Here is a 103,105-nt window from a genome sequence, read left to right as displayed (position 1 = left end):
GCGCACACGGTCTCGCCGCGCTCGTCGTCGGTCTGCAGATCCGTCGAATCGCACTCGGGGCACCGAAGCGTCTCCTCTTCGGACTGCTCCTGCTCCTCGCGCTCGTCGGCGTCGTTCGTCGTCTCCTGTTCCGCATCGTGGTCGCGCCACGTTCGCTGCCGCTCGGTGCGCTCTCGTGTGCGAGTGTGAAGGGCGTCACTCATTTTGTGTTGCAAGAGGCCGGTGAGAACCGAACCACCGCCTCGTTCTCAACACCTCATTTGTAGGCGCGCCTAAAAAATGTGTCGGCCGTGTGCGAACACAATGCCGATCCGATAGATTATTCCTGAACGTCCGACGGCCGAGCCACGCGGTCGTCCGCCGCGTCAGTCGCAGTCGTCGCGGCGTCGTCTCCGTCTGCAGTCGTCGCGTACCCGCCCGAGACGGCGGCGGCGACGGCGCTGGGGACGTCAGGTGGTTCGACAACGCGCGCACGCGACCGGAGCGACTCGTAGACGCGCCGCGCCTCGCTGCCGACGTAGTTGCGCTCGGCGAAGGGACGGTCCTCGACGAGGACGACGTGCTCGGCGTTGGCCGCCGCGCGCAGGTTCGGGAGGTTGCCAGTGCCGACCTCCACGTCCGCGACGAGGACGCAGTCGGCCGCGTCGACCCGCTGCTCGACGGCGTCGCGGGCCGCCGCGTCGACGCCAGCGAAGGGGTCAACCGTCACGACGTCGAGCGCGAGGCTCCGGGCGGCCTCGGCGTCGGTGTCGCCCTCGTTCAGCGCGCCGGCGGACACCGCATAGCCCGCGGCGTCGAGGACGTAGAGGTACCTCGCGGCGGTCCCGCCGCCGCCGACGACGTGGACCCGTCCGCGGTCGGCTTCCCCGCCCGCTCGGCGGCCCTCCGGCAGCGCGGTGACGTACACGGAGCCGGTGACCGGGTGTCGGGAGACGACCGCGTTCGCGCCGAAGGCGTCGCCGAGCGCGTCCTCCGTCAGCACGGACGCGGGCGGGCCGAACGCCGCGACCTCGCCGTCGGCGAGCAACAGCAGTTCGTCGCAGTACTGCGCCGCGAGGTTGAGGTCGTGAATCGCCGCGACGGCCGTCTTCCCGCGGGCGACGAGCGTGCGGACGAGTTCGAGCGTCCGGACCTGGTGGTTGATGTCGAGGCTGGCGGTCGGTTCGTCCAGCAGCAGCAGCGGGCTCTCCTGCGCCAGCGCCCGCGCGAGGAGGACGCGCTGGCGCTCTCCGCCCGAGAGCGTCGACACCGCGCGGTCGGCGAACTGCTCGGTGTCGGTCCACTCGAACGCCCGCTCGACGGCCTCGCTGTCGGCCTCGCGCCACCCGCCGAAGCGCGAGCGGTGCGGGTTCCGCCCCATCTCGACGACCGTCCGGACGTCGAACTCGAAGGCGACGGCGGTGTCCTGCGGGACGGTCGCGACGAGGCGACTCGCGGCCTTCGAGGAGAGTTCCTGAATCCGCCGCCCCTCGACCGTGACACTCCCCGCGTCGGGAGCGAGCGTGCCGTTGATCGTCCGCAGCAGCGTCGTCTTGCCCGCGCCGTTCGGACCGACGAGGCCGACGAACCTGCCCGAGTCGATGGTCGCGTCGACGCCGTCGAGCACCGTCGTCTCGCCGAACCCGACGTCGAGGTCTCGGATCTCGACGAGGGGCTCTCCCGCGCCGCGGTCGGGGTCGTTCACAGTCCGGTCACCTCCCGCGAGCGGAGCAGGTAGAGGAAGAAAGGCGCGCCGAGCGTCGCCGTCACGATGCCGACCGGGATCTCCGCCGACCCCGAGCGCGCCAGCGTGTCGGTGGCAACGAGGAACGACGCGCCCGCGAGCGCGCTCGTCGGAAGCAGGATTCGGTGATCGGGGCCGACGAGCAGGCGCATCCCGTGCGGGACGATCAGCCCGACGAAGCCGATCACGCCCGTCACCGCGACGGCGGCCGCGGTGACGACGCTCGACGCCGCGAGGAGCAGCCGTTTGGTCCGCTCGACCTCGATCCCGAGCGCGTGGGCGTCCTCCTCGCCGAGCAGCAGGACGTTCAGGTCTCGCGCGTACGCGAGGAGCAGCAGAAACAGCGGCGGCAGCACGAGCGCGATCACGCGCACCTCCGCCCACGTCGTCCCGCCGAGGTGGCCCATCAGCCAGTAGACCACGCGTCGGATGCTCATCCCGCTGTGAAGCAACAGCAGCGAGATGACCGCCCCGAGGAACGTCTGGACGGCCACGCCGGCGAGCAAGAGCGTCGCGGTCGGCGTCCGCCCGTCCTCGGTCGCGATCAGGTAGACCGCGAAGGCGGTGACCACGGCGGAGACGAACGCCGCGCCCTGGAGTTCGAGGCCGAACGGGAACGCGAACGGGAGCACGATCGTCGCGACGGCCCCGACGGCCGCGCCGGAGGAGACGCCGACGATCGACGGGTCGGCCATCGGGTTGCGGAAGAAGCCCTGCATCACCGTCCCGGCGGTCGCCAGCGCGAAGCCGACCAGCGCCGCGAGCGCGATGCGCGGCATCCGGACGTTCACGACGATGATCCGGTTAGTCCGCCCGACGTCGAAGGCGAACGGCAGCGGATCCGCCGAGAGGAGTGCCTTCGCGACCGTCGCCGGCGGGATCGACACGGATCCCATCCCGGCACTAGCGACGACAGCGACGGCGAGCAGCGCGGATAGCGCGCCCGACCACGCGACGGTACGGCTTCGAATCGTCACGTCGACAATCTCAGTTGGATTAGCCAAATACTTGTTGCATTAGCGAGCACGGGACGGTATGAAACGCAGCGTACTCGTTCTCTCACTGCTCCTCGTCGTCGCCGCGGCGGGGCCGTTCGTCGGCGGCGTCGGTGCCGCGACGGCGGCGGACGCATCGATCTCGACGGAACCGATCTCGCACGATCACAACTCCGACTCGACCACCTGCGAGTTCCCCTACGAAACGACCGACGCCACCGGTGCCACGGTGAACGTCACCTCCGATCCCGATCGGATCGTGACGCTGAACCCGAGCGCTGCCCAGACGATGTGGGAGATCGGCGCCCGCGACGAGGTCGTCGGCGTCTCCCAGTACGCGAGCTATCTCGACGGCGCAGAGGAGAAAGCGAACGTCTCCGGCGCGAGCGGGCCGGACGTCGAGAAGGTCCTCGACGCCGAGCCCGATCTCGTCCTCGTTCCGAACAGCTCCTACGGCGCGGCGGCCGAACGCGTCGAGCAGATCCGCGCGCAGGGCGTTCCGGTCTACGTCTTCGGGCAGCCCACGTCGCTGGAATTCGTCGCGGACAAGACCGAACGGATCGGACGGCTCACCGGGAACTGCGAGGCCGGGACCGAGCGCGCCGACGAGATCCGGCAGTCCGTCGAGCAGATGGAGCGCGCGCTCGAAGACGCCGAGCGGCCGGTCGGGTTGAACGTGTTCTACGGCTACACCTCGGGCGCGAACACCTTCATCGGCGAGGTGATGGAGACCGGCGGGCTGCAGAACGGTGCTGCCGAGGCCAACATCACCGGCTTCCAGATGATCAACGACGAGACCGTCGTCGAGATGAACCCCGAGTGGATCGTGGTCCCGACCGGCAGTTCGGTGCCGGAGACCGCCGCCTACGAGAGCACGACGGCCGTTCAGGAGGACAACATCGTCCGCGTCGAGACGAACCTGCTCCAGCAGCCAGCGCCGCGGTCTGTCCAAGCGGCCGAGCAGATTCTCGAAGCAGTTCATCCCGACGCCTACGCGGAGTATCAGTCGATGCAGGACGCGGAATCGGAGACGACCACGACGGAGGCGACGTCGACGAGCGACGCGGAGTCGTCACCGACGGACGAGTCGCCAACATCGTCGACGGAATCCCCCGGATTCGGCGCGGTGGCGGCGCTCGCCGCGTTGGCGGCCGCGGCGCTCCTCGCGACGCGGCGATAGCGACCCCGACCGGCCGTCTCGACGTCTCGGGAGCGATCCGAGCGGCCCCGGAGACAGCAAGTATCATACCGCCCCCGGATCCTACGACACCTATGGACGTCACGATCTCGCAGTCGCGCGTCGAGGGCCGCGTGCGCGCACCGCCGTCGAAGAGCTACACGCACCGCGCGATCCTCGCGGCGGGCTACGGCGACTCTGCCGTCGTCACCGACCCGCTCGTGAGCGCCGACACGCGTGCGACGATGCGCGCCGTCGAGGCCTTCGGCGGGACGGTCGAGCGCGCCGCCGACGACTCTCGAATCGACGTCTCCGGGTTCGGCGGTCGACCCGGCGTCCCGGACGACGTGATCGACTGCGCGAACTCGGGGACGACGACGCGGCTGGTGACCGCCTGCGGCGCGCTCGCCGACGGACTCTGCGTGTTCACCGGCGATGACTCACTGCGCTCGCGTCCGCAGGGCCCGCTGCTCGACGCGATCCAGCAACTCGGCGGGCGCGCGGAGTCGACCCGCGGCAACGGTCAAGCCCCGCTCGTCGTCGGCGGGAACACGCCCGGCGGCGACGTGTCCATCCCCGGCGACGTCTCCTCGCAGTACATCACGGCACTGTTGATGGCCGGTGCGGTGACCGACGAGGGAATCGACGTCGCACTGGAGACCGAACTCAAGTCCGCGCCGTACGTCGACATCACGCTGGAGGTCCTCCGGGACTTCGGCGTCGACGTCGAGACGACCGACGAGGGCTTCTCGGTCCCCGGCGGGCAGTCCTACGACCCCGCGGGCGGCGAGTACGCCGTCCCGGGGGACTTCTCGTCGATGTCGTACCTGCTCGCGGCGGGCGCGGTCGCCGCCGCTGAGGGCGAGAAGGTCGTCGTCGAGGGCGCGCGACCGAGCGCGCAGGGCGACAGCGCGATCGTCGAGATCCTCGAGGCGATGGGCGCGTCGATCGACTGGGACCGCGAGGCCGGCGAGATCGAAATCGGGCGCGCGTCGCTGTCGGGGACGACCGTCGACGTCGGCGACACGCCCGACCTGCTGCCGACGATCGCCGCGCTCGGCGCGATCGCCGACGGCGACACGGTCATCGAGAACTGCGAGCACGTCCGGTACAAGGAGACCGACCGCGTGAGCGCGATGGCCGAGGAACTCGAAACGATGGGGGCGTCGGTGACAGAGGAACGGGACCGCCTGACGGTCCACGGCGGCGAGAGCGACCTCGTCGGCGCGCGCGTCGACGGCCGCGCGGACCACCGGATCGTGATGTCGCTGGCGGTCGCGGGCCTCGTCGCCGACGGCGAGACCGTGATCGAGGGCGGCGAGCACGTCGACGTGTCGTTCCCGGACTTCTTCGAGACGATGGCGTCGCTCGGCGTCGCCGTTCAACGGGGCGAGTGAGGGCGTCGGCCGGAACCGACGACGAGCGGCGACGTCCGGCGATACCGCTGGCTCGGGGACCATCGACGGGGTCGACTACGGTTTCGAGGTCTGCCGGCCGGTGATCGAGTCGGGTTCGAGTTCGACGATGCTGATCTCGATCTCCTCGACGTCCTCGCCGAAGACCCGGATCGGCGAGAACCGCCGGTTGATTTCGGCGGTGTCGAAGCGCTCGTGTTCGGACTCCGGGATCGCGGTGAGCGTGCCGGTGACGAGAACGCTCCACGAATCGATCTCACGGGCGTCGGGCGTCGGTTCGGTGTCGTACAGGACGTACGTCGCCGTCTCCGTCGACTCCAGGAACGCCTGTTTTGTGCTGCCGTCGGTGACGCCGAGCCGGAAGTAGAGCCGCTCGCCGTCGTAGTAGTGTGCCAGCGGGATCGCGTAGCTGTCGTTGTCTTTCGAGAGACCCAGCACGCCCGTCCCGGTGGTTTCGAGCCGCTCTCGAACCGCTTCGTCGTCCATACCGTACGTGTACGCATACTCGATGTGTTGCATTGTTCTCACCCGTCACCGTCCGCTCCCGAGGCACGTCGGCTCCGAAGATCGGACGTGAAACTACGCTCTCGACCGGGATAGGCGTTCCCGTGGTCGGCGTCGACGCCCGTGGTCGCCGCCGGGTCGATCGGCGGTTGCGACTTTCTGCAACGTATATATGCCCGGAACCACGACGGCGAGGTAATGAACGGGAACCGATTCGGGCGGCTCTTCCAGGTCACCACCTACGGCGAGAGCCACGGCGACGCGATGGGCGTGACGGTCTCCGGCTGTCCGGCCGGACTCGAACTCGACGAGGACGACGTGCAGGCCGAACTCGACCGGCGGAAGCGGGGCAGTCGATGATCACGACCTCACGGGGCGAACCCGACGCCGTCTCGATCAACTCCGGGGTCCAGGACGGCTACACGACCGGGACGCCGATCGGAATGGTCATCGAGAACAAGGACGCCCGCTCGGGCAAGTACGAGCCGTACGTGACCGCCCCGCGCCCGAGCCACGGCGACTTCACGTACTCCGCGAAGTTCGGGACGCGCAACTGGGGCGGCGGCGGACGCTCCTCGGCTCGCGAGACCGTGAACTGGGTCGCCGCGGGCGCGATCGCGAAGAAGATCCTCGAAACGCGTGACGTCCGGGTCAAAGCCCACGTGAATCAGATCGGCGACATCGAGGCTCCCGAGGTCAGCTTCGAGCAGATGCTCGAACACGCGGAGGAGAACCCGGTTCGCTGTGCCGACCCCGAGACGGCCGAGGAGATGCGCGAACTGATCGACGAGTACCAGGAGCGAGGCGACTCGATCGGCGGCTCGATCTACTTCGAGGCGCAGGGCGTCCCGCGCGGGCTCGGCGCGCCGCGGTTCGACGCGTTCCCCGCGCGACTCGGCCAGGCGATGATGTCGATTCCGGCGACGACGGCCTTCGAGTTCGGGCTCGGTCGGGAGGCCCGCGAGTGGACCGGCAAGGACCGCAACGAGGACTGGGAGTTCGACGAGAACGGCGACCCGGTGCCCGAGGGCAACAAACACGGCGGTCTGCAGGGCGGCATCACCACGGGCGAACCGATTTACGGCGAGATCACGTGGCACGCGCCGACGTCGATCCCGAAGAAGCAGAAGACGGTCGACTGGGAGACCGGCGAGGAGAAGGAGATCCAGGTCGTCGGCCGCCACGACCCGGTCCTCCCGCCGCGTGCGGTGCCCGTCGTCGAGGCGATGTTGAACCTCACCATCCTCGACTTCATGCTCCTCGGCGGACGGATCAACCCCGACCGACTCGACGACCAGCCCGGAGAGTACGACACCGACTACCACCCGTCGAGTCCGCAGAACGAGTAGCCGTTCGGCATCGCGAGTCCGGATATGTCGACGGAGGTGTCGACTATTTCGGAAATATCCCGTTTCCGTCCGACAAAGTCGGGAGATCCGACGTGTCCCGGTTTCCGCGTTGTTCTGTTCCCGTCAACGGTCGCGAAGAAATATTGTGGTCATAACGATCCTTCGAGAATTATCTCGAAGGACAGGAACACGTTTGGGAAATAATCTCCCGTTCGTAACGTAAATAGGACCATCATCATCTTTCCTTGGTAACTTATAGCAAAGGCTTTAATCGACTCCTGCCGAAAGTTTTCGGTAGTGGCCCACTCGGGCCGTGAGCTCAGATATGACTGACGACGAACTCATCTGGCGAATCGCGGGTGGTTCCGGAGACGGGATCGCCTCGACGAGCCAGAATTTTGCGAAGGCCCTGATGCGAGCGGGGCTACACGTATTCACGCATCGTCACTATCCGTCGCGCATCCGCGGCGGCCACACGTACACGGAGGTTCGCGTCTCGGCGGATCCGGTGCGGTCGCGTGGTGACGGGTACAACTTCCTGCTCGCACTGGGAGACTCCTTCGCGCGGAACCCACAGGAGAACGCCTACTACGGCAACGAGGAGGTCAAGCCGCTGTCGGAGAACCTAGACGAGCTCAACGAGGGCGGCGTCATCGTCTACGACTCCGGGCTGCTCGACACCGACGACATCCCGGACTTCGACGAGCGCGTCGAGGAGAACGGCTGGCACGTCTACGACATCGACCTCCGGACCATCGCTCGCGACCACGGCCGCGAAGTGATGCGAAACACCGCCGGCGTCGCGGTCACCTGCGCCATCGCGGACATCGAGCCGCAGGTCATCAAGAGCCTGATGGAGGACTCGATGCCCGAAAAGGTGTTCGAGCCGAATATGTCGGTCTTCGACGACGCCTACGACACCGTCCGCGAGGAGTTCGACGCCGACGCGCCGGACGTGTCGGTCCCGGAGGGCGAACACGACGAGGAGCAGGTCCTCATCTCGGGTTCGGACGCCATCGCCTACGGCGCCCTCGACGAGGGCTGTCGCTTCATCGCGGGCTACCCGATGACGCCGTGGACGGAGGTCTTCACGATCATGTCGCAGAACCTCCCGGAGGTCGGCGGCATCTCCGAACAGGTCGAAGACGAGATCGCGGCCGCGGCGCTGGCGGTCGGTGCCTCCCACGCCGGCGTGAAGGCGATGTCCGGGTCGTCCGGCGGCGGCTTCGCGCTGATGTCGGAACCGCTCGGCCTCGCGGAGATGACCGAGACGCCGGTCGTCCTCGTGGAGGCGATGCGCGTCGGTCCCTCGACCGGTATGCCGACGAAGCCGGAACAGGCCGACCTCGAACACGTCCTCTACACCTCGCAGGGCGACTCCCACCGCGTCGTCTTCGCCCCCTCGGACGCCGTGGAGGCGTACAAGCAGACGCGGCGGGCGTTCCAGATCGCCTACGAGTACCAGATCCCGTCGATCGTCCTCTACGACCAGAAGAACGGCGGCGAACTGCAGAACGTGCCCGCCAGCGTCTTCGACGAGGAGCCCAACCCCGACCTCGGCTCGATCATCACCGAGGCCGAGCTCGAGGACGCGCCGCACGACCCCTCCGGGAAGTACAACCGCTTCCAGCACGAGGGCGAGAAGGGCGTGAGCCCGCGTTCGCTCCCCGGACAGGAGGGCGGTCGCTACCTCGCGACGGGTAACGAGCACATGCCCGCCGGGCACATCTCGGAAGACCCCGACAACCGCGTCAATCAGGTCAACCGACGGATGGAGAAGATGGAGGCCATCCGCGCCGACCTCGACGGCGACGAGGACACGAACACCCACTACGGGCCCGAGGAGGCCGAGTACGGCATTATGACGTTCGGCTCCCAGCAGGGCACCGTCGAGGAGGCGGTCGACCGCCTCAACGACCAGGGGCACTCGGTGAAGATGCTCGGCGTCTCCGAGATGGCGCCGTACCCGGTCGCAGAAGTGACCGAGTTCGTCGAGAGCGTCGACGAGGTGCTCGTCGTCGAGATGAACGCCTCCGCGCAGTTCCGCGGACTGACGCAGAAGGAACTCGGGCGCTACGGCGAGAAGCTCTCGAGTCTGCTGAAGTACAACGGCAACCCCTTCGAGCCCGGCGAAATCGTCGACGGGTTCGTCACGAGCATCGTCGAGGACGGCACGCTGCCCGGCCACGAGACCAAATTCGTACCCGCAGCGAGTGATTAACTATGAGCGCATTCAGTGCAATCGGCGAACACGCCGAACACGACCGTAACGAGTACACGCCCGGCGTCGAACCGCAGCCCACCTGGTGTCCCGGCTGCGGGGACTTCGGGGTCCTGAAAGCCCTGAAAGGAGCCGCGGCCGAACTGGGGCTCTCCCCCGAGGAGATGCTCGTCTGCACCGGCATCGGCTGCTCGGGCAAACTGAACAGCTACTTCGACAGCTACGGGTTCCACACGATCCACGGCCGATCGCTGCCGGTCGCGCGAGCCGCCAAACTCGCCAACCCCGGCCTGACGGTCATCGCCGCCGGCGGCGACGGCGACGGCTACGGGATCGGCGGCAACCACTTCATGCACACGGCCCGCGAGAACCACGATATGACCTACATCGTGTTCAACAACGAGATCTTCGGGCTGACGAAGGGCCAGACGTCGCCGACGTCGCCGAAGGGCCACAAGTCGAAGACGCAACCGCACGGCTCCGCGAAGGACCCGATCCGCCCGCTGTCGATGTCGCTGAACGCCGGCGCATCCTACATCGCGCGGACCGCCGCCGTCAACCCGAACCAGGCGAAGGACATCATCGTCGAGGCCGTCGAACACGACGGGTTCTCCCACGTCGACTTCCTCACGCAGTGTCCGACCTGGAACAAGGACGCCAAGCAGTACGTCCCGTACATCGACGTCAACGAGTCCGAGGACTACGAGTTCGACAACACGGACCGCTCGGAGGCCTCCGAGATGATGTTCGAGACGGAGAACGTCCTCAACGAGGGCACCGTCCTCACCGGCCGCTACTACGTCGACGAGGACCGGCCGTCCTACCAGCAGGAGAAGCGCCGCATCGGCGAGATCCCCGAGGAACCGCTCGCAGAGCGGTACTTCGACGAAGACTACGAGTGGGAGCGCGTCTACGACACGTTCCTCGACAAGCACAAGTAACGCCCTCAACCTGCCCTCGACGACGCAGTTCCGCCGACTGTGGCCGGTTTTCTTCGCTTTTCCACGGCCGGTTTTCGAGTCGAGAGTTCCCTTTTTGCATTCGGAAGGTATTTTTTCTGCCACGCGAAAGGAACACGTATGGAAGCCACCTCGACGGAGAGCCGCATTCTCGACGTCCTCGAGGAAGACGCGCAAGCGTCGTACGCCGAGATCGCAGAGCGGGCGGACGTCTCGAAACCGACCGTCCGAAAGTACATTCGACAGATGGAATCGGAGGGCGTCATCGTCGGCTACTCTGCGGACGTCGACCCGAAGAAGCTCTCGGAGACGTCGATCGCCCTCGTCGGCCTCGACGTGGCCTCCGAGCGCTACGTGGAGGCGACGCGCGAACTCAAGGCGCTCGATGCGGTCGAATCGCTGTACACCTCCTCCGGAGACCACATGCTGATGGCGGAGGTCCGCGCCTCCGACGGCGACGCCCTCGGCGAGGTCATCGCCGAGACGCTGCTCTCGATCGACGGCATCACGGCCGCACATCCGTCGTTCCTGCAGGAACGGTTGAAGTAACAGCCCCACGGCGATCAGTCCGAAACTGACACTCCGTCGAGGCCGCAGTCGGTCGGATATCGCGCTCGACCGAGGCGTTTCACTTTCAGTCCGGTTTGCGAACGCTATTGTGACTGCCGCGTCTACCGTCGGCTACCGGTTACACGCCGAGACGTATCGATGACGCTCAACCCCGCGATCGACTCCTCGAGCCCGCGCGTCCGATGAACGAAGAGACGCTTCCGGGCGTCGAGTCCGACCGCCCGACGCGGATCGTCCTCCACGTCGATATGGACTGCTTCTACGCCTCCTGTGAGCGGCTGCGAGAGCCGACGCTCCGCGGCGAACCGGTCGTCGTCGGGATGGGTTACGAGTCGGGCGAGACGTTCGGGGCCGTCGCGACCGCGAGCTACGAGGCGCGCGAACACGGCGTCGAGAGCGCGCAGCCGATCTCGACGGCGCTCGAACGACTGCCCCGTGCCGAGACCACCACCGACGGCGATCCCGATAGCTCGCCGGCCGCGTCGTCGCAGGGCGAAGCGGTCGGCCACTACCGACCGGTCGACCTGGAGTTTTACCGCTCCGTCGCCGCGTCGGTCAAGGAGATCCTCCACGACTGCGCCGACGTCGTTCGCGAGGTGAGCATCGACGAGGCCTATCTCGACGTGACGGATCGAACGGGGTGGCAGCGGACCGCCGACGGAGACCGAACGCTCGCGGAGGGGTACGCCCGCTACGTCAAACAGCGGATCGAACGCGAGGTCGGCGTCCCGGCCAGCGTCGGCGTCGCGCCGAACATGTCCGCCGCGAAGATCGCCTCCGATCACGACAAGCCCGACGGACTCGTCGTCGTCGAGCCGGGCGACGTCCGGGAGTTTCTGAATCCCTTACCGGTCAGTTCGGTCCACGGCGTCGGCCCCGTGACGGCCGATCGGCTCTCGGAGCTGGGCGTCGAGACCGCCGGGGACCTCGCGGAGGCCGACCCGTCGACGCTCCGCTCGCAGTTCGGTTCGCGCGGCGTGGAGTTACACGAACGCGCTCGCGGTCGCGACGACCGCGAGGTGACTCCCACTGGACGCCCGAAGAGCCTCTCGCGGGAGTCGGCGTTCGCGGAGGCGACGGACGACTCGGCGACCAAGCGCGAGACGGCCGCGGCGCTGGCCGAGGACGTCGCCGCGCGTGCGCGGAGTCGGGACGCCACCTATCGGACGATCGGGATCAAGGTCGTGCTCCCGCCGTACGACGTCAACACCCGGGAGCGGTCGCTCTCGGGGCCGGTCGACGATCCCGAACTCGTCGAGTCGGTCGCGCTCGAACTGCTCGAGGAGTTCGACGAGAAGCCGGTTCGGAAACTCGGCGTCCGCGTCTCGAACCTCTCGTTCGCCTCCGGCGAACAGGCGCAACTCGACGGGTGGGACGGGGGAGACGACGTCGCGCTGGGCGCGGACGGATCTGACGAGCGATCGGAGACCGACGAAACGCGAAGGGCGGAGCCGGCCGACGAGGGGGAGTCGCGGTCCGACAGCGGAGACGGCACGCCGTCGACGACGCGGGGACAGATCTCGCTCGACGACTTCGATCCGTGAACCGGGCCGTCGCCGACGGTCGGCACCGGACGGGTGCCCGAAGCCGATGGACACATAAGGGCGAACAGGCGGCGCGTCGGCTCGTTCCGCGACGGCGCGCCGCACACCCGCCGAGACCGTTCGCGGCCGGAAGTCAGCTCACGGGGGCGCTGGTCGCCCCTCAGTATATAAACTCCCGCCTGACTCACTCTCGTCACTGCGGACGGCTCTCCCCGGCGCGGGGAAGGAACTATTGCCCTGCGAGGGAGAGCACCCGATAGATGACCGAGGACACGGAGACGATCACCGTCGCGAACGTCAGCGAGGGTCCGGGCGGCGACGGCGAGCGAACGGAGGGCACAGCGGTCGAACTGCCCGTCGTCGACATCCTCACCGGACGGGGGTTCATCACCGGCAAATCCGGCTCCGGGAAGTCGAACACGGCGTCGGTGATGATCGAGAACCTGCTCTCGAAGAACTTCCCGGTGCTCATCGTCGACACCGACGGCGAGTACTACGGGCTCAAAGAGCAGTTCGAGCTGCTGCACGCCGGCGCGGACGAGGAGTGCGACATCGTCGTCAGCCCCGAGCACGCCGAGAAGCTGGCGCACCTCGCGCTCGAACAGAACGTGCCGATCATCCTCGACGTCTCCGGGTACCTCGAAGACGACGAGGCCCAAGAGCTCCTGACTGAGGTGTCGAAACGGCTGTTCGCGAAGGAGAAGAAGCTCAAGAAGCCGTTCTTGATGCTCATCGAGGAGTGCCACGAGTACATCCCGGAGGGCGGCGGGATGACCGAGGCGGGGAAGATGCTCATCAAGATCGGCAAGCGGGGCCGGAAACACGGCCTCGGAATCGTCGGGATCTCACAGCGCCCAGCCGACGTCAAGAAGGATTTCATCACCCAGTGCGATTGGCTGGTCTGGCACCGGCTGACCTGGAACAACGACACGAAGGTCGTCGGGCGGATCCTCGGCTCGGAGTACGCCGACGCGATCGAGGAGATGGACGACGGCGAGGCCTTCTTGGTGACCGACTGGTCGGACTCGCTCCGGCGGGTGAAGTTCCACAAAAAGGAGACGTTCGACGCCGGCGCGACGCCCGGCCTCGACGACTTCCAGCGGCCGGACCTGAAGTCGGTCGACGGCGACCTCGTCTCGGAGCTACAGAGCATCTCCGACGAGAAGGAGCGCCGCGAGAGCGAACTCGCGGATCTCCGGCAGGAACTCGAAGCGAAGGAGGCGAAGATCCGCCAGCTCGAACGCGAACTCGAGGAGGCGCGCGACCTCTCACAGATGGCCGACCAGTTCGCACAGGCGATGTTCCAGAAGGCCGAATCCCCCTACAGGGGGGGCGGTGGCCGCAATCTGAACCGTCCCGAAGACCAGCAGTCCGCGCTCGATCAGTACGACGCCGATGCCGAAGACGCCGCCGGCGAGCGAGACGGCACCGTCGGGTCCGAGACGGCGAGCGCCGCCGACGAGGAGGAGAACGCAGTCACTGCGGCTGCCGCGGGTGCCTACCCCGGGCTCGACGGCGACATCGTGGACCGAGACCCCGACGAGATCGACCGGGACGTCGCGCCGGAGCGCGCACACGAGGGCACCGGGGCGCTGACCGGGCGGGAGGACGTCATCGAGCGGCTCCGCGACGTCGTCGCGTCGCTCCCGGCGGCCTCTCGCCGGATGCTCGCCTTCTACCGCGAAGTCGACGCGTGCGATCCGATCGACGCCCACGTCGCCGCCGGAGAGGCGGGGGACAAACAACTCGCCTACAGCCGGAACGGACTTCTCAGGCGCGCGGGCTTCATCGAGCACGTCGGACGCGGTCGATACGCGTACGCGCTCCCGGGCCTCGTTCGCCGGGAGTTCGCCGACAGGCTCGACGAGGACGAGTTGCGCGACGTCGTCGCCGCCGTCGAGGACGCGTTCCGTCCCGAGAACCTCGTCTCACGTGACGGACGGCCGGGAGAGGAAGACGACGGACGGGCCGACGAAGCGAGCGTCGAGAGCGACGGCGGCGAGAGCCTCGATCGCTGACGCGTTACAGATTCCGCATCACGTAGTCGTCGATCGCGTCGATCTGTGATCGCCGGTAGGTCCAGAATCCGGACCACTCGTTTGGGGCGTCTTCGAGCGCGAGCAACGCGATGTCGTCCTCCCCGTCCGGGGAGGTGTACACCACGAACCACGACTTCAGGAAGTCCTCGCCGTAGCCGGCGTGGGCCGTGATGTCTGAGTCCGGCGGCGGGTTCCACCCCGGCGTCCCGTACACGTGGACGTCGACGCCGGTCGTGTCTAGCGCCCGGTACACGCGGTGGGTTCCGACCTCGTCCTCGATGCGAGAGAGGTCCTGAAACGAGGCTCGGAGCGTCCCCTCTCCCCGTTCCCACGCCGTTCGCTCGATGTACCGCGAGAGCAGGATCAACAGGAGCTTCTCGGAGTGGGAGGCGGGGTACCCCCGCAGACGAAACGGGACGTCGTCGAGGCGTTTCAACGCGTCCGGAAGCGAGATCTCCGCGAGGTCTCGCGCGCCGGTGACGAACAGATCGGAGTTGATCAAGAGGATCGACTCCTGCAGTTCTTCGAGCGGCGACTGCGCGATGATCGACCCGTCCTCGACGACGAGAACCAGATCGTCGCTGCCCTCGGGGAGCGAGAGCTCCTCGATCGAGACCGGCTGGTTCTCGAAGAGGTTCCCCAGCATCCGCTGGATCGGATCCGGCGACGTGCGGTTCAGCACGATCAGCGAGCGCTCGGGATCCAAGACGTCGTCGAAGAAGCGTCGGAGGGTCATTGCGGGGTGGAGTGCCGTTCGGGTCCCCTCAGAGCGGCTCGACGAGCGCTTCCAGCGCCGCGCGTGGATCGTCGGCCTTGGCGACGCCCGAGGCGAGGAGGATGCCCGTCGCGCCCAACTCGCCAGCCGTCGCGACGTCGTCGCCGTCGGAGATCCCCGCCCCGCAGAAGACGTCGACGTCGGAGTCGACGGCCCCCGCGGCCGCGACGGCGTCCTCGACGATTCCCGGATCGGCCGTCGCGACCGAGACGTCGCCGCCGATGAGTTCGGGCGGCTCGACGGCGACGCTGTCGGGACCGAGCGCCGCCGCCGCACCGATCTGTGTGGGGTTGTTCGCGCAGACGCACGTTTCGAGGCCCGCGCGCTCTGCGGCCCGGACAGCGCCGTCGATATCGGCGAGTTTCAGGCGTTTCTCGGAGTGGTTGATGAGCGTCCCGACCGCGCCCGCCTCCGCGACGGATTCCGCGAGCGTGCTGCCGGTGTGGCTGCCGTGGCCGTTCGGGTCGACGTGTTGGGCCCACGTCTCGACGCCGGTGTCGGCGACGCGGGCCACGTCGGCCGCCTGCGGCGAGACGGCGATTCGGACGTCCGAGTCCTCGGCGACGTCTCTGGCCGCGGTCGCGACCTCGATCGGGTCACACGGGTAAGCCTTGAGATTGACCAGGATGAACACGTCCAGTCGTGTGTTCCACGGGACAAAATAGGTTGCTCTTGGTTCTCAGGCGTGGTCGCTGAGATCCCTGGACACGAGGCGCGGCCGTCGAACGCGAGTCGACGTCAGTCCTTTCGCTTGACGACGTCGCCGAGCGTCGTCGTCGTCGACGATCCGCCGGACCACTCGCTGTCGTCGGTGTCGCCGCCCTCGACGAGGGAGATCTCGAGCTTCCGTTCGAGCTTCTTCCGGACGTCGTCGGAGGGGAGGATGTCGCCGCGTTCGAGCTTGCGGATCAGGCTGGCCTTCTCGTTGAGCGACCCCGCGAGCTCTTCTTGGCTCAGTCCGAGCCCTTCACGGGCCTCGCGGATCCGCTGGTCGTAGTCGGAGGCGATCTCGTCCATATCGTCGAACATATCGCGGCGTCGACGGGTCGACCCCCCCGAGGAGCCGCCGCCGGACGAGGACGCGGTCGACCCGCCGCTGGAACCGGAGGACTTCGACGAACTCGACGTCGAGTACTTCGTCGACTGAGAGGAACTCGACTCAGTGCGGACCTCGGTGCCGAACTCCTTGCAGTCGTCGCACAGTTCGAGTTCGGCCCCCTCGACCTTGACCGTCGTGAGGGACGGCCGCTCACTGCCGCACATCTCGCACTGGGGCATACTCCGTCGTAGTCGAGGGGGCGATATAAAGCACACGCCGCGGGAACAGCCGGCGCGACAGCTGTCACCGATCGCGCGTTCTCACGTCGTCGTCCCGGCGTCGTTCTCCGGGTCGGTCAGTCGACCACTCCGTCCGGTCTGCGGGGTCTCGGCCTGCCGGCCGGTCGGTGTCCCGCCGCGCCGTTCGCTCGGCGTCGCGGCGGTCCATCGTCTCTCGCTGGTCGTGCTCGGACCGGACCAACGCGTAGAGCACGAACGGGGCCACGACGGCGAACAGCAGGACGACGAGGACGAGCGCGCCCTCGACCATCAGCCGAGGAACACGTCGACGATGTCGCTGCCGGCCGACGTCGTGTCCCGGTAGAGCTCCGAGTACCCGCAGTTCGTGCACGAGACGACCTTGAAACTGTTCGTCTGGATGTCGAACATCTTCGAGAGGCCGCCGCCGGTCGTCGAGATCGTCCCGACGTCGGTTTCTGTGTGTCCGCACTTCGGACAGCCGCGGTCGTCGTCTGGTTGGGGGACCATACCTCATCTCAGTCGACCGATCCGCATCAGTTTTCTCCCCGATCTCGCCCCGGTTTTTATATACGAACACGGGGCCAGACGGCCCGTGATCTAAGCACAGCCCGCGCCGTTCCGCGGTTGTTCGGCACGTCGGCGCGGGCCGCGGAGAGAGACGACGCCAAACGGAGGCGTCGTCGACGCGGGTGCCGACTGTTCGCCACCGTACCGGACCGCCGAAACGTCGGCCAGTTACGACTCCGTGAGGTCCGACCACGCGCCCCAGAACCGCTGCAGCGCCGTGACGTGCCCGATCACGGCGAAGAAGACGAGGAGCCACCCGACGAGCGAGAGGCCGAGCGGCCGAACGGGACCGGAGACTACGAGCGGCGCGACCGCCGCTGCGAGGGCGACGACGCCGATGATCGCTAGCCGATCCGCCCGGCCGACGAGCCCGCCGTAGGCCCGGCCGAGCCCGACGGCCTGGATCTGCGTGCCGAGGTAGGAGGTCATCAACACGCCCGTGACCGCCGCGAGCCCGAGCGCGTAGGCGTCGATGCCGGCGGCGAGCCCCACGAGCATCGCGATGTCGGCGTAGCGGTCGAGGACGTGATCGAGGAGGTCGCCGCCGTCGCTCTCGACGCCCTGCGCCCGCGCGAGCGCGCCGTCAACGAGGTCCAGCCAGCCGTTGCTGAAGACGAACAGCGCGCCGAGGGCGTACCAGAACGGCGTCGCGAGCGCGAACGCGCCACCGGCCGCCACGGCGAAGCCGAACGCGACGACGCTGACGCCGTCTGGGCTCAGTCCCAGGCGATCCGCGGCGGCGACGAACGGCCCGAGCAGCCGGTCCGCGAGGTCGCGGTACTGATCCAGGGTCATCGTTCCTCCGTCGTCATTGGTCAGTCCCCGTCATAGATAGTCGACGAAGTCGACGACGCCGACTCGGGGGTCGATCTCGCCCCGAACGGCGGCCCCCACGTCGCTCGCGACGTCCTCGGGGGACCGGTCCGTCGTGTCGATCTCCCACACCGAGTCCGCGCCGTGGCGCTCGACGGCCTCGGCGAGGATCACGTCGAGCGCCTCGCTCTCTGCGTTCTCGGCGACCGACGCCTCTGACTCGCCGCGCTCGCGAAGCCGCGGCTTCAGCGCGTCGGGGTGACACCGGAGCACGATCACGCGCTCGACGTCGAGCAGGTGCGAGAGGTGCGACTCGACGAGGACATCGTGAGATGCGTCGCCGTCGGTCTCCACCCGGTCCGCGAGCCACGACTCGACGGCGTCGAGGTCGGCGACGAAGGAGTCGCGCTCGACGTCGCGGTCGGTGAACAGCTCCGCCTCCCGAATCGCGTCGTTCAGGTGGACGACCTCGAGTCCCAACTCCGCTTCGACCAGCTCCGAGACGGTCGTCTTCCCCGTCCCCGGCGTGCCGGTGAGCGCGATTCGGCTCACGGATCGGTCGCCTCCGGTGTGACCTCGGCGACGACCTCGTTGAGCACCTCGACCGCGCGGCGCGTCTCCTCGCGCGTCCCGCAGGAGACGCGAACGCACTCCGGGAGCCCGAAGCTGGAGGTGTCGCGAACGATGACGCCGCGGCGCTGTGCGGCGTCGGCGACGGCCGTCGCGTCGCCGACCTCACAGAGGACGAAGTTGCCGCCGGAGTCCCACGTCTGCGCATCGAGTTCCTCGTGGTAGTACTCCCGCGCCCAGCGGGCGGTCTCGACGGAGCGTTCGAGGTGCTCGTCGTCGTCGAGCGCCGCTAGCGCGGCGCGACAGGCGAGTTCGTTGGCCGCGAAGGGAGTGTTCACCCGGGCGTAGGCGTCGGCCCACGCCGAGGGGACGACCCCGTAGCCGATCCGAAGCCCGGCGAGCCCGTAGGCCTTCGAGAACGTGCGGAGGACCGCGAGGTTGTCGTACTCCGCCAGGAGGTCGATCGACGTCGGTTCCTCGGCGTACTCGGCGTACGCCTCGTCGACGACGACGAGCGTCTGCTCGTCGACTTCCTCGGCGAGGGTGCGGACGTCCTCGCGAGAGAGGACCGCACCTGTCGGGTTGTGCGGCGTCGTCGCGTAGACGATCCGCTCGCCGTCGTAGGCCGAGAGGATCGCCTCGGCCGACTGCTCGAAGTCGCGCTCCTTGGAGATCCGATACGTCGAGGCGTCGCCGTGGTGATACCGCGCCGACATCGAGTAGTACGAGAAGCCCGGCGCGGGGACCAGAATGTCGTCGTTGGGCTCTAAGAACGCCCGCGAGAGGTAGTCGATCGATCCGTCCGCGCCCGCGCTCAGCCACACCTGCTCGGCGTCGACGCCCCACCGCTCGGCGATGCGATCGGTGAGGTCCGTGTGAGAGGCCTTCGGATAGACGTTCACGTCGGGCGCGGCCGCCTCGACGGCCTCCACGGCGGCCGGGCTCGGGCCGTGGGGGTTCTCGTTCGACGAGAGCTTCGTCAGGTCCTCGGGGTCCATCCCGAGATCGCGCGCGACCTCCTCGGCCCCGCGCCCGGGAACGTACGCCTCGTGTTCGGAGAGGTCCCTCGGTTGCATACCCGTACGCTGTCGCCCGCGGGTCTTTAAGGGTGTGTCTCGCGGTCGCGGTCGCGGTCGCGGCCGCCGACCGCTCCGGCCGCTGTCGCGGACACTACAGCGAACCGGCCACCGAGTCCGCCGCTCGCAGCGACAGCGCCGCGATGGTGAGCGTCGGGTTCATCGCGCCGCCTGTGGGGAACACCGACGAGCCGACGACCCAGAGGTTCGAGAGGTCGTGCGTCCGGCAGTCGGCGTCGACGACGCTCTCCGCGGGGTCGTTCCCCATCCGCGTCGTCCCCATCTGGTGGTACGCCGGCCCGGTCGCCTCCGGACCGACCGTCCACTCGATCGATGCGCCGAGTTCCTCCAGAATCGCGTGTTGGACCTCGTTCGCCCGTCGGATGGCCGCTCGCGTCCGTTCGGAGAGCGACCACTCGATGTGTGGGACGGGATTACCGTGGTCGTCTTCGCGTTCCGGATCCAGCGTGATGCGGTTCTCGGCGTCGGGGAGCTGCTCGACCAGCCCGCCCATCGCGATGTGAGTCCCGTAGGAGTCCAGCAGCCGATCGAGCAGTTCGTCGCCCCACGTCTCCGCGTGCAGCGCCTCGATCACCGGCGACGGCCCGGCGTAGTTGAGGAATTCCAGTTTGACGCCCTCGATCGGGTCCGCGTCGTCGTAGAACTGGTGACACTCACTGGTGATGAAGCCGACGTGGTTCTGCCGCGTGGGTTCGTCGAGGCGGCCGCCGGCCCCCGCGAACAGGTGGTCCATGAAGAAGCGACCGACCGCTCCCGAAGAGTTCGCGAGGCCGTCGGGGTACCGCTCGGACTCCGAGAGGAGGAGCAGGCGCGCGTTCTCGACGCCGCCGCAGGCGACGACGAACCGCCGCGCCGACTGCCTGCGTTCGGTTCCGTCGGGGGTCGCGTAGACCGCCGCCTCGACGGCGTCGCCCGACTCGTCGTGTTCGAGTCGCTGCACGGGCGCGTGATCGATCACCCGCGCTCCTGCGTTCACCGCCTTCTCGACGTGGGACTCGGCGGTGTACTTCGCGCCGGAGGGACAGACCGGGCGACAGGTCCCGTAGCCCTGACAGGCCGCGCGGCCGTCGTAGGGCTCGGAGTTCCGCGCGTTCGGGACCGAGTGCATATCGATCCCCAGCCGCTCGCAGGCCTCCGCGAACAGCGAATCGGAGTACGAGGGCGGAAACGCCGACAGCGGGAAGGGCTCCTCCCGCGGCGGCGCGTAGGGGTTGTCCATCGCGCCCGCGACGCCGAGTTCGCGCTCGGCTTCCGCGTAGTGGGGCCGGAGGTCCTCGTAGTCGATCGGCCAGTCCGCGCCCAGACCGTACCGCGTCTCCATCTCGAAGTCGCGCTCGTGGAGTCGCATCACCATCCCCTGCCAGTGCAGCGTCGACCCGCCGACGCCCTTGACGCGCGCGGCGTTCAGGGGGTAGTGTTTCCCGGCGGTCGTGTAGTCGTCGCGGGGGCCGCCCATCTCCCACGGGTCGCCCATCCCCGGTCGGATGTGCCGTTCCTGCTGCTCGCGCCGCCTGTCGAACTCGAACCGCGGGCCGGCTTCGAGCACGACGACCTCCTTGCCCGCGCTCGCGAGTCGATCGGCGACGAGCGCGCCCGCGGGCCCGGACCCGACGACGCAGACGTCCGCGCGGGCCGACGGCGTCCGATCGCGGCCGTCGCCGACGCCGCCGTCGTCAGCCATCGCCGTCACCCCCTCGGGGCCCGTCGCGGTCCGGCATCGACCCGCGCTGGTAGCTCTCGATTCCCCCGGGGTACCCGATGGGGTTCTCGATGCCGACCAGCCGGCCGCCCACCGGAGACGCGTAGAACGCGAAGAGGAGGTCGTCGACGAGGTAGAAGCGGATTCGGTCGGTGATCGGCCCCTCCGGGTCGGGCTCGGCGGTCTCGACGCCGAGCCGCCGGAGGATACGGTCCCGCGTCTCCGCGTCGAGATCCGCGTACGAATCGCCGTTCCAGTCCCGGGCGACCGCGTCGAGCTGTGCGGCCGCCTCGCGGACGCCGTCGCGATAAGCCGGTCGATCCTCGGTCCGTCCCAGCGCGTACGTTTCGACGAACTCGCGGCGGCCGTCCACGTCGGACGGGTAGAGCACTTCGGCGACCGCGTCGAGGAGGTCTACGAGGTCCGTCGAGAGCGACGGGTTCGCCGACGACGCCGGGGTTGCGTCCTCGTCGGCTGCGCTGTCCGCTCGTGGCGGATCGAGGCGTCCGGCGAGGACGCCCCCGCCGATCGTCGTCCCAGCCGCGGCCAGTGCGGCCAGCGCGTCCCGTCGCGTCAGTCCACGCGACGGGATTAGGTAAGCCTAAACTTATGGGTTGCCCTTTGGTGTGAGACTGGGGAAGAAGTAGAGAGGCAGTATCGGCTCAGCGCCCGAAGAACCGCTCCCGCAGCGAACGGGCCTTCGGCCGCTCGGTCAGCAGCACCGACGTGTCGAGATCCTCGAGGACCGACAGCGAGAGCGACCCGCGGACGACGCGAGAGAGTAGCCCCTCTTCGGTCGCACCGATCAGTACGAGCGTTCGGTCTGCGGCCGCGCGTTCGATCGCCTCCTCGACGTCGCCGGTTTCGACCAGCAGTTCGGCGTCGTCGAGGCCGTGCTCGTCGGCCCACTGCCCGACGAACGACCGACCCTGAGACGTTCCCTCGTCGCTATCCGCGACGTAGAGCACCGCGACCTCCGAGTCGAGTCGATCGCGGAGCGCCCGCGCGACCTCCGCGGAGAGGTCCGAGGAGTACCCGCCGGCGGTCGGAAGCAGGACCTTCGAGGGATCGAACTGGCGTTCGTTCAGTACGAGCACGTCGCACGGAGGGTTTCCGGCGAGTGCACCCTCGGCGCGTCCGCCGCCCAGTCGCGCGCCGCCGTATCCCATTATCACGGCGTCGACCTCGTGTTCCCGCGCAGCGTCGAACACCTCGGAGACACCCTGGTGAGAGAGGATGGTTCGCGTCTCCACCGGAACGCCGAACGACTCCGCGTGTCCGCGCGCGTCTTCGAGGAGGGTTTCGGACTCCGAGGCGATCTGCTCTCGCCGTTCGGCGGCCGCCGCCAGCGACGTCTGATCCGGCACCTGAATCACGTGCGTCGCCAGCACTCGCGCGTCTTTGGCGGCAGCGAGCGCGCTCGCCACCGTCACCAGCGCCTGTTCGGTTCGGGGGTTCGAGAGCGCGACCATCACCGTCGACGGCGGTTCCGACTCTCCCGAGCCGTTGGGGGCCACGCTCTCGGCGGCGTCGACCACCGGCGGCGGGAGTTCGTCGCTCCGGCCACGGATGTATCCGGAGAGTAACCCCTCACTCGTCGTGTGGTTTCGGGCGTACGCGAAGTACCACACGACGGACCCGACGACGAACACGGCCGACAGCGCGAGTTCGCGCGTCCCGACGAACGCCAGCAGACCCAGCGAGAGCACCATTCCGACGATCGGCGTGATCGGGTACAGCGGCACCGTGAAGTCCGGGTCGTAGTCCGGATCGTCCGTCTCGCGGAAGACGATGAGCGCGGCGTTCATCAGCGCGTAGACGACGAGGTGCAGCACGCTCGCGGCCTTCGAGAGGATCTCGAGGTTCTGTCCGAGCGCGACGATGAACGCGATGATCAGTCCACCGGTCACGAGGATCGAGCGGTACGGCGTCGCGAACTGCGGGTGGATCTCGTTGAGCCAGTCGGTGACGATCCTGTCGCGCCCCATCGCGAAGTTGATCCGCGCGGACGCGAGGATCGACGCGTTGGCGCTTGAGGCTGTCGCGAGGAGCGCGCCCGCCGTGACGACAGTGACGGCGATTCCGGACCAGCCGCCCGGGAACGCCGCCCTCGTCGCCTGCGTGAGCGGCGCGCTCTGGCTCAGATCCGGCCACGGGACGACACCCAGCATAATGCTGACGAGGATGGCGTAGAGGACGGTCACGAGAGCGACGCTGCCGATGATCGCGATCGGGAGGTTCCGTCCCGGGTTCTTCAGCTCCTCCGCGACCGTGGCGATCTTCGCGTAGCCGAGAAACGAGACGAAGACGAGGGCGGTGCCGGGCAGGATCGCCCCGTAGCCCATCGGAGCCAACCCGCCGTCGCCGGCCAGCGTCGCGAAGTCGAACGAGAGCCATCCCTGGATCGCGAACAGCGTGAGGATCAAGAGCAGCGCCGAGACGATGATCGTCTGGATGCCGCCGGTCTCTTTCGCCCCGACGTAGTTCACGAGGACGAACGCCGCACCGGCGATCAGCGCGCCCACCTGAATGTCGGTGAGGATGAACGCGCCCGGAACGGGAAGCAGCGTCGCGAGGTACTGACCGAATCCGATGCTGTAGAACGCCGACGCGAAGGCCAGTCCCATCCAATCGCCCAGACCGGCGATCGAACCGAAAAGCGGCCCCAACGCACGGTTGACGAAGTAGTAACCGCCGCCGGCCTTCGGCATCGCCGTCCCGAGTTCCGATATCGAGAGTGCGTTGACCATCGCGATGACGCCGCCGACGACGAACGAGACGACGACTACCGGCCCGGCCGCCCTCGCGGCGACGCCGGGCAGGACGAAGATCCCAGCGCCGATCATCGTCCCGATGCCGATGGTCATCGCCGAGAGCAGCCCGAGGTCCTTCGCGAGTTCCTCGTCGCTCACGATCGGGACCTCCGTGTCGCGTCCGGCGAGTCGACCCGGAGAGGCCTCATTTCAGCCGTCCTCCGACGCGGGCAGTGAGACGACGGGCAGCGTCGGGTCGGTCACCAGATTCGTCGCGGTGTCGCCCGCGAGTAGTCGCACGATCCGACTGCCGCCCCGCGGTCGAAACGCGATCGCGGTCGCGCCGGCGTCTTCGGCCTCCTCGAACAGCGTCCTGACGACTGAGGTGCCGAAGGCGGTTCGCGTGTCGATCGAAACGTCGGCGCTGAGACGACCGTCGACGACGGCGAGAAACTCGGCGGCGTCCTCCCGCCGCTTCTCGAGCGGCGCTTTGTCCACCGCGCCGCCGCCTTTCTCGATTACGTGGATCGCCGTGACTCGCTCGACTTCATCGAGGTACGGTTCGAGCGCCGCACACGTCTCGATGGCGTCGTTCTCGCTGGCGATCGGAACCAGCACGTGTTCGAGGATCGGCATCTCTACCACCTCCGCGGCCAGTCGGGGTCGCGAGACGTCTGTCGGGGTTCTGGAGCCCTTGGGGAGTTCATATCCCGAGGTCCCCACCCCAGACAGATAACAATTCCGGTACCTTTGCTGAATCAGTAATAATCAGTCGGTATTTTTCGTATTCAGCATAAATTGGGCGGTGATGATGCGTCGAGTGTCTTCCGGGGCCTGCACTGCGACCGGTCCGGCGCGTCGTCGGGCCCCACCGCCCGTATCCGCGAACGTATAAAGTACGGGCGAACCCTAGTCGCGGTATGGATTACCGGCTCGACGATATCGATCGGCGCATCATCTACGAGCTGATGCGCGACGCGCGGAACACCTCCGCGCCGACGATCGCCGACGCGGTGGGCGTCTCACCGGGGACGATCCGAAACCGAATTGCCCAGCTCGAAGAACACGAGATCGTCCGCGGCTACTCCGCCGCCGTCGACTTCGAGCGGGCGGAGGGACATCTGACGAACCTCTACGTCTGCAACGCGCCGGTATCGGAACGGAAGTCGCTCGCACACGAGGCCGGGGTGATCCCGGGCGTCGTCAACGTCCGGGAACTGATGACCGGACGGCGGAACCTCCACATCGTCGCCGTCGGGGCCGACACGGAAGCGCTGCGGCGGATCACTCGGGCGCTCTCGAAGCTCGGGATCGAGATCGAAGACGAGACGCTCGTCGAGGCGGAAACGAGCTACGCGTACGGGCCGTTCGGTCCCGACGACGACCGCCCCGCCAGCGAGGCGACCGACTTCATCAGCCTCGCGGGCGACGCGAACGTCGTCGACGTGACCGTCCAGGCCGACGCCCCGATCGTCGATCGGACCCTCGAAGAGGCGGTCCGAGACGGCGTTCTCGACGACGACTCGCTGGTGATCGCGATCGAGCGCGACGACCAGGTGCTGACGCCGCACGGGACGACCGAGATCCGGCGCGACGACATCGTGACGGTGCTCTCGCGGAAGGGGAAGACCGATCGCGTCCTCGACGCGTTCGTCGCCGAGGAAGCGGCCGCGAACGGCTGAGCGAACGCGACCAGGACCGCCGCACCGACGCCACACCGTCCGCGGGGGGGAGCCGTGCGATGTCGTCGGCTACGGAATCCGCACGTCGTGTTCGAGGACGCCGACGCCCTCGACCTCGACCTCGACGGTGTCGCCGTCTTCGAGCGGGCCGACGCCGGCGGGCGTGCCCGTCGCGATGACGTCGCCCGGTTCGAGCGTGAGGTACGTCGTGATCTCCTCGATGAGGTCCGGCACGGAGAACGCGAGGTGATCGCGGGAGGACGACTGCCGCGTCTCGCCGTTGACGCGCAGTTCGACGCTCGCGTCCTCGGGCACCTCGTCCGGCGTCGCCAGCACCGGCCCCATCGGCGCGGCGTTGTCGAACGCCTTCCCGCGCACCCAGTTCGTCTCCTGACGCTGGTCGTCGCGGTTCGAGAGGTCGTTCAGACAGGTGAACCCGGCGACGTAGTCCATCGCGTCGGCGGCGTCGACGTTGCGCGCGGCCTCGCCGATCACGACCGCGATCTCGGCCTCGTGGTCGATGCGCTCCTTCCCGGCGGGCAGCGTCACCGTGTCGCCGTGCGCCGAGAGCGCGTTCGGCGGTTTGAGGAACAGCAGCGGTCGGTCGGGGAGTTCGTTGTCCATCTCGGCGGCGTGGTCGGCGTAGTTGCGACCGATACAGACGATCTTCGTCGGCTCCGACGGCGGCAGCACGTCGACGTCGTCGAGGTCGTACGTCTCTCCGCCGAAGGAGACGCTGTCGCCGTGCCACGCACCCGTGCGGACCGAGCCCGCGGGATCTCTGAATCTGACCGTGTGCATACGCGGCGCGTCGTCCGCGCGCGGTTTCGTTCTTTCTATCTCCGTCACGCTCCCGCTGTCTCGACGTAGCCCCTTTCGGCTCCGGCCTGTCGCGTTCGATTCGGCTCTCGACCGTTCGCGGTCGACCACTCGTCTCGACCGCTCGGGGGCCGGCGGCGGCCAAACCCACGTACTTCGACAGTACGCTTTATTGTCGATCCGATAGAATATCAGAGTGGACGATGACGATGGAACTCACTTGGCACGGCCACTCCACGTGGCACGTCGACGTCGACGGTACAACCTTCCTGATCGATCCGTTCTTCGACAACCCGAAGACGAGCCTCTCGGCGGAGGACGTCGAGACTCCGGACTACCTGCTCCTCACGCACGGGCACGCCGACCACATCGCCGACGCCGGGGCGTTCACCGACGCGACGGTCGTCGGGGTGCCGGAGATGACCGGCTATATGGAAGCCGAAATCGGCTTCGAGGACAGCATCGGGATGAACATGGGCGGCACCGTCGAGTGCGGCGAGGCGTTCGTCACGATGCACCGCGCCGACCACACGAACGGGCTCAACACGGGCTACGAACACAGCCTCGGGGTCCCGATCGGTTTCCTCATCAGCGACAAGAAGCCCACTCAGGAGTCCGACGCGGACGCGACGACGTTCTATCACGCCGGCGATACCGGCCTGATGACGGAGATGCGCGAGGTGATCGGCCCGTATCTGGAGCCCGACGCCGCGGCGCTCCCGGTCGGCGACCACTTCACGATGGGGCCGGTGCAGGGAGCGATCGCGACCGACTGGCTCGACGTCGACCACGTCTTCCCGATGCACTACGACACGTTCCCGCCGATCGAGATCGACACCGACGACTTCGTCCGCGAGGTGAAGGCGACTGGCTCGGACACCGAGGTCCACGTTCTCGACGGAGACGAGTCGTTCACGCTCGAATAGCCGTCGGGACGTCAGCGCACGGACCGCAGCGCGCCGCCTCACAGATCGGGGCGAAAACGACCCGGTCGGCAACCTTTAGGGCGCTCCCGCCCGTCCGTCCGGACGGAATGAGCGACATTCAGACTTCGACCGTCAGCGAGGAAGGGTTCGCGAGCACCAGCCAAGTCGGCGACTTCGAACTCACGATCGACGCGCTCGGCGAGGAAGGGCCGGACCCGAACTCCGTGCTGGTCGCGGACTACGCGTCCTGTTTCCTGCCCGCGTTCCGGGTCGGCGGGCAGCAGCGCGGCCACGACGACCTCGGCAAGGTTCAGATCGACGCCGACGCCGATCTCGACGACGACGACGACCTCGAAGCGATCCGCTTCGACATCTACGTCGAGGCCGACCTCGACGAGGACACGCTCGAGGAGATCCTCGACCGCGCGAAGGGCATCTGTCACGTGCACTCGGCGCTCCGCGAGGGGCTGCACGCGGACGCGACGGTCCACGGCGACGCGTTCTGAGGTCGAAACACGGACCGGCCGAGAATGAGTCCGATACCCGGTTTCAGCGCCGGTGATACGCGCGGAAGCTCATCGCCTGCCCGTCGGCGATGATTACGTCTCGGCCCTCGGGATCGGGCAAGGCCGGTTCTTCGACTTCGTCGTGTGAGACGTACGGTTCCGCTGGCTCCGAGACCTCCTCGGAGTAGACGTACGGACTGTTCGGCTGGCTGTCCATACGACTGAGGACGGCGGGATAGAATATAAATCTTTGTCAGACGGTACCACACATCGTGGTTCTCCCGAAAGAATGGCAGGTGTGAGCGTACGGAACCGCGTGCGCAGGCCGACTCAGTCGTCGGCGACGGCCGGTTCTCCGGTCTCGATCTCCGTGCCCAGTAGTTCGAGGAACGCCGCGAGCCACTCCGGATGGTCCGGCCACGCCTGTCCGGTGACGAGGTTGCCGTCGACGGTCACCTCGTCGACCCACGAGCAGCCCGCCGCCTCGACCTCCGCGCGGACCGCGGGGTACGCCGTCATCTCGTAGCCGTCGAGAACCCCCGCAGCGGCCAGAATCTGCGGCCCGTGGCAGACCGCCGCGACGGGCTTGTCCGCCTCGAAGAAGTGCCGGACGGCTTCGAGGACCTCCTCGTACGTTCGGAGGTACTCCGGCGCCCGCCCGCCGGGGACGACGAGCGCGTCGTAGTCGGCCGGATCGATCTCGTCCATCGTCGCGTTCACCTCGAAGTCGTGCCCGCGCGTCTCGAGGTACGTCTGATCGCCCCGGAAGTCGTGGACCGCGGTCTTGATCGTGTCACCGGCCTCCTTCTCCGGACAGACGGTGTCGACGTCGTGACCGACCATCTCCAAGGCCTGGTACGGTACCATCGTCTCGTAGTCCTCGCCGAAGTCGCCGACGATCATCAGGATCTGTTTTCCCATCGTATTACCCCAGTGAACTGTTCGTCGCTGTATCAATAACTGTTATCACGGGTACTGATGGCATATAGCAGACAACGCAACGGAAACGTCGCGCTAACCGCCGACAGCGACGGCGGGTCATCGGCCAGCAGCGATTCCGAGTTATCGACCGACGGCGACGTCGTCGACGAGCCGCTCCAGCCCGGCGAGCGAGTCGAGGACGTAGTCGGGGTCGATCGGCGACGCGTCGAGGTCGGCCTCGTCGGTCACGCCCGTGCGGACGAGGACAGTCGTCATCCCAGCCCGCTCGCCGAGCGCGATGTCGGTGTCCAGTCTGTCGCCGACGACGAGGACGTCCTCCGGGGAGAGCCCGAGCCGACCGAGCGCCATCTCCTGCGCAGTTTCGCTCGGCTTGCCGAGGATCGCGTCGGGGTCGCGACCGGCGACGTTCGCGATCGCGTCGATGATCGCGCCGGACCCCGGTGCCGGGCCGTCGGCCGTCGGAATGACCACGTCGGGGTCGGTCCCGAGGAACGTCACCTGTGGGTCCGAAAGGGCCCGCAGGCTCCGCTGGAGGACCGGATAGCTGAACTCCCGGTCGACCGACGCGACGAACACGTCCGGCGGCGTCGAATGGGGTCCCGGCGTCGGGCCGCCGTCGGACTGCGCTTGATGCTCGTCCTCCGGTCCGGAGTCGGGGCTCGCAGTGAGCCGATGGGCCCGGAGTCCCTCCTCACGCAGCAGCGAGAGCAACCCCGGTTCACCGACGACGGTAATTCGATCGTCGGGGTGCCGCATCGAGAGGAACTCCGCAGTCACCGCGCCCGCGGTGAGCACCTCCGAGGGGTCGACGTCGAATCCGGCCGCCTCGAACCGTCGCCGGTACGCCGCCGGCGGTTCCGTCGGGTTGTTCGAGACGAATAGTCGGGAGAGCCCGGCGGCGTCGACGGCCTCGAGTCCCTCGCGAGCCCCGGATATCGGTTCGTCGCCGCGCAGGACCGTGCCGTCGACGTCGAACAGGACTCCCCGAACACTCATTGGGGCCGCTTGGGCCGACTGGCTGTTGAACGTAGCGGCCGAAGACGAACGGTCCCGATGGGACGGTAGCCGGTCTTCCCGGCTTCGTTCCAAATGTGAGAAGGCAAACTGATCTGATACGGAAAGAGGCATATATGCGAGGTCCTACGGAACGGATGTGACGAACGCTCAGCTCACCCTCATCCAGATCGACAACTACGGGCCGTGGACGGTGACGCCGGAACCCCGCCGGGAGATGGACCTCCAGACGCTCCAGTCCCGTCTCTTCGCGGACCTGGCCCAGTTCGTCGGGAGCCGCGACGGCTACGTCTTCTTCACGCGGTTCGACAATATGGTGGCGATCACGAACGGGCTCGACGCCGAGGACCACGCGCTCCTGCAGGAGTCGATCGGGAACCGGTACCCGGTCACGATCAGCCTCGCCACGGGCGTCGACGCCGCGCCGGTCGAAGCGCTCGAAGCGGCGACCGAGGGGCTCCAGCGCGAGGGCTCCGCACAGGACGGCGACCGGCGGGAAGTGCGGAACGGCGGCTACCTCTCGGGCGGCGACCGCACCGACGAGGACGTCCAGATCGCCCACTTCGACGTCAACGACGCTACCGGCAAGTACACGGACCGACTCAACGAGTTCGACTCCTTCATCCAGATCGAACAGGGGTACGCGACCCTGATGCGGTACCTCCGCGAAGAGTACGGCGCGCTCTCCTTCTTCGTCGGCGGCGACAACATCATCTCGATCTGTCCCGCGATGGACGCCGACGACTACCGGGAGGCGATCGACCACGTGGAAGCCGAGGCGGGCGTCGAACTCAAAGTCGGCGTCGGCACCGCGGAGACGCCGCACGAGGCCGGGATGGACGCGAAACACGCGCTCGAACGGTGCCGTCACGACGGGACGATCGTGGAGTTCGCACGCCCCATAGAAGACGTCGAGTTGGCGACGGACTGAGCGTCGGCTTCGATCCGCTTGCCTCGATGTGATAAGATTTTGTTCGCGTTTGCGAAAGGAATCTTTCGTTCGGTCAAAGTATTAAGTTGCTGGCGATCCAAGTAGAGACTGCAATGAGTACCCAGAAGACGGTCCGACAGCACGCGGGCGAAGTCGAGGGAAGCGAAGCGCTCCGGATCGACTCGGAGAAGGCGACACAGCTCGTCGACGCGCTGAACACGGACCTCGCGTCGACGTACGTTCTCTACCACCAGCTGAAGAAGCACCACTGGAACGTCGAGGGCGCGGAGTTCCGCGACCTGCACCTGTTCCTCGGGGATGCCGCCGAGGAGGCAGAGGAGTTCGCCGACGAACTCGCCGAACGCGCGCAGGCGCTCGGCGGGGTCCCCGTCGCGGGAATGGGGGCGCTGGAGGAACAGGCCGCGGTGACGCCGGAGGACGAGGACGTCTACGACATCCGCACGTCGCTTCGGAACGACATGGAGATGTACGGCGACATCATCGAGACGCTCAGAGACCACGTCGAACTGGCCGAGAACCTCGGTGACCCGACGACGGCGCATATGCTTCGAGAGAACCTCGAAGACGTCGAGGAAGCGGCCCACCACGTCGAGCACTACCTCGAGGACGACACCCTCGTCACCGAAGCGTAGACGCCGTATCCAGACTAGCGCTCGTCCCCGGCGACCGTCTTAGAACAGTCCTACCGACCCGAGAACGCGCCTTTTCCGCCGGACCTGACGCTTCGTCCCAGCCGCGCGGTTCGATCGTCTAGCGTCGAAGCTGCGTCGCCAGCGCCGCGTCGATCGAGATCCACCCGTCAGCGTTCCCGTCCTCGGTGAAGACGACGCGGTCGGGCGAGGACTGGTGAGCAGAAACGGCCGCTCCGTCTGTCGTCGGTTCGTCGAACCCTGGTTCGCTCCCGCCGTCGTCTCCAACGGCATCCGTTCGCTTCATCACCAGTGAGTGATGGTGCGCCGGATAAAACACTTTTGGTCGGCCTAAAACGTGGGGTCGAGGGGGGCAGTCTACCGGGGACGTCAAGTGTTTACTCCCGTGGTTCGACTTTCACACGATGACCGAGTCGTTGTTCACGCCTTTAGCACTCCGGGATATCGACATCCCCAACCGCGTGATGGTCTCGCCGATGTGTCAGTACTCCGCCGAGGACGGGTTCGCGACCGAGTGGCACCGCGTGCACCTGGGGAGCCGCGCGGTCGGCGGCGCCGGTATCGTGATGACGGAGGCGACCGCCGTCTCGCCGGCCGGTCGCATTTCTCCGGGCGACCTCGGGATCTGGTCGGACGACCACGCCGACGCGCTCGAAGAGACGGTGACGTTTATGCGGGACCGTGGGACTGTCCCGGGGATCCAACTCGCCCACGCAGGGCGGAAGGGCAGCGTCACGCCGCCGTGGGACGGGGGCACCCCGATCCCCGTCGACGAAGGCGGCTGGGAGGTGCTCGCGCCGAGCGCCGACCCCTACCCGCACCCCGAGGGCGACCCCGTCCCGACGCAGGCGATGACGCGTGACGATATGGACCGCGTGAAAGCGCAGTTCCGCCTCGCCGCTGAACGGGCTCACGAGGTCGGCTTCCAGATCGCCGAGGTGCACCTCGCGCACGGGTACCTCCTCCACGAGTTCCTCTCGCCGGTCACCAACGACCGGGACGACGAGTACGGTGGGAGCTTCGAGAACCGCGCCCGGTTCCCGCTCGAAGTGGTCGAGACGGTGCGGGACGTGTGGCCCGACGAGCTACCGGTGTTCGTGCGGATCTCCGCGACCGACTGGCTTCCGGACCGACCCTCGTGGGACCTCGACGGCTCCGCGCAGCTGGTACCGCTGCTCGCCGACGCCGGCGCGGACCTGATCGACGTCAGTTCGGGCGGCATCCATCCCGATCAGCAGGTCCCCGAGAGCGGTCCGGGGTACCAGATCCCCTACGCCGAGCGCGTCGCCGACGCCACGGACGCCGCCGTCGGAGCCGTCGGCGGGATCACGACGCCGGAGCAGGCGGATCAACTGATCCGAAACGGACGCGCCGACCTGGCGATCCTCGGCAGAGAGCACCTCCGGAACCCATACTTCACGCTCGAGGCCGCCCACGAACTCGGCGTCGACGTCGAGTGGCCGAAGCAGTACGAGCGCGGTCGGTTCCGCTAGCGCTCTCGACCCGGCTCGCGAGTGCCGAGAGTCGCTCGGCGCATACGCTTTTCACCGAGCGACGCCATCTCCCGGTATGTCCGCTCGCGATTCCGACGAGGACCTCCAGACGCTCGTCGAGGAACTCGAAGCGACGCTGACGGCGCTCCGCTCCGAACTCGACGACCGCGACGGCGCCCCCGATACTCTCGGCACGACCGACCGGCCGGACGCCGAACGCGGCGACCTGGAGCGCCGGAGCCGACGGCGCGTCTCGCGAGAGCGGTCCCGGCCGCCCCGACCGCCCTCCGTATCCGAACTGCTCCGGTTCACCGAGCGGTACACGCTGCCGACGCTGATCTCGACTCTCGAAGCGACGATCCAGTCGCTGGAACTGCTCCGCGGCGCGCTCCGACTCGCCGATCCCGACCGCTCCGCGTTCGACGGCTCCGACCGCACCGGTCGGTCGTCGACCGCGCGGTTGGGCGACGGCGTCGCGGGCGTCGGCCGCGGGGCCGTCTCCGGCGTCGAACGCGCGCTCTCGGAACTGCAGACCGCGCTCTCGGAGTCCGACCTCCCGGAGGACGACGACTCCAGGGACCTCCTCGAAGACGCCCGGCGGCTCTCCGAGGAGGTCTCCGACCGGCTCGCCGAGGCGTCAGGCGAGCGCGACGCCGATCGATACGGGTATCGAAGGACGGACCGCGAGTCGGCGTCGACACGGGAGCGCTCGGGATCCGAAGCCAGCACGGCCGGCGTCGAGATCAGCGTTCGAGACGCTCGCGACGAGGACGCGACGTCCGAGGAAGCCGCCGCAGGCGAACCGGACGACGCCACGGAGGACGACGGCGAATCCGGGGACGCACCGAGCGTCGACGTCGAGGCCGAACTCGCCTCGATCAAGGACGAGGTCGACGGGCGGTCGGGCGCGGACGCCGAGGGCGACGCTTCCGACACGTCGGCCGCGGACGAATCACCGCCATCGAACGACGGCGCGTCGGATCCACCAGCGGAAGACGAGGACGGTTCCTAACGCGTTCGATAGCGCGCTCAGGGAGCAACGAGCCGGGCGATCGTCCCCGTCTCGCCGCCGCCGTCGCTCTCCTCGGTCGTGAGGACGTACACCTCGCCGTCCTGGTCGCGCCCGAAGCCGAGCACGAACCGACCGAGACCGTCGCCGACGACGTCGACGGAGACGATCTCCCACGGCGGATTCGTCTCGGGGTCGACGGCGAACAGCCGCCCCCGCGGGAGGAGGTCCGCGAAGACGTACGCGCCGGCGAGCGCGCCGATCGATTCGCCGTCGGCGACGACTCCGCCGATGATCGAGACGCCCGCGACGTCCGCTCCGTCGTGCGGATACTCCGCGACGGGATCGAGGAACGGCCGTCCCTCGGGAGTGCTGACCGGGCAGTCCTCCGAACGGAAGCAGTGCGCTCCCTCGCGGACGTTCCAGCCGTAGTTGCCGCCGCGTTCGAGGAGGTTCAGTTCCTCCCACGCGCCCTGTCCGACGTCGGCGACGTAGCAGTCCCGGCCGTGAAACGAGAGCCGCCAGGGGTTCCGAAAGCCCCACGCGTACTGCTCGGGGAGGCCGTCGCGCCCGACGAGCGGGTTGTCCGCGGGGATCGCGTAGGCTTTCTCGCTCCCGTTTTCGGTGTCCGTTCCGTCGACGCCGCCGCGCCCGTCGACGTCGATCCGGAGGACGCTCCCGAGGAGGTTCTCGGTGACGTCCTGGCCGTTCCCGCCGTCGACGGCGGCGTACCAGTCCCGCACGTGTCCCGTCCCGACGTCGTTGGCTCCGCCGCCGTCGCCGAACGCGACGTAGAGGTAGCCGTCGGGACCGAACGCGAGTGCGCCGGCGTTGTGGTTCGACTGCGGCTGGGGGACTTCGAGGATCGCCCGCTCGTCGAGGTCGTCAGCACCGGCCCCGCCGGCGTCAGCCGTCCCCGAATCGGGATCGACCGTCAGTTCCGCGAGGACGGCCGTGTGGCTGTAGCCGTTCGGGGTTCCCTCGCGCGACTCGGCGCTGTAGCGGACGTACAGTCGACCGTTCCGTGCGAAGTCGGGGTGGGCGGCCGCGCCGAGCAGCCCGCGCTCGCCGCCGAGGAGGACGCGGTCCGAGAGGTCGACGAGGGGGGCGTCCGCCCGACCGTCGTCGGTGACTTCCCAGATCCGGCCGTCGCGGTCGACGACGAAGCGCCGGTCGGTACCGTCGGGGGCGACGATGTCGAGAGGTGCGGCGAACCCCGTCGCGACGGGTTCGAACGCGACCGCGGCGCCGTCGAGGTCAGGTCTCGGATCGCCCGTCTCGGTCGGCGTCGGAATCCGCGGGGCGCGCTCGGAGCCGTCCGCCTCGGTCGTATCCGAGTCGTCAGATCCGTTCGGTTCGTCGGACCCGTCCGAACCGTTCCCGCTCTGCGGGGCTTCGACTCCGGCACACCCCGCTAGAGACGCGACCCCCGCAGCGAAGCCGGCCCGGAGGAGCTGCCGTCTGCGGCGACTGTCCATACGGACGCAACGGGGTGAACGCACAAGGGCGGTTCGGCCGGTCGGTGGGGACAGCGGGCAGTTCTCCGATCGATCGGATCCGAACGCCTTACCATCGGACGGTACGGAGTGGCGCGTATGACAGCGGCACTCGCCGCCGACGGAGTCCGGAAGTCCTACGCGGACGTCACGGCCCTCGACGGCGTCTCCATCGACGTCGAGCGGGGGGCGGTGTTCGGCCTCGTCGGCCCGAACGGGGCGGGGAAGACGACTCTGGTGCGCGCGCTCACCGGGACGACCGCCGTCGATGGCTCGGTGTCCGTCCTCGGGAGCGACCCCGCCGACGTGGAGAAATCGAAGATCGGACTCCTCCCGCAGTCGTTCTCGCCCGCGGCGCGTCTCACGCCCCGCGAGTTGCTCGCGCAGTACGGCGGCCTCTACGACGAGGCGCGCGATCCCGACGACGTACTCGCCGCCGTCGGCATCGACGGCGCGGCCGCCGAACAGTGGTACGAGACGCTCTCGGGCGGGCAGAAACGCCGGGTGTGCGTCGCGATCGCGCTGGTGAACGACCCCGAGGTGCTCTTTCTCGACGAGCCGACGACCGGCATCGATCCGGCGGGCCGCCGCGCGCTGTGGTCGCTCCTCGAAGACCTCGCGGACGGGGGGACGACCGTGTTCTTGACGAGCCACTCGATGGCGGAGGTCGAACGGCTCGCCGACCGCGTCGGGTTCCTCAACGAGGGCCGACTCGTCGCCGTCGGGCGACCGACGGAACTCATCGGCGAACACGGCGGCCGCAGCCGACTCGTCGTCGAAACCGATGACGCCCGCTCGCTCGCCGGCCTCGGCGACGTCGGTGCCGACACCGCAGACTTCCCGTTCGAGGCCTCGGCGACGGACGGCGTGCTGTCCGTCGAGGGCGTCGGCCCCCGCGAGATCGACGAGGTCGTGAACGCGCTGGAATCTCGCGGCGTCGAGTTCGAGTCGCTGACGTGGAAACAGCCCGATCTCGAAGACGTCTACCTCGAACTCACAGGGGAGTCGTTCGGAGAGAGCGACGACGACGTCGCCAGCGCGCGCGGAGGAGGACGATGAGTCGCCGCCGACGGATCCGCGCGGAGTTCGTCGCCGCGTGGCACGCCTTCCTCCGACGACGGACGGCGGTCTTCTTCACGTTCTTCTTCCCGGCGATCATCGTCGTGATCTTCGGGGCGCTGATCCAGACCCAGCCGACGGGCGGCGGCCTGTTCGCCGAGCCGAAGGGCTACTACATCGCGGGCTACCTCGCCGTCGTCGTGCTGTTCACGCCGCTGTCGCGGATCGGGAGCACGGTGGCGCGCTACCGCGAGGGGAGCCGCTTCGAGAAGCTGGCGACGACGCCGCTGACGCGGTCGGAGTGGCTCCTCGCACAGTCGCTCGTCAACGTCGCCGTCATCGGAGCCGCGGCGCTGCTCCTGCTCGCGCTGTCGGTTTTCGTCACCGGAACCGCGGTCCCGACGACGCCCGCGACGCTGCTCGTCGTCCCGTTCGTCGCCCTCGGGGTCGTGCTCTTCTGCGGTCTCGGCGCGATCATCGGTCGCGTCGCCGATTCTCAGGACGGCGTCATCGCGGCCTCGAACGCCATCGCGCTGCCGCTTCTGTTCCTCTCGGAGACGTTCGTCACGCCGGAGCTGCTGCCGGCGTGGTTCCGGCCGGCGCTCGGACTGTCGCCGCTGACCTACGTCGCGCGCGGCGTCCGCGCGGTGACGTATCCCGAGGCGACGACGGCCGCGCTGCCGAACCTCCTCGTGGTCGCGGTCCTCGCGGCGGCGTTCTTCGCCGCCGGCGCGTACGCGGTGCCGAGAACGGACTGATCCCGTCGGCCCGGACGGCGACGAGCGAAGTTCCTTAGTCCGTCACCCGCGAACACCCGGCTATGGCCGAAGACGAGATCGACGACGTCGACAGAGCGATCCTCCACGCGCTCCAGGAGGACGCGCGAAACACGTCCTCGGGCGACATCGCCGAGCGGACCGGGACGTCCGGAAGCACCGTCCGGAAACGCATCCAGCGGCTCGAATCCGACGGGATGATCAAAGGGTACAGCGCGGACGTGGACTATCAGGCGTCCGGCTACCCCCTCCGGATGCTGTTGTTCTGCACGGCCTCGATCCCGGAACGCGGCGATCTCATCCCGGACATCCTCGAGATCGACGGCGTCGTCTCGGTGCAGGAACTCGTCACCGGCGAGCGGAACCTCCTCGTCACCGTGGTCGGGGAGACGGACGACGACATCACGCCCGTCGCCCAGGAACTACTGGAGATGGGGCTGACGGTCGCCGACGAGGTGCTCGTCCGCAGCCACGAGACGAAACCGTTCGGCGAGTTCGATTCGTCGTAACCGCCTCGGGCGTCGTCGCAGGGCGGGTCGACAGGTGGCTCTCCGCCGCTCTCGGGATCGAGAGCCACAGCGGGGCGGCAGGGGCGTCGACACCGCGGTTTGGCTTCTCGCCGTAAATCGAACTCCGAGAACATAATGTTCTATAATTTTCTTTTTGATGAACGATCTGTTCGAGATAGATGGATTTAATAGTCAGTCTGTTCTTGGAACCGTCGAGAAGATCTGTCATTGCCACTGGCGATCCCGGACAGGGTCGTCGGGCGGACTGGCAGATCGCCCAGACACCAAAGGATGACAGGACAGAAGCAACCGACGGCGATCGGAGAGTTACCGAGCGGGGAACCGCAGGCGGACACGCTAACGCCCGTCGCGGTCACGCGACTCACGTGGGCGCTGTTCGTCGCGAGTCTCGGGGCGGTCGCGGGTCAGGCCCTCGGTTGGTGGCCGTCGCTCCCGTCGGCGGGTCCGTTCGCGATCGACGGGCTGACGCTTCTCCTGTGGGTCGTCGTGACCTTCTTCGCGGGCATCGTCAACAGTTACTCGCGCCGGTATATGGCCGGATCCCGCGGGATCGAGCGGTTCTTCGGTCGGACGTTCGGCTTCACGCTAGTCGTGATGGTACTGGCGGCCGCGGACCACGCGCTGCTCTTCGCCGCCGCGTGGCTGGCGATGGGCCTCGTGATGGCCGACCTGATCGGCCACGTCCGCGGCTGGCCGCAGGCGCAGTCGGCCGCACGGTACGCCCGCCGGTACTTCCTCGCGAGCAGTGCGCTCCTCGCTGTTGCCGTCGCGGTTGTGTGGTTGGAGACGGGGGCGACGACCGTCGCGGGATTCGCCGCGGCCGCCGACTCCCTGCCCGCGACGACGGTGTTCGCCGTCTCAGGCGCGCTCGTCCTCGCGGCGATGATCCAGTCGGCGCTGCTGCCGTTCCACGGCTGGCTCCTCGGCTCGATGACCGCCCCCACTCCCGCGTCGGCGCTCATGCACGCGGGGTTCGTCAACGCCGGCGGAATCTTGCTCCTCCGGTTCTCGCCCGTCGTCACCGCCGAGCCGTCGGTGATGCTCGCGATCGTCCTCGTCGGCGCGGTCAGCGCGCTGGGCGGGAAGCTCCTGAAGTCGGTCCAGACCGACGTCAAACGCCGCCTCGGCTGCTCGACCGTCGGGCAGATGGGCTTCATGATTATGCAGGCCGGACTCGGCTTCTTCGGTGCCGCGATCACGCACCTGATCCTCCACGGGTTCTACAAGGCCTACAAGTTCCTCTCTGCCGGGAGCCGAGTCGAGCGGACGAGCCCGAACCCGAACGCCGACGAGGGCGCTCTCGGACCCGTCGGTGGCGCGGTGACGCTCCTCTCGGCGATCGCCGGCGGCGCGGTGTTCGCGACCATCACGGGCAAAGGGGCCGGACTCGACAGCGGCGCGCTGCTGCTGCTGATCGTGGTCCTGACGACGCTGCACGCGGCGCGGACGTCGCTCTCGCAGACCGACCTGTCCGCGCCGGTCCGGATCGGCGCGATCCCTCTGGTCTTCCTCCCGGCGATCGCGCTGTACGGCGCGGTCTACCGGTCCGTCGGGGTGGTCCTGCGCGACGTGCCGCTCGTCACCGCACCGGCCGAACTGACGGTCGGACACGCCGTCGTGGCCGCCGCGTTCCTCGTCGCCTACCTCGCGATCGAGACGGGCGCGTACCGGCGCAGCCGTCGGCTATACGTCGCGCTACTGAACGCGACCCGGCCGCCGTCTGCGACGCTTCTGACCGCCACGGAGGACTATAATGAGTACTGAAACCGCCATCCGCGACAGCATCGAACAGGCGAAGCGCACGGTCGGACGCACCTGGCCGCTCCACTCGTTCGTGACGGCCAACCCGCTCTCGGGGTTCGAGGACCGGCCCTTCCACGAGGCGGTCCGGGAGGGAGAACGCCTGTACGGCGGACAGGGGTACCCGAGCGCGTCGGTCTTCCGCCGCGCTTGGGAGCAGGGTCGGATCGACCCCGGTAGGCTGCGCGAGTCGCTGGCACAGCACGGGTACGGCGATCCCGAGGAGGGAGAGGTCGACCCCGAGGCGCTCCTCGATCGGATGGCGTCGGAGACCGAAGCGGGCGACGCGACTCCAGACGGCGACGACCAGGGAACGACGCCGTCCGATCGGGTCGACGCCGTGCTGACGAAGTGGCTGTCGGCGTTCCTCGACGAGGGGGCCGCCGAGTGGCCGATGCCGGATCGGTCCCGCGGGTTCTACCGCGCGTTCCGCGCCGCCGCGCAGTACGACCGCGAGATCCCGGATCAGTCGTCGATCGCGGCGCTCCCGGACGATCCGATCGACGCGCTCGCCGAGCGCCTCGCGGACCACCCGCGCGACCGGTGGCCGTCGGCGTTCGAGCACCACCTGAGCGCGCTCCCCGGCTGGACCGGACTGATCAAACGCCGCGTCGACGACGGCGACGTCTGGCAGTCGGCCTGTCCGATCACGCTGCCCGGGTACCTGGCCGTTCGACTGACTCTCGCGGACCAGTTCGACGCGCCGATCGTGCCCGACGCGGCGGCCGATATCGGGGCGACTTCCGAGAGCGGGGACGACGCGGACGACGCCCCGCTCGCGGAGGCGTGGCTGAACGCGTGGGAGGCGACGTACCGCGAGCGCCTCGTCGACGAAGTCGCCGCGAGGAGCCCCCGCGTCGGCGCGGAAGACGAGCGCGCCGAGGCCGACGGTGGAGCGGAAGCCCGCCCGGACGCGCAGTTGGTCTTCTGCATCGACACCCGCTCGGAGGTCCTCCGCCGGCACGTCGAGTCCGCCGGGAACTACGAGACGCACGGCTACGCCGGGTTCTTCGGCATTCCGATGCGCTATGAGGGCTTCGACTCGGAAGTCGGCACCGACGCGTGTCCGCCGATCGTCGACGTCGCCCACCGGATCGAGGACCGGCCGTCCGGGGCCCACCAGCACAGCCACGAGCGTCACACTCGGTGGACGAACCTGCTGGAGGCCGGCGAGAACGTCCTCGAGGGGCTCAAGTCGAACGCCGCGACCGCGTTCAGCTTCGTCGAGGCCGCCGGGAGCGGCTACGGGGCAGCGCTCGCGGCGCGGACGCTCCTGCCGGGACGCGTCCACGACGCCCTCGACGCGATCGACGACCGGACGCCCTGTGCACACGAGTTCTGCCGCCCGGCGCTCGATCGCGACGGCTCCGACGGGGACGAGATTCCGCGGGGGATGACGTTCGAAGAGCGCGTCGAGTACGCCGCGAACGCCTTCGAGCTGATGGGCTGGGAGGAGTTCGCGCGCCTCGTCGTGTTCACGGGTCACGCCAGCCAGACGGCGAACAACCCCTTCGGATCGAGCCTCGACTGCGGGGCCTGCGCCGGCAACCCCGGCGGCCCGAACGCCCGCGTCCTCGCGGCCATCTGCAACGAGGATCGGGTGCAGGCGGCGCTGGCCGAGCGGGGGATCGAGATCCCCGACGACACCGTCTTCGTCGCCGGCGAGCACAACACCACGACCGACGAGGTGACGCTGTACGCCGGTGACGTCCCCGAGAGTCACGAGCGCGACGTCGAAGCGCTCCGCGCCGACCTCGCGAGCGCCACCGCGGACGCCGCGGCCGAACGCGCGACGTCGATGGGGGCCGCTCCCGACGACGCCGAGCGCGAGACGAAGCGCCGCGCCGCCGACTGGGCGGAGACGCGCCCGGAGTGGGGCCTCGCGGGGAACGCGGGGTTCGTCGTCGGGCCGCGGGAACTCACGGCGGACCTCGACCTCGGCGGGCGCTCGTTCCTCCACTCCTACGACTGGCGCACCGACCCCGAGGGCGACGCCCTCGAGGCGATCCTGACGGGGCCGATGGTGGTCACTCAGTGGATCAACACCCAGTACTACTTCGCCACCGTCGACACCGCCGCCTACGGCAGCGGGTCGAAGGTGACGCAGAACCCGGTCGGCAACGTCGGCGTCTACCAGGGCAACGGGGGCGACCTGCTGGGCGGACTGCCGCTGCAGTCGGTGATGCGCGCCGACGACGAGCCCTACCACCAGCCGCTCCGCCTCTCGACGGTCGTCCACGCGCCGGTCGACCGCGTCACCGACGTCCTCTCGAGACACGAACACCTCACCGACCTGCTCGACAACGACTGGCTCTCGCTGACCGTCGTCGACCCCACCCGGGAGCACGCGGCCTTCCAGTACGAGGAGGAACTCGCGTGGACCGGCCTCGGCGAGGCGGCGGAGCCGACGGTCGAGGAAGCGCAGAAAGAATCGGTCGAAGTGAGCGCGGCCGTCGCCGACGACTGAGGTCCGATCGGGCCTCGGTTCGCATCCGGACCGCGGTTCGCTGTCGGGCCTTGGTTACGTCTCTTCTCCGTGCGGTTCCCGGTCGTCAGTCTCGTCGCCGTCGCCGTCGCTCGCTCCCGGCTCGGCGCGCGGCTCGTCCTCGAAGCCGATTCCGGCGCGGCCGGCGCGGTAGGCGTCGACGGCGTCCCCGAGCCGCGCTTCGAGTTCCGCGCGCAACTCGTCGGCTCTGGCGCTCGCGACGTCCACGGCCGCGGCGTCCTGCCCGCCGAGCGAGAGCGATCCCGCGGTGTCGATCGCGACGGTCGCGAGGCCCAGTCGCCGCTGGAAGACGTTGCGGGAGTCGATGACCGTCTGGATGCGGTAGTAGGGGACGATCTTCGTCTCGCGTCTGAGCACCCCGTTTCGGGTGACGACGTGGTGGTCACCCAGCCAGTGGCCGCGGTTGCGCCACGTCGCGTGCGCGAACAGGACCGCCAGCGGCGCGAGCAGCAGCGGGATCCACGGCGGGAACGGGAGCGCAAAGAGCGTTCCCGCGCCGTAGCTGATCCCGGTGAGCACGCCGACGACGAGCAGGTACCGGACGAGGTAGCGACGGCGCGCCACCCGGGGCGGCCGTTCGAGGTCGACGGTGCCGACGGGTTCGAGTTGCTCGACGAGTTCGAGCACGTGCTCGCGCTTGGCGAGCGGGATCGCCGCCTCAGAGCCCCGAGAGCCGCTTCCCGACCCGCCCGGCGCGTAGCCCGCGGTCTCGATGTACAGCGTCGCGTAGCCGAAGTGTCGCTTCAGCGGGTTGTCCGCGATCGTCAGCGTCTGGATCTTGTCGAAGGGGATCGAGCCGTCGTAGCGCTGGAGCAGGCCGCGCTCGTACTGCAGTTCGTCGCCCGAGCGGACGAGTCGGAAGTCGTAGTACTCGATTATCGACGCGGCGGCCCCGACGGCCCACGACACGAGCGCGAGACCGAAGACGAGCGCGCCGGCGACGCCGGCGAGCGCGACGCCCGGGAGGGCGTCGAGGTACGAGGAGATGACGGTGGATCCGACCGTGGAGACGAGCAGAAAGAGGATCCCCGGGACGCGAAGATCGATCGACAGCGCGCCGAGAATCGCCAGTTCGCTCCGGTCGAGTGCGAACAGCTCCGTCGACTCGGGTTCGGCGGTGGCGGCCCGCTCGCCCGCTTCACCCTCGGCCGCCTCCGCGTCGACCGCACGCTTCAGCCGGGCCAGTTCGCGCTGGAGCCGCTTCGCCTCCTCGAAGGTGACGTACTTGAGCTGTGCCTCGGTCTCGCCGCCGCCCGCGGTCTCGAACGAGACGAGCGCGATGCCGAGCAGCCGCTGGACGACGTTCCGAGAGATGTCGACGTTCTGGATCCGCCGCAGCGGGATCTCGCGGCTCCGGCGCGACAGCACGCCCGAGTCGATATCCAGCGTGTCCCCGCCGAGTTCGTAGCTGAACCGCCTGACGTAGGCCACCTCGTAGCCGACGAGCGCGAGCACGGCGAGGCCGCCGAGACCGACGAGGACGAGCGGCCCCGCGGGGCCGACGCCCGGGATCGACACGCCGCCGCCGAGCGCGAACGCGAGGAAGACGAGGATGCCGCCGCCGCGCTGGAACGCGCGGTAGGGGACCGACAGCGGCGAGAGGCTCCGGGGCATCTCAGACGGCGTCCTCGCCCTCCGAGCGGATCGCCAGCCGCTTCAGCCGCTCGCGGAGGTCGTCGGCGTCGCCGGGCGTCAGCCCCGGGACCGACACGTCCGCGCCGCGGGACCCCGCCGTGTAGACGACGGTGCTCGAGAGGCCGACGAGCCGCTCCGTTGGCGATCGGCTCGTGTCGACGTGCTGGATCCGGACGAAGGGGACGACCGTCCGGACTTTGGTGAACACGCCGCGTTCGAGGTACAGCGAGTCCTCGCGGACCTCGTAGCGCCACGCGCGGTACCGGAGTACGGCGAGCGCCACTCCGAGGCCGCCGAAGGCGAGGAACACGGCAGCGGGGGTCCACGCGGGGAGCCACGCCGGGTCGACGACGCGGCCGACGCCGAACGCGATGCCGGCGAGCACGGCGGCCGTGATGAGCGATCGAACGATCCACAGCAGCCGAATGCGGGGGTTGAGGCGGTTCATTCTCCGGATCAGTACAGGGCGAGTCCCGAGGCCAGCAGTCCGGCGTCGACGAGGAGGAGGATCCCGACGACGGCCGCGGCGCGGAAGAACGTCGCCGACTCCGCGACGGGCGTTCGAACGCGCTTCTCCTGGAGGCCGTCGACGAGTCGGCTCCGGCCGATCTCGACGAGCGCGGTGAGCACGAGCCACAGCGCGAGCATCGCGAGGACGAGGTGGCCGCGACCGCTCGCGGTGAGCGTCTCGACGGTGTAGCGCGTCCCGGCGAGGTGGCCGCCGGTGAGGAACATCACGACGGACGCGCCGCGGGAGAGGTAGACGAGTCGGTCGGCGATCGCCTCCAGCGGGGCCGCGTCCAGCGCGCCCTCCGCGGCGGCGGGGAGGATCGCTCCGGCGACGAAGACGACGCTACCGACCCACAGCGCGCCCACGAGGACGTGCAGGGTCACCATCACGGTGTCGAGTACCATATCCGTCGGCAAGGACCGACGACGCTTGAAACCCCGCGGTTCCGCCTCGCTGCCGAACGGCTGAAACCGCACCGCGGCGCGGTCAGTCGAGAACCGCCGTGGCTGCGTCGACGAGCCGATCGCAGGTCTCGCGGTCCGGAGCCGCGACGTAGAGGCCGTCGATGCCGACGCCGGCGTCGTCGCTCTTGCGTTCGACGAGTCCCGATCCCGACGGGGTTTCGTCGACGTCGAATATCCGGCTGACGACGCCGCTCTCCTCGGCGAGCAGCGCGCCCGCGTACTGCTCGTAGACGTCGGGGCGGTAGGCGACGAGCCCCTCGATCGATCCGCGGGCCAAGAGCGCCCAGTCGACGCAGGGCGACCACGTGTTGACGACGCGCTTGCAGCGGTCGTCGAGCGTGTCCTCCAATCGATCCGCCGTATCGCGATAGGCCTGATTCCGAAGCGCCGGAAGCCCGACGACGAAGGAGACCGTCCCCGACGGGAGCGAGCGGTCGCTCTCGGCGCGGAGTTCCTCGCCGTCGGCCGTTGCTCCGCCACCCCGCCGCGCGAGATACAGCGAGTCCGGGAGCGGCTCGTAGACCGCCGAAACCAGCGGGTCGCCGTCGTCGAGGACGCACGCCGCCGAGGCGAAAAGCGGGACGTCGGCCGCGAAGTTGTTCGTCCCGTCGAGCGGGTCGACGACCCACTCGTAGCGGTGGTCGCCGGCGCGGCCGGACTCCTCGCCGTGGACCGCGTGATCGGGGTAGGCGTCCCGGATCACCGCTAGCGCGTGATCCTCCGCGACGCGGTCCGCGGCTGACTTCACGTCGTCGGTGCCGTACTCCGCCTCGATCGCGTCGTCGCGGAACGCCTCGAGGAGGTAGTCGCCGCTGGCCCGGACGGCCCGCGCGGCGACGGCTTCGAGGAGTGGCGGCTCGGTCGATCGGTCGCTCATACCCGCGAGAGAACCTACCGCGACAAGAGCGTTCGCCTGAATGGGGCAGTCGCAGTGGCCGCAGGCGTTTTTCGTTCGCGCGTCGAACGACGCGTATGGAGTGCTCCGTCGTCCAGGGGGACATCGCACAGCAGTCCGCGGACGCCCTCGTCAACGCCGCCGGGACCAGCCTCCAGATGGGCTCCGGGGTCGCTGGCGCGCTCAGACGGGCAGGTGGCGAGGAACTGAACCGCGAGGCGGTCTCGAAGGGGCCGGTCCACCTCGGGGACGTCGCCGTCACCGACGCCTACGGACTCGACGCCGACTACGTGATCCACGCGGCGGCGATGCCGCACTACGGCGACGGGAAGGCGACCGCAGAGAGCATCCGCGACGCGACGCGGAACACACTGGAACGCGCGGACGAACTCGGCTGCGAGTCGCTCGTGATTCCGGCGCTCGGCTGCGGCGTCGCGGGGTTCGATCTCGAATCGGGTGCGGAGGTCATCCTCGAAGCGATCCACGCGTTCGACCCCGACTCGCTCGTCGACGTCCGCTTCATCGCGTACGGCGACGGGGAGTACGAGACGGTCTCGCGAGTCGCCGAGGAACGCCGATCGAAGGGCGCGTGAGATGTCCGAGAGGATGGGATGAACGTCCCCGAGGAGCCCCCGGAAACCTGTCCCGTGTGCGACCGCGCCTACGAGTCCGTCTCCGAGCACGACGGCGGACTGATGGTGAACCTGCTCGACAACGACCGCTACCGCCGGGTCTGTTTCGAGCCGGTGCTCGTGGGCGAGGGGGCCCGCGTGCGGTTCTACCACCACACGCACGAGCAGACCTCGTCGGCGTGACTGTCCCGCGTGTAGCTTTCGATGTGACTGCCCCGCCCGTGGTCTCCGGGGCGGCGACCGGTTCCGTCACATCCACGGCCGCTCGGTGAACTCGCCGGCCTCGATCTCGCGTTCGATCTCCCGGAGCGTCGCGTCGTCGACGCCGACGAGGTGACACAGCGGGTGGCCGGGTGCGGCGACCGGGTTCTGGAGCGTGCCGATGATGAGACCGGTGAACGGCGCGGCCACGCGTTTCTCGCGCTCCTTGAAGTGGTCCGTTATCGTACAGATCGTGTCGCCCTCGTAGACCAGCGGCACGGGCCCGTACTGCATCTCGACGAGCCCGCCGGTGTCGGCGCGGAGCCACGTCTTGTCGCCGTTGCTGTCGATCACCCGCGTCCACCCTGGCCAGCGGACCGGTTCGTCGGGGCGGATGCCGTACTCCGCGAAGACGCTCTCGACGCCCTCCACCGCCCGGTCGATCAGCTCCGGTTGGAAGCGGTGGGCCCGCCCCATCTCGACGGTGATCGTCGGGATGCCGTCGTTCGTCGCGACCGTCCGCAGCGACCCGGGGTCGGCCTCGCCCGACAGGATGAGGTTCGAGGCGAACGCGCGGGCGAGCCGCTCGACGTCGGGGTTGGTCGTGTCCGCGCGGACGTGGTACATCGTCGTCCGGTTCCGCGTCGAGGTGTGGAAGTCGATCCCGAAGTCGCAGGGCTTGACGAACCGCTCGTAGATCTGATTCGCCATCCGCTCGGCCGTGTTCGAGCCCGCACGTCCCGGGAACGATCGGTTCAGGTCGAGGTCGTAGATCGGGATGTAGCGCTGCTGGGCGAGGTAGCCGGGGACGTTCGCGACGTGGACGCAGACCAGCGTGCCGTGGACGTTCGCCGGATCGTACCTGTCGGCGACTTCCTGTAACACCTTCACGCCGTTGAGTTCGTCGCCGTGGATCGCCGCCGAGAGGAACGCCGTCGGGCCGCCGTGCTCGCCGTTGACGACCGTGACGGGGATCTCCACGGGATCGCCGAGGTACGTCTCGCTGATCTCGTACCGGAGGTGGCGAGTCTCTCCCGGCGGCACCTCGGCGTCGTACCTGAACGGCTTCGGGTCGCTCATACGCCGCGGCTTCACGGGGCTTCGATAAAGTACCTCGCTCCATCCCGGGAGATTAATACGGGCGCTCGTCCAGCATCCGGTAATGGCGCGCGAGTCGGCCGTGAGAGAGTCAGCTGACCTGCGGTCTGTCCTCGACGCACTCGACGACGCAGACGCGAGAGCCATCATCCGAGCGCTCGAGGAGCCACTGACGGCGAGCGAGCTCTCCGAGCGGACCGACATTCCGCTCTCGACGACGTATCGGAAACTGGATCTCCTGACCGAGGCGGAACTGCTCGAAGAGGGGACCGAGATCCGATCGGACGGACACCACACGACCACGTACGCCGTCGCCTTCGAGGAGGTCCGCATCGCGCTTTCGGAGTCGCGCGAACTCGACGTAGAGATCGCCCACGTCGACAAGGGGCCCGAAGAACGACTCGCGGACATCTGGACCGCCGTACGGGAGGAAACATAATGGCACACGATACCGCAACGACCAGCATCGCAACGGGAATCATCGTGGTGAAGACGGGGATCCTCGTCCTCGGCGGCCTCATCACGTACTTCTCGTGGAAGGCGTACCGCAAGACTGGAACGGGGGCGCTCCGGGCGCTCGCACTCGGATTCGGCATCGTCACACTGGGCGCGCTGCTCGGCGGGACGATGGACTTCATCCTCGGCGTCAACCTCGCGACAGGGATCCTCATCGACGCGATTTTGACGTTCGTCGGGTTCGCGGTCATCACGTACTCGCTGTACGCTGACTGACCGCTGACGCAGGGAGGATCTCGTCGATCGGCACGACACTCGATGGGCGCTGACAGCGGCCGCGACGATACCGCGAGCAACGGTACCAGTTCACGAACTATTCGGCTCCGACCACCTATATTGTCTATATTTTGCAAAACTGTTTTATTCGTAGCCGACTAACGAGGTGGTGATGAGCGAATCACCCAGCGATATCGACGAGATCCGCGCCCAGAAACGCGAGGAGTTAGCGTCCCAGATCGACGGCGAAAGCGCCGAAGAAGATGGTTCAGAACCGAATTCTGCACCGTCGGAGCCGATCCACGTCAACGGGAACGCCGAACTGCAGGACGCCGTCTCCGACTACGACGTCGTGCTCGTCGACTTCTACGCGGACTGGTGCGGTCCGTGCAAGATGCTCGAACCGACCGTGAGATCGCTGGCCGAATCGACCGACGCGGCGGTCGTGAAGGTCGACATCGATCAGAACCAGCAGCTCGCCCAGCAGTACCAGGTGCGCGGCGTGCCGACGCTACAGCTCTTCAGCGGCGGCGAAGCGGTCGAGCAGGTCGTCGGCGTCCGCGACGAGTCGACGCTCCGCTCGATGATCGAGCAGTACCTCTAAGCCGCGAACGACTGTCGGCCGCCGCCTCGACCCCTGCGTGTGCCGCCTGTCGGGCACCGCACGCTCCGCGGCCCGAGATCCGATCACTCCGCGGCCCCGGGAGCGAACTTTTTACTCACGCGCCCGAACGGACGGTATGAGCCGTCCCGACCGCGACGTCGACGTGGCCGAGGCCGTCCGCGAGACGGCCGAAGACATCGGATCGATGGAGATCCGGGGCGCGGCGACCATCGCGGCCGCCGCCGCGGAGGCGCTCGGCGAGCAGGCCGCCGCGAGCGACGCGGAGACGGGAGAGGAGTTCCTCGCCGAACTCCGGGCCGCGGCGCGCGTCCTCTACGACACCCGACCCACGGCAGTGAGCCTGCCGAACGCGCTCCGGTACGTGTTTCGGGACGTCGAGGGGGAGACCGTCGAGCGACTTCGGGCGAGCGTCCGCTACAGCGTCTCGGAGTTCTGCCGCCGACTCGACACCGCGCAGAACGACCTCGGGCGGGTCGGCGCGAACCGGCTTCGCGACGGCGACACGATTATGACGCACTGCCACTCGACGGACGTCCTCGCCTGCGTCGAGACCGCCGTCGAGCAGGGGAAGTCGCTGTCGGCGTACGTCAAGGAGACCCGGCCGCGGAACCAGGGGCACATCACCGCCGAGTCGCTCGTGGAGTTGGGCGTCGACGTGACGCTGATCGTCGACTCGGCGGCCCGACGGTACCTCAACGACGTCGATCACGTCCTCGTCGGGGCCGACAGCATCGCCGCCGACGGGTCGGTGATCAACAAGATCGGCACGAGCGGGCTCGCGGTCAACGCCCGCGACCGGGGGACGCCCATCGTCTGCGCGGCACAGACGATCAAGCTCCACCCGGACACGCTGACGGGGCAGACGGTCGACATCGAGATGCGCGACGAACGGGAGGTCATAAGCAAGGCTGACGAGCGCGAAATCGGTGAGATAGACGTGTTGAACCCCGCGTTCGACGTGACGCCGCCGCGGTACGTCGACGCCATCGTGACCGAGCGCGGGCAGTTCCCGCCCGAGAGCATCGTCACCCTGATGCGCGAACTGTTCGGCGAGAGCACGACGGAGCCGTGGGCGGATCCCTGACGGGGTCGATCGGGTACTTTTTCGACGGGAGCGCGAAAGCGTCCTGACCGGCGGCGAAACCGACCACAGAAGAGTTTTACCGACGCGGCGGAGACCCCGGACCGATGGAGACCCTCCCGCATTTCACCCCGAAACTGATCGTCGGGGTCGGTTCCCTCCTGCTCACGCTCGTCGCCACGTGGGCGACGATGCGGACCGCCGGGTACCCCGACCACCGCGCGGTCCCCTCGTGGCCGAAGCTCCTCGTCGGGCGGCTCCGACGCGAACTCCCCCGCGGCGACCTCCTGACCGGCGCGTGGCTCGCCCTCGCCCTCTGGTCGGTCCTCGTCTCGGGGCTGCACTTCGGCGGCGTCTACTACAACGTCTACACCGCGCGCCCGTGGTGGGACCTGATGACGCACGCGATGGGCGGTTTCGGCGTCGCGGCGCTGCTGGCGCTGACCTTCCGGCGCTCGACGCTCCGCTCACCGACGTGGCTCGTCCCGGCCGTGCTCGCCGTCGGAGCGGGCTTCGAGGTGTACGAGTTCGTGTTCAAGACCTTCTGGTACCACTGGTCCCTGGAGTTCTACGTCGAGGATACGATCGTCGACCTGATACTCAACACGACCGGTGCCGCCGCGTTCACCGCTCTGGCGCTTCTCTACCGGAGTCGCGCCGACACGCGCTCGTCCGACGCCGACCGCGGCGACGATCCGCTCGGGACCGACTCGGACTGAGCGGCGGTTCGTCGACCGTCGCAGCCGACTGCCCTCACCGGGGCGTCTCGGTTCCCCACTTCTCGATCGCCGTCGCGAGCGCGGGGCTCTCCTCGGCCTTCGATTCGAGTGAGCGACCCTCGGCGTAGGCTTCGACGGACGCGCGGAGCGCCTTCGCCCCCTCGTGGGTCCCGTCGGGGTGGCCGTGGATCCCGCCGCCGGCCTGCACGCAGACGTTCGTTCCGGTGGCGGCGAGGAGGTCGGGGACGAGGCCGGGATGCAGGCCGCCGGAGGCGACCGGCAGGACGTCGTTCAGGCCGTACAGATCGTCGCGGAGCCACGCGTTGATGCCGACGGTGTCCTCGTTCGCGAGTTTCCCGAGCCCCGCGGTGCCGGTGTGGAGCTGATCGACGCCGACGAGCCGAGAGATCTGGGCGAGCACGCGCATCGAGACGCCGTGGGCCGGCAGGCGGTCGAACGCGGCGTGCATCGCCCGGTGAGCGTGGATCGCGAGCCCGAGTTCCTCACAGCGCTCGCGAACGGCCTGCACCGCGGCCCAGCCCGTCGTGATGACGTCGACCATCACGTACTCACAGCCCTCCGCGGCGACCTGATCGACGCGTTCGAGCATCTCGGTGGTCCCGGCCGTCACGTTGATCAGGTAGGACTTCGCCTCGCCGGTCTCCTCGGCGGCCTGATCGCGCTTCGCGAGGCTCTCGACGAGCCGATCGTGGAAGGGGTTGAAGTCCTGATCGGTGAGGTTCTCGTCGTCCTTCAGGAGGTCGACGCCGCCGGTCCACGCCTCGTAGCCGACCTCCGCGTGCCGCTCCGTCGAGAGGCCGACCTTCGGCTTCGGCACCGTCGCGAGGATCGGACGGTCCTCGACGCCGAAGATCTCCGCCCGGACGTCGGAGCCGAACTGCGGTCCGGCGAACGAGGTCGCGATCGACTCGGGCCACTCGCAGTCGAGCAGGCGGATCGTCTCGACCGCCTTCATCCCCATGATGTTGCCCGCGATGCAGGAGAGGATCTGCGGCATACTGCCGGGCTCGAAGAGCCCCGACGGGTAGGCGACCTCGATCTCCGCGGCGTCGGCGTCGCCGGAGCCCGTTCCGGATCCGTCGGGGTCGGCGTCGATCGCGAAGGCCGTCGCGCCCATGTCGGTGAACCCCTCGCCGGTCGGCAGCGCCGACCACGTCCCGTTCGACGACTCGGAGGCGACGCGGGAAGCCGCCGCCTCGACGTCCATCCCCTGCGCGGGGACGATGCGGAAGGTGCAGACGAGATCGTCGGCCGACGGCTCGAACGACAGGTCGATGAAGTCCTCGTAGGTGATTCCAGCCATACCCCTCGGAGTTCACGCCGCGGGGGCATAAATTCCGCCGGCGGACGGGGGAGAGTCGCTGGGGCGGCCGAGCGGTTCGCCCCGGACGCCTACCGGGGCCGCCGCCGTTCGACGTCGTCCTCGAGTGACTCGGCGAGTCGCCGTCGGACCGCGTCGAACACGTCGACGTCGGAGCCGAGCGTCGTCGCGAGCGCGTCACCCGCGCCGAGGAGCCACGCGGCGCGCTCGACGTGGGACTCGACGTCTCCGGGGCCGACGCGGTAGCGGTCGACGAGGTCCTCGATCGTCGCGCCCTCGCCCCACTCGAAGACGAGCCGGGCGAGCTTGACCGCGCAGAGCCACGCCTCGAAGTCCTCGGCCTCGTCGGGCGCGGTCGTGAACTCCGCGGCGTGCCGGGAGGCGTAGCGGTAGACGTCGGCGCGCTCGCGGTTGCCGAGGTACGTGCCGCGCATGTCCGGCGTCGCGCAGACCACCCCCAGCGCGGTCAGCGGCGTGACCGTCTCCGCGGCCATCGTCTCGATGGTTCTGACTCCCTCGATCAGCCGCGCGCCCGTCTCGGGGCGGACGTACTGCCGGGAGACGGTCTCCCCGAGGTCGGTGGCGGCCAGCGAGAGCGAGTCACCGCCATCCCGTGCATTCTCGTCGCCGCCGTGACTCCCTCCGACGTCGAGCAGTTCCATCGCACCTAACTCGTCGACGACGCTCCCGAGCAGCCCCGAGAGGTCGACGTCGGGCGACTGGTGGGCGAAGAAGGTGGCGTCCAGCAGGTCCAGCACGCCCGCCGTCGAGTCGGCGAACCCGGAGGCGACGACCGAGAGCACGTGCGTGCGGAGCGCCTCGCGCGCCGTCAGTTGGGACTGGACCGCCTCGGGGCCGGCATCGACGTAGCGCTCCCACAGGTCCTCGGCGGTGTGCGCCTCGCCGATCAGCACGGCCTCGCCGTATGGATCGAGGTGCGGCCGTCCGGCGCGGCCGCACATCTGGTGGACCTCCAGCACCGGCAGCGGCGACATCTCCTCGCCGGTGTAGCGTTCGAGGTCTCGGATCACGACGCGCCGCGCGGGGACGTTGACGCCGGCGGCCAGCGTCGGCGTCGCACAGAGCACCCCCAGTTCGCGGTCGCGGAATCCGGACTCGACGAGCGCGCGGTGCTCGCTCACGAGGCCCGCGTGGTGGAACGCGACGCCGGATTCGACCGCCGCCGCGAGCCGTCGCCCGGTCGCGGTCCCGTCGACGCCGCGGACGTCCCCGGCGAGATCCGCCGCGGCCGACTCGTCGAGCGCGAGGTCAGCCTCGGCGAGCCGCGCCGCCAGCGACTCCGCCTCGCTGCGGGAACGGACGAACGCCAGACACTGCCCGCCCGAATCGATGGCGTCGGCGACGAGTTCGGCGGTCGCCTCCGTGCCTCGATCGGCGTCGGCCGCCGGGACGCCGGTGTCGAAACCGTCGCCGCCGTTCGGCTCACCGCCGTCGCCGACGTCCACGTCGAGCGTCGAGCCGTCGTCGAACCGGACGTCGTCGCCGTCGTAGACCCCGGTTCGAAGCGATACCGGGCGCCACGTCGACTCGACGAGTTCGGCGTCGAGCCACGAGGCGATGTCCGCGGGGTTGTCGACGGTCGCCGAGAGCGCGACGATCTGAACGCCCGGGGCGCGACGCTGCAGCGTCGCGAGCGTGACTTCGAGCGTCGGGCCGCGGCGCTCCTGCCCCAGCAAGTGGACCTCGTCGACGACGACGCAGGCGAGGTCTTCGACCCACGAGGCCCCGTTCCTGATCGCCGAGTCGACCTTCTCCGCCGTCGCGACGACGACGTCCTCGTCGCCGAGTTCCTCGGCTGGCGAGTCGAAGTCGCCGGTCGAGATGCCGACGCTGACGCCGGGAAGCTGCGCGAACGACTCGTACTTCTCGCGGGCGAGCGCGCGGAGCGGGACGGCGTACAGCGCCGGGCCGTCGGCGGTCAGCATCGCCAGTTCCGCGATCAGCGTCTTCCCCGACGCCGTCGGGATCGCGGCGACGACGTTCCGGCCCTCGGTGATCCCGGCGTCGACGGCGGCAGCCTGTGGTGGATAGAGTTCCTCGATCCCCGACTCGCGGTAGTGCTCGCGGACGGCCGCGGGCACGGGGAGGTCGCTGACGTGCACATCCGGGTGTGGCGCCGTGAACGTATAAAAACTCGCGGGCGAGGGACCCCGCGGCGGTCGCCTCACGTCTCTTCTTCGTCGCGCTCGGCGATCATCCGCGCGGCCAGCGCCGTCCAGTCGTCGCCGGTGATCTGAGTCGCGACGATGGCCGCGCGCGCGGCGTACGAGAGGACGATGCCGACGAAGACGCCGGGGAGACCGAACCCCAGAGTGATCGCGAGCAGGTACGAACCGCCGAGCAGGAACACGTACGAGCCGACGACGCCCGCGTAGAACGGCGTCCGCGTGTCGCCCGCGCCCTTCAGCGCACCGGAGAACGGGAAGTAAACGCCGATGAAGAGCAGCGCGACGGCGAACGCGCGGTTGAGTCGGTCGCGTACGCGACCGTCGCCGCGTCCCGGGTGAAGAGCGTCGCGAGCGGCTCGGCGGCGACGAACTGGAAGACGCCGACGACGCCGAGAGTCGCGACGCTGAACAGCGCGACGATCGTCGCCGTCTCCCGAGCCTCGTCGGGCTTCTCAGAGCCGAGCGCCTGCCCGACGAGAATGCTCGAGACGGTTCGGAACGCCCGGAAGAACGGGGCGGCGAACTGCTGGTAGATGCGGTTCGCGACGTGGTAGGCGGCGCTCGCCTCGGTCCCGAACAGGAGCACCAGCGAGTTGAACGGGAAGTTCGCGATCTCGGTGCTCAAGCCCCCGAGGATGTCGGGGACGCTCACTTCGAGCAGCTGTCTGGTGAGAAGCAGCCCCCGCGGCCGCGCGAGCGACACCGCCGAGCGACCGCCGAGGAAGACGCCGACGACGAGCAGCGCCTCGACGGTTCGACCGACCGCCGTCGCGATCCCGACGCCGACGATCCCCAGCCGCGGCGCGCCGGCGAGTCCCAACCCCAGCGCGACAGACAGGAGGATGTTCAGCCCGGTCGCGACGCCGTTGATCGCCATCGGCGTTCGCGTGTCGCCGGTCCCCTGCAGCGCCCGCACGCCGACGAAGCCGACGATCCGCATCGGCGCGGCGGCGAAGATGATCGCCAGGTAGCGGCCGCCCTCGCTCGCGACCGCGGACTCGGCTCCGAGGAGGGCGATCAGCGCCTCGCCGAACAGCAGGCCGACGAGAACGAGCGGGAGGCCGCAGAGCAGACCGATGAGCAGCGCCTGCGTGACGGCGTGATCGCGGGTGACGGTGTCGCCGCGACCCGTCTCCTGACTGGAGAGCGCGATCGCCCCGCTTCCGAGGCCCATCCCGACGCGGAGCGGGATCCGCGAGTAGAGGTCCGCGAGGCCGATGGCCGCCACCGCGACCGGCGAGAAGAAGCCGGTGACGAGGATGTCGACCGTCCGCATCAGCGTGTTGAGCGTCTGCTGGAGGGCGACCGGCCAGCCGAGGTCGAGCGTCCGCCGCCCGATGGAGCGGACGCGCTCGCGGGGTACTGAGAGCAACGGCTGAACGTCTTCGTGCGTGTACGAAATAGGTTGCCGTCAGTTCGAGGGGCCGCAGTCGCCGTCAGTCAGCGACGAATCGGCGTCGCCGACCGCTCAGAGGTAACCGTGCTCGACGAGTCGGTCGACCGCCTCGCGGAGCCGCTCCTCGCTGGCGGCGTAGGAGATCCGCGCGTAGCCGGGCGAGCCGAACGCCGAGCCCGGAACGGTCGCGACGTGGGCGTCCTCGATCGCGCCCGCGCACCACTCTTGATCGTCGTCGTCGACCGGGAGCATCATGTAGAATGCGCCGTCGCCGACGGGGACGTCGACGTCGTGCTCGGCGAACAGCTCCGAGAGCATATCGCGTCGCTCGCGGAACGCGTCGCGCATCTCCGTGACGGCCTCGTCGGTGTTCTGGATCGCTTCGAGGCCCGCGTGCTGGACGAAGTTCACGGCGCAGGAGACCGAGTGGGAGTGCAGCTTCGCGGCCTGCGAGATCAGCGACTCCGGGGCGTGGAGGTAGCCGAGCCGCCAGCCGGTCATCGAGTACGCCTTCGAGAAGCCGTTGATCGTGACCGTCCGGTCGCTCATTCCCTCCAGCGATCCGAGGCTCGTCGGCTCGACGCCGTAGGTGATCTCCTGGTAGATCTCGTCGGAGATGACGGTGACGTCGTGCTCGACGGCCAGATCCCGGACGCCCTCGAGCGCCGCGTCGGAGTAGACCGCGCCCGTCGGGTTCGACGGCGAGTTCACGACGAGCAGTTCGGTGTCGTCGGAGATGGCTTCCGTGAGGTCGTCGAGTGCGGGCTCCAGTTGGAAGTCGTAGGGTGCGAGATCAACGCGGTTGAGCGAGCCGCCCGCGAGCTTGGTCATCGCCTCGTAGGATACCCACGCGGGGTCGAGCAGTACCACTTCGTCGCCGTCGTCGATGAGCGTCTGGAACGTCTCGAAGAGCGCCTGCTTGCCGCCGGGCGTGACGATGACCTCGTCGCTCGCGGCGTCGATGCCGTCGTCGCGGAGCTTCGCGGCGATGGCCTCGCGAAGCGCCGGGATCCCGTTCGACGGGGTGTAGCCGGTGTGTCCGGCGTCCATCGCGTCCTTGCCCGCCTCGACGACGTTCTCCGGCGTCGGGAAGTCCGGTTCGCCGACCGAGAGGTCGACGACGTCGACGCCGTCCGCTTCCAGTTCGCTCGCCTTGTTGCTGATCGCCAGCGTCGCGCTCGGTTCGACCCGTTCGACGCGGGCTGCGAAGTCGAAACTCATGCCAACGTCTCCACCATATCGACGGCGGCGTTTACCGCTTCCGCACCTTTCTCGACTCGCTCTCTCGCCTCGGCCCCGCTCTGTCCGGGGCCGGAGACGCCGAAGGTGACGGGCACGTCGCGGTCGAGGCTCACTTCGGTCAGCGACTTCGCGGTCGCGTCGGCGATGACGCGGTCGTGGTCCGTGTCGCCGGTGACGATCGCGCCGACGACCGCGACGGCGTCGACCTCGTCGCGTCGGGCGAGCCGATCCGCCGCCAGCGGCGAGTCGTACGCCCCGGGGACGGGGAGTTCGGCTTCGATCTCAGCGTCTCGTTCCGCGGCGGCCTCTCTCGCGGCGGCCGCCATGGGCTCGGTGACCGAGGCGTTGAATTCGGCCACCACTAATCCGAGCGTTACCATACCGAAGCGGTCCCCCGGCGCGCTCAAAGAGGTATCGGCACGCGTCCGTCGCCCGAGCCGTAGCTCGGTTGATACGTTGAGTTGTCGTGGGCCGCGAGCGCCGCTGCCCGGTCGCAAACACAAGAGTTGTAACGAACTGGGGAGCACAACGAAGCAATGAGCCCTGACGAGGGCCCCCGCGACACGGACGCTCCCTCCTCCGAAGCGGCGCGACCGGAGGATGCCCCCGGCAGCGACGCTGAAACCGACTCTCCCGTCGAACGGGTCGAACTCGACGACGACATCGGCACCATCGATAGCGACCCCGACAGCCGCGGCCGACCTGCGAGCGCGAGCGCCGATTCCGGCCGCGGGCCGAACCGGCGTCGCGCGCTGTTCGGCGTCCTCGGGTTCACCGCCGTCGCGCTCGCGCTCCGCCTCGTCGCGCTCGGCGGGCGGATCTTCCACTGGGACGAGGGCCGCGTGGGCTACTGGATCCTCCGCTATCACGAGACCGGCGTGCACACGTACCGCCCGATCGTCCACGGACCGTTCCTCCCGATCGTCAACGACTGGCTGTTCTTCGTCCTCCCGGTCTCGGACTTCACCGCGCGGCTGCCGGTCGCGCTCGTCGGCGGCCTGTTCCCCCTGGCCGCGTGGCTGTTCCGCGAGCGGCTTCGCGACACCGAACTCGTGGGGCTCGCGGCGCTGCTGGCGCTGAACCCGCTGGTCGTCTACTACTCCCGGTTTATGCGAAACGACGTGCTCGTGGCGGCGTTCTCCGTCGTCGCGCTCGGGTTCGTCGTTCGCGGGCTCGACACCGGTCGGCTCCGGTACGCGTTCCCCGCGACCGCCGCTCTCGCGCTCGCGTTCACGACGAAGGCGAACGCGCTGCTGTACGTGCTCTGTTTCCTCGGCGCGGGCGCGCTTCTCTTGGATCACCGGCTGCTCGGCGCCCGAGCGCGCGGGGAGCCGGTCCGCGGCGTCGCCGGGCGGTGGCGCGCAGGGGTCACGCGGAGTATAACCTCGCACGGACGGACGCCGCAGGCATCGCTCGCTCGGGTGGCCGGGACAGCGGCCGGCGCAGTCGTGCTGTTCCTCGCGGTCACCGTGTTCTTCTACGCACCGCGGCCGGACCTCTGGGTGGCGCTCTCGAACCCCGCACAGCTCCCGTCGGTCCTCGACGCGGGCACGATCGGCGCGGCCGAGAAACTCGCGGACACGTGGGGCGGCGGCGGCCACCAGGACCACCCGTACCTGCCGTACCTCGTCGACCTCGTGGAGACGCTCGTCTACGGCGCACCGGCGCTGATCGCGTTCGGGCTGCTCGGGATCGTCGCCGACCGCTACGGGCTCTACGGGGACGGCCCCCGCGAGGTCGTCACGTTCGCGACGTACTGGGCGGTCGCCTCGCTCTTCGGCTACCCGATCGCGACCGACATCGAGGCCCCGTGGGCGGCGGTCCACGTGATCGTGCCGCTGGCGATTCCGGCCGCTGTCGGCGTCGCGTTCGTCGTCGAGTCCGCTCGCGACGCCCTCGACGCGCGCGACGCGGTGAGCGTCGGCCTCGCGGCGCTGATTCTCCTCTCGGCCGTCGGCGGCGTCGCCGCCGCGAACGCGACCTACTTCAACACGACCGATCAGGACGACAGGGAGGTGCTGCAGTGGGCGCAGCCGGAGAACTCGCTGAAGCCGACGATCGAGGTCGCAGGCGAGGTCGCGGCCGCCAACGACGACGGCGCTGACGTCCTCTTCGTCGGGACGAGAGCGCCGGGCAGCGACGAGACGCTGTTCTACGTCCGCAACGAATCCTCGCTCGACACCGCGCCGCCGGGCGGGCCCGCGTGGCACGACCGCCTGCCGCTGCCGTGGTACCTCGAACGCGCGGGCGCGAACGTCACGAGTTCGTCGCCCGACGCCGACCTGAACGAGACGCTCTCGGACCCACCGCCGGTCGTGATCGCGAAGGGCTTCGACCGCAACGACGTCTCCGGGGAGCTGTCGGGGTACGCCGCCTTCGAGCACAAGTTCCGGCTCTGGAACGACGACGTCGTCGTCTTCATCGAACGCGAGGAACTGCAGCGCGTCGCGCCCGAGTACGAATCCGAGTCGGCGTCAGCGACGTCGTAACCCCGGTTCCGGCCACGTCGAAACTCCGCCGGTGCGTCGCGGCTGTGCGCACGATCGTGTGCATCCGCGCGCAGTGTTCGGCAAACTTTATTCAGTATCGTCCAGTATCAACGCCCGTGACCGTCACCGTACCCGGACCCACGCTCGGCGTCGTCGGCGGCGGCCAACTCGGCCGGATGCTCGCCGAGGCGGCCGCCCCGCTCGGCGTCGAGGTGGTCGTCCTCGATCCGACGCCGGAGTGCCCCGCCTCGCCCGTCGCCCGCGAACAGGTCGTCGGCGACTTCGACGACCCCGAGGCGTTCCGCGAACTCGCCTCGAAGGTCGACGCGCTGACGTTCGAGATCGAACTCGCCGACTCCGAACTGCTGGAGGAGGTCGCCGAGGAGTTCGGCCTCTCCGTGAACCCCGACCCGGCGACGCTGTCGACCATCGAGGACAAACTCGTCCAGAAGCGCGCGCTCGCCGACGACGGCGTGCCCGTCCCCCCGTTCCGGAAGGTCGACGACGCCGACGACCTCCGCGCGGCGCTCGACGAGTTCGGATCGGTGATGCTGAAGGCCCGCACCGGCGGCTACGACGGTCGGGGGAACGTCCCCGTGACCGACCCCGCCGACGTCGAGGACGCCATCGACGCCGTCGGCGGCCCCGCGATGGCCGAGACGTTCGTCGACTTCGCCCGGGAACTGTCGGTGATCGCCGTGCAGGGCGACGGCGAGGTCCGCACGTTCCCCGCGGGCGAGAACGTCCACGAAGACGAGATCCTCCGGGAGACGATCCTGCCCGCGCGCACGAGCGACGAGGTCTTAGAGCGCGCCGAAGAGGTCGCCCGCGACGTCCTGTCGACGCTGTCGGGCCGCGGCGTGTTCGGGATCGAACTGTTCGAGACTCGCGACGGAGAGATCTCGGTCAACGAGATCGCACCGCGGCCGCACAACTCCGGACACTGGACGATCGAGGCGCGCGCACCTCCCAGTTCGAACAGCACGTCCGCGCCGTCCTCGGGTGGCCGCTCGGGTCGACCCGCCTGCGCTGTCCGACCGTGATGTCGAACGTCCTCGGGACCGTCGAGGAGCCCCGACCGGCGCGCCTCGGCACCGTCGAGGCCGTCCTCGAAGACGCGGACGCGTCGCTGCACTGGTACGGCAAGGACGAGGTGCGCCCGCTGCGGAAGATGGGCCACGTGACCGTGACCGGCGACGGCGAGACCGGCCGCGACGCTGACGCGCTTCTCGCGCACGCGAGAGAGGTCAGAGAAGCGCTGACGTTCGAGTGACCGAGTCGACAGAAAAGCGCGACGCCCCGAAGCCACTACACAACGAGCCAGCAATGACCGACTACACCCCAGACGACGAAAGCGACGTGACAGTACAGGACCTGATCGACCGACTCCGCGAGGAGGCCGACGCAGACGTCGACCCCGAGACGACGCCCGACGTCGGGATCATCATGGGGTCGGACTCGGATCTGGAGACGATGTCGGGCGCGCACGAGGCGCTCTCGGAACTCGGCTTCGCCGAGCAGACGGACTTCCGCGACGCGCCCGAGGCGCGCTTCACCTACGAGACGTACGTCGTCTCCGCGCACCGGACGCCCGAACTGATGTACGCCTACGGCGAGACCGCCGAGGCGCGCGGGCTGGACGTCGTGATCGCGGGCGCGGGCGGGAAGTCCGCCGACCTCCCGAACATGACCGCCTCGATCGCGTACCCGATCCCGGTCGTCGGCGTCCCGGTTCAGGAGAAGTCCGTCGACTCGGTGATCGGGATGCCGACCGGCGCGCCCATCGTCGCCGTCGACGCGGGCAAGTCGTTCAACGCGGCGCTGTCCGCGGCGCAGATTCTCTCCCGCGAGCACGAGCAACTGCGCGAGCGCCTGATCGAGTACCACGAGTCGCTGGTCGGACAGGTCGCCCGCGACTCCCGCGATCTGCACGATCTCGGCGTCGACGCGTACGTCGAGAGCCGAGCGGACGAGTGACCGACCTTTCGGAGCACGAGGCGTCGGCAGCGGTATAAATCAACGCTTATGGGGGGGCGCTTCTAACCCCCGAACGTCAGGGAGACTACGGAATGAGTGAATGGATAGCAATCGGGGCCCTTGCGCTCGTCGCCGTCGGCATCCCACTTGGGATGATGGCCGTTTCGGCGATCCTGCGCCCGTCGGTTCCCGAACAAGGCAAACGCGCCACCTACGAGAGCGGTGAGGTACCGACCGGAACGGCGCGCGTCCAGTTTAACATCCAGTATTACATGGTCGCGCTGCTGTTTCTCGTGTTCGACATCGAGACCGTTCTCATCTTCCCGTGGGCCGTGATCTACCGGCCCGCGTTGGACCAGGGCGTCGCCCTCTCGACGGTCCTGCTGCCGATGCTCGCTTTCGTCGGCGTGCTCGTCGTCGGACTGGTCTGGGCGTGGCGCAACGGCGCGATCAAGTGGGTCAAAAGCCCGCTTGCGAACCGCCAGAAGACGGAGAGAAACGCATGAGTAGCGAACGAGACACACCATTCGTCACGGACGACACGCAGGTACAGACCGAGACGCGGGACGCCCGGATGACGGGCGCGGGAGCGGACAACCGCTTCAACTCGAAGCTTCGGGAGGCGTTCGGCTCCTCGCCGTTCATCCTCACGAAGTTCGACCAGTTTATGAACTGGGTCCGCGGCTCCTCGATGTTTATGCTGCAGTTCGGGATCGCCTGCTGCAGCATCGAGATGATGCACACCTACTCGGTGAAACACGACCTCGACCGGTTCGCGGCCGGGGTCCCCCGCGCGTCGCCGCGACAGGCGGACGTCATCATCGTCCCCGGAACGATCGTCTCGAAGTTCGCCCCGCGGATGAAGCGCGTCTACGACCAGATGCCCGAGCCGAAGTTCGTCGTCGGGATGGGCTCCTGTACGATCTCGGGCGGCCCGTTCCAAGAGGGCTACAACGTCATCAAGGGCGCAGAGGAGGTCATCCCGGTCGACATCCACGTCCCGGGCTGTCCCCCGCGTCCCGAGGCGCTCATCTACGGCGTCGCGAAGCTGCAACAGCGCATCGCCGAGGGCGAGTCGAGCCCGGTGACGGTCAAACCCTACGAGCTCGAACAGTTCGACGACCTCGAACAGGACGAGATCGTCGAGCAGCTCGCAGACCAGATCGACGAGGACGACCTGGTTATGCGGTACAACTGGGCTGATTCGCCATGAGCCTCGAAGAACCAACCCCAGAGGACGGCGCGGTCGAGGTCCTGCCGACCGAAGGCGACGAGATCGCCGAACTGCTCGGCGACCTCGTCGTCGATCGCGAGGAGCACGTCAACGCGCCCGGGTTCGTCATCCGGCCCGACAGCGTCCAAGAGACGCTGCGTCGCCTCCGCGACGAGGCCGGGTTTGACCACCTCTCGTGTGTCACCGCCGAGGAGCGCGAGGACCGTTACGAGTCGATCTACCACCTCACGAGCTTCGACGACCGACAGCGCGAAGTGAGCGTGGTCGTGCCGACGACGAAGGACGATCCCGTCAGCGAGTCGGCGGAGCCGGTCTTCCGGACGGCCGACTGGCACGAGCGGGAGGCCTACGACCTGATCGGCATCGAGTACGACGACCACCCGGACCTGCGGCGGATCCTGCTTCCGGACACGTGGCAGGGCCACCCGCTCTCGCAGAACTACGATCAGGACCGGCCGCAGATCGTGACGCTCAAAGAGTGGGAGAACCCCCTCGCCGACGATCACCGCGAGGACGCGGGCGACACGATGTACGTCAACATCGGCCCGCACCACCCCGCGACACACGGCGTGCTGCACGTCAAGACGGTCCTCGACGGCGAGCAGGTCGCCGACGTCGACCCCGACATCGGCTACCTCCACCGCTGCGAGGAGCAGATGTGCCAGACGAAGACGTACCGCCACCAGATCATGCCGTACCCGGACCGCTGGGACTACGCGTCGTCGGGGCTCCTCAACGAGTGGGCGTACGCCCGCGCCGCGGAGGACCTCAACGACATCGAGGTTCCGGAGTACGCGCAGATCATCCGGACGATGGGTGCGGAGTTCTGCCGCATCGCCTCGCACATGCTCGCCGTCGGCACGTTCGCGCTCGACGTCTACGGCGACTTCACCGCGATCTTCATGTACGCGATGCGGGACCGCGAGAAGGTGCAGAACGTCCTCGAAGAGCTCACCGGCCAGCGGATGATGTTCAACTACTTCCGGCTGGGCGGCGTCGTCTGGGACCTCCCCGAGCCGCGCGAGGAGTTCTTCGAGCTGATCCGGGACTTCCTAGAGGACCTCCCGGAGGCCGTCGAGGAGTACCACGACCTCATCACCGGCAACGAGATCCTGCAGTCGCGGACGATCGACACGGGCGTGCTGCCGCCGGAGGTCGCGAAGTCCTACGGCGCGACGGGCCCCGTCGCACGCGGTTCAGGGATCGACTACGACCTCCGCCGGGACGACCCCTACGGCTACTACGACGAACTGGAGTGGGACGTCATCACCGAGGACGGCTGCGACAACTTCAGCCGTCTGCTCGTCCGGCTGAAGGAGGTCGAGGAGTCGGCGAAGATCATCGAGCAGTGCGTCGAACTGCTCGAAGACTGGCCCGAGGACGAGCGGAACATCCAGGCGAACGTGCCCCGGACGCTCCGCCCGGAGGACGACAAAGAGATCTACCGCGCCGTCGAGGCCGCGAAGGGCGAACTCGGCATCTACATCCGCGCGGACGGGACCGAGAAGCCCGGTCGCTTCAAGATCCGCAGCCCGTGCTTCTCGAACCTGCAGACGCTGCCTGAGATGTCCGCCGGCGAGTACATCCCGGACATGGTTGCCTCCCTCGGCAGCCTCGACATCGTGCTCGGCGAGGTGGACCGCTGATGTTGCCGCTGCAGTCTGAGGTCCTCCTTCCCGAGCGGATCGCGGGGATCCTCGGTCTCTCCGGGACGGTCGGACAGATCGTCGGCGGCCTGATCGGCGCGTTCCTGATCGCGAACATCCTCTTGATCCAGACGGCCGTCGCCGGCCCGTGGGCCAAGCGGAAGATCACCGCCGCGTTCACCGACCGCATCGCGGTCAACCGCGTGGGGCCGTTCGGCCTGCTCGTGATCGTCGCCGACGCCGTCCGACTGCTCTCGAAAGAGCTCGTCATCCCGGAGGGCGTCGACCGACCGGCGTACGACCTCGGCCCGCTTCTGGTTCCCTTCTCGGCGCTGCTCGGCTTCGCCGTCATCCCGATGGGGAACGGCATCCACCTGGCCGACCCCGAGACCGGCGCGGTGTTCGCCTTCGCGGCGTCCTCTATCGCGTCGCTCGGGCTCGTGATGATGGGCTACGCGTCGAACAACAAGTACTCGCTGCTCGGCGGGCTCCGCGCGATCGCCTCGAACATCGCCTACGAGATCCCGCTTATCGTCACCGCGGTGTCGGTGATCATCTTCACCGGCTCGCTGCAGATGAGCGAGATCGTCGCCCAGCAGACCGATCCGCTGCTGTCGGTCGCTGGCGTGACGATCCCGCAGTGGTTCGCGTTCGTGAACCCGTTCGCGTTCGTGCTGTTCGTGATCGCGAATCTCGCTGAGGTCGGTCGGAACCCCTTCGACGTGCCGGAAGCGCCGACCGAGATCGTCGCCGGGTACCAGACGGAGTACTCCTCGGTGTACTTCGTGCTCATCTACCTCGGGGAGTTCATCCACATCTTCCTCGGGGGCGCGCTCGCGGCGACGCTGTTCCTCGGCGGACCGGCCGGGCCGGTCCTGCCGGGGTTCGTGTGGTTCCTGATCAAGATCTGGGGGTTCTACCTGTTCACCCAGTGGGCGCGCTCGGCGATCCCCCGCCTCCGCATCGATCAGTTCCTCGACATCGGATGGAAGGGGATGCTCGTGCTCTCCTTCGCTAACTTGGTGCTCACGGCCGTAATCGTGGGAGTGATAGCATGATCGGCGTACTCAAATCGATGGCGACGACGATGAAACACGCGCTGGACGGCGAGACGTTCACGGTCGAGTACCCGGACGTCGCGCCCGAGGTGAGCCCCCGCTTCCGCGGGGTCCACAAGTTCAGCCAGGAGCGCTGCATCTGGTGTCGGCAGTGCGAGAACGTCTGTCCGAACGACACGATCCAGATCGTGCAGGACGACCAGCGCAACGGCGAACAGTACAACCTCCACATCGGCCAGTGCATCTACTGCCGGCTCTGCGAGGAGGTCTGCCCCGTCGACGCCATCCTGCTCACGCAGAACTTCGAGTTCGTCGCCGACACGAAGGACGACTTCGTCTACAACAAAGAGCAGCTGAAGAACGTCCCGTGGTACAAGGACATCGACCCGCTCAACTCCCGCGAACCCGACCGCGGCGCGTGGATCGGCGAGGGAGAGGGCGAGGTGGACTATCAGTGAGGTGAGTCCACGCCACGCGGGACAGTCCGCCGATCAAAGTCCGTTCGCCCGGGAGGAGCCCGGGCGCGGACTTCTCGAAATCTTCAAAGGGATACCTCAAGGAGACACACACAATGGTTTATGAGACCATCGCGTTCGCGCTGTTCGCCCTCGTGACCGTGGGCTGCAGCCTGGGCGTCGTCCTCGTGCGGGACGTCTGGCACTCCGCACTCCTGCTCGGGGGCGCGCTCTTGAGCGTCGCGGTGCACTACGTGATGTTGCAGGCGGAGTTTCTCGCCGCAATGCAGATCCTCGTCTACGTCGGCGGGGTTCTCATCCTCATCACGTTCGCCGTGATGCTGACGCGTACACAACCGGAGGTGAGTAACACATGACCACGAAACCCGAACTGAAGCTGGGTTCGCATCTCGTTCCCGGCCTGGCCGCGGCAGCGCTGTTCGTCGTGATGGCCGCCGCGATCCTCTCGTCGTCGATGCCGGAACCGCAGGGGTTCGCAGAGGGTGCGAACATCACGGCCAGCATCGGTTACGCGATGTTCAACCTCGATCTCGGCGACGTCGCCGGCGAGAGCTTCCTCGTCGCGTTCATCGTCATCGCGATCACGCTCGACGTCGCGCTCGACGGCGCGGTCCACCTCGCTCGTCGCGAGGACGGCGGCGGTCGGCACCTCGTCGCCGACGGCGGTCGCGCGCTCAAAGAACAGCTCTTCGGAGGTGAGGAGTGATGGTTCCGCCGGAGTACTACCTGCTTCTCTCCGCCGCGGTGTTCTGCATCGGGCTGTTCGGCATCCTGACGCGGCGCAACGCGCTGCTGTTCCTGATGTCGGTCGAGCTGCTTCTGAACGCCGCGAACGTCAACCTCGTCGCGTTCTCCCAGGTCTGGGGGAACGTCACGGGACAGACCTTCGCGCTGTTCACGATGGCGCTCGCCGCCGCCGAGGTCGCGATCGGGATCGGGATCATCCTCGTACTGTACCGCAACTTCGACGGCGTCGACGTCACCGACGCGACGACGATGAGGTGGTAAGATGGCAGGAATACTCGACTTCGCACCCGCGATCGTGTTGTTGCCGTTCGTCTCGTTCCTCGTCGCGCTCTCGGTGGGCGATCGCCTGCCGAAGGGCGGGGCCTACGCGGGCATCGCCGCGACGGCGGGATCGCTGATCCTGTCGGTCGCGACGGTGCTCACCGTGGCCGGGGGACAGACGTACGACGCGACCATCTACACGTGGGCGGAGGGCCTCGACGCGGTCGATCTGACGTTCGGCGTCCTGATCGATCCGCTGTCGGCGATGATGCTTCTCATCGTGACGCTCATCGCCTTCCTCGTCCACGTCTTCAGTCTCGGCTACATGAACGACGAGGGTGAGACCGGCCTCCCGCGGTACTACGCCGGCCTCGGCCTGTTCACGGCGTCGATGCTCGGTTTCGTCGTCGCTGACAACCTGCTGATGGCGTTCATGTTCTTCGAGCTGGTCGGGCTCTGCTCGTACCTGCTCATCGGCTTCCACTTCCGGGAGCCGGGGCCGCCGAGCGCCGCGAAGAAGGCGTTCCTCGTCACCCGCTTCGGGGACTACTTCTTCCTCGTCGGCGTCGTCGCCGTCTTCGCGACGTTCGGCACGGCGGCGTTCGCGGGCGAAGGATCGTTCCCCGCCCTCGCGGAGGCCGCACTCAACGGTGAGGCGAGCGTGACCACGTTCGGGCTCGACCCGCAGACGTGGTTCACGATCGTCGGCCTGCTCGTGCTGGGCGGCGTGATCGGCAAGTCCGCGCAGTTCCCGCTTCACACGTGGCTGCCCGACGCGATGGAGGGCCCGACGCCGGTCTCGGCGCTCATCCACGCCGCGACGATGGTCGCCGCCGGGGTGTACCTCGTCGCGCGGATGTACGGCTTCTACGCGCTCTCACCGACCGCGCTCGCGATCATCGCGTTCATCGGCGGTTTCACCGCGCTGTTCGCGGCGACGATGGGCGTCGTCAAGCGAGAGATCAAGCAGGTGCTCGCGTACTCGACGATCTCGCAGTACGGCTATATGATGCTCGGCCTCGGCGGCGGCGGCTACGTCGCCGCGACCTTCCACCTGATGACGCACGCCTTCTTCAAGGCGCTGCTGTTCCTCGGTGCGGGGTCGGTCATCATCGCGATGCACCACAACGAGAACATGTGGGACATGGGCGGGCTGAAGGACAAGATGCCCGTCACCTACTACACGTTCCTCGCGGGGTCGCTCGCGCTCGCGGGCATCTTCCCCTTCGCCGGCTTCTGGTCGAAGGACGAGGTGCTGTACGAGACGCTCATCCACGGCCTCGGCGGAAGCCCGCTGCTCCTCGGCGCGTACGCGATGGGGCTGCTCGCCGTCTTCTTCACCGGGTTCTACACCTTCCGGATGGTCTTCCTGACGTTCCACGGCAACCCACGGTCACAGACCGCACGCGATCCGCACGGCGTGCGCTGGAACGTCAAGGGACCGCTCGTGGTCCTCGGCGTCCTCGCGACCGTCGCCGGCGTCGTCAACATGGTGCCGATCGAGAAGCTCTTCGGGATCGGAGGAATCGACTTCCTCCACCAGTGGCTCGACGGTAGCTTCGAGGGGCTGACCGCGCACCACTACGCGGATCTCATTCCGTACAGTTCGTCGTACATCGGATCCGAGGCGACGACGGTCGCGGTCGGGGCCGCGCTCTCGCTCGGCCTCGCGCTCGCGGGCTCCGGGCTCGCGTACCTGCTGTACAACGTCCCCGAGCCGGTCCGACACACCGACCGCCTCGGTCGCATCAAGGGCCTGCTGTACAACAACTACTACCAGGACGAGTACCAGGTCTGGCTGGCCAACGGCGTCACTCGGCCCGTCGCGCGCGCCGCCAACAAGTTCGACGGCGGCGTCGTCGACGGCGTCGTCAACGGCGTCTCCGGCGTCAGCCTGTTCGCCGGCGGTCGCGTCCGCCGGATCCAGACGGGCGTCGTCAGTAACTACGCGGCGCTTCTGACGCTCGGGCTGACGGCGTTGCTTCTCGCCTTCGGGATTCTCGGAGGGTGGTTCGTATGATAATTGAAGCGCTCATTGCGGTCACGTTCCTCGCCGCGCTGGTCGTGTTCGTCGCTCCCGACGAGTACGCCGGTCGACTCGCGGCGGCACTCAGCGCGCTCCCGATCCTCGGGAGCCTCTGGATGTGGGCACAGTACGACGCGAGCGGGAACGCCCTGCTGGGCGGCTCGATCGCGTTCGAGACGGACGTCGTCTGGCTGACGCTCGGCGGCCTCGATCTGCACTGGTTCGTCGGCGTCGACGGCATCAGCCTCCCGCTCGTCGTTCTCACGACGATCCTCACGACGCTGGCGATCGTCAGCGCGTGGACGCCGATCGCGGAGCGACAGTCGCAGTTCTACGGGCTGATGCTCTTCATGGAGGCGAACCTCATCGGCGTGTTCACCGCGCTCGACTTCTTCGCGTGGTTCGTCTTCTGGGAGGCCGTCCTCGTCCCGATGTACTTCCTCATCGGCGTCTGGGGCGGTCCGAACCGCCGCTACGCGGCGATCAAGTTCTTCGTGTACACGAACATCGCGTCGCTCGTGATGTTCATCGGCTTCATCGCCTTAGTGTTCGGCCTCGGCGACTCGGTGTCGTCGCTGCGGCTTCCCGAGATCGCCCAGGCCCTACGGGCGGGCGAACTCGGCGGCTTCGCCGGCCTCGACGCCGCGACGCTGAAGACCGTCGCCTTCGTGGCGACGTTCCTCGGCTTCGCGGTGAAGGTGCCGGTCGCGCCGCTGCACACGTGGCTGCCGGACGCTCACGTCGAAGCGCCGACGCCGGTGTCGGTGATGCTGGCGGGCGTCCTTCTGAAGATGGGGACGTACGCGCTGCTTCGGTTCAATTTCACGATGATGCCCGACGTCGCGACCGCGCTCGTGGTCCCGATCGCGGGCATCGCCGTCATCAGCGTCATCTACGGCGCGATGCTGGCGCTCGCACAGGAGGATCTCAAGCGCATCGTCGCGTACTCTTCCGTCTCGTCGATGGGCTATGTCATCCTCGGACTCGTCGCGTACACGACCTACGGGGTCGGCGGCGCGACGTTCCAGATGATCGCCCACGGCCTCATCTCGGGGCTGATGTTCATGGCGGTCGGCGTCATCTACAACACGACGCACACCCGGATGGTCGGCGACATGTCCGGTATCGCGGATCGGATGCCCCTCACCGCGGGCATCTTCGTCGCCGGCGCGTTCGGCTACATGGGACTGCCGCTTATGGCCGGCTTCGCGGGCGAGTTCTTCATCTTCAAGGGCTCGTTCGAGTCGACCGTCCACAGCGGGATGCCGGTGTTCACGGCGGCAGCGATGTTCGGCATCGTCATCGTCGCGGGCTACCTGCTCTTCGCGATGCAGCGGACCCTCTTCGGGCCGTTCAGCTTCGACGGCGAGTACGAGGTCACGAACGCGCCGTTCCACGACGTCGCGCCGCTGGCAGTCCTGCTGCTGCTGACGATCGTGCTCGGCGTCGCGCCCGACCTGTTCTTCGGGATGATCCAAGACGCCGTTAACCCGATCCTCTCGGGAGGTGGGCTGTGATGTTCGACGTCGCACTGCAGGCCGAACCCGTCGCCGCGTGGACCGCGATGCTGCCGGCGATCCTGCTCGGGGTGACCGGTCTCGTGCTGCTCGGGATCGACACGCTCTATCCGGAGGAGACGTCCAACGCGCTGTTGGCCGTCACTTCCGCGGCCGGATCGCTGCTGGCCTTCGGCGTCGCGGCGTGGTTCCTGGTCGCCGGCACCGGACAGGAGCACACCGGCGGAGCGATCTCGCTGTACGGCGACACGATGGTCGTCGACGGGATGAGCCTGTTCTTCACGCTCATCTTCACCGTCGTCACCGCGATGGTCTCCGTGGCCGCCTACGACTACCTCGCCGATCAGGAGTACCGCGCGGAGTTCTACTCGCTGGTGCTGTTCGCGGCGACCGGGATGACGCTGATGTCGATGGCGAACTCGCTGGCGACCGTCTTCATCAGCCTCGAACTCGCCTCGCTGCCGTCGTACGCCTTGGTCGCGTTCCTCAAGCGGAACCGCGGCAGCGTCGAGTCGGGGCTGAAGTACTTCCTCATCGGCTCGGTCTCCTCGGGCGTGATGCTCTTCGGCATCAGCCTCGTGTACGCCACCACCGGATCGCTGATCCTCGGTGACGTCGCCAGCGCGCTGGGCGAGGGGACCGAAATGGTCGGCGTCCTCGGCGTCGGCGTGCTGATGATCGCCGGCGGGGTCGCCTACAAGACCGCCTCCGTGCCGTTCCACTTCTGGGCGCCGACGCGTACGAGGGCGCGCCCGCACCGATCTCGGCGTTCCTCTCGTCGGCCTCGAAGGCCGCCGGGTTCGCCGTCGGCTTCCGCGTCTTCGTCGAGGCCTTCCCGCTCGGGGCGATCCCGGCGGGCGTCGACTGGGTGCTCGCCTTCCAGGTGCTGGCCGTCGTCACGATGACGCTCGGTAACTTCGCCGCGGCGACCCAGGAGAACGTCAAGCGGATGCTCGCGTACTCCTCGATCGGGCACGCGGGCTACGCGCTGATCGGTCTCGCGGCGTTGACCGCGGGCGGCCCCAACGGGGACGTCCTCGGGGCGTCGATGGCGCACCTGCTCGTCTACGGCTTCATGAACACCGGCGCGTTCCTGTTCATCGCGATGGTCGAACACTGGGGCGTCGGCCGGACGTTCGAGGACTACAACGGCCTCGCGTCGGTCGCGCCGATCGCCGCGGTGGCGATGACGGTGTTCATGTTCAGCCTCGCGGGCCTGCCGCCGTTCGGCGGCTTCCTCTCGAAGTACGCCCTGTTCTTCTCGGCCATCGAGGCCGGGTTCTGGTGGCTCGCCGCCGTCGGCGCGATCAACAGCGCGCTGTCGCTGTTCTACTACAGCCGCGTCGTCAAGGCGATGTGGATCGAGTCGCCCGCGGGCGACTTCGAGATCGAGAGCCGGCCCGTCGGCCTCTACGCCGCGGTCCTGTTCGCGGGACTCGGCACGCTGCTGCTCCTGCCCGGCTTTGGTCCGGTCATCGAGACCGCCCAGTCGGTCGCTGCGGCGCTGTTCTAGCACCCCACTTTTCTAGCGGTGGATTTTCCCCGCTCACTTCGTTCGCTGCGGGAGCCCATCGTACAAAATCGAGAGGAAAAGTGCCGCCGACCTCGCGGCCCGCGGCCGCTCGTCGGCGAGATTGACTCGACGGTGAATCGAGGGCCGAGATCATCGACGGTCCGTCCCGTAGTTTGACGTCGCGCCTGCTCGAATCACTCACCGATGGTCGATCCCGTGACCGATCCGCTCGTCGAGATCCTCCTGCACCTCTCCGTGGGCGTTGCACTCGGCGCGCTTATCGGGTTGGAACGAGAGCAGAGCGAATCCGGCGGGACGTTCGCTGGGAGCCGTACCTTCCCGCTGTTCGCGCTCTACGGGGGGCTCGTGCAGGTGTTCTTCCCGTCGGCGCTGCCGCTCGCGATCGGTGTCCTGGTCGTCCCGCTGACCGTCGCCTACGCCGGAAAGATCTGGTACGAACGGGACATCGGCCTGACGACGCTTACCGCCGCGCTCCTCACCGTGATACTGGGGGCGACGGCGGTGCACTCTGACACCGGCGCGACCGCGGCGATCGTCGTCGGCGGTCTCGTCACGGTGCTGCTCTCGGTCAAAGATCCGGTTCACGAGTTCGCCGATCAGATCGACGAGGCCGAGCGAACCGCCTCGGTGAAGTTCATCCTCGTCGTCCTCGTCGTCCTCCCGGCGCTTCCAGACCGGTCGCTCGACGTGCTCTACGGGCTCAATCCGCGATTCATCTGGCTGATGGTCGTCTTCGTCACCGGGCTCGGGTTCGTCGCGTACGTGCTCGGGCAGTTCCTCGGGCCCACGCGGAGTATTGCGGTGACCGGGATCATCGGCGGGTTCGTCTCCTCGACGGCGACGACGGTCTCGATGGCGGAGAAGACGGTCCAGAACGAGTCGCTGTATCACGTCTGCGGGTTCGCGGTCGTCACGGCATCCATCGTGATGTTCCCCCGGGCGCTCATCGAAGTCGCCGTCGTCAATCCGAGCCTGTTGCCGAGCGTCGCCGTCCCGCTGGGAGTGATGACCGCCGTCGGGACGGTCGCCGCCGGGGCGCTGTACTGGCGGACGGCGACCGACGAGACCGTCGAACCCGGCGAGTTGAAGAATCCGTTTCGCCTCCGACCGGCGCTCCTCTTCGGCGGGGTGTTCGCGGTCGTGCTCTTCGTCTCCGAGTACGCACACGAGTTGTTGGGCACGTCGGGAGTGTACGCCACGGCGTTTCTCTCCGGTCTTGCCGACGTGGACGCGATGACGATCACGTTGAGTCGGCTCGCCGCCGAGGGGACGATCTCGACGGAGGTCGCGACGACGGGCATCGTCATCGCGGCCGTCGCGAACACCTTCCTCAAGGCCGCCCTGGCGTGGTTCCTGGGGACCTACCGACTCGGGCGGCTCGTCTCCGTCATCTTGGGCGTCGTCGTCGTGAGCGGTCTCGTTCTCCTCGCGGTGTAGCGAACGGGAGAGCGATCGGCGGCACCGCCGCTGGGTTCCACCACCTCACTGGTCGCGCTGGCTGTCTTCCAACTCGCGTGCGCGCTCGTCGATTTTCGAGAGTTCGCGAACGACCTCGTCGTCCCGTCCGCCGTGGCCGACTCGAACCGACAGGTCCAGAGGCGACGGGACGAATCGACGACCCTCGTCGGCATCGTCGCCGTCGTCCGCGTTTCCGATGCGGGCGAGGAACACGTCCCAGAGACTGCGGATCATAGTCGTTCGAAGGTGCTGGTCGCCGATAAGTATGCGGACTGAAACTATTATGTGGGCGTGGGCGGATGATTCCGGAGAACGATGGGTCGAACGCTCGATATCTCGAGCGACTCCCTCGGCAGCCTCCTCTACGCGGCGCAAGCGGCTGCGCTCCTGTTGGCCCTGCTCTACGTCGCGTTCCCGTTCGATAGCGCCGCAAGCGCCCTCTTGGGGGTCGCGTTCGGGTCGTTGGTGATCGCAACGGTCGTCGGCCTGTGGCGAAAACAGACCGGCAGGGAGGACGGTACGTATCCGCAAACCGCCGAGGACATCACGTACGATCCGTTCGGCGATCCCGGTCAGGCGGCCAAAGAGCGGTGGCAGAAGGCCGTCGATCGCCTGCCATCCGGCGACGACGAGCGAGACTGATACTGCGATCGGACTCCCGAGTGACGGTTCGGACACGCGTTCGTAACGACCACCGAACGCACGCGCGACCCGACGAAGTGAAATGGCGTGAACACGGATACCGGCCTATGCAACGGCGGCTGGTCCTCGGCTGCGGGTCGCCCGTCCGCGGGACCATCGATCGACTCGCCGAGTGGCCGGGTGAGCTGACGGTCGTCGGCGAATGCGATCGGGACGCGCTCGGATCGGGTCTCTCCGGCGTCACCGTTACGCAGTCCGCGCCGGACGACGTGGAGGCGTACCCGCCGGAGGCGGATCTGGTGTTCGTCGGGAGCGACGACGGTCCGACGAACGCGGCCGCAGCGGAGGCCGCCAGATCGGCGTATCCGGACGCGGAACTGGTCGCGTACGTCGGCCTCGAGGCCGACGAGGCGCTGCGAGACCGGATCGAGTCGGTCGCCGACCGGACCGTCGACGCCGTCGAGGCGATCCACCGGCGGCTTCGGGACCTGACGATCGGGCTGGGCGCGAGCCGGCTGCACCGGCTGTACACGGCGCTTCGGCGGATCAACGGTCGATTGGCCGTCGTGATGCACGACAACCCCGACCCCGACGCCATCGCGAGTGCGCTGGCGCTGTCGCGGATCGCCGAGGCCATCGGCATCGACGCCGACCCGTGTTACTTCGGCGACATCTCCCATCAGGAGAACCGCGCGTTGGTGAACCTCCTCGGGTTGGACCTGACCGAACTCGACGAGGCGGGCGACGTTACCGAGTACGGCGGCGTCGCCCTCGTCGACCACTCGCGGCCGGGGGTCAACGACGGCCTCCCCGAAGATACCGACGTCGACATCGTCGTCGACCACCACCCGCCGCGCGCGCCCGTCGAGGCGCACTTCGTCGATCTCAGACGCGACGTCGGCTCGACGAGCACGTTGCTGGCCGAATACCTCCGCCGAGCCGGGATCGATCCGGAGGAGTCGCTGGCGACGGCGCTGCTCTTCGGGATCCGGATCGACACGAACGACTTCTCGCGGGAGGTCTCCCCCGTCGACTTCGAGGCCGCCGCGTGGCTGTTGGCGCACGCGGACCTCTCCCTGCTCGACCGGGTCGAATCACCGAGTATGAGCCCTGCAGTGGTGGAGACGCTCGCGCGTGCGATCCGCAACCGCGACGTCCGCGGCGACGCCCTCGCATCGAACGTCGGCCCGATTTCGGACCGCGACGCGCTCGCGCAGGCGGCCGACCGACTGCTGAACATGGAGGGCGTCCGAATCGCCGTCGTCTACGGCTTCAAGGACGGGACCGTCTACGTCTCCGGACGGGCGCGCGGGACGGACGTCGACCTCGGTGAGACGCTTCGGGACGCGCTCGACGCCATCGGAAGCGCCGGCGGGCACGCCGACATGGCGGGCGCGCAGATTCCGCTCGGGATCCTCGGTGACGTCGACGACGACTCCGCCGCGGAGTTGACCGACATCGTCACGGAGGTCATCGCCAGTCGGCTCTTCGAGACGCTCGAAGACGCGACGACGCTGCTCGAAATCGGTATCGACGGCGCGGAGTGGACGTACGAGTCGCCGTTCGAGTCGCTGGAGGAGTGATGCCGCACGTTTTTGCGTTCGCGCCGCGTAGCGGAGACGATGAGTGGGCGACCGAAAGTAAAGGAGTATATGACGCGGGAGGTACAGACGGTCGCACCGACGGACACCGTCTCCGACGTCGCGCGGCGGATCAAAGAGAGCGAGGGACACAACGGGTTTCCGGTCTCGGAGGGACGGAAAGTCGAGGGGTTCGTCTCTGCCAGCGATCTTCTCTTAGTCGACGACGACGCCCCGATCTTCACCGTGATGGCGGAGAACATCATCGTCGCCCACCCGGAGATGGACGTGATCGATGCCGCCCGGGTCATCCTCCGATCGGGCATCCAGAAGCTCCCGGTCGTCGACGACGCCGACAACCTCGTCGGGATCATCTCCAACACGGACGTCGTCCGCTCACAGATCGAGCGGGCGACCCCCGAGAAGGTCGGCAAACTGATGCGGACGCTCGAACAGATCCACGAGATCCGCCTGCATCAAGAGCCCCGCGTCGTCGAGCTATCGGACCTCACGCCGACGCAGGGGCGCGTCTACGCCGACGAACTCGAAGGTCGCAAGTACGAACTCGAACGCGGACTCGCCGAACCCCTCGTCGTCATCGACAACGCCGGGGAACTGCTCCTCGCGGACGGTCACCACCGGGTGATGGCCGCCCACCAGCTCGGGATCGAGGAGATGGACGCCTCGGTGATCGTGTTAGAAGAGCGCGTGGATCTGGGAATGCAACGCACCGCCGACGAGGAGGGACTCAGGACGATCGAAGACATCGAGATCGCCGACTACGGTCGCCATCCACTGATCGAGACGACGCGTCGGCTCCAGGAGAAGTGAGCCGGTCGCAGTTGGCCTAGCGAGTCGACCGCGACGCGCCGAACCTGTTTCTGAGAGCCAGCGTTCTGTCTCACTCGATCGGGTCCGACGTTTGCCACGCCTCGACCAGTTCATCGGCCGCCTCGAGGTCTGCGACCCGCTCGCGCCGGTAGCCGCTCCCCTCGGGGGCCTGATACAGTCGGTCGTAGTGGACGACCCACCCGCCGTCGGCACGCTGTCGACGGCGAATCGTGGCGTAGCCGTCCTCACGCGTCCACTCGACGAACGCCTCGCCGTCTTCGCTCCGTGACCACTCCATACCGCTTTCTCGTCTGTCGGCCGCCTGTATCTTCCGGCTCGGCGGCCGCGCGGCGACGCGTTCAGTCGGCGATCTCGGGCTCGACGCCGTCCATCGCGTCGAGACTGGCGAGCGGGCCGGTTCGCGCTGCACACTCCGGACACTCGGGGTATCCGAGGTCGTCGTACCGGACCGCGTCCGCGGGGAACTCGGCACCGCACGCCGCGCACTCGAAGTATGTTGGCCAGTCGAAATCCATACGCTCACCTCGGAGTATGTGGTAATAGTTAATGGCTGGTTACACCCACGCTGCGGACGGATTCCCGGCCAAATTGGCGGCTCCGAGACGACGGAATCCCCGCGGCCTCCGACCGCTCACGAGTCACTTCGACCGTCGTCAGTGCCCTCGCTGTCGCCGTCGCTGTCGTCGGTCTCGGGGTCGATCGGTGCGTCCCCGCCGATGATCGCGTCGACGTCGGCGTGGTCGTGCAGGAGGCGCTGCATCCGCGAGATCGTCTCCTCGTCGCGCGCGCGGCCCGTGTTGACGATCGCCTCGGCGCGGTCGACGACCGAGAGCGTGTCGCCGGTCGCGAGCAGGATCGGGACGCCGCGCTTCTTCGCCTTCCCGAGGACCGCGCCGGTCGGTCGGTGGCCCCCGGTGAGGATGACGGCGTTGACGCCCGGGGCCTCCAGCGCGGCGGCGATGATCTCCGAGCGGTCGCCGCCGGTGATGACCGCGGCGTTCTTCGTCCGGCGGAAGTACCGGAGCGCGGCGTCCCCGCCCATCGCGCCGACGAGGAAGCGCTCGACGTAGCCGTCGGCGTCGCCCTCGGTGACGAACTCCGCGCCCAACTCCGCGGCGAGGTCGTCGACGTGGACGCCCGCGAGTTCGCGCTCTCGGGGGACGACGCCGAGGACCGGGACGCCCCGATCTTCGAGGAAGGGGACGGCCTCGCCCTCGAGTTCGTCGAAGGCGGCGTCGCTCACGCCGTTGAACAGGACGCCCGCGAGTCGGTCGCCGAAGGCGTCGGCGGCCGCGACGACGTCGTCGAGGTCGTTCGCGCGCTCGTAGTTCGCCACGAGGAGCACGCCGGCGTCGAGGCGCTCGGCGAGGTCGGCGTCGGTCAGGTCGACGATGCCGCCGGTGGTCCAGGAACCGCCGCCCTCGACGAGCATCAGGTCGGTCTCGGCGGCCAGTTCCGCGAAGTGCTCCTCGACGATCTCCCCGAGATCGTCGGGGTTCTCCCGGCCGCGCAGGACGCCCTCGACGAACGTCGGCGAGTACACGATCGGCTCCATCTGGTGCATCTCGCTGTCCAGACCGAGCAGTTCGCGGGCGAGCATCGGGTCCTCGTCGAGCGTCTTCCCGACGTTCGACTGAAGTCGCGTGCCCTTCGGCTTCATATATCCAACGCGGCGGCCGCGTTCCTGCGCAAGCCGCCCGAGCGCGAGCGTCACTGCCGTTTTTCCGGTGCTGTCTTCGATCGAGGTCACGAGTAGGGTGTTGTGCATTGGTGGGGCTCCTTAGCGTTCGTCGGGGTCGACGGTGAGTCGCACGTCGACGGCTTCGACGCCGTCGGGGGTGGCGACGAGGGGGTTGATGTCTAATTCGAGGATCGACGGGAAGTCGGTCACGAGCTGTGAGAGGCGCTGTATCGTCTCGACGACGCCGGCCACGTCGGCGGGGTCGCGACCGCGCGCGCCGCGCAGCAGCGGCGCGGCGTCGATCTCGCGGGTCATCGCCTCCGCCTCCGACTCCGAGACCGGCGCGACGCGGAACGTCGTGTCTTCGAGCGTCTCGACGAAGATGCCGCCGAGACCGAAGAGCAAGAGCGGACCGAACTGCGGGTCGCGGTTCATCCCGACGATCGTCTCGACGCCGCTGTCGAGGTCGACCATCTCCTGTACCTGCACGCCGATGATCGTCGCGTCGGGCTGGTAGTTGCGGGCGCGAGAGACGAGGTCCTCGTAGGCGTCTTCGACGTCCGCGTCGGCGACGCCGACTTTCACGCCGCCGATGTCGGACTTGTGCAGGATGTCCGGGCTGACGATCTTCATCACGACGTCGCCGTCGATGCCCTCGGCGACGGTCCGCGCCTCCGACGGGGAGTCGACGATCTCGCCGTCCGGCGTCGGGATGCCGTAGGCGTCGAGCAGTCCCATCGCCTCGACGCCGAGACGGTTGTCGGCGCGCCCCTCGACCGACGAGAGGATCTCGCGGACGCGCTCGCGGTCGACGTCGAACGTCGTCGGCGACTCGTACTCCCGCTCGGTGATGTCGCGGAACCGCGAGAGCGCGTCGAGTCCGAACACCGCCCGCGCGGGGTCGAAGTAGTTCGGGATGCCGGCGTCCGAGAGGATCTCCGCGGCCGGTTCGACCCGGTCGCCACCCATGAAACAGGCGGCGACGGGCTTCCGGTGTTTCTCCTGCAGTTCGACGGTGTCGGCCGCCAACTGCCCGTAATCGAGAACCGCCGTCGGGCACGAGAGGACGATCACGCTGCCGACGTTGTCGTCGCCGAGCGCGACGTCGACGGCGTCCCTGAAGCGCTCGTTGTCGGCGTCGCCGACGACGTCGACGGGGTTGTAGATGTTCCCCTCCGCGGGCAGCGCCTCCGAGAAGGCGTCGAGCGTCTCGTCGGTGAACGACGCCATCGAGAGCCGGGAGTCGCCGATAGCGTCGGTGCTCATCACCCCCGGGCCGCCGGCGTTGGTGACGACGGCGACGTCGTCGGTCTCCGGCAGGGGCTGGTTCTCCAGCACGCGCGCGGCGTCGAACAGCTCTTGGACGGACTCGGCGCGGATGACGCCAGCCTGTTCGAGGCCGGCCTCGTAGGCCTCGTCGGAGCCGGCGATCGTCCCCGTGTGGCTGGAGGCGGCCTGCGCGCCGGCGTCGGTGCGGCCGGACTTCACGAGGACGATCGGCGTCTCCTGAGTGACCTCGCGGGCCGTCTCGATGAACTCCTGCCCGTCGTCGATGCCTTCGAGGTAGCCGATGATGACGTCTGTGTCCTCGTCGTCGCCCCACTCCCGGACGAAATCGGATTCGTCGAGGACGGCCTTGTTTCCCAGCGAGACGACGTCTTTGAACCCGATTCCCTCGGCGTTCGCCCAGTCGAGGACGGCCGTGATGAACGCGCCCGACTGGCTCATGAACGACATCCGACCGGACAGCGCGTTCTCGGGGCCGAACGTGGCGTTCATCCCGACGGGCGTCGACATAATCCCGAGGCTGTTCGGGCCGACGAGGTCGATGTCGTACGCCTCGGCGACCTCGATCAGTTCCGCCTCTCGGGTCGCGCCCTCGCTGCCCGTCTCGCCGAACCCGGCGGTGATGACCACCACGCCCTCGATGCCGGCCTCGCCGGCCTCGCGGACGACGTCGACGGCGATCTCCGGCGGCACGACCACCACGGCGACGTCGGCGTCCGCCTCGCCGACGCCGTCGACAGCCGTGATGCCGAACACCGAAGCCTTGCCGGGGTTGACTGGGACGACGTCCCCCTCGAACGCGTCGAGGAGGTTCTGCATGATCGCTCGCCCGACCGAGCCCTCGCGCTCGGTGGCACCGACCACGGCGATGCGCTCGGGCGCGAACAACGCGGATAACTCTCCCATTGGTCTGAACTACTCCCGGACGGGGTTTAAATTCGGGTATTTCTTACTCGGTTTCGAGTATTCGATCGTTCGGATCCCCGCCGCCCTCAGATCAGGTCCTCGGGATCGTACTGCTCGCGCGTCCGTTCGGCCTCCGCGGCGTAGCGCTCGCGGACGTCGGGGTCGTCGACGTCGCCGAGACTCGATTCGCGGGCGAGCACGGCCGCCGTGGTGTCTCGCGCGTCGTCGAAACTCGTCAGCGCGCGCTCCTTGCGGAGGTACCGCGACCCGTCGGGGGTGGCGTATACGAGGATGACGATGTTCTGCTCGTCGTCGGAGTAGGTCCGTTCGACGAGCCAGACCCGCTCGCGGTCTCGATCCGGATCGTCGGCGTCGTCGTCGACCGCGGACTCTGTCGGCATACGCTGGGATAGGTGCGCCCGACACGAAATCCTATCGGCGAGTGTACGATGTCGAGAACGGGCGGAGTCAGACGTCGACGGGCGTCGCCTCGGCGAGTCGCCGGAGGTCGTCGGGGTCGATCGGGAACACGGCGGAGGGCGTTCCGGCGGCCGCCCAGACGGTGTCGTACGCCAGGAGCGACTCGTCGAGGAGCGTCGGCATCTCGGAGTCGTGACAGATCGGCGGGACGCCGCCGATGCTCCAGCCGACGACGTCGCTGATCGCGTCGGGGTCGGCCATCCCGACGTCGTCGACGCCGAGGTGGGCCGCCAGTCGATCCTCGTCGACGTGGTTCGCGCCGCTGGCCACGACGACGACGAGGTCGCCGTCGGCGTCAAAGACGAGGCTGCTCGCGATCTGCCCCACGTCACACCCGACGGCGTCGGCGGCGTCGGCGGCCGTCTTCGTCCCTCCGGGAACTCTTCGACTGTCGGTTCGAGGTCGTAGCGCTCCCGCGCTCGCTCGACGAACTCCGCGGCTCTGCGGTGCATACGACTCACTCAGACTGCCGCCCCAAGAGCGCTTCGACACGGGTGATCGCCGCCGCCCGGTGGAACTGCGTTTGCTGACCAGTACAATCAGAAATATGACTATTTTTCGTCGTTGCAATCAGCTCGGTGGCGGCGGGAGGCTGTTTTAGGCCCGCCAAAATAATCAGAAATGTGAAATGTTTATCTCCGTCCGACGCCAACCGCCGGTATGGTCGAGTTGTGGTCGCTCGGGTTCGTCTTCCTCGCGGGACTGATTACCGCGTTCGCGACGGGGCTGGGGGCGCTTCCCTTCTTCTTCGTCTCGGAGATCAGCGACCGATGGAACGTCGCGCTGTGGGGGATCGCCTCGGGAATTATGCTTTCGGCGTCGGTGTTCGGCCTCGTCCTGGAGGCCCTCGGCGAGTACGTCCACGTCTCGTTGGGCGGCGTCGCTCTCGACCCCGTTCCGCAGCGGCAGTTGCTGTTGCTCGGACTCGGACTCGCGGCCGGCGTCGCCCTCGTGTACGTCGCCCACGACGTCATCGAGGCCGCGGAGGTCGACCCGCAGCAGTACGCCGAGGCGGACTTCAAGAAACTGGTGTTGATCCTCGGCGTGCTGACGGTGCACTCCTTTCCGGAGGGCGTCGCTGTCGGCGTCTCGTTCGCGGACCTCGGGATCGAGGGCGGCACCCAGATCTTCGGGTTCGTCGTCCCCCTCCTAGCGATCTTCATGACGGTCGCGATCTCGATTCACAACGTCCCCGAGGGCGTCGCCATCTCGATCCCGCTGCGATCGATGGGGGTGCCCAACTGGAAACTCGTCTGGTGGTCGGTCTTCTCGAGCCTCCCGCAGCCGATCGGCGCGGTGATCGCCTTCTACTTCGTCCGCGTCGCTCGGGAGTTTCTGCCCGCCGGCTTCGGCTTCGCCGCCGGCGCGATGATCTATCTCGTCCTGACGGAGTTCATCCCGGAGGCCCGCGAGGTCGGAAAGTCGCTGCCGGGCGAGGGCCGCCGGGAGCTGATCGGCGGACTCGTCGCCGGCATCGCGGTGATGGTTCCGCTTGCGTTCATCTGACGTGAACGCCGACGCGTTCGATTAGACCGACGGTCTCAGTGACTGTGGCCCATCGCTTCGTCGAGCGAGACGCCGAATCGGTCCTCGAAGAGCTCCTCCATCTTCTCGTTGAGCGCCTCCAGGTCCGCGGGCGTCTCCCCTTGGCTGTGGTGGACGACGCCGTGCGCCTGCTGGGCGAACGACTGGATCAGGAGGTCGCCGACGACCGTCGTCGGGGACTCGCCCTGCTCCGTGAAGACGTCGACGAGGCCCGCCGGCAGTTCGATCTCTTCGGTGTCGCCGTTCGGCGCTTCGATGGTGTAGGTCTCGGTTTCGACCATACCGTCTCTGCGACGCCTCGACATAAGGGTCTGTGGGAATCAGACGCGGTCGGCGGGCGACCGAGGGAAGTCAATCACTCGGCGTCGGCCGATACGACCGGCTGACCGCCTTCCAGCGGTCCGAGCGGAACCGCCAGAGGTTCACCGCCATCGGGACGGCGGTCTCGGCCAACAGCGCGAGCAACAGGCCGGAGACGCCGAGGACCGGCAAGACGGTCCCGAGCCACGCCAGCGGCAGCGCGGCGAGATACAGGCCCGCCAAGGCGGCGACGAAGGGGACCTGCGTGTCGCCCGCGCCGCGGAGCGCGCCGGTGATCGACCCGTCGACGCCGAGCGCGACGACGCTGACCGCCGCGACCCGGACGAACCGCGCCGAGAGCGCCTGGTGTTCGGGCTCGTTCACGAACACCGCGGCGATGGGGTCGGCGAAGACGACGACCACCGCGGCGGCGAACACGTACACCACCGCCGAGAGCCGGACGATCCCCCAGCCGTAGGCCGCCGCCTCGCCCTCCTCGCCCGCGCCGAGTTTCTGCCCGACGAGCGTCGACGCCGCGATGGAGAAGCCCCACGAGAAGCTTTCGAGCAGCGCGCGGACCTGACGGCCGACGCCGATGGCCGCGACGGCGATGGGGCCGAACGTCGCCGCGATGGCGAGAAGCGGGAACACGACCAGCCCTTGAGCGGCCCGGCGGGCGATGAGCGGGGTGGAGACGCGCGCGATCTGCCGGAGCAGGGCGGCGTCGAACAGCGGGCCCGAGCGGGTGAGCGGGACCGGACTCGCGCCCCGGCCGCGGACGTAGTTCCGACCGGTCATCCCCCACGCGAAGACGACCGTCACGAGGAACGTCGCCAGCGCGGTTCCGAGCGCCGCGCCCGCGACGCCCATACCGAGCCCGAGGACGAACGCCGCCGACAGCGCGATGTTGGCGATGCCGCCGCCGGCCCGCACGGCCATCGGCGTGACCGTGTCGCCGACGCCCGCGTAGGTGCGGCTGGCGATGAGGTTGAGAAACTCGAAGAAGAGGCCGGGCGCGACGACGGCGAGGTAGACCGCGCCGTGGCCGATGCTCTCGGGGTCGTCGCCGACGAGGCCGACGAGCGGCTCCGCGCCGAGACCGAACAGCGCGACGATCGGGATCCCCAGTGCGACCGAGAGGATCACGCTCAACCGGACCACGGCGGCCGCGCGGTCGGTGTCGCCGCCGCCGTAGTTCTGTGAGACGAGCGCGACGGTGCCGCCGGCGAGGCCGATGGCTGCGAACTTCGCGACCATCCAGAACGCCCGCGCGAGGGTCAGTCCCGCCACGGCAGTCGGGCCGATCACCAGTCCGACCAGCGCCAGATCGACCGTCTGTTTCGACATGATCGCCAGACCGGTGACGATCCGCGGCCACGCCAGGTCGACCGTCGGCCGCAGTCGCGACTCCTCGATGATGCCCGCCTCCTCCAGCGTCCGGGCGAGCGCGGAGCCGCTGCGACGGATCCGTGACACGGTTACGGCGACGCTCTGGGAGGGCTAATCGCTTCCGCTCTCGCCGAGCGGCGCTCTCGCGAATCCGACTGATGGATCACGCGGCTATTTGATCACGTCGCGGAGGCGGTCGAGGAGCTCCGGCTCGTGCGCCTCGAGGAGCGCCACGTCGGCCTCCAGTTCTCCGATCCGGCGGCGGAGTCGGGTCCGAACCGTCGACCGGTACGCGTCGCTCCCGCGCGCTCTCGTCAACACCTCTCGTTCCGTCTTCGTCAGCAGCGCGCGTCCTGTCATACTCCATCTACGAGTAGGGAGAGCATATACCCGCCTACCGTTCTCAGAAAGCAGGATTCAGACCGCGATCGTAACAGAATGTCGTTAGCACCGGAAACATCTGTCGCGGTGGGTGAGATCAGGTGCTCCCCGGAAAGAGTACGGACACTGAGATGAGCGAGCCGACGGACGAAGACGGAATCGACGGCGGAACCACCAACGACTTGGTATTCACCTGCGGCGAGTGCGGTTCCCGAGTCACGAGCGCGGGGCTCGGGGACGGAGGGACGGAACGGCCCGTCTGTGACTGCGGAACCCGATACGTCGTCACCGTTACAGTACTCGATACCGTGGGACTGTAGGCGGCCGATCGCCCCCGCCCTCGGAGAAGCGCCCGTTAGTCGTCGCTCTCGGCGGTCGCGACCTCGCTCGTCGCCGCGGCCTTCTCCTCTCGCTTCAGCTCTTCGAGGTAGTCGTCGGCGTCGAGGGCGGCCTTCACGCCCATCCCGCCCGCGGTCGCGGCCTGCTGGTAGTGGGAGTCGACGACGTCGCCCGCGCCGAAGATGCCGGGGACGTCCGTCGCCGTCTGGTTGCCGCCGGAGCCGCCCTGGGCGATCAGGTAGTTCTCGTCGTCGAGTTCGACGCCCGTGCCCTCGAGATAGCCCGTGTTCGGGGTGTGACCGATGGCGTAGAACACCGCGCCGACGTCGAAGTCGAACTCCTCGGTGTCGGGGTCGTCGAGCTTGTCGGTCGGGTGCCCCTCGGGGTGGCTGACGAGGGTGACGTGGTCGACGCCCTCCTCTTTGCTCCCGTGGAGTTCGGTCACCTCGGTGTTCCGCATGATCTCGATCTCGCCCTCGTCGACCTTCTCCATCACGCGGTCGATCCAGTAGTCCTCCGCGCGGAACTCCTCGCGGCGGTGCACGAGGTAGACCGTCGAGGCGAACTTGGTTAGGAAGTTCGCCTCCTCCATCGCGGCGTCGCCGCCGCCGACGACCATGATCTTCTCGTCGCGGAAGAACGCGCCGTCGCAGGTCGCACACGTCGAGAGACCGTAGCCCATCAGGTCGTCCTCGCCGGGGATGCCGAGCGTTCGGGCGGACGCGCCCGAGGCCGCGATGATCGCGTCGGCGGTGTAGACGTCACCGTTCTTCAGGCGGACGGTAAAGGGGCGCTCCTCCGCCTCGACGGAGTCGACGATGCCGTTTTTGATCTCCGCGCCGAAGCGCTCGGCCTGCTTCTTCATGTTCTGGACCAGCTCGGGGCCCGAGATCCCCTCGGGGAAGCCCGGATAGTTGTCGACTTCGGTAGTGAGCGTGAGCTGTCCGCCGGGCTCGTCGCCCTCGAAGACCAGCGGCTCGTTGTTCGATCGACCCGCGTAGATCGCGGCGGAGAGTCCCGCGATGCCCGACCCGGCCACGATCAGCGGTCGATGTTCGACGACGTCGTCAGCGTTGCCTGTCATATCCCACTGTTCGTTCGACCCGCCCTTTTAGATTCCGCTGTCGTGCGCGGACCCCACCAGACTGTATTGTGCGTATCGGCCAATACCGCGGGATGGAGCGTCTACGTATGCGTCAGCACCGGCGCTGGCGGGTCGTCTCGAGCGTGATCGGCAGCGAGAAGCCGAGCAGGCGATCGACCGCGTCAATCGCCGTTCGAGGTCGCGGCGTCGATCGGCTCCTGTACGCGAGCCTGCGGACGATCGGCCTCCTCCAACGGAGACGCGGACTCCGCGACGTTCGGCACTGTCACCCTGACGACGTTGCCGTCGTCGTACGTGAATTCGAGGTCGCCGTCGAGCGCCCGGACGCACCACGCGACGATCCACAGGCCGATCCCGCTGCCGTGTCGGAGCGAGGTCTCGCCGCCGTCGCGGATCGCGGCGATCTCCGTGGACTCGATCTCGGGATTCTCGTCGCGCACCTCGAAGGCGACGCCTCGTCCGTCGCTCACCGGGCGGGCCCGAACGGAGACGGTCGGCGAATTGCCGGGCGCGTGTACGATGCCGTTCTCCACGAGATTCGAGAGGACCACCGAGAGGTACCCCCGGTCGGTTCGGACCGCGGGAAGGGGGAGATCCGTCTCGGTAGTCACCGTCGCCGCCGGGTGCGACTCTCGGAGGTCCGCGAGGAGGTCGTCGAGCACTGCCTCGGGGTCGACGACGCTGTGGTTCAGGTCGCGTTCGGAGAGCCGGTCGAAATCGCTGGCCTTCGAGGAGATCGACAGCAGCCGCGCGCTCGCCCCGAGGATCGTCTCCACGTGCGCTCCCGTCGGTGAGCCCTCGGGTGCCTCGATCAGATTCGCCCGGCCTTGGATCACGGTCATCTCGTTTCTGAGGTTGTGCCTGAGAACGCGGTTGAGCACGGTCAGTTGCTCCCGCTGGCGGCGTTCCGCGGTGATGTCGTAGAGGACCAGCAGCTGTCCGACGACCGCGTCCCGGGGGTCGGTGAGCGGCGTGATCGAGACGGCGAACACCCGATCGCCGACATCGGACTCGTACTCGCCGCGCTCTCGCAGCGTCTCCAGGTCGGCGCCGACGAGCGAGTCGAGCGTGACCGGCAGCGACGCCTCGCCGCCGCCGCAGTCGAACAGGTCGACGGCGCGGTCGTTCACGTCCACCACTCGCTCGCCAGGGTCGACGACGAGGAGGGGGCTGGCGAGCCGATCGAAAGCGCTCCGCTCGGCGGCCCGTCGAGTCGTGGGGTTCGTGTCGAACATATGGGTGCCGACGAACGCGTACGCGTCGAGGGCGACATGCGGGAGGAACAGCACGGGAGCGAGGTTGAGCGCGGGCCAGGGTCCGACGCCGAGGAGCCAGAGCATCGTCCCGCCGGCGGGCGGAAGGGTACTGAGCGCGACGGCGATCGCCTCCCGGCGGTAGAGCGGCCCGTAGTTCAGGATGGTCTCGACGAGCAGCAGGACGCCGATCCCGGCCGTGACGAACGAGACCGCGACGACGAGGTACGCCGCGGGCTGGATGGCGTACTGGACCGTGAGAGACCGAACAGCGGCTCCATCCGGAACCCCCGCCACAGCAGGTCGTGGAACGGGAGGGTGAGAACCAGCAGCGATCCGCCGACCGGGACGGCGAACACCGCCTGGAACCACCGCGAGCGGAACAGTCCGGTCCGTCCGGTGTACTGCAGGGCGAACCCGAGAAACAGGGGGCCGAGCCACGCGATTCCGAGCCACGTGAGCGCTTCGGTCGCCATACGGAGGGCGGGGTCGGAGACCAAGAGCCCCACGCCATAGGCGACGGTCCAGACGGTCTGCGCACACAGCGTGAGCATAAACCACGCGGCCCCGGGGCTGCCGCGGTACCGGTCCAGATACCACACGAGCGCGAGCGAACCGGCCCCTGCGGCGAGCGAACCGGCGGCGATACCGAGAGCGAGGACCCCTACCAACGTGGCGGAGAGAGGGACATAACTACCATAAATATTCGTCTTTTTCGCCGCGCGGTTTCGCAGACGGTGGCGATACGAGACCGGCAGGGACGTGGTTCGTCTTGAGCCATCAGACGGTCGGGAAGGACTTACAACCGGTCCCGTGGGACTGTCGGTATGCCCGCGGATCTAATCGAGAAGACGGACCGTTACGAGGGGATGTTCGCCGAGGCGCTCTCGGAGGCCGAAATCGCCGTCCCGGCGTCGACGCCGCTGGGCGAGGCGGCGTCGGAGATCAGAGAGATGGCGCTGTCGTACCTCGAAGACGGTCGGCACTTCCGCGAGAACGACGACCCGGTCAACGCGTTGGCGTCCTTCTCCTACGGCTACGGGTGGCTCGACGCCGGTGTTCGGATGGGACTGTTCGAGATCCCCGAGGAAACGCACCTGTTCACGATGGAGTAGCGGCGCAGTGGCCCCCGACAGACGCGCTACTCGAAGCGGAACGTCGGGCCGTCGTCGCCGTCGTGGACCTCGACGCCGAGCGCCGCGAGGTCGTCGCGGAGGTCGTCGGCGCGCTCGTAGTTGCCCGCCTCCCGCTCGGCCTCTCTGATCTCTAAGACGAGGTCGACGAGGTCCTCTGCGAGCGTGACGGTCCCCTCCTCGCCCGCCTCGCGGCCGAACGAGAGCCCGAAGACGTCGCCGCCGAGTTCTTCGAACGCCTCGACCGTCTCGCGGAGGGCCCAGTAGTCGTAGGCGTCGTTGTCGTCGACGTGTCGGTTGCTCGCGGTCGCGAGTTCCAAGAGCGCCGCCATCGCCTCGCGCACGTTGAAGTCGTCGTTCATCGCGGCTCGGAACGACTCTCGGGTCTCCGCGAGCGCCTCGCGGAACTCGTCGTCCTCGACCTTCGCGTAGGCGTCGGTGGAGTCGCAGGCGTCGACGGCGGCCTCGTAGGCGCGTTCGAGGCGGTCCCAGCGCTCCTCGGCCTCGCGCATCTCGTCCTCGCCGAACGTCTGTTCGCTGCGGTAGCCGGTCGAGCAGTAGAACGTCCGGACGACGTCGACGCCGTACTCTTCGAGCGCGTCGGAGACGGTGAGGAAGTTGCCCAGACTGGAGGACATCTTGTCGCCCGCGGTCTGCAGCAGGCCCACGTGGAGCCAGTAGCGGGCGAACTGCTGGCCCGTGGCGGCCTCGCTCTGGGCGATCTCGTTCTCGTGGTGCGGGAAGACGAGGTCGCGACCGCCGACGTGGATGTCGATGGTCTCATCGAGGTGAGTCATCGACATCGCCGAGCACTCGACGTGCCAGCCGGGTCGCCCCTCTCCCCACGGCGACTCCCACGTCTGCCCGCAGGCGTCGTCGATGGCGGGGAGATCCGCGTGGCGGTGCTCGGCGATGTCGTCGGGGTCGACCGCGCCGGCCTTCCAGAGCGCGAAGTCCGCGGGATGGCGCTTCTCGGAGCGCTCGTCCTCGACGCCCTGCGATTCGATCTCGTCGAGCCGCTGGTTCGACAGTTTCCCGTAGTCCTCGAAGGCGGTGACGTCGAAGTACACCGACCCGTTCGACTCGTAGGCGTAGCCGCGCTCTACGAGCGTCTCGACGAGGTCGACGATCTCGGGGACGTGTTCGGAGACCCGCGGGTACACCTCCGCGCGCTTGAGGTTCAGCCCGCGCATGTCCTCGATCACGTGCGAGGTGAAGTACTCGGCGACGTCTTCCTCGCTGTCGCCGAAGTCGTCCTCGCCGATCCGCGCGACGATCTTCTCGTTGACGTCGGTGAAGTTCTCGACGTGGCGCACGTCGTAGCCTCGTGGTCCAGCCAGCGGTGCATCAGGTCCGCCTGCGCCCACAGGCGGGCGTGCCCGAGGTGCGCGTCGTCCGAGACCGTGAGCCCGCAGACGTACAACAGGACTTCGTCGTCGTTCCGCGGCTCGAACTCCTCGCGTTCGCCCGTCAGGGTGTTGGTCACGGACAGCGTCATCGACACGAGGTACTCGCGTGGTCGTTGTTAAATCGTCGGAACGGAGCCGGGACGCCGATCACGTCGCCGGACGGGGGCGGGCGTCGGTCAGCTCGTGGGGACTGCTTCCAGCGCCGATTCCACGTGTCGGAGCGCGTTAGCGCCGTCGCGCCGCGGGACGACGACGACGAGTTCGCCGCCCGCGACGCCCGCGGCGTCGACGACGACGTTCTCGGCGGCGAGTCTGTCGACGACGGTCGAGAGCGCGCTCGGGTCGACCTCGCCGTTCACGACGATGGCGGTCAGGCTGCCGTCGGCGGTGACGATCGCGCTCTCGCCGACCGAGAGCAACGTCTCCGCCTCCGTTTCGGGACTCGCCTTCGAGTCGCCGTGTTCGACGTCGACGCCGGCGAGGCCGACGCCGCTTCGCATCCGGACGGTGACGTCTCGGGTCGTCGCATCCGGTTCGGGCAGGTCGTCGGCGAAGCGTCGCAGCGCGGTCGCGACCGAGTCGGTGTCGCCGTCGACGTCGAGCGACTCCGCCGCGGCCGCGTAGTTGACGACGCCCGCGCGGAGCGCTCGGAGCAGCCACGGGCGGGCGCGAACGGCGGCCCGCGTCTCGGCGGCCAGTGACATACCCCTTCGCACGGACGAGGGGGAGAAAAATCCGCGGGTCGGTTTGGACTGCCACCACTGAAGCGCCGCGGTGCCGAAGTCCCTAAGGGCGTTCCGTCCTCCTCTCTAGGTATGCAAGCGCTGGTCATCGTGGCGCACGGGTCGCATCTCAACCCGGACTCGTCGGCGCCGACGCACCGCCACGCGGACACCATCCGCGCGACGGGCGCGTTCGACGAGGTCAAGACGGGATTCTGGAAGGAGGAACCATCTCTCAGGGAGGTCCTTAGGACGGTCGAATCCGACGAGGTCTACGTCGTCCCGCTGTTCATCAGCGAGGGCTACTTCACCGAGCAGGTGATCCCCCGCGAACTCCGACTGTCGGGCTGGGACGTCTCCGAGTGGGAGTCGGACGGCCTGAGCGCGGACACGGCGACCCTGACGGCCGAGGACACCGGCCAGACGATCCACTACTGTGGCCCCGTCGGAACCCACGAGGCGATGACGGACGTGCTCGTCCGCCGCGCCGAGACGGTCACCGGCGATCCCGACGTCGGTGAGGGGTTCGGCCTCGCGGTCGTCGGTCACGGCACCGAGCGCAACGAGAACTCCGCGAAGGCCATCGAGTACCACGCCGAGCGGGTCCGCGAGATGGACCGCTTCGACGAGGTGCAGGCGCTCTACATGGACGAGGAGCCCGAGGTCGACGACGTCACCGACTACTTCGAGAGCGAGGACGTCGTCGTGGTTCCGCTTTTCATCGCCGACGGGTTCCACACGCAGGAGGACATTCCGGAGGATATGGGCCTCACCGACGACTACCGCACGGGGTACGACGTCCCCGCCGAGGTGGACGGCCACCGGATCTGGTACGCCGGTGCCGTCGGCACCGAGGGCCTGATGGCCGACGTCATCCTCGAACGCGCCGCCGACGCGGGCGCGGCGATCGAATCGGCGATCGCGGCCGTGCGAGAGGCGACTCGCGAGGCGGGCGCGACGAGCGAGACCGACGCGGACGGCGAAACGCCGGCGGCGGGTGACTGACGTGCGCGGAGCCCAACTGGACGCGCTCGTCGACCGACTGTCGAGCGGTTCCGATCCGATCGAGTTCGACGGCCTCCGCGCGGCCGCGACCGAGGACGGCTACGCGCTGTCGACACCCGAAGGCGACGAGCACGATACTCTCAGCGAGTCCGAGTTAAGGGCGGCCGCCGGCGACGACGACGTCGCACCGTACGTCACGAACTGGTACTACTGGGAGGAGGTCGTCGGCCGCCGGGGTCGGCACCGGCGGGCGTTCCTCCGGCACGCCGAGGCCGCGAACGAACACAGCGTCCCCGAGCGCTACGCCGCGCTCGAAGACGGGATGCACACCGAGTGGGGCGAGGTCGTCGTCACCGCAACGCTCGGCGACGACGGCGAGCGCCGCTACGAGATCCGCCACGCCGACGACCGGGACGCCGACCCCGAGACGCTGGACCGCTACGACGATCCGCTCGACGCGCGGGAGCTGGCGACCTACGACGACCGCGGTCGGTACCGGCCGCTCAAGACCGCGCCGTCGCTCGTCTCCGGATGGGTGTTCGAGGATCTCGACGGCCGCGACGCCGTCGAGACGCTGGACGTGCTCTACCCCGCCTCCGTCGCCAACTGGAACCTCGAACGGGAGGGGGAACTCGACGTCACCCACTGGCGAGAGACCGCCGAGCGACAGACCGGCATCTACGACGTCGTCGACGAACTCCCGCGGGAGGCGGTCGAGTGGGTCTCGGAGGCCTGCTGCGTCGACTCTCAGTGTCTCAAGCGCCGCGAGTGGCAGTACGAGGACGGCGACGACCTCGCGGCCGACGGCGGGGCGGGCGCGTTCCCCTGCCGGGAGCCGTGTTCGCTCGTCGTCGCCGCCGCGCGCAAGTGGACGAAACTGGAAGAAGAGGGGACGCACACCTACGAGTTCGAGCTGACGCCCTCCGAGAAGGAGCAGATCGAGGCGATAATCGACGCCGTCGCCGACGGCCGCGTCGACGAGATCCGCGAGGCCGACGTCTACGAGGGAGCGAACCGCTACCGGACGCGGTACCTCCGCGCGAAGCGCTTCGACGACGAGGGGAACCTCTCGGGGACGCCGACGCACAGGGACGCTGAATAGCGGAGATCGACCGCGAAAGCCACTTACCGCTCTTCGAGAAGCTGTTCGGCGTGTTCGAGCGACTGCGCGCGTTGCCAGCGGACCTGGTCGGCGTCGCCGTAGGACAACTCCTCGCGGAGTTCGTCCGGGAGAAAGCCGGCGACGGCGTCGACGACGGTGCCGTCCTCGTCGCCGAACTCGATCAGGCCGTAGGCGTCCGGGGCGGAGCCGACCGTCTTCCGCGTCAGCGGTTTCCAGCGCTTTCTGAGCGCCATTATTCCTCGGTAGCGGTCTCGGAACCGTCGGCCTCGTCGGCGACGAACTCGTAGGACTGCTCGCTCCAGTCGTCCTCGACGAAGACGAACACCCGACCGCGTGCGACCTCGGGGTCGGCCTCGACCTCGGTTCGCATTCCTCCGGGACGCCGGACCGTCACGCCCGGGAAGATCTCCTCCGCTTCACCGTCGTCGAGGACGACTCGTCCAACGCCGGTCGATTCGAGGATGTCGTCGTGGGTCTTGAGGTCGTTGACGTACAGCATCACGCCCTCCGTCTCGGTCGGGTCCGTCACGAGGACGTGCGTCTCCTTCTTCGGCGGCGTGGTGAGCGTGTCGGTGACGGGTTCGGGAACGCCCCGATAGACGGTCGTTCTGCCGTCGGCGTACTCGACCGCGACCCCGTAGTCGAGGAGTTCGACGCCGACGGTGCTCGGCGGGACGTCGTTGCGCGCGCTCATACCCGAGGGGACGTGCGGCCGACTCAAAAGGAACGCGATGCCGACGTCCGCGACGCGTCGTGGTTACGCTGCCGAGGAGATCGCGGCGAGCGCAGCGGTTTTCAGGGCTGTCCTCGACTGCTACGTATGACTGATCCGGACCCCTCGGACGCGGACGTGGAGTCGGTACAACGACCGGACGAACCGCTGGTCTACGAGGACCTCGCAGTCGGAGACCGCTTCGAGGCGGACCGGACGGTGACGTTCTCTCGGGAGGGGATCGTCGAGTTCGCGTCGGCGTACGACCCGCAGCCGTTCCACCTCGGCGACGACGCCGACGACGCGTCGCCCTTCGACGGCCTCGTCGCGAGCGGCCTCCACAGCTACTGCGCGTGCAACCGGCTCGCGACAGAGGCGTTCTTCGGTCGCGTCGCGTTCCTCGGGGGACGGGGCGTCGACGACCTGCGGTGGTCCCGTCCGGTCGAGCCCGGCGATGCCCTCTCCGTTGACGTCGAGGTTGTCGAGAAACGGCCCTCGGAGTCGGACCCGCGGCGCGGGTACGTCGACGTCGACGTGACCGGACGCGGACCTGACGGGGAGTCCGTGGTTACCTGGCGCGTGCTGGGGATGATCCGACGCGCGGCGGTGGACCGAGACCAGAACTAGGACCTGAATTCTGACCCGGACCCGGAGTCGGCCGAATGAGCGATCGGTCTGCAACGAACAATCGCTACACCTTTCCCTCCGGTCGACAGTCTGCGAGTATGTACGGCCGTGCAGTCGCCCTGGGGGCGGGCACCGTGCTGAACGCCCTCTCGACGGGCGTCGGCTCCGCGTTCGCCATCGACGCGGAGACCTCGGCGACCGTCGAACTCGACGATTCCGGGACCGTCACCGGCTCGGTCGCGGAGGACGCCGACGCCGACACCCGGTTGATCGAGCGCTGCGTCGACCTCGCGATCGAAGCCTACGGGGACGACGGCGCGAGCTACGGCGGGACCGTCCGTACGGAGAGCGACGTTCCGATGGCCGCGGGCTTGAAAAGCTCCAGCGCCGCTGCCAACGCGGCAGTGCTTGCCACCGCCGCCGCGCTCGACGCCGACCCGGACCGATTGGAAGCGTGTCGCCTCGGCGTCGAAGCCGCCCGCGACGTGGGCGTGACCGTCACCGGCGCGTTCGACGACGCGTCGGCGTCGATGCTCGGCGGCGTGACCGTCACCGACAACGACGCTGACGAGGTGCTCGCCCGCGACGAAGTCGAGTGGGACGTGCTGGTGTGGACCCCGGCCGAGCGCGCCTACAGCGCCGACGCCGACGTGGAGCGCTGCGCGAACGTCGCGCCGATGGCCGAGCTCGTCGCCGACCTCGCGCTCGACGGTCGGTACGCCGAGGCGATGACCGTGAACGGCCTCGCATTCTCCGCGGCGCTGGGCTTTTCTGCGGAGCCAGCCGTGGAGGCGATGCCCCACGTCGCCGGCGTGTCGCTGTCCGGAACCGGCCCGAGCGTCGTCGCCGTCGGCGACGGCGAGGGACTCGACACAGTCGAAACCCTGTGGAACGATCGCAGCGGTCACACGTGGCGAACGACGACCAGAACTGACGGAGCACGCATCCTATGAGCCGAGATACATCCGAATCGAGCATCGACACGACGGGCGAAGCGGCCTCGCTGGACGAACTGCGCGAGGAGATCGAAGACATCGATCGAGAGATCGTAGAGCTGATCGCTCGCCGGACCTACGTCGCGGACTCCGTCGCACAGGTGAAAGCCGAGCGCGACCTCCCGACTACCGACGAGAACCAAGAGGAACGCGTGATGGAACGCGCGGGCCGGAACGCCGAACAGTTCGACGTCGACTCGAATCTCGTCAAGGCGGTGTTTCGCCTCTTGATCGAGTTGAACAAGGTGGAGCAACGAGAGAACCGGTAGCCGAAACCTGCTCGAAGACGCTCGTTCTCAGCGGTTCTGAAACGAGACTACTCGTGAAGGTTCACGCTTCAAATCCGTGGGTTTAAACCGACCCACGCGAGTATTCGGAAGTGAGGGCGCTTAGCTCAGTTTGGACAGAGTGCTTGGCTTCGGACCAAGTTGTCGCGGGTTCAAATCCTGCAGCGCCCATGCTCTAACAAGGCGCTTCTCCTCTAATGCGAATCGGCAGGTAGAGGCATCCTTATTTCTATTATCGCAGTTTACGGAATCGAAGATTTTCCGCTCTGAGCCGATCCAATGTGGTTACAATCCGCGGGTCCGCGCTGTCGGGCGATCGGCTTCGCATACTCGGGGTGAGAGTCGATGATGGATCTCTCAGGGTGGTCACCCGGAGATCGATCTCACTGCCGCCACTGCGGCGCTCACGTCAGCCGCGACTTCGCTCGGACCTTCGGCGACGAGGATGGGCGCGTTCACCGCTGTCTCGCGTGTGACAGCCGCGCCCGTCTACAGAAGGGCTCCGGTGCGGGTCAGCACGTTCGATATCCCGATCCCGACGAGCAGCAGGGACGGAACCACGGCCCGCGTATCCGCGCGTCTGAGGCCGCCATCGTAGGAGGTGATGACGGGTGATCCCCAGCAGCCGCGGCCGCTGCTACGGGGGTGACCCGCGTTGACCCGGACGACGTACTTCTCGGCGCTCGCGAACGACGACGACGAGATTGTCGATATTCTCCGCGCTCGCACCCGACGCCGTCGACGAGAGAACGCTCGCGACGATCGCCGATCTGGCCGCCGGGGACGCACGGCTCGCGATCGCACTGCTTCGCCGAGCAGCGAAAGAAGCGGAGGCGGAGGGACAGGATTACCTGAGCCCAGGTCTCGTCGCGGCCGTCAGCGACTCGGCGACTGCGGAGGTCCACGAGCGGAACATCGCGTTACTCTCGACGCACCAGCGACTCCTCTACGAGATCATCGCGAAGGCCGGAACGGTCGGCGCTAAAGAACTGCGTTTGACGTACGAGGCGGAGGCGTCGCGGCCGGAATCGCCGGCAACGAGACGGCGGTATCTGGACTCGCTGGAGCGGTACGGACTGATCAAGCAGCGCGGATCGACACGCGGTACGAGGTACTGCATCGCGGATTCCGCATTACGGATAACGCAGTAAGCGCCGCCGGTCTATTCCGTTGACTGGGTGATGTCGTCGCGGAGGGCTCCGTGGTTCTCGATTGCTGTACTTCCTTCTGCAGCTCGCGCCGCCGCAGAGCGACTGTCGTCCGGGTCGAAGTCGTAGAGCGCGAGCGCCGCCTGGGCGATTTTGAGGTTCTGGTCGATCTGCTGCCAGCGGGTGAGATCCTCCCAGCCGTCGTCGCCGGGCTCCAGGTCGAGCGTGAGTTCGTCGACGTCGTCGGCGTCGTGTCGCTCCTGGAGCTCCCGACGTTCCTCTCTCAGTTCCCGGATCGCTTCCCGGATCTCGTCTTTCGTGTGCTCGCGGTGAATGTCGGCGATCCGTCGCATCGCGAGCATCTGTGGCGCGCGCATATACCGGGTGCCGTCGTCGGTCGCGATCGCCTTGACGCGGCCGGTCTCCGCGAGGGCCGAGAGGTGCTTTCGCGCCGTCGGCTCGCTCACCCGCGCTCGATCGGCGATCTCCGCAGCGGTCTGGGGATCGGTCGTGACGTCGATGATCTGCCGGACGCGCTCGAAGGTCGTCGTGTCGGCCTTCCAGTCCTCGACGACGGCCTCGTTGACGTCGCCTTGCCAACGATCGTCTATGGGCTCCGGATCTGTCATACTCGTTCCTACTGTCGCGTGCGATGAAATGCGTTCCCAGAGAGAAGCATATTTTGTGTAGGTGGCTTGGAACGATCCCGAACAGTCAGTACGTAACGACTTCCAGTCCTTCGACATCCTGAAAATCGGTATCGTTCGAGACGACAGGCTCATAGAGCAGCAGCCCGTGAGCGGCGACAACGGAATCGGCTCCATCGAGGTTTTTCAGTTCATCGGAGGCCGCGTGTTTGCCCCGAAGCGTCCCCGATCGGCGGGCAACCTTCTCGTCTTGAACGGGCACGGTTGCCGAGCGAAAGAGCGTTTCATACGTACGGCGAATCCGAGCCGCCTTCTCGTCGTCGGTCATCTTCCCGAGTCCGAAAAAGAGCTCTGCGACAACGGCGGAGGGAATCCGCCGCGGGGAACCGGTGGATTCGATCTCTTCGGCCAATTCTCGGGCGTCCGAATCTTGGACGGCCAACTGTCCGAGATACTGGGTATCGAGAATCACGGGAGCTGTTCCTCAAGCTCCTCGCGGTTCTCCCCATCGGAGTTCTCAAGAGCGGTTTCGAGTTCGTCCGGATCCCAGTGATCCTCACTCAGTTCGGCCATATCGTCGGCGAAATCGAGGAGCGTATAGTCGTCGACCAGTCGTTCGAGCGCGTCACTCAGCGTCTCGCCCGGCCGCTTCTCTGATTCGATCCGCGCGTAGAGGTCTTCGCTTACCCGGATCTGTTTCGTCCCCATGCCTATGCGTTGACGCCGTTGACAGGAAAATGTACCGCCGATGGGCGCGTTCTATTCCGTCGCTGTCGTCAGTCAACGGGATGCGCGTCGGCGATCGGTTCGAGCGCCTGCAGAATGATCTCGGCTTCGAGCGGAGAGATATCGAGTTCGCGGGCGGCGATCCGGTGATTGACCGTCCCGTCGACGTACTCGAAGGCGTATTCGAGCGCGGTCGCGAGGCCGTCGAGCCCGTGGCGATCGATGTAGACATCGAGGTCCTCGTCCTCCTCCCGGCGGGCCACGGCTGCGATGAGCGCCGGCGTGATCGTCCGAGAGTCGCCGTCGATAGAGAGCGTGAGCGAGATCGGCTCGGCGTCGTACTCGTAGGGGCGCTGCTCGCTGACTTTCGTGAGGAGGCTCGCGTCTTCGAGCTTCTGCACGTAGTCGTAGGCCGTCCCCTGCGGGACGTCGAGCGCGTCGACGACGTCGGCGACGGTGATGGGTCCCTCTCGCAACGTGTAGGCGTAGATTCGGGCGAGCACCGGCGTCTCCAGGAAGTCTGCGACCGTCTGGAACTGCCGGATGGGCGTTCTGTTCGATCGCACCGGAGATTTCGACATCGTAGTTACGAATTATCCATAATTCGAAATAAGGGTTGCGGGGCTGGTGGAAGGGCTCAAAACACGTCCTGTAACGGCCCCGCGTCCTGCACGGTCTCGTGCGTCTCTCGAACGTCTTCGAAGGAGAGGAAGCGCAAGCTGCTGTGTTCAGCCGGGTCGGGGACACGCTGGAACGTGGGCCGATTGATCTCGCCGCGTACCTTGTCCTCGTCGTCGTCCTACTGGAGGACTCAGGAACTCTCGTCAGTATCAGGGTCGTCTTGGTTTTCGACGACCTCTAAACACCCCCCGCATTGCCCACATTGAAATTCGCTAGGACGCGTCACAAGCTTCGAACGTCGATAGCGTGCGTATCGGTTGCTACACGAAGAACAGGAGACCCACCACTTGGGTTCTGCAAACCGAGCACAATTGACCTCCGTATCCAATTTCGAGGCCAATCGTTTGAAATCGGGACCGTGGCTGCTGTCGCCCTTCTCGTTCAGTAGATGAATGTGAATCAATTCGTGGCGAATCGTTTCGGCGACCCGTTCCCATCCACAGTTCTCGAAGTACTCCCACGTGAGTATCACCTCCTTCGGCACACTCCCTGAATACTTGACAGCACCCGCTCGACGTTTGGCTCTCATACTAATACTCCACTCAAGCGTAGAAACGTCGACGGAGAGATCGAAGCGATCGATTACCTCACGTGCATAGACTTTTGAAACCGCAATCAGTTCCTCTCTGGAACAGTTTCGGTCGATCTCATACCATTGGTCATCCGGTATGGACCCATTGGATGTACCGTTATTCATAGATCAGAAATTCTCTTCGCTAGCGTCTCTTGCTGCTTCTTGGCGTTCTCCTACTTAGTTGTCGTCGTGACCGAGTAGAAACTGCCCGACGACGCGATCAGTCGCGCGCCGAAGGGTCTCGCTGGCCGTCGACTTGTCCACTCCGAGCGCCGCGCCCAGCTCCGTCAGGTCGCACTGCCGGGGGACCTCGAAGTAGCCTCGCTGGTGGGCGACCGTCAGGCACTCACGCTGGCGGTCGGTCAACAAGCCCTCGGAATCGTCGGTGTGGACCACGGTGAGGAGTTCGTACGGTATCTCCGAGGTATCGAGTGCCGAGCCGAACGCCTCGAACTGCTCCCGCGTCGCCGTCACGTCGAACTCCATCTCCCCGTCCTCGACGAGCATCGGGAACTCTGGCGGGAACGAGGAACCCCAGAGGAACTCATAGAGGCTCTTCTCGGCGGCCTCGTACTGGGAGATGACCCGTTCGTCGTCGCCGTAGAGTCGATCGAGCCCGGTGACGTCCGGATGGCTCCGGATCGCGTCCGTGACCGCCGCGGGGTCCGCGGCTCGGACTTCGCCCAATTCGAGTGCGGTGTCACCCATCGGAACGCCGGTGAGCAGCCGGAGCGTCGCGTCCGGAAACGATCGCGAAACCTCGCTGGCCCACACGTCTCCGGGAAGCTCGATCCGGAAGCGCGCGCGGATCACGGCCGTCGCTCCCGCGGTGTGTCTCGGCATTGAAGCGCCATCATACGCCACGGATCGAACCGGTCGATCAAAAACGTCCGGTCGGTGAGTCCCCGGATTCAGGGCCCTCTACGACTAAGACTGTCGGGAGTCGTGTCGGTACCACAGCACGGCCCCGTAGACAGATCCGGCGGCGACCGAGGCGATGAGCGCGAGGAGGACCCCGAAGGCGAGATACCCCAGCACCGGATCGGCGTAGGGGAGGATCACGTCCCGCGGCGGCTCGACGGCCCACGGGCTGACGTGGAAGTACGCGAGCATCCCGGTACTGAACGCGAAGAACCCGGCCCAGAACCTCGCGCCCACGCGGTTCGTCAGCGTCAGAGAGAGCCCGATCGCGAGCAGCGGGTAGATCGCGAGGCTGTACGTGAAGGGGTTCACCTCCGGCGTGATCGGCCAGCCGACGTGGTTCCCGCGGATGACGTGATCGACGTGATGCGCCGCACCGAGCACCGTCGGAACGGCGGTGAAGACGAGAAACGCCCTCGTCAGGCTGTCGTCGATCGTCGGCAGTTCCTCCGGAAGTCCGTCTCTGATCGCCATATTCGAGCGTCGGTCGCTATCGGGATGAGCGTTTGACCAATATGTTGGGCAGCGGGCGATTCGCTCAGCATTCGTTCATCGCGCGTTCACTCGCGAGCGCCGGATCGAACGCCGCTGGAGCGCGATTTCGCCGAACGGCTCCACTTCCGCTCACGGCCCCACCAGCGGTATCTCGGTATCGGTCGTCGACGAGATGGTTCAGAACCTCCAGCGGGGGGCCGAATGAGTACTCCTCGAGCAGGGCACCGAACGGATTCACCGGGTGTTGGTGATCGGTCGGTGGCGAAATATCGGTCTGTGTGTCAACCTCTGTTTCCCTTCCCGTGATCGAGGGCCGAGGAACCCATATCAGCAACACAACCGAAACAAACACTACCAATAAACTAATGGCACGAAACAAAACCGCATACCTGCGCAGGAAGTACGAGGAGATGAACGAACGGGGAGAAACGTGGCCGCTCAAACAACTAGAGACGGCATCCCAAGCGAGGCCGATAGTCGAGGGGCGAGAGGTCATTATGCTCGCCTCGAACAACTACCTCGATCTGGCGAATGATGCCCGTCTCCGGGAGGCGGCCGTGGACGCGATCGAGAGATTCGGCGTCGGTGCGGGATCCGACTGGTCGATCGCAGGGTACACCGAACTCCAGGACGAACTCCACACGGCTATCGCTGAATTCAAAGGAACGGAGTGTGGATTGTCTTATCAAACCGGGTTCTCGGTGAACGCTGGCCTGCTCCCGCAGTTGTTAGACGACGGCGACGTGTACGTCTCCGACGAATACAATCACGGAAGCATCATCGACGGAATCCGACTTTCCCCTGCTGATTCTCTCGTGTACGAACATTCAGATATGTCCGACCTCGAACGGGTTCTACGGTCGGCGCGCAGTGATTACAATCGAATTGTCGTGGTGACCGACGGGGTCTTCTCGATGGACGGCGACGTGGCAAAACTCGACGAGATTCACCGCCTCGCCGAGGAGTATCAGGCGATGACGTACGTCGACGACTGTCACGGTGAAGGGGTTCTGGGCGATGGCCACGGCATCACAGGCGAGTTCGGTCTCGAAGAAGAGATCGACTTTCAGATGGGTAGTTTCTCGAAGGCCTGTGGCGGGTTCGGCGGAATGCTCGCTGGCGATCAACGCGTCGTGGATTTCGCGTACAACACGTCGAGGACGTGGTTGCTGAGCGCTGGCTATCCCCCCGCCGTCGCCGCTGCAAACAAGCGCGCTCTCGAGATCATCGACGAAGAACCCGAACGCGTCCAGGACCTGTGGAGCAAGCGCGAGTACTTCCTGTCCGAACTGGAGGATCTGGGATTCGATACGGGAGCGAGTGAAACACCGATAATTCCAGTGATGATCGGAGACAGCAAGACAGCCAAGGAGTTCGCCGAGCGACTGTTTGAGAAGGGCGTTTTCGCCCTCTCGATCGTCTACCCGATGGTTCCACGCGGGGAGGCGCGGATCCGTAATCAAATAAACGTCGGGCTCACCGAAGCAGACCTCAATGAGGCCTTACGAGTCTACGAGGAGGTTGGTCGAGAACTCGATATTATCTGACCGGGCGACGAGGAACCGACCGGTGCAACCGGCAACGAGCCGGGCAGACGATGGATCAAATGTGGGTGACGTGGGTAAAGTCGTCGTCGAGCGCTTGGGCGTCCTCGGGCAGCAGTGCCACGACGTGGTAGTCCGCGTAATCGGCGAAGTACTCGACGAGTCTGGCGATCCGGTCGAGTCGATCGCCTCCAGAAAAGATAATCCGATACAACCGCTATCGCCGTTGAGGTGCCGATGGTGTTCAAAATAAAGCTGATTCTATGCGAAAGCGAACGATCTCAACCACTCGCCGGCAGTTTCTGCTTTGGCGTTGCTGAAATAGTTTGAAAGGTGATAGTTCTGCGTTTTACCCTACGAAAGACACGTTCGACACTGTTCCGATTTCTATGTCGTTCGTATTTGAAATCGACGTTGTGTTTGCGACTCACCTTTCAATCCTTATCTAAACACCGCCGGGCTTTGTTAGTCAAATAGTTTTAGAATCGATATAAATATAAAATATCTTATAAATTAGATATTCTACTGAGTTTCTGAATTCGTACTGGTGCACGCGGTAGCTGAGATGTTCTTATCGGAACCAGCCAATCAGATCGTCTGCATCATTAACAAAAATTACAGCGCCTAAGACGTCATATTTCTCGATGAACTCGGTGATAAAATTCTCCTACAACCGGAATAGTATACGTGGAAAACAGAATCAAGTCGGCTTTCCGGATTCAGTTTTGAACCGCGATCTGCCTTCGCTATCCTCCCAAGTTATCATATTATTATATTATATCTATAAATTATATATGCGCCAAGCAGTGGCGAACGCTTTTCTATAACCTTGTGGGGTGTCCGCTCTCGCTCCACATACTCCAAGTCTATCTACTCGGTAGATTCGCTGAGGCGGGCGATTGGCAAAGGCATCAGAATTCTACTTTGGTCAGCTCAGAAGAATCGCCATACTGCGCTTGGTTTCACGGTTTCACCGCTTGCCGGATGTTGTGAACGACACAGTTCACGACGAGTTCACGGAATTCGAGGTAACCAGGTTCGCGCACGCGCGGCGTCGCCGTGCGTGCGCTTAATCGACGAGAGAACGGTCTCACACATCGATCGTTGGCGGTATGAGGCCCATCGACCCGCGCGTTATGCGCGTGGTCGATGGACCTGAAGATGCGATACGTAATCAGCGGTCTCACGTCCTCTTCAGGTAA

The 103,105-nt window shown here is 67.6% G+C and carries 109 protein-coding genes, 1 tRNA gene and 8 pseudogenes (1 of these 118 running past the window's edge); 58 read left to right on the top strand and 60 right to left on the bottom strand.

All coding sequences use genetic code 11. The features are described 5' to 3' along the window. From ACP99_RS01690 to btuC, 3 genes and pseudogenes are all read right to left on the bottom strand, one after another. A pseudogene (locus tag ACP99_RS01690) lies at nucleotides 1-203 on the bottom strand (transcription initiation factor IIB 2); the annotation flags it as partial. A gap of 116 nt (nucleotides 204-319) precedes the next feature. Next, nucleotides 320-1,684, bottom strand: coding sequence for an ATP-binding cassette domain-containing protein (locus ACP99_RS01685; RefSeq protein ID WP_049984928.1), 1,365 nt, complete (start codon nucleotides 1,682-1,684; stop codon nucleotides 320-322). Then, complete coding sequence (btuC, locus tag ACP99_RS01680) at nucleotides 1,681-2,700, bottom strand: vitamin B12 ABC transporter permease BtuC (RefSeq protein ID WP_049984927.1); 1,020 nt, start codon at nucleotides 2,698-2,700, stop codon at nucleotides 1,681-1,683. Before btuC ends, ACP99_RS01685 begins: the two co-directional genes overlap by 4 nt. 58 nt (nucleotides 2,701-2,758) lie before the next feature. On the opposite strand from btuC, the gene ACP99_RS01675 reads away from it, so the two are divergent. Together ACP99_RS01675 and aroA are read left to right on the top strand one after the other, a co-directional pair. Beyond that, on the top strand, nucleotides 2,759-3,898 hold the full coding sequence (locus ACP99_RS01675; protein WP_049984926.1) for a PGF-CTERM-anchored ABC transporter substrate-binding protein: 1,140 nt from the start codon (nucleotides 2,759-2,761) through the stop codon (nucleotides 3,896-3,898). A gap of 92 nt (nucleotides 3,899-3,990) precedes the next feature. Further along, nucleotides 3,991-5,292, top strand: coding sequence for a 3-phosphoshikimate 1-carboxyvinyltransferase (gene aroA / locus ACP99_RS01670; protein ID WP_049984925.1), 1,302 nt, complete (start codon nucleotides 3,991-3,993; stop codon nucleotides 5,290-5,292). Between the two features lie 75 nt (nucleotides 5,293-5,367). On the opposite strand, the gene ACP99_RS01665 is transcribed toward aroA, so the two are convergent. After that, on the bottom strand, nucleotides 5,368-5,829 hold the full coding sequence (locus ACP99_RS01665) for a pyridoxamine 5'-phosphate oxidase family protein (protein WP_049984924.1): 462 nt from the start codon (nucleotides 5,827-5,829) through the stop codon (nucleotides 5,368-5,370). A 183-nt stretch (nucleotides 5,830-6,012) separates the two neighbouring features. On the opposite strand from ACP99_RS01665, the pseudogene aroC reads away from it, so the two are divergent. The 6 genes and pseudogenes from aroC to ACP99_RS01635 all read left to right on the top strand — a co-directional run bounded on the left by aroC (nucleotide 6,013) and on the right by ACP99_RS01635 (nucleotide 14,475). After that, nucleotides 6,013-7,163 (top strand): annotated as a pseudogene (gene aroC / locus ACP99_RS01660) (chorismate synthase). Nucleotides 7,164-7,488: 325 nt separating this feature from the next. Continuing rightward, nucleotides 7,489-9,384: a 2-oxoacid:acceptor oxidoreductase subunit alpha gene (locus ACP99_RS01655; RefSeq protein ID WP_049984923.1), complete on the top strand. Its 1,896-nt coding sequence runs from the start codon at nucleotides 7,489-7,491 to the stop codon at nucleotides 9,382-9,384. Nucleotides 9,385-9,386: 2 nt separating this feature from the next. Next, nucleotides 9,387-10,325: a thiamine pyrophosphate-dependent enzyme gene (locus ACP99_RS01650; protein ID WP_049984922.1), complete on the top strand. Its 939-nt coding sequence runs from the start codon at nucleotides 9,387-9,389 to the stop codon at nucleotides 10,323-10,325. A 138-nt stretch (nucleotides 10,326-10,463) separates the two neighbouring features. After that, nucleotides 10,464-10,892: an HTH-type transcriptional regulator LrpA1 gene (lrpA1, locus tag ACP99_RS01645; protein ID WP_049984921.1), complete on the top strand. Its 429-nt coding sequence runs from the start codon at nucleotides 10,464-10,466 to the stop codon at nucleotides 10,890-10,892. 203 nt (nucleotides 10,893-11,095) lie between these two features. Next, the gene (dinB, locus tag ACP99_RS01640; protein ID WP_049984920.1) at nucleotides 11,096-12,457 is read left to right on the top strand and encodes a DNA polymerase IV; all 1,362 of its coding nucleotides are present in this window, start codon (nucleotides 11,096-11,098) and stop codon (nucleotides 12,455-12,457) included. 260 nt (nucleotides 12,458-12,717) lie between these two features. Next, nucleotides 12,718-14,475, top strand: coding sequence for an ATP-binding protein (locus tag ACP99_RS01635; protein ID WP_049984919.1), 1,758 nt, complete (start codon nucleotides 12,718-12,720; stop codon nucleotides 14,473-14,475). A 4-nt stretch (nucleotides 14,476-14,479) separates the two neighbouring features. Here the strand turns inward: ACP99_RS01635 and ACP99_RS01630 are convergent, their stop codons facing one another. From ACP99_RS01630 to ACP99_RS01575, 12 genes are all read right to left on the bottom strand, one after another. Next, on the bottom strand, nucleotides 14,480-15,232 hold the full coding sequence (locus ACP99_RS01630; RefSeq protein ID WP_049984918.1) for a histidine kinase: 753 nt from the start codon (nucleotides 15,230-15,232) through the stop codon (nucleotides 14,480-14,482). 28 nt (nucleotides 15,233-15,260) lie between these two features. After that, nucleotides 15,261-15,905 carry a triose-phosphate isomerase gene (tpiA, locus tag ACP99_RS01625; protein ID WP_049984917.1) on the bottom strand — a complete coding sequence of 215 codons (645 nt, stop codon included), beginning with the start codon at nucleotides 15,903-15,905 and terminating at the stop codon, nucleotides 15,261-15,263. Nucleotides 15,906-16,009: 104 nt separating this feature from the next. Next, complete coding sequence (locus ACP99_RS01620; protein WP_049984916.1) at nucleotides 16,010-16,549, bottom strand: multiprotein bridging factor aMBF1; 540 nt, start codon at nucleotides 16,547-16,549, stop codon at nucleotides 16,010-16,012. 64 nt (nucleotides 16,550-16,613) lie between these two features. After that, the gene (locus ACP99_RS01615; protein WP_049984915.1) at nucleotides 16,614-16,859 is read right to left on the bottom strand and encodes a hypothetical protein; all 246 of its coding nucleotides are present in this window, start codon (nucleotides 16,857-16,859) and stop codon (nucleotides 16,614-16,616) included. Beyond that, a complete protein-coding gene (locus ACP99_RS01610; protein ID WP_049984914.1) occupies nucleotides 16,859-17,077 on the bottom strand; it encodes a zinc ribbon domain-containing protein in 219 nt (72 codons plus the stop codon). The genes ACP99_RS01615 and ACP99_RS01610 overlap by 1 nt, the downstream gene beginning before the upstream one ends. Nucleotides 17,078-17,305: 228 nt before the next feature. Further along, nucleotides 17,306-17,932, bottom strand: a complete 627-nt coding sequence (locus tag ACP99_RS01605) for a CDP-alcohol phosphatidyltransferase family protein (RefSeq protein ID WP_049984913.1) — start codon at nucleotides 17,930-17,932, stop codon at nucleotides 17,306-17,308. Between the two features lie 30 nt (nucleotides 17,933-17,962). Continuing rightward, entirely contained in the window at nucleotides 17,963-18,502 is a 540-nt protein-coding gene (locus ACP99_RS01600) for an adenylate kinase family protein (RefSeq protein WP_049984912.1), read from the bottom strand. After that, the gene (hisC, locus tag ACP99_RS01595) at nucleotides 18,499-19,596 is read right to left on the bottom strand and encodes a histidinol-phosphate transaminase (RefSeq protein ID WP_049984911.1); all 1,098 of its coding nucleotides are present in this window, start codon (nucleotides 19,594-19,596) and stop codon (nucleotides 18,499-18,501) included. Before hisC ends, ACP99_RS01600 begins: the two co-directional genes overlap by 4 nt. Nucleotides 19,597-19,690: 94 nt before the next feature. Then, entirely contained in the window at nucleotides 19,691-21,298 is a 1,608-nt protein-coding gene (locus ACP99_RS01590) for a GMC family oxidoreductase (protein ID WP_049984940.1), read from the bottom strand. Beyond that, the gene (locus ACP99_RS01585) at nucleotides 21,291-21,845 is read right to left on the bottom strand and encodes a gluconate 2-dehydrogenase subunit 3 family protein (RefSeq protein ID WP_331280750.1); all 555 of its coding nucleotides are present in this window, start codon (nucleotides 21,843-21,845) and stop codon (nucleotides 21,291-21,293) included. The genes ACP99_RS01590 and ACP99_RS01585 overlap by 8 nt, the downstream gene beginning before the upstream one ends. Nucleotides 21,846-21,978: 133 nt before the next feature. After that, the gene (locus tag ACP99_RS01580; protein WP_049984909.1) at nucleotides 21,979-24,228 is read right to left on the bottom strand and encodes an amino acid permease; all 2,250 of its coding nucleotides are present in this window, start codon (nucleotides 24,226-24,228) and stop codon (nucleotides 21,979-21,981) included. Between the two features lie 51 nt (nucleotides 24,229-24,279). Beyond that, on the bottom strand, nucleotides 24,280-24,705 hold the full coding sequence (locus ACP99_RS01575) for a universal stress protein (RefSeq protein ID WP_049984908.1): 426 nt from the start codon (nucleotides 24,703-24,705) through the stop codon (nucleotides 24,280-24,282). Nucleotides 24,706-24,989: 284 nt separating this feature from the next. Between ACP99_RS01575 and ACP99_RS01570 the strand changes: the two genes are divergently transcribed. Continuing rightward, entirely contained in the window at nucleotides 24,990-25,751 is a 762-nt protein-coding gene (locus ACP99_RS01570) for an Lrp/AsnC family transcriptional regulator (protein ID WP_049984907.1), read from the top strand. Nucleotides 25,752-25,820: 69 nt separating this feature from the next. Here ACP99_RS01570 and ACP99_RS01565 read toward each other — a convergent pair whose 3' ends face one another. Next, nucleotides 25,821-26,552 carry a fumarylacetoacetate hydrolase family protein gene (locus ACP99_RS01565; protein ID WP_049984939.1) on the bottom strand — a complete coding sequence of 244 codons (732 nt, stop codon included), beginning with the start codon at nucleotides 26,550-26,552 and terminating at the stop codon, nucleotides 25,821-25,823. Between the two features lie 227 nt (nucleotides 26,553-26,779). On the opposite strand from ACP99_RS01565, the gene ACP99_RS01560 reads away from it, so the two are divergent. Together ACP99_RS01560 and ACP99_RS01555 are read left to right on the top strand one after the other, a co-directional pair. After that, nucleotides 26,780-27,496 carry a metal-dependent hydrolase gene (locus ACP99_RS01560; protein WP_049984938.1) on the top strand — a complete coding sequence of 239 codons (717 nt, stop codon included), beginning with the start codon at nucleotides 26,780-26,782 and terminating at the stop codon, nucleotides 27,494-27,496. A gap of 107 nt (nucleotides 27,497-27,603) precedes the next feature. Further along, nucleotides 27,604-28,002, top strand: coding sequence for an OsmC family protein (locus tag ACP99_RS01555; RefSeq protein WP_049984906.1), 399 nt, complete (start codon nucleotides 27,604-27,606; stop codon nucleotides 28,000-28,002). Nucleotides 28,003-28,045: 43 nt separating this feature from the next. Here the strand turns inward: ACP99_RS01555 and ACP99_RS20335 are convergent, their stop codons facing one another. The 3 genes from ACP99_RS20335 to ACP99_RS01545 all read right to left on the bottom strand — a co-directional run bounded on the left by ACP99_RS20335 (nucleotide 28,046) and on the right by ACP99_RS01545 (nucleotide 29,940). Beyond that, on the bottom strand, nucleotides 28,046-28,219 hold the full coding sequence (locus ACP99_RS20335) for a hypothetical protein (RefSeq protein WP_197052324.1): 174 nt from the start codon (nucleotides 28,217-28,219) through the stop codon (nucleotides 28,046-28,048). Nucleotides 28,220-28,332: 113 nt separating this feature from the next. Beyond that, nucleotides 28,333-28,923, bottom strand: a complete 591-nt coding sequence (locus tag ACP99_RS01550; RefSeq protein WP_049984905.1) for a DJ-1/PfpI family protein — start codon at nucleotides 28,921-28,923, stop codon at nucleotides 28,333-28,335. 141 nt (nucleotides 28,924-29,064) lie between these two features. Then, nucleotides 29,065-29,940, bottom strand: a complete 876-nt coding sequence (locus ACP99_RS01545) for an HAD-IIA family hydrolase (RefSeq protein ID WP_049984904.1) — start codon at nucleotides 29,938-29,940, stop codon at nucleotides 29,065-29,067. Between the two features lie 157 nt (nucleotides 29,941-30,097). Between ACP99_RS01545 and ACP99_RS01540 the strand changes: the two genes are divergently transcribed. Both ACP99_RS01540 and dpsA read left to right on the top strand, forming a co-directional pair. After that, on the top strand, nucleotides 30,098-30,889 hold the full coding sequence (locus ACP99_RS01540) for a GTP cyclohydrolase III (protein ID WP_049984903.1): 792 nt from the start codon (nucleotides 30,098-30,100) through the stop codon (nucleotides 30,887-30,889). Nucleotides 30,890-31,002: 113 nt separating this feature from the next. After that, nucleotides 31,003-31,542 carry a DNA starvation/stationary phase protection protein DpsA gene (gene dpsA / locus ACP99_RS01535; RefSeq protein ID WP_049984902.1) on the top strand — a complete coding sequence of 180 codons (540 nt, stop codon included), beginning with the start codon at nucleotides 31,003-31,005 and terminating at the stop codon, nucleotides 31,540-31,542. A gap of 118 nt (nucleotides 31,543-31,660) precedes the next feature. On the opposite strand, the gene ACP99_RS01530 is transcribed toward dpsA, so the two are convergent. Continuing rightward, a complete protein-coding gene (locus ACP99_RS01530) occupies nucleotides 31,661-31,846 on the bottom strand; it encodes a hypothetical protein (RefSeq protein WP_049984901.1) in 186 nt (61 codons plus the stop codon). 118 nt (nucleotides 31,847-31,964) lie between these two features. Here ACP99_RS01530 and ACP99_RS01525 point away from each other — a divergent pair, with 118 nt between their 5' ends. Both ACP99_RS01525 and ACP99_RS01520 read left to right on the top strand, forming a co-directional pair. Then, complete coding sequence (locus ACP99_RS01525; RefSeq protein WP_049984900.1) at nucleotides 31,965-33,053, top strand: NADH:flavin oxidoreductase/NADH oxidase; 1,089 nt, start codon at nucleotides 31,965-31,967, stop codon at nucleotides 33,051-33,053. Between the two features lie 76 nt (nucleotides 33,054-33,129). Continuing rightward, nucleotides 33,130-34,065 (top strand): DUF7547 family protein, encoded by a 936-nt coding sequence (locus ACP99_RS01520; protein WP_049984899.1) that lies wholly within the window; start codon nucleotides 33,130-33,132, stop codon nucleotides 34,063-34,065. A 17-nt stretch (nucleotides 34,066-34,082) separates the two neighbouring features. Here ACP99_RS01520 and ACP99_RS01515 read toward each other — a convergent pair whose 3' ends face one another. After that, nucleotides 34,083-35,540 carry a PQQ-dependent sugar dehydrogenase gene (locus ACP99_RS01515; protein ID WP_049984898.1) on the bottom strand — a complete coding sequence of 486 codons (1,458 nt, stop codon included), beginning with the start codon at nucleotides 35,538-35,540 and terminating at the stop codon, nucleotides 34,083-34,085. Between the two features lie 117 nt (nucleotides 35,541-35,657). Between ACP99_RS01515 and ACP99_RS01510 the strand changes: the two genes are divergently transcribed. The 5 genes from ACP99_RS01510 to ACP99_RS01490 all read left to right on the top strand — a co-directional run bounded on the left by ACP99_RS01510 (nucleotide 35,658) and on the right by ACP99_RS01490 (nucleotide 42,190). After that, nucleotides 35,658-36,617 (top strand): ABC transporter ATP-binding protein, encoded by a 960-nt coding sequence (locus ACP99_RS01510; RefSeq protein ID WP_049984897.1) that lies wholly within the window; start codon nucleotides 35,658-35,660, stop codon nucleotides 36,615-36,617. Further along, nucleotides 36,614-37,375 (top strand): ABC transporter permease, encoded by a 762-nt coding sequence (locus ACP99_RS01505; RefSeq protein ID WP_049984896.1) that lies wholly within the window; start codon nucleotides 36,614-36,616, stop codon nucleotides 37,373-37,375. The genes ACP99_RS01510 and ACP99_RS01505 overlap by 4 nt, the downstream gene beginning before the upstream one ends. 62 nt (nucleotides 37,376-37,437) lie before the next feature. Then, entirely contained in the window at nucleotides 37,438-37,902 is a 465-nt protein-coding gene (locus ACP99_RS01500) for an Lrp/AsnC family transcriptional regulator (protein ID WP_049984895.1), read from the top strand. Between the two features lie 291 nt (nucleotides 37,903-38,193). Further along, nucleotides 38,194-39,687 (top strand): proton-conducting transporter transmembrane domain-containing protein, encoded by a 1,494-nt coding sequence (locus ACP99_RS01495; RefSeq protein ID WP_049984894.1) that lies wholly within the window; start codon nucleotides 38,194-38,196, stop codon nucleotides 39,685-39,687. Then, entirely contained in the window at nucleotides 39,677-42,190 is a 2,514-nt protein-coding gene (locus ACP99_RS01490; protein WP_049984893.1) for a DUF2309 domain-containing protein, read from the top strand. Before ACP99_RS01495 ends, ACP99_RS01490 begins: the two co-directional genes overlap by 11 nt. 54 nt (nucleotides 42,191-42,244) lie before the next feature. On the opposite strand, the gene ACP99_RS01485 is transcribed toward ACP99_RS01490, so the two are convergent. The 4 genes from ACP99_RS01485 to ACP99_RS01470 all read right to left on the bottom strand — a co-directional run bounded on the left by ACP99_RS01485 (nucleotide 42,245) and on the right by ACP99_RS01470 (nucleotide 45,716). After that, entirely contained in the window at nucleotides 42,245-43,843 is a 1,599-nt protein-coding gene (locus ACP99_RS01485; RefSeq protein ID WP_049984892.1) for a PH domain-containing protein, read from the bottom strand. Between the two features lies 1 nt (nucleotide 43,844). After that, nucleotides 43,845-44,312 carry a PH domain-containing protein gene (locus tag ACP99_RS01480; protein WP_049984891.1) on the bottom strand — a complete coding sequence of 156 codons (468 nt, stop codon included), beginning with the start codon at nucleotides 44,310-44,312 and terminating at the stop codon, nucleotides 43,845-43,847. An 8-nt stretch (nucleotides 44,313-44,320) separates the two neighbouring features. After that, nucleotides 44,321-44,779, bottom strand: coding sequence for a CopD family protein (locus ACP99_RS01475; protein ID WP_049984890.1), 459 nt, complete (start codon nucleotides 44,777-44,779; stop codon nucleotides 44,321-44,323). Between the two features lie 82 nt (nucleotides 44,780-44,861). Further along, entirely contained in the window at nucleotides 44,862-45,716 is an 855-nt protein-coding gene (locus tag ACP99_RS01470) for an inositol monophosphatase family protein (protein ID WP_081927035.1), read from the bottom strand. 95 nt (nucleotides 45,717-45,811) lie between these two features. Here ACP99_RS01470 and ACP99_RS01465 point away from each other — a divergent pair, with 95 nt between their 5' ends. Both ACP99_RS01465 and ACP99_RS01460 read left to right on the top strand, forming a co-directional pair. Further along, a complete protein-coding gene (locus ACP99_RS01465) occupies nucleotides 45,812-46,327 on the top strand; it encodes a macro domain-containing protein (protein ID WP_049984889.1) in 516 nt (171 codons plus the stop codon). 18 nt (nucleotides 46,328-46,345) lie between these two features. Next, complete coding sequence (locus ACP99_RS01460) at nucleotides 46,346-46,549, top strand: hypothetical protein (RefSeq protein ID WP_049984888.1); 204 nt, start codon at nucleotides 46,346-46,348, stop codon at nucleotides 46,547-46,549. Nucleotides 46,550-46,615: 66 nt separating this feature from the next. Here ACP99_RS01460 and ACP99_RS01455 read toward each other — a convergent pair whose 3' ends face one another. Further along, nucleotides 46,616-47,647 carry a succinylglutamate desuccinylase/aspartoacylase family protein gene (locus tag ACP99_RS01455; RefSeq protein WP_049984887.1) on the bottom strand — a complete coding sequence of 344 codons (1,032 nt, stop codon included), beginning with the start codon at nucleotides 47,645-47,647 and terminating at the stop codon, nucleotides 46,616-46,618. An 82-nt stretch (nucleotides 47,648-47,729) separates the two neighbouring features. Between ACP99_RS01455 and ACP99_RS01450 the strand changes: the two genes are divergently transcribed. The 5 genes from ACP99_RS01450 (at nucleotide 47,730) to ACP99_RS01430 (ending at nucleotide 50,822) form a co-directional block, all read left to right on the top strand. Beyond that, the gene (locus tag ACP99_RS01450) at nucleotides 47,730-48,104 is read left to right on the top strand and encodes a helix-turn-helix domain-containing protein (protein ID WP_049984886.1); all 375 of its coding nucleotides are present in this window, start codon (nucleotides 47,730-47,732) and stop codon (nucleotides 48,102-48,104) included. Beyond that, nucleotides 48,104-48,397 (top strand): DUF7521 family protein, encoded by a 294-nt coding sequence (locus ACP99_RS01445; protein ID WP_049984885.1) that lies wholly within the window; start codon nucleotides 48,104-48,106, stop codon nucleotides 48,395-48,397. The genes ACP99_RS01450 and ACP99_RS01445 overlap by 1 nt, the downstream gene beginning before the upstream one ends. 172 nt (nucleotides 48,398-48,569) lie before the next feature. Then, nucleotides 48,570-49,001 (top strand): thioredoxin, encoded by a 432-nt coding sequence (trxA, locus tag ACP99_RS01440; protein ID WP_049984884.1) that lies wholly within the window; start codon nucleotides 48,570-48,572, stop codon nucleotides 48,999-49,001. A 136-nt stretch (nucleotides 49,002-49,137) separates the two neighbouring features. Further along, nucleotides 49,138-50,106: a ribose 1,5-bisphosphate isomerase gene (locus ACP99_RS01435; protein WP_049984883.1), complete on the top strand. Its 969-nt coding sequence runs from the start codon at nucleotides 49,138-49,140 to the stop codon at nucleotides 50,104-50,106. A 104-nt stretch (nucleotides 50,107-50,210) separates the two neighbouring features. After that, on the top strand, nucleotides 50,211-50,822 hold the full coding sequence (locus ACP99_RS01430) for a hypothetical protein (protein ID WP_049984882.1): 612 nt from the start codon (nucleotides 50,211-50,213) through the stop codon (nucleotides 50,820-50,822). Nucleotides 50,823-50,856: 34 nt separating this feature from the next. On the opposite strand, the gene rbcL is transcribed toward ACP99_RS01430, so the two are convergent. From rbcL to ribH, 6 genes are all read right to left on the bottom strand, one after another. Continuing rightward, nucleotides 50,857-52,146, bottom strand: coding sequence for a type III ribulose-bisphosphate carboxylase (gene rbcL, locus ACP99_RS01425; protein WP_049984881.1), 1,290 nt, complete (start codon nucleotides 52,144-52,146; stop codon nucleotides 50,857-50,859). Nucleotides 52,147-52,235: 89 nt separating this feature from the next. Beyond that, the gene (locus ACP99_RS01420; protein ID WP_049984880.1) at nucleotides 52,236-54,287 is read right to left on the bottom strand and encodes a DEAD/DEAH box helicase; all 2,052 of its coding nucleotides are present in this window, start codon (nucleotides 54,285-54,287) and stop codon (nucleotides 52,236-52,238) included. A gap of 62 nt (nucleotides 54,288-54,349) precedes the next feature. Then, nucleotides 54,350-54,535: a hypothetical protein gene (locus ACP99_RS20330; protein WP_197052323.1), complete on the bottom strand. Its 186-nt coding sequence runs from the start codon at nucleotides 54,533-54,535 to the stop codon at nucleotides 54,350-54,352. Between the two features lie 53 nt (nucleotides 54,536-54,588). Then, the gene (locus ACP99_RS01415) at nucleotides 54,589-55,725 is read right to left on the bottom strand and encodes an MATE family efflux transporter (RefSeq protein WP_197052322.1); all 1,137 of its coding nucleotides are present in this window, start codon (nucleotides 55,723-55,725) and stop codon (nucleotides 54,589-54,591) included. A 96-nt stretch (nucleotides 55,726-55,821) separates the two neighbouring features. Further along, on the bottom strand, nucleotides 55,822-56,970 hold the full coding sequence (locus tag ACP99_RS01410) for a pyridoxal phosphate-dependent aminotransferase (protein ID WP_049984879.1): 1,149 nt from the start codon (nucleotides 56,968-56,970) through the stop codon (nucleotides 55,822-55,824). After that, complete coding sequence (gene ribH, locus ACP99_RS01405; RefSeq protein WP_049984878.1) at nucleotides 56,967-57,371, bottom strand: 6,7-dimethyl-8-ribityllumazine synthase; 405 nt, start codon at nucleotides 57,369-57,371, stop codon at nucleotides 56,967-56,969. Before ribH ends, ACP99_RS01410 begins: the two co-directional genes overlap by 4 nt. Before the next feature lie 156 nt (nucleotides 57,372-57,527). Between ribH and ACP99_RS01400 the strand changes: the two genes are divergently transcribed. The 15 genes and pseudogenes from ACP99_RS01400 (at nucleotide 57,528) to ACP99_RS01330 (ending at nucleotide 73,393) form a co-directional block, all read left to right on the top strand. Next, entirely contained in the window at nucleotides 57,528-59,480 is a 1,953-nt protein-coding gene (locus ACP99_RS01400; protein WP_081927033.1) for a flippase activity-associated protein Agl23, read from the top strand. 116 nt (nucleotides 59,481-59,596) lie between these two features. Next, nucleotides 59,597-60,753, top strand: a pseudogene (locus tag ACP99_RS01395) (5-(carboxyamino)imidazole ribonucleotide synthase). Nucleotides 60,754-60,806: 53 nt separating this feature from the next. Continuing rightward, on the top strand, nucleotides 60,807-61,457 hold the full coding sequence (purE, locus tag ACP99_RS01390; protein WP_049984877.1) for a 5-(carboxyamino)imidazole ribonucleotide mutase: 651 nt from the start codon (nucleotides 60,807-60,809) through the stop codon (nucleotides 61,455-61,457). 92 nt (nucleotides 61,458-61,549) lie between these two features. Then, complete coding sequence (locus ACP99_RS01385; protein ID WP_049984876.1) at nucleotides 61,550-61,963, top strand: NADH-quinone oxidoreductase subunit A; 414 nt, start codon at nucleotides 61,550-61,552, stop codon at nucleotides 61,961-61,963. Continuing rightward, complete coding sequence (locus ACP99_RS01380; RefSeq protein ID WP_049984875.1) at nucleotides 61,960-62,670, top strand: NADH-quinone oxidoreductase subunit B; 711 nt, start codon at nucleotides 61,960-61,962, stop codon at nucleotides 62,668-62,670. Before ACP99_RS01385 ends, ACP99_RS01380 begins: the two co-directional genes overlap by 4 nt. Continuing rightward, nucleotides 62,667-64,337 (top strand): NADH-quinone oxidoreductase subunit D, encoded by a 1,671-nt coding sequence (locus tag ACP99_RS01375; RefSeq protein WP_049984874.1) that lies wholly within the window; start codon nucleotides 62,667-62,669, stop codon nucleotides 64,335-64,337. Before ACP99_RS01380 ends, ACP99_RS01375 begins: the two co-directional genes overlap by 4 nt. Then, on the top strand, nucleotides 64,337-65,395 hold the full coding sequence (locus tag ACP99_RS01370; protein ID WP_049984873.1) for a complex I subunit 1/NuoH family protein: 1,059 nt from the start codon (nucleotides 64,337-64,339) through the stop codon (nucleotides 65,393-65,395). The genes ACP99_RS01375 and ACP99_RS01370 overlap by 1 nt, the downstream gene beginning before the upstream one ends. Beyond that, complete coding sequence (locus ACP99_RS01365) at nucleotides 65,392-65,853, top strand: NuoI/complex I 23 kDa subunit family protein (RefSeq protein WP_049984872.1); 462 nt, start codon at nucleotides 65,392-65,394, stop codon at nucleotides 65,851-65,853. The genes ACP99_RS01370 and ACP99_RS01365 overlap by 4 nt, the downstream gene beginning before the upstream one ends. 113 nt (nucleotides 65,854-65,966) lie before the next feature. Then, the gene (locus ACP99_RS01360) at nucleotides 65,967-66,227 is read left to right on the top strand and encodes an NADH-quinone oxidoreductase subunit J (RefSeq protein ID WP_049984871.1); all 261 of its coding nucleotides are present in this window, start codon (nucleotides 65,967-65,969) and stop codon (nucleotides 66,225-66,227) included. Continuing rightward, nucleotides 66,224-66,577, top strand: coding sequence for an NADH dehydrogenase (locus ACP99_RS01355; protein ID WP_049984870.1), 354 nt, complete (start codon nucleotides 66,224-66,226; stop codon nucleotides 66,575-66,577). The genes ACP99_RS01360 and ACP99_RS01355 overlap by 4 nt, the downstream gene beginning before the upstream one ends. Further along, nucleotides 66,577-66,879 (top strand): NADH-quinone oxidoreductase subunit NuoK, encoded by a 303-nt coding sequence (gene nuoK, locus ACP99_RS01350; RefSeq protein WP_049984869.1) that lies wholly within the window; start codon nucleotides 66,577-66,579, stop codon nucleotides 66,877-66,879. Before ACP99_RS01355 ends, nuoK begins: the two co-directional genes overlap by 1 nt. A gap of 1 nt (nucleotide 66,880) precedes the next feature. Beyond that, the gene (gene nuoL / locus ACP99_RS01345) at nucleotides 66,881-68,899 is read left to right on the top strand and encodes an NADH-quinone oxidoreductase subunit L (RefSeq protein WP_049984868.1); all 2,019 of its coding nucleotides are present in this window, start codon (nucleotides 66,881-66,883) and stop codon (nucleotides 68,897-68,899) included. Further along, nucleotides 68,896-70,422 carry a complex I subunit 4 family protein gene (locus ACP99_RS01340; RefSeq protein ID WP_049984867.1) on the top strand — a complete coding sequence of 509 codons (1,527 nt, stop codon included), beginning with the start codon at nucleotides 68,896-68,898 and terminating at the stop codon, nucleotides 70,420-70,422. Before nuoL ends, ACP99_RS01340 begins: the two co-directional genes overlap by 4 nt. Beyond that, a pseudogene (locus ACP99_RS01335) lies at nucleotides 70,422-71,935 on the top strand (NADH-quinone oxidoreductase subunit N). The gene ACP99_RS01340 and the pseudogene ACP99_RS01335 overlap by 1 nt, the downstream one beginning before the upstream one ends. A gap of 204 nt (nucleotides 71,936-72,139) precedes the next feature. After that, on the top strand, nucleotides 72,140-73,393 hold the full coding sequence (locus tag ACP99_RS01330) for an MgtC/SapB family protein (protein WP_049984866.1): 1,254 nt from the start codon (nucleotides 72,140-72,142) through the stop codon (nucleotides 73,391-73,393). Between the two features lie 45 nt (nucleotides 73,394-73,438). On the opposite strand, the gene ACP99_RS01325 is transcribed toward ACP99_RS01330, so the two are convergent. Next, the gene (locus tag ACP99_RS01325) at nucleotides 73,439-73,648 is read right to left on the bottom strand and encodes a hypothetical protein (protein WP_049984865.1); all 210 of its coding nucleotides are present in this window, start codon (nucleotides 73,646-73,648) and stop codon (nucleotides 73,439-73,441) included. 81 nt (nucleotides 73,649-73,729) lie between these two features. On the opposite strand from ACP99_RS01325, the gene ACP99_RS01320 reads away from it, so the two are divergent. The 3 genes from ACP99_RS01320 to ACP99_RS01310 all read left to right on the top strand — a co-directional run bounded on the left by ACP99_RS01320 (nucleotide 73,730) and on the right by ACP99_RS01310 (nucleotide 76,467). Further along, nucleotides 73,730-74,056 (top strand): hypothetical protein, encoded by a 327-nt coding sequence (locus ACP99_RS01320; protein ID WP_049984864.1) that lies wholly within the window; start codon nucleotides 73,730-73,732, stop codon nucleotides 74,054-74,056. Nucleotides 74,057-74,163: 107 nt separating this feature from the next. After that, nucleotides 74,164-75,639 carry a DHH family phosphoesterase gene (locus ACP99_RS01315; RefSeq protein ID WP_049984863.1) on the top strand — a complete coding sequence of 492 codons (1,476 nt, stop codon included), beginning with the start codon at nucleotides 74,164-74,166 and terminating at the stop codon, nucleotides 75,637-75,639. 39 nt (nucleotides 75,640-75,678) lie between these two features. Then, on the top strand, nucleotides 75,679-76,467 hold the full coding sequence (locus ACP99_RS01310) for a CBS domain-containing protein (protein ID WP_049984862.1): 789 nt from the start codon (nucleotides 75,679-75,681) through the stop codon (nucleotides 76,465-76,467). A gap of 70 nt (nucleotides 76,468-76,537) precedes the next feature. Here the strand turns inward: ACP99_RS01310 and ACP99_RS01305 are convergent, their stop codons facing one another. From ACP99_RS01305 to ACP99_RS01285, 6 genes and pseudogenes are all read right to left on the bottom strand, one after another. Further along, complete coding sequence (locus tag ACP99_RS01305; protein ID WP_049984861.1) at nucleotides 76,538-76,765, bottom strand: DUF7543 family protein; 228 nt, start codon at nucleotides 76,763-76,765, stop codon at nucleotides 76,538-76,540. A gap of 61 nt (nucleotides 76,766-76,826) precedes the next feature. Continuing rightward, on the bottom strand, nucleotides 76,827-77,003 hold the full coding sequence (locus tag ACP99_RS20325; protein WP_197052321.1) for a hypothetical protein: 177 nt from the start codon (nucleotides 77,001-77,003) through the stop codon (nucleotides 76,827-76,829). 116 nt (nucleotides 77,004-77,119) lie between these two features. After that, nucleotides 77,120-78,256, bottom strand: a complete 1,137-nt coding sequence (locus ACP99_RS01300) for a phosphotransacetylase family protein (protein WP_049984860.1) — start codon at nucleotides 78,254-78,256, stop codon at nucleotides 77,120-77,122. Between the two features lie 12 nt (nucleotides 78,257-78,268). Further along, complete coding sequence (locus ACP99_RS01295) at nucleotides 78,269-80,362, bottom strand: acetate--CoA ligase family protein (RefSeq protein ID WP_049984859.1); 2,094 nt, start codon at nucleotides 80,360-80,362, stop codon at nucleotides 78,269-78,271. Nucleotides 80,363-80,448: 86 nt separating this feature from the next. After that, nucleotides 80,449-80,763: a hypothetical protein gene (locus ACP99_RS01290; protein WP_049984858.1), complete on the bottom strand. Its 315-nt coding sequence runs from the start codon at nucleotides 80,761-80,763 to the stop codon at nucleotides 80,449-80,451. A gap of 67 nt (nucleotides 80,764-80,830) precedes the next feature. Continuing rightward, nucleotides 80,831-81,294, bottom strand: a pseudogene (locus tag ACP99_RS01285) (YbaK/EbsC family protein). A gap of 208 nt (nucleotides 81,295-81,502) precedes the next feature. Here ACP99_RS01285 and ACP99_RS01280 point away from each other — a divergent pair. After that, on the top strand, nucleotides 81,503-82,348 hold the full coding sequence (locus ACP99_RS01280; protein WP_049984857.1) for a ZIP family metal transporter: 846 nt from the start codon (nucleotides 81,503-81,505) through the stop codon (nucleotides 82,346-82,348). A gap of 35 nt (nucleotides 82,349-82,383) precedes the next feature. Here ACP99_RS01280 and ACP99_RS01275 read toward each other — a convergent pair whose 3' ends face one another. The 3 genes from ACP99_RS01275 to ACP99_RS01265 form a co-directional block, all read right to left on the bottom strand. Continuing rightward, complete coding sequence (locus ACP99_RS01275) at nucleotides 82,384-82,668, bottom strand: DUF7545 family protein (protein ID WP_049984856.1); 285 nt, start codon at nucleotides 82,666-82,668, stop codon at nucleotides 82,384-82,386. 70 nt (nucleotides 82,669-82,738) lie between these two features. Next, nucleotides 82,739-84,163, bottom strand: coding sequence for an MATE family efflux transporter (locus tag ACP99_RS01270; RefSeq protein WP_049984855.1), 1,425 nt, complete (start codon nucleotides 84,161-84,163; stop codon nucleotides 82,739-82,741). An 84-nt stretch (nucleotides 84,164-84,247) separates the two neighbouring features. Next, nucleotides 84,248-84,436, bottom strand: a complete 189-nt coding sequence (locus ACP99_RS01265; protein WP_049984854.1) for a hypothetical protein — start codon at nucleotides 84,434-84,436, stop codon at nucleotides 84,248-84,250. 152 nt (nucleotides 84,437-84,588) lie between these two features. Here ACP99_RS01265 and ACP99_RS01260 point away from each other — a divergent pair, with 152 nt between their 5' ends. Beyond that, the gene (locus ACP99_RS01260) at nucleotides 84,589-84,777 is read left to right on the top strand and encodes a hypothetical protein (protein ID WP_049984853.1); all 189 of its coding nucleotides are present in this window, start codon (nucleotides 84,589-84,591) and stop codon (nucleotides 84,775-84,777) included. Between the two features lie 35 nt (nucleotides 84,778-84,812). Here ACP99_RS01260 and ACP99_RS01255 read toward each other — a convergent pair whose 3' ends face one another. The 3 genes from ACP99_RS01255 to ACP99_RS20755 all read right to left on the bottom strand — a co-directional run bounded on the left by ACP99_RS01255 (nucleotide 84,813) and on the right by ACP99_RS20755 (nucleotide 87,825). Then, entirely contained in the window at nucleotides 84,813-85,880 is a 1,068-nt protein-coding gene (locus ACP99_RS01255; RefSeq protein ID WP_049984852.1) for an NAD(P)/FAD-dependent oxidoreductase, read from the bottom strand. 182 nt (nucleotides 85,881-86,062) lie between these two features. Then, complete coding sequence (locus ACP99_RS21155) at nucleotides 86,063-87,397, bottom strand: sensor histidine kinase (protein WP_331280748.1); 1,335 nt, start codon at nucleotides 87,395-87,397, stop codon at nucleotides 86,063-86,065. After that, entirely contained in the window at nucleotides 87,313-87,825 is a 513-nt protein-coding gene (locus ACP99_RS20755; RefSeq protein ID WP_231554192.1) for a histidine kinase N-terminal 7TM domain-containing protein, read from the bottom strand. Before ACP99_RS20755 ends, ACP99_RS21155 begins: the two co-directional genes overlap by 85 nt. A 156-nt stretch (nucleotides 87,826-87,981) precedes the next feature. Here ACP99_RS20755 and ACP99_RS01245 point away from each other — a divergent pair, with 156 nt between their 5' ends. Continuing rightward, nucleotides 87,982-88,269: a DUF357 domain-containing protein gene (locus ACP99_RS01245; RefSeq protein WP_049984850.1), complete on the top strand. Its 288-nt coding sequence runs from the start codon at nucleotides 87,982-87,984 to the stop codon at nucleotides 88,267-88,269. A 26-nt stretch (nucleotides 88,270-88,295) separates the two neighbouring features. Here the strand turns inward: ACP99_RS01245 and cysS are convergent. Both cysS and ACP99_RS01235 read right to left on the bottom strand, forming a co-directional pair. Next, nucleotides 88,296-89,785 (bottom strand): annotated as a pseudogene (gene cysS / locus ACP99_RS01240) (cysteine--tRNA ligase). Between the two features lie 87 nt (nucleotides 89,786-89,872). Further along, nucleotides 89,873-90,400: a DUF7523 family protein gene (locus ACP99_RS01235; protein WP_049984849.1), complete on the bottom strand. Its 528-nt coding sequence runs from the start codon at nucleotides 90,398-90,400 to the stop codon at nucleotides 89,873-89,875. Between the two features lie 111 nt (nucleotides 90,401-90,511). Here ACP99_RS01235 and ACP99_RS01230 point away from each other — a divergent pair, with 111 nt between their 5' ends. Beyond that, the gene (locus ACP99_RS01230) at nucleotides 90,512-91,423 is read left to right on the top strand and encodes a CbiX/SirB N-terminal domain-containing protein (protein ID WP_049984848.1); all 912 of its coding nucleotides are present in this window, start codon (nucleotides 90,512-90,514) and stop codon (nucleotides 91,421-91,423) included. Continuing rightward, entirely contained in the window at nucleotides 91,416-92,525 is a 1,110-nt protein-coding gene (locus tag ACP99_RS01225) for a DR2241 family protein (protein WP_049984847.1), read from the top strand. Before ACP99_RS01230 ends, ACP99_RS01225 begins: the two co-directional genes overlap by 8 nt. 23 nt (nucleotides 92,526-92,548) lie before the next feature. On the opposite strand, the gene ACP99_RS01220 is transcribed toward ACP99_RS01225, so the two are convergent. Further along, nucleotides 92,549-92,779 (bottom strand): DUF7508 domain-containing protein, encoded by a 231-nt coding sequence (locus ACP99_RS01220; RefSeq protein WP_049984846.1) that lies wholly within the window; start codon nucleotides 92,777-92,779, stop codon nucleotides 92,549-92,551. Next, nucleotides 92,779-93,240, bottom strand: coding sequence for a DUF5796 family protein (locus ACP99_RS01215; RefSeq protein ID WP_049984845.1), 462 nt, complete (start codon nucleotides 93,238-93,240; stop codon nucleotides 92,779-92,781). Before ACP99_RS01215 ends, ACP99_RS01220 begins: the two co-directional genes overlap by 1 nt. 126 nt (nucleotides 93,241-93,366) lie before the next feature. On the opposite strand from ACP99_RS01215, the gene ACP99_RS01210 reads away from it, so the two are divergent. The 6 genes from ACP99_RS01210 to ACP99_RS01190 all read left to right on the top strand — a co-directional run bounded on the left by ACP99_RS01210 (nucleotide 93,367) and on the right by ACP99_RS01190 (nucleotide 96,318). Continuing rightward, nucleotides 93,367-93,885: a MaoC/PaaZ C-terminal domain-containing protein gene (locus ACP99_RS01210; RefSeq protein ID WP_081927027.1), complete on the top strand. Its 519-nt coding sequence runs from the start codon at nucleotides 93,367-93,369 to the stop codon at nucleotides 93,883-93,885. A gap of 98 nt (nucleotides 93,886-93,983) precedes the next feature. Continuing rightward, nucleotides 93,984-94,838 (top strand): shikimate kinase, encoded by an 855-nt coding sequence (locus tag ACP99_RS01205; protein WP_049984844.1) that lies wholly within the window; start codon nucleotides 93,984-93,986, stop codon nucleotides 94,836-94,838. Further along, nucleotides 94,835-95,149 carry a chorismate mutase gene (locus ACP99_RS01200; protein ID WP_049984843.1) on the top strand — a complete coding sequence of 105 codons (315 nt, stop codon included), beginning with the start codon at nucleotides 94,835-94,837 and terminating at the stop codon, nucleotides 95,147-95,149. The genes ACP99_RS01205 and ACP99_RS01200 overlap by 4 nt, the downstream gene beginning before the upstream one ends. Before the next feature lie 114 nt (nucleotides 95,150-95,263). After that, a tRNA-Arg gene (locus ACP99_RS01195) sits at nucleotides 95,264-95,338 on the top strand. Between the two features lie 174 nt (nucleotides 95,339-95,512). After that, on the top strand, nucleotides 95,513-95,782 hold the full coding sequence (locus ACP99_RS21585) for a DUF7563 family protein (protein WP_081927025.1): 270 nt from the start codon (nucleotides 95,513-95,515) through the stop codon (nucleotides 95,780-95,782). An 89-nt stretch (nucleotides 95,783-95,871) separates the two neighbouring features. Beyond that, nucleotides 95,872-96,318 carry an orc1/cdc6 family replication initiation protein gene (locus ACP99_RS01190; RefSeq protein ID WP_049984842.1) on the top strand — a complete coding sequence of 149 codons (447 nt, stop codon included), beginning with the start codon at nucleotides 95,872-95,874 and terminating at the stop codon, nucleotides 96,316-96,318. Between the two features lie 11 nt (nucleotides 96,319-96,329). Here the strand turns inward: ACP99_RS01190 and ACP99_RS20750 are convergent, their stop codons facing one another. The 4 genes from ACP99_RS20750 to ACP99_RS01170 form a co-directional block, all read right to left on the bottom strand. Then, nucleotides 96,330-96,944 (bottom strand): winged helix-turn-helix domain-containing protein, encoded by a 615-nt coding sequence (locus tag ACP99_RS20750; protein WP_081927023.1) that lies wholly within the window; start codon nucleotides 96,942-96,944, stop codon nucleotides 96,330-96,332. A gap of 85 nt (nucleotides 96,945-97,029) precedes the next feature. Continuing rightward, the gene (locus ACP99_RS01180) at nucleotides 97,030-97,374 is read right to left on the bottom strand and encodes a PIN domain-containing protein (RefSeq protein WP_231554191.1); all 345 of its coding nucleotides are present in this window, start codon (nucleotides 97,372-97,374) and stop codon (nucleotides 97,030-97,032) included. A 56-nt stretch (nucleotides 97,375-97,430) separates the two neighbouring features. Beyond that, entirely contained in the window at nucleotides 97,431-97,670 is a 240-nt protein-coding gene (locus ACP99_RS01175) for an antitoxin VapB family protein (protein WP_049984840.1), read from the bottom strand. Between the two features lie 68 nt (nucleotides 97,671-97,738). After that, entirely contained in the window at nucleotides 97,739-98,269 is a 531-nt protein-coding gene (locus ACP99_RS01170; protein ID WP_049984839.1) for a winged helix-turn-helix domain-containing protein, read from the bottom strand. Nucleotides 98,270-98,412: 143 nt separating this feature from the next. On the opposite strand from ACP99_RS01170, the gene ACP99_RS20320 reads away from it, so the two are divergent. Next, nucleotides 98,413-98,550: a hypothetical protein gene (locus ACP99_RS20320; protein WP_197052328.1), complete on the top strand. Its 138-nt coding sequence runs from the start codon at nucleotides 98,413-98,415 to the stop codon at nucleotides 98,548-98,550. Here the strand turns inward: ACP99_RS20320 and ACP99_RS21470 are convergent. The 3 genes from ACP99_RS21470 to ACP99_RS01155 form a co-directional block, all read right to left on the bottom strand. Next, nucleotides 98,500-99,066 (bottom strand): SprT-like domain-containing protein, encoded by a 567-nt coding sequence (locus ACP99_RS21470; protein ID WP_081927021.1) that lies wholly within the window; start codon nucleotides 99,064-99,066, stop codon nucleotides 98,500-98,502. The two genes, ACP99_RS20320 and ACP99_RS21470, sit on opposite strands and share 51 nt — an antisense overlap. 54 nt (nucleotides 99,067-99,120) lie before the next feature. Further along, nucleotides 99,121-99,786 (bottom strand): helix-turn-helix domain-containing protein, encoded by a 666-nt coding sequence (locus ACP99_RS01160; protein ID WP_156105572.1) that lies wholly within the window; start codon nucleotides 99,784-99,786, stop codon nucleotides 99,121-99,123. Between the two features lie 84 nt (nucleotides 99,787-99,870). After that, complete coding sequence (locus ACP99_RS01155; protein ID WP_049984837.1) at nucleotides 99,871-100,338, bottom strand: hypothetical protein; 468 nt, start codon at nucleotides 100,336-100,338, stop codon at nucleotides 99,871-99,873. Between the two features lie 323 nt (nucleotides 100,339-100,661). Between ACP99_RS01155 and ACP99_RS01145 the strand changes: the two genes are divergently transcribed. After that, nucleotides 100,662-101,906 carry an aminotransferase class I/II-fold pyridoxal phosphate-dependent enzyme gene (locus tag ACP99_RS01145; protein WP_197052320.1) on the top strand — a complete coding sequence of 415 codons (1,245 nt, stop codon included), beginning with the start codon at nucleotides 100,662-100,664 and terminating at the stop codon, nucleotides 101,904-101,906. A gap of 55 nt (nucleotides 101,907-101,961) precedes the next feature. Here the strand turns inward: ACP99_RS01145 and ACP99_RS20315 are convergent, their stop codons facing one another. The 3 genes and pseudogenes from ACP99_RS20315 to ACP99_RS18870 form a co-directional block, all read right to left on the bottom strand. Further along, nucleotides 101,962-102,117, bottom strand: coding sequence for a hypothetical protein (locus ACP99_RS20315; RefSeq protein WP_197052327.1), 156 nt, complete (start codon nucleotides 102,115-102,117; stop codon nucleotides 101,962-101,964). Nucleotides 102,118-102,164: 47 nt separating this feature from the next. Further along, nucleotides 102,165-102,328, bottom strand: a pseudogene (locus ACP99_RS18875) (IS6 family transposase); the annotation flags it as partial. A gap of 537 nt (nucleotides 102,329-102,865) precedes the next feature. Continuing rightward, a pseudogene (locus tag ACP99_RS18870) lies at nucleotides 102,866-103,105 on the bottom strand (transposase) (its annotated part continues 177 nt past the right edge of the window); the annotation flags it as partial.

It is taken from the genome of Halobellus rufus (assembly GCF_000739575.1).
Taxonomy (GTDB): domain Archaea; phylum Halobacteriota; class Halobacteria; order Halobacteriales; family Haloferacaceae; genus Haloquadratum; species Haloquadratum rufum.
The sequence above is the reverse complement of the archived record's forward strand: the minus strand, read 5'-3'. Positions and strand labels throughout refer to the sequence as shown.

What these genes read in the sequence shown, in the direction of transcription:
- ACP99_RS01215 (WP_049984845.1), bottom strand. Translation starts at nt 93,240, where the DNA reads ATGAGCGCGCGCAACGACGTCCCGCCGAGCACCGTCGGCGTCGAACTC.
- ACP99_RS01545 (WP_049984904.1), bottom strand. Translation starts at nt 29,940, where the DNA reads ATGAGTGTTCGGGGAGTCCTGTTCGACGTCGACGGCACGGTCCTGCGC.
- ACP99_RS01265 (WP_049984854.1), bottom strand. Translation starts at nt 84,436, where the DNA reads ATGACAGGACGCGCGCTGCTGACGAAGACGGAACGAGAGGTGTTGACG.
- trxA (WP_049984884.1), top strand. Translation starts at nt 48,570, where the DNA reads ATGAGCGAATCACCCAGCGATATCGACGAGATCCGCGCCCAGAAACGC.
- ACP99_RS01530 (WP_049984901.1), bottom strand. Translation starts at nt 31,846, where the DNA reads ATGAAGCGAACGGATGCCGTTGGAGACGACGGCGGGAGCGAACCAGGG.
- ACP99_RS01295 (WP_049984859.1), bottom strand. Translation starts at nt 80,362, where the DNA reads ATGGGAGAGTTATCCGCGTTGTTCGCGCCCGAGCGCATCGCCGTGGTC.
- rbcL (WP_049984881.1), bottom strand. Translation starts at nt 52,146, where the DNA reads ATGGCTGGAATCACCTACGAGGACTTCATCGACCTGTCGTTCGAGCCG.
- ACP99_RS01210 (WP_081927027.1), top strand. Translation starts at nt 93,367, where the DNA reads ATGACTGATCCGGACCCCTCGGACGCGGACGTGGAGTCGGTACAACGA.
- ACP99_RS01435 (WP_049984883.1), top strand. Translation starts at nt 49,138, where the DNA reads ATGAGCCGTCCCGACCGCGACGTCGACGTGGCCGAGGCCGTCCGCGAG.
- nuoK (WP_049984869.1), top strand. Translation starts at nt 66,577, where the DNA reads ATGGTTCCGCCGGAGTACTACCTGCTTCTCTCCGCCGCGGTGTTCTGC.
- ACP99_RS01290 (WP_049984858.1), bottom strand. Translation starts at nt 80,763, where the DNA reads ATGCCGACAGAGTCCGCGGTCGACGACGACGCCGACGATCCGGATCGA.
- ACP99_RS21470 (WP_081927021.1), bottom strand. Translation starts at nt 99,066, where the DNA reads ATGAATAACGGTACATCCAATGGGTCCATACCGGATGACCAATGGTAT.
- lrpA1 (WP_049984921.1), top strand. Translation starts at nt 10,464, where the DNA reads ATGGAAGCCACCTCGACGGAGAGCCGCATTCTCGACGTCCTCGAGGAA.
- ACP99_RS01630 (WP_049984918.1), bottom strand. Translation starts at nt 15,232, where the DNA reads ATGACCCTCCGACGCTTCTTCGACGACGTCTTGGATCCCGAGCGCTCG.
- dinB (WP_049984920.1), top strand. Translation starts at nt 11,096, where the DNA reads ATGAACGAAGAGACGCTTCCGGGCGTCGAGTCCGACCGCCCGACGCGG.
- ACP99_RS01650 (WP_049984922.1), top strand. Translation starts at nt 9,387, where the DNA reads ATGAGCGCATTCAGTGCAATCGGCGAACACGCCGAACACGACCGTAAC.
- ACP99_RS01315 (WP_049984863.1), top strand. Translation starts at nt 74,164, where the DNA reads ATGCAACGGCGGCTGGTCCTCGGCTGCGGGTCGCCCGTCCGCGGGACC.
- ACP99_RS01375 (WP_049984874.1), top strand. Translation starts at nt 62,667, where the DNA reads ATGAGCCTCGAAGAACCAACCCCAGAGGACGGCGCGGTCGAGGTCCTG.
- ACP99_RS20750 (WP_081927023.1), bottom strand. Translation starts at nt 96,944, where the DNA reads ATGACAGATCCGGAGCCCATAGACGATCGTTGGCAAGGCGACGTCAAC.
- ACP99_RS01665 (WP_049984924.1), bottom strand. Translation starts at nt 5,829, where the DNA reads ATGCAACACATCGAGTATGCGTACACGTACGGTATGGACGACGAAGCG.
- ACP99_RS01495 (WP_049984894.1), top strand. Translation starts at nt 38,194, where the DNA reads ATGACAGGACAGAAGCAACCGACGGCGATCGGAGAGTTACCGAGCGGG.
- ACP99_RS01260 (WP_049984853.1), top strand. Translation starts at nt 84,589, where the DNA reads ATGAGCGAGCCGACGGACGAAGACGGAATCGACGGCGGAACCACCAAC.
- ACP99_RS01480 (WP_049984891.1), bottom strand. Translation starts at nt 44,312, where the DNA reads ATGAACCGCCTCAACCCCCGCATTCGGCTGCTGTGGATCGTTCGATCG.
- ACP99_RS01330 (WP_049984866.1), top strand. Translation starts at nt 72,140, where the DNA reads ATGGTCGATCCCGTGACCGATCCGCTCGTCGAGATCCTCCTGCACCTC.
- ACP99_RS01280 (WP_049984857.1), top strand. Translation starts at nt 81,503, where the DNA reads ATGGTCGAGTTGTGGTCGCTCGGGTTCGTCTTCCTCGCGGGACTGATT.
- ACP99_RS01255 (WP_049984852.1), bottom strand. Translation starts at nt 85,880, where the DNA reads ATGACAGGCAACGCTGACGACGTCGTCGAACATCGACCGCTGATCGTG.
- ACP99_RS01160 (WP_156105572.1), bottom strand. Translation starts at nt 99,786, where the DNA reads ATGCCGAGACACACCGCGGGAGCGACGGCCGTGATCCGCGCGCGCTTC.
- ACP99_RS01230 (WP_049984848.1), top strand. Translation starts at nt 90,512, where the DNA reads ATGCAAGCGCTGGTCATCGTGGCGCACGGGTCGCATCTCAACCCGGAC.
- ACP99_RS01550 (WP_049984905.1), bottom strand. Translation starts at nt 28,923, where the DNA reads ATGGGAAAACAGATCCTGATGATCGTCGGCGACTTCGGCGAGGACTAC.
- ACP99_RS01325 (WP_049984865.1), bottom strand. Translation starts at nt 73,648, where the DNA reads ATGATCCGCAGTCTCTGGGACGTGTTCCTCGCCCGCATCGGAAACGCG.
- ACP99_RS01355 (WP_049984870.1), top strand. Translation starts at nt 66,224, where the DNA reads ATGACCACGAAACCCGAACTGAAGCTGGGTTCGCATCTCGTTCCCGGC.
- ACP99_RS01460 (WP_049984888.1), top strand. Translation starts at nt 46,346, where the DNA reads ATGAACGTCCCCGAGGAGCCCCCGGAAACCTGTCCCGTGTGCGACCGC.
- ACP99_RS01235 (WP_049984849.1), bottom strand. Translation starts at nt 90,400, where the DNA reads ATGTCACTGGCCGCCGAGACGCGGGCCGCCGTTCGCGCCCGCCCGTGG.
- ACP99_RS01220 (WP_049984846.1), bottom strand. Translation starts at nt 92,779, where the DNA reads ATGGCGCTCAGAAAGCGCTGGAAACCGCTGACGCGGAAGACGGTCGGC.
- ACP99_RS01445 (WP_049984885.1), top strand. Translation starts at nt 48,104, where the DNA reads ATGGCACACGATACCGCAACGACCAGCATCGCAACGGGAATCATCGTG.
- ACP99_RS01470 (WP_081927035.1), bottom strand. Translation starts at nt 45,716, where the DNA reads ATGAGCGACCGATCGACCGAGCCGCCACTCCTCGAAGCCGTCGCCGCG.
- ACP99_RS01370 (WP_049984873.1), top strand. Translation starts at nt 64,337, where the DNA reads ATGTTGCCGCTGCAGTCTGAGGTCCTCCTTCCCGAGCGGATCGCGGGG.
- ACP99_RS01450 (WP_049984886.1), top strand. Translation starts at nt 47,730, where the DNA reads ATGGCGCGCGAGTCGGCCGTGAGAGAGTCAGCTGACCTGCGGTCTGTC.
- ACP99_RS01380 (WP_049984875.1), top strand. Translation starts at nt 61,960, where the DNA reads ATGAGTAGCGAACGAGACACACCATTCGTCACGGACGACACGCAGGTA.
- ribH (WP_049984878.1), bottom strand. Translation starts at nt 57,371, where the DNA reads ATGGTAACGCTCGGATTAGTGGTGGCCGAATTCAACGCCTCGGTCACC.
- ACP99_RS01155 (WP_049984837.1), bottom strand. Translation starts at nt 100,338, where the DNA reads ATGGCGATCAGAGACGGACTTCCGGAGGAACTGCCGACGATCGACGAC.
- ACP99_RS01320 (WP_049984864.1), top strand. Translation starts at nt 73,730, where the DNA reads ATGGGTCGAACGCTCGATATCTCGAGCGACTCCCTCGGCAGCCTCCTC.
- ACP99_RS01675 (WP_049984926.1), top strand. Translation starts at nt 2,759, where the DNA reads ATGAAACGCAGCGTACTCGTTCTCTCACTGCTCCTCGTCGTCGCCGCG.
- ACP99_RS20335 (WP_197052324.1), bottom strand. Translation starts at nt 28,219, where the DNA reads ATGGACAGCCAGCCGAACAGTCCGTACGTCTACTCCGAGGAGGTCTCG.
- ACP99_RS01410 (WP_049984879.1), bottom strand. Translation starts at nt 56,970, where the DNA reads ATGAGTTTCGACTTCGCAGCCCGCGTCGAACGGGTCGAACCGAGCGCG.
- ACP99_RS01200 (WP_049984843.1), top strand. Translation starts at nt 94,835, where the DNA reads ATGAGCCGAGATACATCCGAATCGAGCATCGACACGACGGGCGAAGCG.
- ACP99_RS21585 (WP_081927025.1), top strand. Translation starts at nt 95,513, where the DNA reads ATGATGGATCTCTCAGGGTGGTCACCCGGAGATCGATCTCACTGCCGC.
- ACP99_RS01465 (WP_049984889.1), top strand. Translation starts at nt 45,812, where the DNA reads ATGGAGTGCTCCGTCGTCCAGGGGGACATCGCACAGCAGTCCGCGGAC.
- ACP99_RS01505 (WP_049984896.1), top strand. Translation starts at nt 36,614, where the DNA reads ATGAGTCGCCGCCGACGGATCCGCGCGGAGTTCGTCGCCGCGTGGCAC.
- ACP99_RS01475 (WP_049984890.1), bottom strand. Translation starts at nt 44,779, where the DNA reads ATGGTACTCGACACCGTGATGGTGACCCTGCACGTCCTCGTGGGCGCG.
- ACP99_RS01510 (WP_049984897.1), top strand. Translation starts at nt 35,658, where the DNA reads ATGACAGCGGCACTCGCCGCCGACGGAGTCCGGAAGTCCTACGCGGAC.
- nuoL (WP_049984868.1), top strand. Translation starts at nt 66,881, where the DNA reads ATGGCAGGAATACTCGACTTCGCACCCGCGATCGTGTTGTTGCCGTTC.
- ACP99_RS01170 (WP_049984839.1), bottom strand. Translation starts at nt 98,269, where the DNA reads ATGTCGAAATCTCCGGTGCGATCGAACAGAACGCCCATCCGGCAGTTC.
- ACP99_RS01245 (WP_049984850.1), top strand. Translation starts at nt 87,982, where the DNA reads ATGCCCGCGGATCTAATCGAGAAGACGGACCGTTACGAGGGGATGTTC.
- ACP99_RS01205 (WP_049984844.1), top strand. Translation starts at nt 93,984, where the DNA reads ATGTACGGCCGTGCAGTCGCCCTGGGGGCGGGCACCGTGCTGAACGCC.
- ACP99_RS01605 (WP_049984913.1), bottom strand. Translation starts at nt 17,932, where the DNA reads ATGACCCTGGATCAGTACCGCGACCTCGCGGACCGGCTGCTCGGGCCG.
- ACP99_RS01525 (WP_049984900.1), top strand. Translation starts at nt 31,965, where the DNA reads ATGACCGAGTCGTTGTTCACGCCTTTAGCACTCCGGGATATCGACATC.
- ACP99_RS01485 (WP_049984892.1), bottom strand. Translation starts at nt 43,843, where the DNA reads ATGCCCCGGAGCCTCTCGCCGCTGTCGGTCCCCTACCGCGCGTTCCAG.
- ACP99_RS01520 (WP_049984899.1), top strand. Translation starts at nt 33,130, where the DNA reads ATGTCCGCTCGCGATTCCGACGAGGACCTCCAGACGCTCGTCGAGGAA.
- ACP99_RS01275 (WP_049984856.1), bottom strand. Translation starts at nt 82,668, where the DNA reads ATGGTCGAAACCGAGACCTACACCATCGAAGCGCCGAACGGCGACACC.
- ACP99_RS01310 (WP_049984862.1), top strand. Translation starts at nt 75,679, where the DNA reads ATGAGTGGGCGACCGAAAGTAAAGGAGTATATGACGCGGGAGGTACAG.
- ACP99_RS01560 (WP_049984938.1), top strand. Translation starts at nt 26,780, where the DNA reads ATGGAACTCACTTGGCACGGCCACTCCACGTGGCACGTCGACGTCGAC.
- ACP99_RS01300 (WP_049984860.1), bottom strand. Translation starts at nt 78,256, where the DNA reads ATGCACAACACCCTACTCGTGACCTCGATCGAAGACAGCACCGGAAAA.
- ACP99_RS01455 (WP_049984887.1), bottom strand. Translation starts at nt 47,647, where the DNA reads ATGAGCGACCCGAAGCCGTTCAGGTACGACGCCGAGGTGCCGCCGGGA.
- ACP99_RS01515 (WP_049984898.1), bottom strand. Translation starts at nt 35,540, where the DNA reads ATGGACAGTCGCCGCAGACGGCAGCTCCTCCGGGCCGGCTTCGCTGCG.
- ACP99_RS01305 (WP_049984861.1), bottom strand. Translation starts at nt 76,765, where the DNA reads ATGGAGTGGTCACGGAGCGAAGACGGCGAGGCGTTCGTCGAGTGGACG.
- ACP99_RS01500 (WP_049984895.1), top strand. Translation starts at nt 37,438, where the DNA reads ATGGCCGAAGACGAGATCGACGACGTCGACAGAGCGATCCTCCACGCG.
- ACP99_RS01610 (WP_049984914.1), bottom strand. Translation starts at nt 17,077, where the DNA reads ATGGTCCCCCAACCAGACGACGACCGCGGCTGTCCGAAGTGCGGACAC.
- ACP99_RS01175 (WP_049984840.1), bottom strand. Translation starts at nt 97,670, where the DNA reads ATGGGGACGAAACAGATCCGGGTAAGCGAAGACCTCTACGCGCGGATC.
- ACP99_RS01565 (WP_049984939.1), bottom strand. Translation starts at nt 26,552, where the DNA reads ATGCACACGGTCAGATTCAGAGATCCCGCGGGCTCGGTCCGCACGGGT.
- dpsA (WP_049984902.1), top strand. Translation starts at nt 31,003, where the DNA reads ATGAGTACCCAGAAGACGGTCCGACAGCACGCGGGCGAAGTCGAGGGA.
- hisC (WP_049984911.1), bottom strand. Translation starts at nt 19,596, where the DNA reads ATGCAACCGAGGGACCTCTCCGAACACGAGGCGTACGTTCCCGGGCGC.
- ACP99_RS01340 (WP_049984867.1), top strand. Translation starts at nt 68,896, where the DNA reads ATGATAATTGAAGCGCTCATTGCGGTCACGTTCCTCGCCGCGCTGGTC.
- ACP99_RS01385 (WP_049984876.1), top strand. Translation starts at nt 61,550, where the DNA reads ATGAGTGAATGGATAGCAATCGGGGCCCTTGCGCTCGTCGCCGTCGGC.
- aroA (WP_049984925.1), top strand. Translation starts at nt 3,991, where the DNA reads ATGGACGTCACGATCTCGCAGTCGCGCGTCGAGGGCCGCGTGCGCGCA.
- ACP99_RS01570 (WP_049984907.1), top strand. Translation starts at nt 24,990, where the DNA reads ATGGATTACCGGCTCGACGATATCGATCGGCGCATCATCTACGAGCTG.
- ACP99_RS20325 (WP_197052321.1), bottom strand. Translation starts at nt 77,003, where the DNA reads ATGGATTTCGACTGGCCAACATACTTCGAGTGCGCGGCGTGCGGTGCC.
- ACP99_RS01590 (WP_049984940.1), bottom strand. Translation starts at nt 21,298, where the DNA reads ATGGCTGACGACGGCGGCGTCGGCGACGGCCGCGATCGGACGCCGTCG.
- ACP99_RS01490 (WP_049984893.1), top strand. Translation starts at nt 39,677, where the DNA reads ATGAGTACTGAAACCGCCATCCGCGACAGCATCGAACAGGCGAAGCGC.
- ACP99_RS01555 (WP_049984906.1), top strand. Translation starts at nt 27,604, where the DNA reads ATGAGCGACATTCAGACTTCGACCGTCAGCGAGGAAGGGTTCGCGAGC.
- ACP99_RS01365 (WP_049984872.1), top strand. Translation starts at nt 65,392, where the DNA reads ATGATCGGCGTACTCAAATCGATGGCGACGACGATGAAACACGCGCTG.
- ACP99_RS01430 (WP_049984882.1), top strand. Translation starts at nt 50,211, where the DNA reads ATGGAGACCCTCCCGCATTTCACCCCGAAACTGATCGTCGGGGTCGGT.
- ACP99_RS01615 (WP_049984915.1), bottom strand. Translation starts at nt 16,859, where the DNA reads ATGGTCGAGGGCGCGCTCGTCCTCGTCGTCCTGCTGTTCGCCGTCGTG.
- ACP99_RS01400 (WP_081927033.1), top strand. Translation starts at nt 57,528, where the DNA reads ATGAGCCCTGACGAGGGCCCCCGCGACACGGACGCTCCCTCCTCCGAA.
- ACP99_RS01635 (WP_049984919.1), top strand. Translation starts at nt 12,718, where the DNA reads ATGACCGAGGACACGGAGACGATCACCGTCGCGAACGTCAGCGAGGGT.
- ACP99_RS01655 (WP_049984923.1), top strand. Translation starts at nt 7,489, where the DNA reads ATGACTGACGACGAACTCATCTGGCGAATCGCGGGTGGTTCCGGAGAC.
- purE (WP_049984877.1), top strand. Translation starts at nt 60,807, where the DNA reads ATGACCGACTACACCCCAGACGACGAAAGCGACGTGACAGTACAGGAC.
- ACP99_RS01620 (WP_049984916.1), bottom strand. Translation starts at nt 16,549, where the DNA reads ATGCCCCAGTGCGAGATGTGCGGCAGTGAGCGGCCGTCCCTCACGACG.
- ACP99_RS01360 (WP_049984871.1), top strand. Translation starts at nt 65,967, where the DNA reads ATGGTTTATGAGACCATCGCGTTCGCGCTGTTCGCCCTCGTGACCGTG.
- ACP99_RS01575 (WP_049984908.1), bottom strand. Translation starts at nt 24,705, where the DNA reads ATGCCGATCCTCGAACACGTGCTGGTTCCGATCGCCAGCGAGAACGAC.